Below are 115,343 nucleotides of genomic sequence, written 5' to 3' on the forward strand. Positions count from 1 at the left end.
GCGAGTTCCGGCATCGTCATGCCCGCGGGCACGATCTGCGCCAGCCGTTGCGCGCGTTCCACACTCGGGATGAGGTTTTCCGGAACAAAATAGGTATTGCGCCAGTCGCCTTCGGCCCAGCGGCTGTCGCGCGTCAAGGTGCCGGTGAGCGTTCCTTCATCGAACGGCACCCGCGCGATCACCGCGATGTCCAACTCACGGCACGCCGGGAACAGTTCGTCCTCAGGGGACTGATCAAAGATGTTGTAGATCACCTGCACCGAGTCGATCAGGCCGGTCTGCAGGGTCTGCAACACATTCCATGGTTCCCAACGGTTGACGCTGATCCCGACGCCCTTGATCAACCCGCGTTCCTTCATCTCCACGATGGCGTCTTGCCATGTCGCGTCATGTGCCCACGCGTCCTCCCAGACATGGAACTGGAACAGATCCACGCTCGGCACGTCCAGCCCTTTCAGGCTGTGGTGCAGGTATTCCCAGAGATGGTCCGGCGGGTACACATCGGACAGTTTTGAGTCCCGAGTGGATGGGAAAGCGCGGTCCTTCGGTGGCGGCTTGGTTGCGATGTTCAGGCCGCGATCCGGGTGCCGTTTCACCAACTGCCCCAACAACTCTTCGCTGTGACCGCGGCCGTAGATCCACGCGGTGTCGAAGAACGTGCAGCCGAGACGCACTGCCTCGTCGAGGGCCGTGTTGCCGTGCGAGTCGTCGGCGCCGGTCCAGCCGCCCTCGCCGCCTGCGATACCCCACATACCGTAGCCGACATCGCTGACTTTCCAGCCCAGTCGGCCGAATCGGCGTTCACGCATCCCTTCCTCCTAAACTGTGGTCACCTTGCTCCACCGGTTGCCGCCCGAGCCGAACCGGGTCTGTTGCGGTACCACGTTTCCCGCAACCTCCATACCTTCGACCTGAGCGAGTCCACGGTGGACGGACAGGGTCACGGTTCCGCTGATGTCACCGACGAGCCGGTCGACCGCGTCGCGCGCCGCGCATGCGGCCGGTTCGAGCCAGCGGCCTTCGTACATCGCGGCGCCAAGCACGACGGACAGGCGGTCGTAGAGATCGCGGCTTGCCACGTCAAGGCTGGCCTGCAGAAGGCGGGTCCACGCGCGGTCGAGCAATTCAAGGCCGGGCGCTTCGTAGATACCACGGCAGACCGTGCCGATGATGCGGCGTTCGACCACATCGCACAGCCAGATCCCATGCCGCGCACCGATTTCGTTGGCCTCCGTCATCCACTCCAGGGGCTCGGACCCGCTTCCGTTGACGTCGGCGACAAGGCCATCGCGGAAGGTGACCGTGACAGTCTCCGGGTCGGCCGCGGTTTGCCCAGGCCATCTGCTCCATCGTGGATCGAGCTTGGTTACCGGCGTTTCCAGGTCTTCAAGCTCGGCCGACTCGTGTGAGATACCAGCGAGATTGGCGTCGGTTGACCGCACATCACTGCTGCCGGGATCGAGCGACAACTTGTGCTCGATGACGGCCTTGAGCATTGCCTCCCGATGGGGGAACCGCTCCAAGGCCTGTGGGTCTGTCCACGGCTCGACGATCGACAGTTCCGGCGCGACTTCGGTGCCGTAGCGCGCGAAGCGGCGCTGATCGTTGCCTCCGCCGACGCACCCGTGCGCGAACATCGTGCACCCGTCCGCACGCATCAACGGCGCCAGTTCGCTGACGAGGACGAAACGCGCGGCGCCGGTCGTATTCCAGTAGCCGCCGTCGTGGCTGGCGCGGCATCGGAGCAGATCCGAGGCCACCGCGGCCATCGTCGATCGCAAATCCACCAGTACGACTTCGGCGCCGAAGGCTCGTAAGGAAGAAATCAGTTCGTCTATTGTGGAGCGGTCCGCTTGGCCGATGTCGGCGACATAATGTGTCGTCGGGGCCGGCAGTTCGGTCAGCCAGACGCCGACGGCCAGCGAGGACAGTCCACCCGCCTGGAACAATCCAATTCGTTCATTGTCATTCGCGTGCACCACAAGCTCCCCGTGAACGCTGGTTGACGTGTGTGATCCGGCGCCGAATACGCCGAACCTGCAGCCGACTGTAACGGCACGACGACGACCCGGCACGACGAACGCACGCCGGAGATCGCGTGCCCACGTCTTTTTTGGCCGGTGTCCGGCAGGAGATCCTTATGTTCTGTATCAATGTTATCCGTTGTTCTCTTATGCGTGTTGAGCTGGGCTAAGTGGTCGGTGAACGCGCTGTCCGGAATTGAAGATCGTCCTCCATTGTGGACGCTAAATGAGTTTGCTCTGTTCGGGTGACGGTTGCGTGATGACCGGATGTTCGGGTAACCGTTAAACATGGGGTTACGGGTTCAGGTGTCTCGGGCTGAGCCAGTCATGGGCACCTGCCGAACTGGGGTCGCCGGCCGGTCGCATGACGACCCGGCCCGATTCGTCATGCTCGTTCTTCCCTTGTATGTCAGGCTGTTCATGTCGAAGTGGCGTACCGCGCTCGCCCGGACCGCGATCTGGGGTCGCGTCTTGCCGGTGTTGGCCGGTCGGGTCTTCGGTACGACGCAGCCGCGGGCGGCTGGGCGGTCTCGTTGGGTGCGTTGTGGACGCACCAGCGCTCGGCATGCGCATGATCGACTCGAACCGAATAGTGCCCGGCGGCTGAAAAGTGCGCCATTTCAGTCGCCATTGGAACACGACAGACACCGTTTCGGACCTTTCATCATGCGCGCCTAGTGGTGCCACGGTTCACTGAAACGCATCGAGAAGACCGCTCACCGATCTGGTGACCGAGAATCTTTTGCCAGTCGAGACAACGGGGGTGTGATGCAACGCCATCAGCAGATGCACCGAGGCGAACACGCCTTGACCGACATTCGCCCGTCACTGAGTACATCACTGGGTACATCACTGGGGCCGCGGCACGAGTTTCCCCGGCACAGTACGGTCCTTGATCTGTTCAGCGAGAAAAGGAACAACGCGCCGGACCGTCCCGCGATCCGTTATCGGGACACTGTGCTGAGCTACGCCGACCTCGATGCCGCTGCCAATACGACTGCCAATCGGCTGATCGGCAACGGCGTGTCGAAACGACAGCTGATACCGGTACTCGTCGCGGACGGCCCCGAATTCCCGACGGCGCTCTTCGGCGTGATGAAGACCGGCTCGGCCTTCGTGCCGCTCGATCCGGCATGGCCGACCGAGCGGCTCAATTCGATCATGGCCGAGCTTGCGCCACCCGCGATCGTGGTGTCACCCGCGACTGTGGACACCGTCGCCGAGCTGGAGCCCACATTCCCGGCAGTGATCGTGGACTGCGCCGAGCAGCGCGATGTGGCAGAGCCCCCACCGGGAGACCGTGCACCCGGGCCGGAGGACTTGATCTACGGGTTCTACACCTCAGGGTCGACGGGTACGCCCAAGTGCTCGCTCAACTATCACCGAGGCCTGGTCAACAGGCTGACCACGATGTCGCGCCGGTTCGGCGACGGCGCCGATCACGTGACGCTGCAGAACAGCCGGTCCACGTTCGATTCCTCGATGTGGCAGGTGTTGTGGCCGCTGGTGTCCGGCGGGCAAGTTGTCCTGCCGCACCGCGACGGCATCCTCGATCTTGAGCAGACTGCGATGACGATCGGCCGATACGGCGTCACGGTCACCGATTTCGTGCCATCCGTGCTGGCGGTGTTCGTTGCCCTGCTGGAACTACGCGAGGATCTGCGCGACGCGACGTCGAGTCTGCGGCGGATGCTGATCGGTGGCGAAGCGGCCAGCCCCGGTGCGGTGCAACGGCTGAGGGCGCTGCTGCCCGGGTTGGAGGTCACCAACACCTTCGGGCCGACCGAATGCTCGATCGGGTCGGTCTTCCACGAGATCACCGACGCCGACGCGGACCGGATTCCGATCGGGCGCCCGATCGACAACACCGCCGCGATCGTGCTCGACGACGACCTCAACCCAGTCCCAGTGGACACCCCTGGCGAGATATACCTGGGTGGCGAGTGCGTCGGCGCGGGCTACCTCAACGATCCCGAGCGCACCGCGCAGGTACTTGTAGACAATCCGTTCGACGAAATCCCTGGCGAGAAGCTGTACCGCACGGGCGATCTGGCGCGGCTGGGTGAAGACGGGCTGCTGTACTTCGCAGGCAGGCTCGACGAGCAAGTCAAGGTCGGCGGGGTACGAGTGGAGCTCGGCGACGTCGCATCGGCACTGACCGAGCACCCGCTGGTGGGCAGCGCGATGGCGGTCGTCCTCGGCGAATCCACGGAGTCCACTTTGGTCGGTTGCGTCACGCCACGAGCAGTGGACAACCCGCCATCCTTGGACGAGCTCCGCGAGTACGCGGCCGAGAAACTGCCCGCCGAGCAAGTGCCGCAACAGATCGTGGTGCTCGACGCGTTCCCGCTCAACCAGAACGGCAAAGCGGACCGCAAGGCATTGACGGCACTCGTGGCGGGAGAGACGACACGGCAGGCGCTCCCTGTCGACCACATCGAGCCGCCAGCCGACCCGATGGAAGAGTTGATCTGTTCAGCCTGGTGCGAAGTGCTCGGTGTGGAAAAGGTTTGCGTGATCACGCCGTTCGCCCAGTACGGCGGCGACTCGCTGATCGCCAACCGGCTCACCGTCGCAGTCAGCGCGAGGCTGGAGAAGCCGGTGCGGCCAAGGGATCTACTCGTCGCGTCGACCGTGCGCGCCCAGGCCGAGCGGCTGACCAAGGGGATCGACGACGACACCGCCGAGCTGGCCTTTGTCAAGCACGACCTTGAATGGCGCCCGCCGCAGACACTGCTGCTCACCGGCGCGACCGGATTCGTCGGCGCGCACATCCTGGCCGAGTTGCTCGAGAATCCCAACGTAGCCGTGATCTGCCTGGTGCGATGCGCTGACGAGACCGAGGGAACCCGGCGGCTGACCGAGGTTCTCGAACAATATCAGCTGACGTCCGCTTGCCGGCTGTTACCAATGGCACTCAAGACTGGCCGGGTCGAGGTACTTCCCGGCGACCTGAGCAGCGACCTGCTTGGCCTGTCGCAAAAACAGTTCGACAAGGTCGCCTCGAACGTGTCCGGTATCGTCAACGCCGCGGGCGCGGTGAACTTCCTGTCCGGCTACGTGGACCACCGCCCGACCAACGTGGTTGGCGTGCAAGAGCTCATCAAGCTGGCCGCAGGCGGCGCGCGCGTGCACACACTGTCCACATTGAGCATCTTCCCGGCCGACGATCCGACCGGACGCATCACCGAGGACCTCATTCCGGCGCCGGACCAAGTCACCACGGACGGCTACAACAGGTCGAAATACGTCGCCGAATGCCTGCTCGCCGACGCACGAAAGCGAGGAATCGCCTCGGTGGCGTACCGGCTCGGCGAAGTCTGGCCACACCAATCGATCGGCCTGGCCAACCCAGGCTCACTGGCACACAACATCCTGTACGCGTGTGCGCGCGTCGGCTGCGTGTTCCAGACCGAAGCGAAGACCGACGTGACCCCAGTGGACGTGGTCAGCCAATTCGTGGCACATGTCGCGACAGGCGACATCGATGTGCCGGACGGCACGCTGCACGTGCTGTGGCCAGGAACGCTCCATTTCGCCGAGGCATTCGAGGTCTTGGCCGACCGATGTGGACTCGAACGGGTCACCTATGCACAGTTCCGCGACCGCGTCCAAGCCGTCGCCCAGCACGACGACAGGCTCGCCGGGCTGAGCCTGCTCTTGCCCGAACCCAGCGATGGCCGCGACGCGGCGCCAGCCGAGTTCGACGAGATGTTCACCGACAGTTCCCAACAGTTCGACACCGAGCGGTTCAGCCATCACGCGGTTTCGTTGGCGCAACCGGCGGCGGACGGGCTCACCACGCTCGATCGCTACCTCACCGGCCTTGCCGGCATTCCCACTTTGGTACCGCAGGAAAGGTAAGCGTGTCATGGAAAAGCAGTTCATCGTGGTGATCAACCACGAGGAGCAGTACTCGATCTGGCCGACCGGCCGGGACGTTCCCAACGGCTGGCGCGAGGACGGCGTTTCGGGCAGCAAAACCGAATGCCTCGAGCACATCGCGCGGGAGTGGACCGATCTGCGCCCGCTGAGCGTCCGCAAGTGAAGGGAGGAGACCTAGATCATGACCACCACACCCAATGAGGGCAACGTTGCCGAGATCAGGCGGGCGCTGCTGGAGAAGAAGGTCCGCCAGCGGGTGGCGGAACGGGCCGAGCGCGAGCGGATCGTCTCCGTCCCGCGGACCGGCAGGATGGCGATCGCCGACCAGCAGCGTTTCCTGTGGTTCCTGCATCAGATGGTTGGCGGCGCCCCGGTCTACAATGTCCCGTTCGCGATGCGGTTGCGTGGCAAGCTCGACGTGAATGCCCTTTCCGAGGCGCTGCGCGGGATTGTCGGGCGGCACGAGAGCCTGCGCACCAGGTTTGGCGACGAGCACGGCGTGCCGTTCCAGGCCGTCGATCCGCCGCCCGAGACGTGGGAACTTCCGGTGATCGACGGCACCGAGGAGTCCGTTCAGGACTGGATCGACCAGCACGTCCGCGAAGAGTTCGACCTGCGCAACGGCCCACCCTACCGATTCGGCCTGATGCGTCTTGGACCCGAAGACCACGTGCTTTCCATTGTATGGCAACACATCGTGATCGACGGATGGTCGTCACGCCAGTTCGCCGATGAGCTCACGGCACGCTACAGCGATCCGAGTGGCGCGCAGTTCGAACCGATCACCCTTCAGCCCGCTGACTACGCGGCCTGGCAACGACTGTGGCTGCTCAGCGACGAGCCGGAGAAGCAGGTCGACTACTGGCGGTCCTCATTGGACGGGATGGAGCCGTTGGAGATCCGCGGCGACCGGGCGCGTCCGTCCGCACCCACAGGCGAGGGAAGCATCCACGCCGACCGCCTGCCCGACGATCTCGCCAAGGACATCAGGGACATGGCCAAGGCCGAAGGAGTTTCCCTGCTCGCCTTGACGATGGCCGGCTACCAGGTCGTGATGAACCGCTACACCGGCCAGACCGACATCGCGCTCGGGTCCGTCCTTTCCGGACGAACGCGCTCCGAGACCGAGCCGATGATGGGGTTTTTCGCCAACGCGGTCGTGGTGCGTGGCAACGTTGACGGCAATCCGGTGTTCCGTGACCTCGTGCAGTCCACCAACAACAACATCATCGACGCGATGGCGCACCAGGACGTGCCGTTCGGCCGCTTGGTCGAGGCGCTGAGCCCGGAGCGGTTGCCAGGGCGCAACCCGGTGGTCGCGCACCTGTTCACGCTGCTGCCTGAGCCGATGATCGCGCGCTGGCAGCTGCCCGGCGTGGACGTCGAAATGCTGACACCGCAGCCGAAAACGACCCGGTTCGACATCACCTTCCAGATCAACGACCTGCCGGACGGCGGCCTCGGCATCTGGATCGAGTACTCAGCCGAGCTGTTCGACCAGCGCACGATCGAGCAACTGGTCGAACACTTCAAGACGGTCATGGCCGACGCACTGTCCAGGCCGGACGCCCGGATCGACGCGCTGGACATCATGCCGGACGGCGAACACGTGCGCGTGCTCTCCGAATGGAACCCCGAGCCCGGTCAGACGGACGACCGGCTGCTGCACGAGCTGTTCGCGGCACGCGTGGCCGAAAAACCGGACGCGGTCGCGATGCGGTTCGCGGGGGAGGACCTCACCTACAGGCAACTGGACGAGCGGTCGAGCGCCCTGGCACATGCCCTTGTGGACGATTTCAAGGTCGTGCCAGGGCGTGTGGTCGGAGTGTTGCTGGAACGCGGATTCGACCTCCCGGCCGCCGAGCTCGGCGTGCTCAAGGCAGGCGGCGCTTGGCTGCCGCTCGACCCGCAGTACCCGGCAGATCGCCTGTCCTATCAGCTCGGCGACGCCGATGTGGCGGCTGTGGTGACCACTTCGGATCTGGCCGACCGGTTGCCCGAAGGGGTCGAGCGGATCCTGATGGATACCTTCGAAAGTCAGGACACTTCGACGCCTTCGGTGTCCGTGAAGCAGGAAGACGCGGCATACGTCATCTACACCTCGGGCTCGACCGGAACTCCCAAGGGAGTCATCGTCCCGCATCGTGCAGTCGTGAACTTCTGCACGACCTTCCAGCAGATGTTCGACGTGACACCGGACGATCGGATCCTGCAGTTCTCCAACCCTGCCTTCGACGTGAGCGTGTCGGACGTGTTCTCGACCTTGACCGCTGGCGGGACCATTGTGGGCGCACCACGCGAGGAGCTGCTCGATCCCGACAAGCTGCAGGACCTGCTGGCGCGCGAACGAGTGACCATGGTGGACATCCCGCCTGCCGTGCTCGGTCTGCTTGATCCGTCCAAGTTGGACGATCTGCGGGTGTGTTTCATCGGTATGGAGCCATTCGGCCCCGAGTTGGTCAACAAGTGGTCCAAGCCAGGGCGTGAGTTCCACAATGGATACGGGCCCACCGAGGTCACCGTGACCTGTGTGGACTACCTGTGCCCGCCGGAGCCCTTGGACGGCTCGCCGCCGATTGGCCGCGCGATGGCCAACCAGCGCGCCTACGTGCTGGACAGCGAATTGCGGCCGGTCCCGGTCGGCGTGCCCGGCGAGCTGTTCATGGCAGGAGCGGGCCTTGCCATCGGCTATCTCGGCAGGCCCGACCAGACCGCCGAGAAGTTCATGCCCGACCCGTTCGCCACCAACCCCGGCGAGCGCATGTACGCCACCGGCGACCTCGTACGGTGGAACGCCGACGGGCAACTTGAGTTCCTCGGCCGCGTCGACCGCCAGGTCAAGCTGCGTGGTCTGCGGGTGGAGCTCGGCGAGATCGAGCACGCCATCGAGAGCTACACCAGCGTGCAGCAGTGTGTCGTGACCGTGCAGGACCAGGGGACGACCTCGGCATGGCTGGCCGCTTATGTGGTCGGCGAGTTCCAGACGGATTCGCTGCGTGAACACCTCACGGATCGGCTGCCGCTGCACATGGTGCCGACCGACTACGTGCAGCTTGACCAGCTCCCGCTGACCTCGACCGGCAAGATCGACCACGCGAAGCTGCCCAACCCGCGCCCGGACGGCGGCGTCGAGCAGGTCGAGCTGACCACCGAGACGCAGCGCCGCGTGGCCGAGATCTGGCAGGGCCTGCTGAGCCTCGACCCGGGTAGCATCGGCGCGCAGGACAACTTCTTCCTCCTGGGCGGCAACTCGCTGCAGGTCACTCAGCTGGTTTCACGGGTGCGTGACGCTTTCCAGGTCACGCTCGACCCTCGGCGACTGTTCAGCTACCCGACGCTGAGCCAGTACGCGGGCCAAATCGACGAGGCACAGCACGCGCTGCTGGGCGATGACGAGGTCTCGCAGCTTGAGGCCGAGATCGCCGGACTGTCCGAAGAGGAAATCGATCGGATGTTGAACGAGTCCCGCTGATGTCCACCCTGGCTGAGAAACGGCGTGCGCTGCTGCTCCTGCGGTTACAGCAGAAGCAGGCGGTGGAGCAGGACGTTTCACCAGTCGTCCCGCTCAAGCCCACAGGAACACGTCCGGCGCTGTTGCTCGTACACGCGGCAGGCGGATCGGTCGCACCCTACGCGGCCTTGGCAGGCCTGCTGGGTGACGACCAACCTGTTTTCGGGCTCGAAGATCCGGGCCTGAACGGCGGCGCGGCCGAGCGGAAACTGCCCGAGATCGCGGCCGAGTATTTGGCCGCGGTCCGGGCGGTCCAGCCAGAGGGGCCGCTGTACCTGGGCGGATGGTCGGTCGGCGGAGCAGTGGCGCTGGAAATGGCAAGGCAGGATCAGGATGTCGCGCTGGTGGTCGCGCTGGACACGGCCTTCGTGGATGCGTCCATCGATTCGGAGGGCGATGGCGAAGTGTGCCCTGGCGGTGCCAGCGGCGTAGGGGCTCGTGGTGCTTGCCTTCATGGCGATGAGGATGGACCCGGCGCGGGCTTCGGTGCCGACGTAGGCGCTCATGGCGATGACGATGAACTCCGTGCGGCGTTCGCTGCCGACATCGCGGGAATGGGCGCCGAGTTGAGCGAGGCCGAACTGGCCGAGCGCTTCCCGGTGTTCGCAGCCAACGTGCGTGCTTTCCTTGCCTACCATCCGTCGCATGTGGACGCCCGAGTCGTGCTGCTGTGCGCGGAGGACTCGGAGCCTGCGTATCTCGACCGTTGGCGTGCCTATTCCGATGAGATCCATGTGGTGCCGGGCAACCACTACACGATTCTGCAACCCCCAAACATCGAGGCGCTGGCGCAAGCGCTTCGCACAAGCCTAAGCGAGGTGAGCAAGCGATGATGCCGGTTCCCAGGCCCGAACAGGAACGCTTTCGGGCTGAAGTGTGCAAGCTGCTCAGGGAAGATCAGGTACGCGAGGAAGTGGCGCAGTCACGCAGGGTGCCGTATGGGCAGGAGGCCGGGCTGCTCGACGTGCACCGGCGGCTGGGCAAGCTCGGTTGGCTCGCGGTCAACTGGCCCGAGCGTTATGGCGGCTCGGGCGGCACGTTCGTGGAGAAGGCCATCCTCACCGAGGAAATGATCCGTCACGGCGTGCCCGAGAACGTGCACTCGTTGGGCATCGACATCGTCGGGTCGGCCATCAACTTCTTCGGTACGGACGAACAGAAAGAGCGTTTCCTCCCAGGCCTCGCGCGCGGTGAGACCACAGCCAACGTGTTGTTCAGCGAGCCGGGTGTCGGATCGGATCTGGCCTCGCTGACCACGCGTGCCGAGCCGGACGGCGAAGGATGGCGGCTGCACGGCAAGAAGATCTACAACATGAAGGCGCAGCACAGTGATTTCGCGCTGTGCGCGGCCCGGACATCGACCGGCCCGGTGAACTACTTCGGAATCACGCTGTTTCTGGTTCCGTTGCAGAGTATGGGTGTGGTCATCGAGCCACTGTGGAACATGTCCGAGGAGCGGTTCGACTGCGTGACACTCGACGGGATCCGGGTCGGTCCTGAGGACGTGCTCGGTGACGTCGACGACGGCTGGCAGGTCCTGAACAAGGTGCTTCCGTTGGAGCGCACTGGATTGGACCACTCCGCCAAGGCAGAGCGAACGCTGGCTGCCTTACAGGAGCATGCGCCCGCGGGGTCTGAAGAACGGCTGGTCGAGCTGGAGACGCGGGTGCGCGCGGCGCGGCTGTTGGCGTGGCGGTGCGTGAACAACCTACAGGAAGGCAATCCGGACGAAGTGGACTCGGCGACAGCCAAGTGGTACACGTCGGAAACGGCCAAGGAAGTGTCCATCGCGGCGGTCGAACTCATTGGCTCGCAGGCACTTTTGGACGCACGTGATCCCGATGCCATCGCTGACGGCATCTTCGATGCGGCGCTCCGGGAGGCTCCGGGCCTCACGCTGGCCCAGGGTTCGTCGGAGATCATGCTTTTCTTTGTCGCCACATCGAAATTGGGGTTGCCGTCATGACTGTCGCCGAGTTCTTTGACGAAGATCTGGCGCCGATGGTCCGGCGGATGGCTGACCGGCCGCGCAACGGCGTCGACACCGATGAGGACAGTCGTGAGATCCGGTCGATGGTTTGGCAGGGATTGGTTGGGCTCGGTGCACTCGATGGTTCCGTGGAGCTGGCCGAACTACTCGGATCCGTGCTGTACCAAGGCCCGATGCTGGACACCTTGACCGCGCGGGAGCTGTTTCCCAAGAGTGAGATCGGTCAAACCGCGGTGGCATTGGCCGTTTCGGACGATCCTTGGTCCGCCAAGGATGGTCTGATCACCGCTCGGCGAACCTTTGTCGGGTTCGCGGCGGAGGTTGACTTCTTTGTCGTGGGCGGCACGGACACGGGCGGAATGCGTCTCGCGCTCGTGCAGGCTGGGGATCCTTCCATCACCATGCGACGGTACGAGGAAACCGGCCGCGGCGAGGAGTACGAAGTGGAATTCACGGGCACGCCCGTGACCGAGACGGTCTATGCCGCCACAGACTGGGAGAAAGCGCTGGCCAACGCCCGCGTTCGGCAAGCCGCGTACTTGGTCGGCCTCGCCCAAGCCGCCCTTGATCACGCCGTCGGCTACGCCAAGAAACGCCGCCAATTCGGCCAGCCCATCGGCAAGTTCCAGGGCCTCGCGTTCAGGCTCAGCGAAATGTCGATGCACATCGACGCGACACGCCTGCTGGTGCACTCCTCCGACGCGGCCGCGCACGCGGCGGCCAACCTTGCGGCGGCCGCTGATCTGGCCCGTACCGTGACGACAAAGACCATGCAGATCAACGGCGCTGTCGGTATGCAGTCCGACAACGACGCCCAGCTGTACTACCGGCGGGCGGCGGTCGAATCGGTACGGCTCGGGACACCTGCCGAATTGCGGCGCGAAAGTCGCTCCACGGGGGAGTGACCGATGAATCTGGTGATACAGAAGTACGGCGGAACCTCGTTGGGCGACGCGAGCAAGATCAGGCGCGCGGCCCGGCGAATAGCCACCGAGGACAGACCAGTGGTCGTGGTGGTCTCCGCGATGGGCGGAACCACCGACACGATGGTGAATCTGGCAAGTGACCTCACCGACGCACCACCCGCCCGTGAACTGGATCTCTTGCTCAGCACCGGTGAACAGGCTTCGGCAGCCGCGCTTGCCATGGCATTGCACGAAATTGGCGTGTCTGCTCGCTCGTTCAGTGGCCGCGACGCGGGCATCACCACCGATGGAGTGCACGGTGACGCGCGTATCATCAACGTCGACGCCAGCCGGGTCCGGGAATGCGTCCAGGACGGCTGTGTTCCTGTGGTTACTGGGTTTCAGGGCATCGCAGCCCAGAGCGGCGAGCTCACTACCTTGAGCCGGGGCGGCTCCGATACCACCGCGGTCGCGCTGGCCGCGGCGCTGCATGCCGACGAATGCGAAATCCTGACCGATGTCGAGGGCGTGTTCACCGCGGATCCACGGCATGTGGCCGAAGCTCGCAAGATGGACTATCTGTCCTATGGGGACATGGCCGAACTGGCGTCAAGCGGCGCTTCGGTTCTCGCCCATCCGAGCGTGGAGTACGCCAGCAACCATCGCGTTCCGGTGCACGTGCGATCCAGCGCGACTGGGACGTGCGGCACCTGGGTGACCAGCGCCCACTCAGCCGCGCCCTTCGAGAGCGAACGGCTGACCGCGGTCGGAGTCGCGCATCAGACGGGCCAATTACGTTGCCAGCTCGACGGAATCACCCCTGCCGAACTGAGCACGGTCACGGCCGCGTTGGCTGATCCGACGCTGTCGGTGGACGTGCTCGAATATCCGCCAAGCGACAAGGTCGGCTCCCTGCGGTTCACGGTGAAAGCCGCGCACCGGCAGCAGGTCGACTGGATGCTCGCGGAGCTGCGGGCGGCCGATGCCTTCACGGAATGTCACTGGTCCGGGCCGGTGGGGAAGGTATCTTTGGTGGGACGCGGGTTTCGCGCGCATCATCCCCGGGTACGGCCCCTGGTCTTGGACACGCTCAAGTCCCACCACATCGGCGTCAGGGATCTGGCCGTCAGTGCCAGGCGAATCTCCATTACCTGCGCTGAGCATGACGTCCTCACCGCGGTGACCTACCTGCACCGCACGTTCTTGGCCGCCCAGCGGTGGCCGTCCCTTCCGCGTGAACGTGCGGTCGGCTAAGACGAGGCCCGGAATCCAGCCGGATTCCGGGCCTCGGCCGGTCAGTACTTGTATTCCTCAGTGCCGAAGCGGACGGTCTTGCGTTTCTTCTTGGGCGGATCAGTTGGTGCCATCTGCCGCCAGGCGTACCACACCATTCCCATCCCGATCAGCAGCAAGAGTCCCAACGTGCTTGGTGCTCTGCTCCCTCACTTGCACGACGGCGGTGTAGCCATCAGCCGTCTCGAAGCTGACGGACAGTCACACTTTGCGTAACAGCACTTCACGTACCGTGACGGTCCCTTCACCCTCAGGCCTGTTACCGGTGTAACGCCACACCGACCCGGGTAACCCTGTTTTGTGCTTTTAACGGTTACTAGTTGTCGCGGAAGCGAGGGGAGTGGGGCATGACGCGAACATCGGCTCGCACGACGGAACGGGCTGCCAACAGACTGGAGTCACGGCAGGTCTGGCAGCTCGCCGTCATCTGCGGCACGCAGTTCCTGATCGCGCTCGACTACTCGATCATCAACGTCGCCGCGCCGAGCATCCGGGACGGCTTGAGCCTCACCTCGGGCGCGGGCCTCGCGTGGGTCCTGTCCGCCTACCCGCTCGCGTTCTGCGGTTTCCTGCTGCTTGGTGGCCGGATCGCCGATCTGTACGGGCGAAAGCGTGTGTTCATCTGGAGCCTGATGGGCTTCATGCTTGCCTCGCTCGTCGCCGGGCTTGCCTGGTCGCCGGAAGTGCTCATCGCGGGCCGTGCACTGCAGGGTGTTGCCGCCGCGTTCATCGCTCCGGCGGGACTTGGGCTTCTCCAAGCCACCATCCCGGAAGGCGCCCAGCGTGACCGCGCCCTCGGCATTTACGGTGCCGCGCTGTCGGCGGGATTCGTCTCGGGCATGGTTCTCGGTGGTGTGCTGACCGAGTTCGCCGGTTGGCGGTCTGTCTTCCTCATCAACGTTCCGATTGTGCTGTTCGCCTGTGTCGTCGCCAGGAAGTTCCTTGAGGAGAGCCGGGATACCAAAGCATCCCGCTATCTCGACATCCCCGGCACGGCCTTGGTGACCATCGGGCTCGTCGCGCTCGTGTTCGCCGTCACCGAGGGTGGCGAGTATGGGTGGACGTCGTTGCCGATCGTGCTGTCCGCGGCGATCGCGATACCGGCCGTCGCCCTGTTCATCTGGGTGGAATCACGCAAAGACAGCGCACTCCTGCCGATCTCCATCTTCCGTCGTGCCGCTATTGGGCCCGCGAACCTGATCAACCTCCTGTTGACCTGCTCGTACGGTGGAATGCTCTTCATTCTCACGCTTTACGTGCAGACACATCTGAAGTTGAGCGTCCTGCTGACCGGTCTGGTGTTCGCGGTCTCGGGCGCGGTCGCCATCGTCACGGGCATCTACGGGGACCGGCTCACCGAACGGTTCGGGCTTTACCGTGTTCTCGTCGCCGCGATCGCCATTGAAACCGTCGGCATCCTGATCATGGTCGGCCTGCCCGAGAGCTACGGACTCGTGCTGATCCTGGTCGGTACGTCGATCAACGCCTTCGGGCACATCATCGCGCTGATCGGGACGAGCATCGCCGGAACCAACCGGGTCGAGGAGGGCAGGCGGGCCACCGCCGGTGCATTGATCAACGTATCCCAGCAGTTGGGGTTGGCCATCGGAATCGGTGTGGTGACGTCGGTGGCTGCCAGCTTTGGCGGTGCGAGTCTTGAGGGCTGGCGCTGGGCTCTGTGGTGCACGGCCGGGGTCGCGGCCGTGGCGGTGCTGATGGTTGTCCTGTACCGGAAGCGGTTCAAGGGCGAGGTTACATAGCACTGTCATGGCTATTGGCGGCTAAACCGTATATCATTGTTTCAATGGTTACTCTCGCCGCTGTTCAAGCCCGGCTGCCCTGGCAGGAAGCACATTTCGTCGGCGGCCATCCGGTGCTGGACCTGACGAACACCGTCTTCAACCGGAAACATCCGGCTGAAGACGGTGAACTGCTGAAAACTCCGGCGGACGTCCTGACGTGGTGCGCATCCGTCGGCCTGTTCGAGGACATTCCGTCGCGGGCGGACGCGGATCTCCCTGCTCAGGTTCAGGTTGTCCGTGAAGAGGTGTGGGCCGTGTTCGACGCGCTCGGACGCGGTGAAGCGTTGCCCCACAAGGCTTTCGGTGCCCTTCTCGAACGCGCCGGGGTGGGCGTACGGACCGAGCGGGTGCAGCAAACCGGCGCCGCCCTTGATCGCGTCAACTGGGCGGCGCCGGGAGCGATTCCCGCGGCCTTGTCATTGCTGGCGGTCCAAGCGTTGTTCACGTTGCCTGCCGAGCGGGTCAGGGCATGCGGGCGATGTGGCTGGATGTTCCTGGATTCCTCGCGCGGCGGCCGTCGCCGCTGGTGCAGCATGAGCACCTGCGGCAACCGCGAAAAGGCGAGCCGCCACCGGCATTCGGCCAGTGTCGTGTGATCCTGTTCCCTTTCGCCTTGCTGGGAGATCACATTGTTCCTGGTGGTGACGCCGGGACGTCGGAATACTGGTTGTCTTTCGGCGTTCCGGCCGGTGCCGCCAGGGACGATTCGAGCCCCAGCAAGGCCAAGGGAACAGGGTTACGCGGCACTAGGGTCTGTTTCGAAAGTCATGGGAGCCACTCGTTGATCGCTGCGATGGTGACCGTGGTTTCGTAGCGAACGGCGAGCTTGTCGTATCTGGTGGCGACGGCTCGGTTTCGTTTGAGACGGTTGATCCCGCACTCGACAGCGTGCCGTTGCTTGTAGATCTCCTTGTCGAATGCGGGTGGTCGTCCTCCGTGTGAGCCCTTGTTCTTGCGGTTGCGGACCTGGTCGGCCTTGTCCGGGATGGTGCAGCGGATACCGCGCCTGCGCAGGTAGGCGCGGTTGGCGCGGGACCCGTAGGCTTTGTCGCCGAGCACCCGATTCGGGCGGCAGCGCGGCCGACCGCGATCCCGCCGGGGTACCCGGATACGGTCGAGCACCACCTGAAACTGGGGCGAGTCACCTCGCTGGCCAGCGGTGATCACGATTGATAAGGGCTTTTGTCCCTGCTCGACCGCCAGGTGAGTCTTGGTCGTCAACCCGCCTCGGGAGCGCCCCAGCCCGTGATCGGCCGGTTCGACCTCGACCCCGCCCGGAGACTCCTTCTGGAGATCCCCTTTTGACGCGCACCAGCCGCGTGCTGGTGCGCACGAGCCACCGTGGAGTCCACGCTGACATCCCAGGTGATCAGGCCCGCAGCGTCCGCGTCCGCCTGCAACGCGACCAGAATCCTCTTCCACGTGCCATCCCGTTGCCACCGCCGGAACAAGCCATACACCGTCTCCCACGGGCCGTAACGCTCCGGCAGATCCCGCCACGGCACACCGGTTCGAACCCGAAACCGGATCCCGTCAATAAGCTTCCGCTTCGCATGCTTCGGCGGCCTGCCAGGCTTCTTGCCCCTGGGCAGCAAGGGTTCCAGCTTCGCCCACTGCTCGTTGGTCAGATCACCACGCCCCACGAATCAAGATCATCTCAAACCTTGATCAACTTGTGAAACAGGCCCTAGGGCGTGTTTCAAATGCCCGATCGCGATAGCCAGGCCGGATGCGGCCCCTGACGCCACCGCGGCAACGCCCAAAGACAACCAGTATTCGCGGCGTCACCGCGGCGTCGCCAGGAACCACCCCGATCCTGCCTCTCATCGACCGGGACATTCGAAACACGCCCTAGCTGACGGTCCTTCGCATGATCGGCCGGTCCTTGCGTGGGCGGCTCACCTCGTCGAACCCGGCCTTGACGAAAGCACTGGCGACTCCGGTCATCACGCTGTCCGGACCGGCCTTCTTCCCCTTGGCAGGCTCAATCGGATAACCCTCGACGGTCGTGTAGCCATGTGCCGCGGCGTAGTCGCAGACGGCGTCGAGAATGGCGGGCATCAGGCCGGACTTGCGGTGCTTTTTCTCCACGTAGATGCACGCGATCGAGCAGACCGGGGTGTCGTCGACTTCCTTGAGCAGTGGCGAGCGCTCGAGCCTGGAAAAGTCGCCGCGCGGTCCCAGTGAGCACCACGCCACGGGATCGTCGTCTTCGTAGATGACGACACCCGGCGGCTGTTTGCGTTGGCTGAGCCGCTTCATCGACTTCTTGTTCCCGTCGCCCTTCTGCTCCATGAACTCCGCAATGGACAGTCGCCAGTGCATGCACCAACAGCCGCTGGCGCCGCCGTTGCTGCCCATCACCGATTCGAAGTCGTTCCAGGTCGCCTTGGTCAGATCTTTGACCTTCAGTGCACCGGATTTCGTCTTGGTCATGACGAGGGGATACCCACAGGCTAGTAACCGTAAACACGCACTTTATGGGTTACTCTGGGGCCATGGGGTTATCTGTGCCAGCGACAGCAGAGGGGCGAGAGGTGGCCGAAGAAGGCGTACTCGACGTGCTCGAAGCGGAAGCGATCCACGTGATGCGGGAAGTCGCCGGATCGTTCCGCAAACCGGTGTTGCTGTACTCGATCGGCAAGGACTCCTCGGTGCTGCTTCACTTGGCCACCAAGGCTTTCGCGCCGGGCCGGATGCCGTTCCCGGTCGTGCACGTCGACACCGGCTGGAAGTTCCGCGAAATGATCGCGTTCCGCGATGACACGGCCCAACAGCAAGGGCTGGACCTACGCGTGCACACCAATCCGGACGAGGCGACGCCGTTCAGCCACGGCACGCACGAATACACGCGGATCAAGAAGACTGTGACACTGCGAAAGGCGCTCGACGACAGCGGATTCGACGCGGCGATCGGCGGTGCGCGGCGCGACGAGGAACGCTCGCGCGCCAAGGAAAGGGTCTTCTCCCTGCGCGAGCCTGGGCATCGCTGGGAACCACGCTCCCAGCGCCCGGAATTCTGGTGGTCGGCGAACACCGAACTGGCTGAGGGGCAGACAATGCGGGTGTTCCCACTGTCCAATTGGACCGAGCTGGATATCTGGCGCTACATCCGGCGGGAACGAATCCCGGTGGTGCCACTGTACTTCGCCGCGCAGCGCCCGGTCGTCAAACGGAAGGGTGCCTTGATCATGGTGGATGACGACCGTTATCCGCTTGAACCCGGCGAACGGCCGGAAATGCGCCAAGTCCGGTTCCGCACCCTCGGGTGCTACCCGCTGACCGCCGCCGTGGAGTCCAAGGCTTCGAACGTCGACGAGATCATCGACGAGATGCGGGTCGACAACAGGTCCGAGCGCGCGGGCAGGCTCATCGACGGCGATGGCGGCGGTACGTCCATGGAGAGCAAGAAGTCGGAGGGGTACTTCTGATGGTCTCGGTACTTCGGGTGATCGCGTGCGGCTCGGTCGACGACGGAAAGTCCACTTTGATCGGTCGCTTACTCGCCACAACCGGTGGCGCGACAAAGGACGAGCTCGACTACGCGACGCAGACGAGGCGCGGCGGTTCCACGATTCCCGTTGGCGAAGTGGACTACTCGTTGCTGACGGACGGATTGGAGGCAGAGCACGAGCAAGGCATCACCATTGACGTCGCCTACCGTTTTCTCGACCTGCCGTCCGGGCGGCGGGTGATCATCGCCGACGCGCCAGGACACGAGCAATACACGCGGAACATGGCGGTCGCAGCGTCCACAGCGGACGTCGCGATCCTACTTGTCGATGCCACGAAAGGAGTCCGTGAACAGACCTATAGGCACTTGGCGATCTGTGCGCTGATGGGTGTGCGGACTGTCATCGCGGCGGTCAACAAACTTGACGCGGTCTCCTACGATCGCGCGTTGTTCACGAACCTGTCAAATGAAGTCCTTGCGGCAGCGAACGATCTGGGTGTTACGGCCAGCGTGCTGCCGGCAAGCGCGCTCGGCGGGGACAATGTGGTCGAGCCGTCGCCGAATCTGCCTTGGTACAAGGGGCCGACGCTGCTCGAAGCGCTGTCCACTTGGGAGCCTGTCGAATCTCGGGCGGATGGTGACTACCGGTTGCCAGTTCAGTACGTGATCCGGGCGGACGACTTCCGCGGCTTCGCGGGCATGGTGGTCGGCAGCACGCTCCAACCGGGCGACCCTGTGGCGGTGGCGGGCAGCGGCGTGGAATCGAAGATCGACAGGGTGCTCGGCCCAGGCGGCAACGAACTCGATATGGCCCGGCCTGGCACTCCGGTGACAGTGACGTTGACCGACGACGTCGACATCCGCCGTGGCGACCTGCTGACCACACCCGACACCCGCCACAACGGACTTGCCCCGGCAACGGCATGCTCAGCCACGCTGGTCTGGACCGCCGAGGAACCACTGCGCCACGGCCGCTCCTACTTGCTGTCGGCGGGATCGCGGACCGTGCCTGCTGTGGTCACGAACGTGCGTGACAGGCTTGAGGTCGTATCCGGCACCAAACTCGCCGCGCGCACACTGGGCCTCAACGACATCGGCACGGTCGAACTGACCACCGACACCCCGATCTGCCTGGACAGCTACAAGACCTGCCGTGAAACAGGCAGTTTCCTGCTCGTGGACCGAGTCAGCAAGGAAACCGTCGCGGCAGGCATGGTCCGGTACGCGTTGCGGCGCGGTCGTAACGTCGTTCCCCATGCATACACTGTGGACCGTGATGCGCGCCAACAGCAAAAAGGTCAGCGGTCCACAGTGCTCTGGCTGACCGGCCTGCCCGGGTCAGGCAAGTCGACGCTCGCCGATGCCCTGGAACGACGGCTGCATGCCTTGGGGCTGCACACCTATGTGCTTGACGGTGACAATGTCCGGAGTGGACTGAACAAGGACCTCGGATTCACGCCCGAGGCCCGCGCGGAGAACGTCCGCCGCGTCGCCGAGGTGAGCCGGATCCTGCTGGACTCCGGGCTGATCGTGATCGTCGCGCTGGTCTCGCCGTTCCGGACCGACCGCGCAGTGGCCAAGAGCCTGTTCCAACCCGGCGACTTCGCCGAGGTCTGGGTCAACACCCCGGCAGATGTGTGCGCCAGCCGTGACCCGAAAGGACTTTATGCCAAGGCAAAGGCCGGAACCCTGCCGAACATGACCGGCGTCGGCCAGGCCTACGAACCACCGGAGCACCCCGACCTGGTGGTCGACGGCTCAGGCTCGCTCGATGACGCGGCGGACGAGCTGTGCGCGTTCCTGCGAAGTTAGTTGGAACCTACGCCGGTTGTTTGGCGGACACGTCGTATACCCAGCTGGCAACGCTCCCAGGCCATTCCAGCAGTTCAAGGAGCAGCCCTTCTTGCGTCGACCACGGGCAGATCCGGACGGATTCGTGGCCAGTCGCGGCCAGCAGGGCCTCGACCACCACAGCACCGGCAAGTGACTGCCGGGCACGATGGCGGGAGATCCCTGGCAGTTCGGCTCGCTGCGCCGCGGTGAGACCGGCCAGCCGGGGAATCCAGCGGCGCAGGTCGTGCAGGCGCAGATTCCGCTCCACGAACGGTCCTTCCCGCTGCGGACGGGCCCCGGTCAACCGCGCCAACTGCTGCATCACCTTCGAACAACCCACAGCGAGCCCAGCAAGATCTGTGTCTTGCAAAGCTTTTTCCACATCCGCTGAGACGTTGTCGCGCAGCTTTCGTAGTGACAAGCCGTTGTCGACGCCCCACTGCGTGAGTGTCCTGGCGCCAAAGGGAAGCGAGATCGTGGTGTGTGGCCGAGTGCCGGTGCCCGCGGCTACTTCCGCTGTGCCGCCGCCGACGTCCAGGACGGTGAGTGGGCCTGAGGAGTGGCCGAACCAGTGGCGGGCCGCGATGTAGGACAGGTGCGCTTCTTGTTCGCCGGTGAATGTCAGCAGTTCGACGCCGGTTCGGCGGGCTACTTGCCTGATCACGCGTTCCGCGTTCACCGCGTCCCTGATTGACGAGGTCGCGAACGCCAACAGGTCGACGTCGTGCCGGACCCGTCGCACAATCTCGGTGACGGCCCGGCTGACCTGCTCGACACCGTCGCTGCTGAGCCTGCCGTTCTTGTCCAGCGCGTGGTCAAGGCGGAGTCGCACCTTGTGGTTGTAGGTCGGCCGCAGCGGCGATCCGTCGGTCCGGTCGATGACCATGACGTGCGCACTGAAACAGCCGATGTCCAGCACACCCACCCGTCTCGCAGGTCCGCGCATCGGTCACCTCGTTCCCTTTGGGGCAGAAATACTACTTACCCCACTGTGGCAGCCGAAAACCCGGTGTTTGTTCGTGCCACGTCCGGGTACCCCTCTACCCCTGTCGGTCGTACCGCACGCAGCGTTACGCGCATTAGGCTTGGTCAGAGCGGACGTACCGGTTGGAACACCGTCAACGAGAAATCACGGGCGCAGAAGTACTTTGACCATGCCGTTCTGCTTCTTCTGGAACGTCTCGTAGGCACGCGGGGCGTCGGTGAGCGGCAAATGATGTGTCGCGAAGCTGTCCACACCAAGCGGGTCGTCATCAGTGAGCAACGGCATGATGTCGTCCACCCATCGCCGGACGTTTGCCTGGCCCATCCGAAGCTGGATCTGCTTGTCGAAAAGGGTCAGCACAGGCATCGGATCGGCCATTCCACCGTACACACCGGACAGTGACACGGTACCGCCCCGTCGCACGATGTCGAATGCCAACATCAGCGCGTTCAGCCGATCAACGCCTGCTTTCCGCATGAACTTGGCCGCGACGGCATCCGGCAGCAAACCGGTGATTTGATGGGCAACCTTGGCCACGGGAGAGCCGTGCGCTTCCATTCCGACCGCGTCGATAACCGAATCGGGGCCACGGCCGTTCGTGATACCGCGAATCACATCGGTCAACTCGCCCCTGTGCTCCAACCAATCCAGCGTTTCGACGCCATTGTCCTTGGCGCGCTGCAGTCGTTCTGGCACGAGGTCGACGCCGATCACTTGGCGTATCCCGAGATGGCGGGCCACACGCGTGGCCATGTCACCGATCGGCCCGAGGCCAAGCACGACCAGACTACCGTCCGCGGGGACGTCGGCGTATTTGACGCCCTGCCAAGCCGTTGGCAGAACGTCGGAAAGGTAGACGAACCGGTCATCCGATGGTCCGTCCGGGACTTTCACCGGCAGGGTATTGCCAAACGGCACACGCAGATACTCCGCCTGGCCACCAGGAACTTGCCCATAAAGCTTGGTGTAACCGAACAGGGCGGCGCCCATTCCCTGTTCACGAACCTGCGTGGTCTCGCACTGGGACTGCAAGCCCTGATCACACATGAAGCACTTGCCACAGGAGATATTGAACGGCACGACCACGCGGTCGCCTGTCTTGAGCGCGGTGACCTCCGCGCCGACTTCTTCCACGACGCCCATGGGTTCGTGGCCGAGGATGTCGCCCTCGCCCATGAACGGGCCCATGACTTCGTACAGATGCAGGTCCGACCCACAGATTCCGCTCGATGTGATCCGGACGATCACGTCGGTCGGTTTCTTGATCACGGGATCCGGCACCGTGTCCACCCGGACATCACGCCGCCCATGCCACGTCACTGCTTTCATTTCACACCCCTTTCGGCCATCTTCAGTGTTGCCAGCCAGCGCCAGGCGAAACGCCGGTTCGACAGCCGTCGAGGTATTCCGGGCACATCTTCGAATCCGGTTCGAATCCGGGACGAAGCCGAAGACGCCCGCGCTGTCCTACCGTGCGCTCAAGGGGCATGCGAGGAGGAACGATGCGCAGCGACGTGCTTGTCATCGGAGCCGGGGCAATCGGCGCGAGTGCGGCCTTTCATCTCGCCCGAGCAGGACTTGACGTCACTGTGCTCGAGGCGTTTTCCGGGCCCGCGCAAGGCAGTACAGGCCGGTCGTTCGCCTGCGTGCGCGTGCGGTGGGCTGACCCGGTTAACATCCTGATGACCTGGCGAAGCATTCGCGATTGCTTCCAGCGGTACGAGGCCGGCTACTTCCCGCACGGCTATGTGCTTCTGGTGCCTGAGCATGCGTGGGGCGATCATCTCGCGAGCGTCGACTTGCAACATCAGCTTGGCGTGCCAGTGGAAATACTGGATGTGCCGTCCGCGCAGCGACTTACGCCGTTCAGCCCGGAAGGTGTAGGTGGTGGGACGCTCGGACCTGCCGATGGCGTGGTCGACCCACACCTCCTGACGACGTTGTTTCCCGGCCGTGCCAAGGATTTGGGTGCACGAGTGTTGTTCAGCCATCGGGTGACGAGTATTGAGTCCGATGATGGTTGGGCTGTCACAGCGGGGGAGCGGACGTTCCACGCGCAGCATGTGGTGAACGCGGCCGGTGGCTGGAGTGGTGAGGTCGCAGTCCTTGCGGGACTTGAAGTTCCGGTCTGTCACTTACGCCGCAACATCTATGCGACGGCACCCGGCGCGTCGACCCGGAAGCTGCCGATGACCGTCGACGTCGCAACCGGCGCTTTCCTTCGTAGCGAAGGGGATCGCGTGCTGTTCGGACTCAGCAGGCCGGACGAGACACCCGGTTATCAGACCATTGTGGACTGGTCGTGGATGGAGCAGACCCTGATCGAGGCGACCGGCCGGTTTCCATGGCTGGCCGACCATCCGCTTGACCAGGCGGCCTGTTGGGCAGGCACGTACGAAGCTGCGCGAGGCCGCGGGAGAATCCGCTGACGCCAAGCTGCGAGCAGCAATAGTGGCAGCAGTGACAAAACTGACCTCGTGAGTGGTTAGCCGTGTTCTAACACGGCTAACCACTCACGACAGACCTATTGATAATCCTGAGCGACTCTTAGCAGCTCCATCAGGCCGTCGGCGTACTCCTGGGACTCCGCGTGTGCCTCGTCGTACGGCGGCTGGAAGCCGACGCCTTCCCACTGGTTCGTCTGCGGGTTCCAGCGGTCATTGCCGACCTCGAAGTCCCACGCGAAGACCCCGAGCTCGTAATACAGCTGGTCAGCCGAGTTGCCAGCCGCCGAGTACAGCACATCCGCGACGGGCCCGGTCTGCGAAGGCCACGTCACCGTGCCCCGGGATGCCGCGATCGCGCCAACGATCCGTTTGGCCGAAGCCTGGAACATCGCCCCTTCCTCAGCCGACGGCCGGGGCAACGTGATCCGGCCAGGCATGGCGTACGCACCCGGCGGCCACATGAAATACCCGCCGTAGCTGTGCACGTTCATCGCGAACTTGATGTTCTCGTGTGCCTTGGCCAGTGCGATGACGTTGCTCGACTCCGCTTCCGTCAGCTCGGCCGGGCCCGAGTAGTTGCCGGACAGGCAGTTCGTGCTCGTCGCACCGACAAAACCGTCGAACACCGAGCCGACCGTGTAGTTGCGGTTGATGTCCACACCCCACGAATCAGCGAAACGCGGATCGCGCTGCGCGCCCGTGCAGTGGTTCACCAGGCTCTTGCGCTGGAAATTGGCGTCGTAGAACGAATAGTTCGCGCCATCCGGGTTGACCGTCGGCAGCACGAACACGTCCACGTTCTCCAGCAGCTGCCGGGTCGCGGCATCCGTGGCGTAGTTGGCAAGTAACCGCTCGGCGAACTCCATCGTGACAAGCGGAGTCGCCCACTCCCGCGCATGCTCCTGCGAGTACGCGAGCACGCCGATGCGAGAACCGTCGCGATGCACGCCGATCCGCAGCGCCTGCACGGTCCACGGCTTACGTGACACCGAACCGTCGAGCCCGTCGCTCATCATCGTCGGTCCGGCGACGGGCATGACCTTGCCCGCCGAGCCGTCCTCGACGAACGCGTTGAACCGCTGCGGGAAGCGTGCCGAGATCAGCGCCGCGACCTGATCGGTCGTACTGATCACCGCACCGGCCGCGTCGGTCGCGAGCGTGACGGTCAGGACGCGGTCACGCCAAGTGGCCTGCGCGGACTGGTTAGGTTTGCCCGGGTTGACCGTCTTGACCTGCCAGCCATTCGCGCCCTGGTCGCCGAATTGCTTGGACTCCACGACAACCGCCGCGGTCGCCGGGTTGCCGAGGTAGGCCGTGGCCGTGCGGCGATACCCCTGGGTCTTGTGCGGCAGGTCAAGGACATCGACCAGCTGCGGATACTGACGCCCGAGGCGCGCGATCCGCGCCTTGATGTCCGTCGGCGTCATGTACGCGTCGATGAAGTCCTTCTGGTACCCGGCAGGCGGTGGCGGTGGGGTAGACCCTGGCCACGCCGTGGGCGTGATCGCGCGGGTGACCCCGCCAAGGCTGGACGAGGCCGTCACCTTCGTCGGCTGAGCGGGCAGGAGTTGCGGTACGGCGACGTGGTACTGGTACTCGCCCGCGTCGCTGAAGCGCTGCAAGGGGAATGAACCGGTTGTGCCGTTCGCGGTCGTCCAGTTGACCGTGATCTCGACATCCGGGTTGGCGATTGCGGTTGTCGTCACCTGCGTCTGCAGATATGTACGGCCTTCAGACGTCCACCAGTTGGCGGACAGGAAGTGCAAGGTGTCCGCGGCGGCACGCTGCGCTTCGGCGCGCTTGGACTCGGCGAATCGAGCCTGCGCGTCGCCAGGACGCTGGATCACCTGAATGGTCTTCGCGCCGCGCGTGGTCAACGCGTCGAGCTGGCTACCGGCCACGACGAGATCGACCAGGATGGTCCCGTCGTCTCTGCGCGGCTTCGCGGCGATGTCCGCGCCACTGGCGAGCAGGTCGTCGAACATGGCCTCGTTCGGCAGTTGTACCCGGACAAGAGCGAGCTCATCCGACGGGACCGCGGGTTCGGCGGCTGCGGAGAAGCTGTAGGTGACGGTGGACAGCAGGAGCAGGGTGGTGGTCGCAAGACCCCATCCGCGTTTCGTCATGACGCCTCCCAGACGAATGGAGTAACTCTGAATCACTACCACTGTCTGGGAGGCGCAGCTACCGTCGGATGGCGGGTTAGCGCGCAACCGCTTCCGTTGCCTGAAGTTGGTCGCGTTCGACGAAGTGCCGTGGGTAGAACAAACTCAACAACGGTCCGGCCATCGCCGTAGTCACGACCGCCATCACGACCATGATCGAGTACAGGTTCTGGTCGAGCACGCCCAGTTGCAGGCCGACGCTCAGGATGATCAGCTCGGTCAGTCCACGGGTGTTCATCAGCGTTGCCAGTGTCGCGGACTCTCTGACCGGCAGGCGATGCATCCTGGCACCAGCGAACGCGCCGCCGAACTTGCCGGTGATCGCGACGAGCAGGACAAGGATGAGTTCGACGACTCCGGCCGAGCCGATCGCGGACAGGTCCACCTTCAGCCCGGCGACGATGAAGAAGATGGGCAGCAGCAGCGTGGTGTTGAAGTCGCTGACGCGACCGATGATCTCCTCGCGCAGCCGCTCAGTTCCCTCCCGGGGCAGCAGCGCGCCGAAGAGGAACGTACCGAACAGGAAGTGCAGGCCGATCCACTCGGTCATCGCGCCGGACAGCAGTACTCCGGCGAGCACGACACTCAGCAGTGCCGTTCCTTTCGCGGCAGGTGATGCGAAGAACCGGCTCAGCATCGGCCGGACGAACCAGAACATCAGCGCCACGTAGACCGGAAGCAGCGCGATCAGCCACTGTTCGGTTCCGGCGTTGCCGGAAAGCACGACCACAACGGCAAGCAACGACCACGCCAGCACGTCGTCGATCGCCGCGCAGGTCAGTGCGAGCCCGCCGAGCGAGGTCCTGAGCATTCCCCGGTCAGCGAGAATCCTTGCCAGCACAGGGAAAGCCGTGACCGACATGGCCGCGCCGATGAAGAGGATGAAGCCGAGCCTGCTGGTGCTTGGCGGGTGGTGGTGCGTCAGGGTGAGCGCGAGGGTGGCGCCGAGCGCGAACGGGAGAATGATCGAACTCACCGACACCGTCGAGGCGATCCCGCTGCGCCCGCGCAGAAGTTTCCGCTCGAGTTCAAGGCCGACAACGAACATGAACATGGCAACGCCGATACTGCCGAGCGCGGAGAGCATCGGCCGGACGTCGGTCGGGAAAAGGGCTGTGGAGAAGCTGTTCCCGAACAAGGACGGCCCGGCGAGGATGCCAGCCAGAACCTCGCCGATCACAGGTGGCTGCCCGACCCGTCGCGCCAGTGCGCCGAGAACCCGGGCTGCGATGATGATCACGGCGATGTCGAGCATCAGGAACACCACTTGGTGCGTCGTCACCGATGCAGATTATTGGCCGTGATCACGTCCAAGCAAGGCTACAGTGGACACTTCGCTCACCAGTCAAACACCCCGGTGAGCGTGGGTGAAAGTGGCAATTGAAAAGGATGGCGCAAACCGCCGTTCTCGTGCTTGGACGGGCTTCACTCCGCCACACTGCGCGCCCGCAGCGGGGCGCCGACCTCGTGCAGGTGCCGCAACACCCACGCGTACGAGGCCGCCATGGAACATTGGGTGTAGGAAACCCCGCGTTCACCGCAGAAAGCGCGCACGAGTGGCTGAGCGCGCCGCAGGTTGGGGCGCGGCATGCTCGGGAACAAGTGGTGCTCGATCTGGTAGTTCAGCCCACCCAGCAGGAAATCGACCAAGGGGCCGCCGGAGATGTTGCGTGAAGTCAGGACCTGCCTGCGTAGAAAGTCCACTTTCCGCCCGGCCGGGAGGATTGGCATTCCCTTGTGGTTAGGGGCGAATGAACAGCCAAGGTACACGCCCATAACCGCGTGATGCACCACAACGAACAGCACCGCCTGAGGCGGGGAGAGCACAAGGAACACCGCGGTCAGGTAAACCGCCAGATGGCCGACGAGCAAGGCCGCTTCAAGCCTGATGGCTTTGATGTCCCGTCGCACCATCGACTCGATTCCGCCCACCTTCAACATGATCGCCTGCGTCATCAGCAACGGCAGGAACAGGTAGGCCTGGTATTTGGCTGTCCAGCGCAGAAATCCCCGTTTTTCCAGCGCTTGGTCCTCGCTGAAGGCAAGGGCCGGGATGTCGATGTCCGGATCGGCGTCCTCGGTGTTGGGATTGGTGTGGTGGCGCGTGTGTTTGCCGACCCACCAGCCGTAGCTGATGCCGGTCAGCGCGCCGTGCACGTAGCCGATGATGTCGTTGCCACGCTTGGTTTTCAGGATCTGGCGGTGCCCGGCGTCATGGCCGATGAACGCGAACTGCGTCAGCACGATCGCGACGTACGCGGCCGTGAACAACTGCCACCACGTCTCGCCGAGCATCACGAACATCACCGCGCCAGCTGCCAGCATCACGACATTGGCGGCGATTCTCGCCGCGTAGTAACCGACCCGGCGTTGCATCAGCCCGGCCTGTTTCATAATTCTCGCCAGGTCAGCGAAGTCGCTGCCGCGTGCGACTACAGCCGGTAAGCCAGTCATGGGTGACCACCGATTTGTGTTAGGGGAAAGGGGTATCCGCTTGTGGTGGAGTTCGGGAAGTTCAGTCGTAGCCGGTTATCGCTCGCCGCGCGCCAGCCTGGCCAGCCGCTGCGGGGTCGGCCACCGCACGCTGCGAGCCCAGCCGAACTTCTCGAAGAACCAGATCAGCCGGGCCGAGATGTCGATCTGTCCACGTAGGACGCCGTGCCGTGCGGACGTCGGGTCGGCGTGATGGGTGTTGTGCCACGACTCACCCATGGACAGGATCGCAAGCGGCCAGAAGTTGGCCGACCTGTCGCGACTGGTGAAGGGACGCTCGCCGATCATGTGGCAGACCGAGTTCACCGACCAGGTGACGTGATGCAGGAACGCGACCCTGGCAAGTCCGGCCCAGAGGAACCCGGTCAGCGCGCCCCACCAGGACAGCGTGATCACGCCGCCGAGCACGGCGGGAAGCAGTACGCTCAACGTGACCCATAATGGGAAAAGCCGGTCAACGAACCGGATCCCGGGATCTGCGGCCAGGTCCGGCGCGAACCGGTCGATGTTGGTGCGGTCACGGCCGAACAGCCAGCCCATGTGCGCGTGCCAGAAGCCTTTCGCCAGCGCGGCAGGCGACGTGCCGAACAGCCATGGCGAGTGCGGGTCGCCTTCACGGTCGGAGAAGGCGTGGTGGCGGCGGTGATCGGCGACCCAGGTGATCACCGGGCCCTGCGCGGCGAAACTGCCCGCGATCGCCAGCGCGATCCTCAGTGGACGGTTTGCCTTGAACGAGCCGTGCGTGAAATAGCGGTGGTAGCCGACCGTGATACCGAGCGCGGACACCACATAGAACACCGCGGCGACGGTGAGATCGACCCACGTGATCCCCCACCCCCAGACCAGTGGAACCGCGGTGAGCAGTGCGACGAACGGGATGATCAGGAATGCCCGGATGGTGATCAGTTCCGTACGGGAGGCACGGTCGGACAGCAAAGGCTTGGGCACGTTGCGGGCAGGGGTGGCTGTGGTCACTCAGTAAACTCGTCTCGGCGCGCGATCGCTGCGGGGAGAACGCCCTGGCCTAACCTCCGCCAGGTCGGCGCGTGCTACGCCGTCGAAGAATAAGGCTGTGCCGACAGCGTTTCGGCAAGCCCTCGTGGGCTCGACCATACGGCATCAGCGGGAGTGCCCGCTCCAGGCGAATCGAAGAATTCGCCCAGCGGTCACCGTCGAGACGGGTGGATGTGTCCGGTGACCAGCGGTCAGTTAACCATGATCATCCAATCATTCGATGAATCAAGGCGTGCTGAGGGCGAGCACGCGAGAGGGTGCGCTGGCGGGGTGGCCAGGAAGGTGTGGTCGCGGTGTTGATGGTCGGCTCGCTGTCCACGGTGGCCTTCGCTTGGGTTCATGACGGTTCGTGAGGGCCGAGTTGGGCGCGTTGAATACCGTCAAGGTAAGAAGACCTTCGCGGCATCAACCTGGGTAACAGGTGTTAAGTCAGTGGCATCGGCCCTGGGCTAACGTGTCACAGGATGGCGCTCGATCCGGTCGTTCTTTGCAGGACGGGTCGGTCATGACGTCGAGGAGTTCCATGAAACGCCGGGAGCAACGCGCGCTGCGTGCCATCGAGAAGAGTCTGAATGCCGATGACCCAGGGCTGACGAGGCTGTTCCGGTCGTTCGGAGGCGGCGGCAGGGGCCGGATGCACTGGTATGCCTTGCCGCTCGCGCTGCTCCTGATTTTCCTCGGTGTCAGTGTGGGGATCGGGATACTCATCCTGACAGGCGTGGTGCTCCTGTTGGTGGTCATCCTGAAATGGACTGCTCGGGAATCGCGCTGACGCCTACAGAATTAGTGACTGTGCTGTTGCCAGGTCCGTACGCAACCGGTCTTCAACGCTGACCGAAGGATCCGAGTACTGCCCGGTCAGGCAAATCGGGCCGTCGAAGGCCAGCTTGTCCAGCTCGCCGAACACCGCCGACCAGTCCGAAAGCCCTTCGCCTGCCTGCACGAACCACGTCCGCCAGCCGTGATCGGCAGGGACATACATGGCGTTCTTCAGGTTCACAATGGACAAGCGGTGAGCCACCAGCGGCACCGTGACATGCGGGTCGTCACCAGCGAGGGCATCGTGGGCAGCGTCCCAGACCACGGTGAACGCATCAGGAAGCCCTTCGACGAGGTTCAACACGCCAAGAGCCGACGTGACGAACCGGCCGTGGTGCGGCTGAATGCCGACGCCAACGCCATACCGCTCCGCGAACGGCACCGCGGCCTCCAGCGAGCGTCGGATCCGGGAAACCGCGGTGCGATAGTCATCGGAGCCGAGTGGCGCCATGATCCGGATGATCGGGACGCCTGCTGCCCCAGCCGCGGCGAACGTCGACTCGCTGAGATCCGCGGCGATGCTGATGATCTCGACGCCGTGCTCCCGCATGATCTTCGCGAAGCCAGGAAGCCGTTCTTCCGCGGTACCAGGCGTCACGAACGCGTTGTCCCGCACCGGAATCTCGGCGCCATTGAAGCCGAGCCCGGCCACCAGCTTGCCGAGTGCTTCAGGGTCGAGCTCGGCCCATGGCTTGGTGAAAACCGACCACAAAGGTGTCATGTTCAGCGGCCTCCGAGTCCGCTCATGGTAATTCCCCGCACGAACCAGCGTTGGGTCAGGAAGAAGATGATGATCAGCGGCACTGTGGTGACCGTTGCCGCCATCAGCAGCAGGTTCCACTGGGTGCCGTTGGTGTCCTGGAACGTCCGCAGGCCGACCGCGACGGTACGGGTGGCGTCGCTGTTGGAGATCACCAGTGGCCACAACAGATTGTTCCACTGGCCGATGAACTTGAACACCGCGAACGTCGCGATCGCGGGCACGGCCAGCGGCAGGATGATCCGGCTGAACACCTGCCAGCGGCTGGCGCCGTCGAGCCGGGCGGCTTCCTCGTAGTCACGCGGGATGCCCATGAAGAACTGTCGCAACAGGAATACGCCAAGTGCGGTGAACGCGTGCGGGAGGATCATGCCCGCCCACGTGTCGACCCATTGCAAGCGTGCCACCAGGATGAACTGGGGGATCAGGGTTACCTGGTGCGGGATCATCAGCGTGCCGAGGTAGATCGCGAACAGCGCGTTGCGGCCACGGAATCGCAGTCGCGCGAACGCATACGCTGCCAGCGCGGCCGTGATGGTTTCCAGGATCGTTGTGCCGCCTGCGAAAATCACGGTGTTGAGCAGATAATGGCCAAGTGGCACGAGATCGAAGGCGCGCTCGAGGTTTTCCCAGTGCCAGCTTGACGGCCAGAACGTCGGGCTGGCGGCCATCGACTCGGCGTCGGACTGCAGGCCGACCAGCACCATCATGATCACCGGGATCAGGCTCACCGCCGTGACAAGGAAACAGGCGAACACCACCAGTTTTCGGACGACCACGGGCCTGCCGAAAGTCTCAGTTGTCATAGTGGACAAGCCTCCGCTGCAGGACGAACTGGACACCGGTGATCACAGCGATGAACGCGAACAGCACGAGCGATTGCGCGGAGGCGTATCCCTCGTCGTAGTTCTCGAAGCCGGTCCGGTAGATGTTCATGACGAGCGTCGTCGTTGTCGTGCCCGGGCCGCCGTTGGTCATGATGTACGCCTGGTCGAAGACCTGGAACGAGCTGATGATCGACGTGACGATCACGAAGAAGAACGACGGCGACAGCATCGGAATCGTGATGTGCCAGAAGCTCTGCCTCGGGCTGCTGCCGTCGATCTTCGCGGCTTCGTAGAGGTGCTGCGGGATGGCCTGCAGCCCGGCGAGGAACACCACCATGCCGAACCCGAAACCCTTCCACACACTCATCAGGATCAGTGCGGGCATCGCCCAGGCATCGGAGATCAGCCACGCGGGACCTTCTGTTCCGAACAGTCCGAGGAACGCGTTGACCAGACCATCCGTGGGGATGTAGAGCCACATCCAGACGAACGCCACCGCGACCGTGATGGTCGCGTACGGCAACAAAAGCAGCGACCGGAACACGGCGATCCGGCGTACGCCTTGGTTGAGCAGGAGCGCCAGCGCGAGGCTGACCACGATCGTCAACGGCACACTGGCGAACGTGAAGTAGGCCGTGTTGCCCAGTGAGGTCCAGAATGTCGGGTCCGAGCCGAGCCTGCTGAAGTTGTCCAGTCCGACGAACGAAGGCGGGCTGAACAAGTTCCAGTCCAAAAGGGAGATCACGGCGGCCGCGACGACCGGTGCCGCCGTGAAGACGACGAAACCGATCAGGCTCGGTGACAGGAAAAGCCACGCGGTCAACGATTCCCGGTCGCGTTTGAGCTTGACCGGTGGTGCGGACACCGTTATGGGTGCCTGCATGGTCTGGACGGCCACACTGCCCTCCTAAGTGGTGTCAGCGCTTGCGTTTCTGGGCGTTGCGCATGTTTTCCCGGTGCTGGGTCAGGAAGACCTCTAGGCGCGGGGTGATCGCGGCGATGGTCTCGTCGACCGAGCGCTGACCGAGGAACGCGCGAGGCAGTTCTTGTTGCATCAGCAGGCGAATCTCGTTCCAGTTCGACGTGACCTCGTACGGATGCCCGCCCGCGCCAGGCAGCTTGCCCGCCAGAATCTGCTGGACGATGCCAAGATTGGCGGGCGGCGGTTGGAACGCGCTGCCTGCGGAGAACCGGGATGGGTTGTTACGCCCGGCTTTCGCGTAGATCGTCAGGGCGTCGGTACTGGTCAGGGTCTTCAGCAAGGTCCAGGCGAGCTCGCGGTCGCGGCCTTGGACGCTGCTCGGGATCGCGAAGCCCGACCCGGAGACGCGCGGTTTGCTGCCCGCCGCGCCCGCCGGGAACGGGATGATGTCCCAGTCGAACTTGGCTTTGCGGGCGTTGATCGCCTGCCACGGCCCGTTGTGCATGAACGCGACGTTGCCGTCAAGGAAGTTGGCCAGCGCGTTCTCCGTGACCAGGTTCTTGATCGGCGGGGTCGCCTTGTCGCGCACGAACAAGCCGACGACGAAGTCGATCACTTCCTTGGTTTCCGGCGAGTCGAGCAGGCTGGCCGACCCGTCTGAGGTCATGACATTCCCGCCCGCGCAGTAGATCCACGAGATCAGGTCGTCGATCATCGGAGCGCAGGTGAACCCGTACTGGCCGGGCTTGCTGCTGAACTCCAGCGCCAGTTCACGGAACTGGGCCCACGTCATCGGCACGGTCGGCGACGGCAGGGGAATGCCGCGTTGGGCGAACATCGTCTTGTTTACAAAAAGGACAGTGGGCGCGACATCGAAGCCGATCGCGTACGTCCGGCCGTCGAACGAGGAGATCGCGCGGATATCGGGGTAGAAGTCGTCGAGGTGGAAGCTGGAGTCGTTCGCGATGAGCTCGTCGAGGGGTTGGTGCGCGCCGCGTGCCGCATAGGTCGGAATCAGCCAGCCGTTGAGGGCGGTGACGATGCTCGCTGTTTGGCTGACGAGCTGGAGGTCGAGTTTCGTTGGGTATGCGCTCGCCGGCGTCAGGGTCGGGATCGACTCGACGCCCATCGTTTTCTCGACGTAGGCGCTGAAGTCCTCCCACACTTTGGCCTCGGTCGCGCTGTTTGACCACATGGACCAGGTGGCGGCGTTGTCCGGCGCGGCGGAGCACGCGCTGAGCAGTGCCGTCCCGAGGGCTATTTTCAGCACGTCCCGGCGGGCGAGATGGTGAGGCATCGTCGACTCCCCAAGGGTTCATAGGTCCTTTGTGCCAGCGCGGATCCGGTCTTCGTCGACCTCGACACCGAGCCCCGGCGCGGTGGGCACGGTCGCGACGGCCTTGGTGATCCGCAGGCCGTCCACGTAGAGGTCGGCGAGCAGTTCAGGCCCGTTGAGTTCGGCCGGAAGGGCCAGGTCGAGCTGGCTGAACAGGTGCAAGGCGGCTGCGAACCCGACTCCGCAGTCGGTGAGGCCGCTGGCCAGCAGCTCCAGCCCGTTCGCGAGGCCGACGTTGGCCGTTTTGAGGGCGTTGCGCAGGCCGCCGGACTTGCAGATCTTGATCACGACGAGGTCGGCGGCATCCAGCCGGACGGCACGGGCCAGATCGGCCGCGGTGAAGCTGCCCTCGTCAATCGCGATCGGGAGGTTGATCATCGAGCGGAGGCGCTGCATGGCCAGCGTGTCCGTGCTGGGCACGGGCTGCTCGACACAATGAACTTTCGGCACGTCCGCGATCGCATTGAGCAGTTCACGCAGCGCACTTGGCCGGTAGGACTGGTTGGCATCGAGCCAGATCGGCTTGCCGCCCGCGACCTCGGCGACCGTTTTGACCGCCGCGATGTCGGAGTCCGGGTTGCCGCCGATTTTCACTTTGTACGCCGCGTAATCCGACGATTGGCGCACTCGCTCGCGGACCGCCTCGGGACTGTCGACCCCGATGGCTGAGCAAAGCGGGATTTCGTCGTGCACCTTGCCGCCGAGCAGGGCGTGCACGGGCAGACCGACCGCTCGTCCGGCCGCGTCGTGCATGGCCAGGTCGACGGCGGCTCGGGCGAACGGGAAACCGTTGGAGACACTGGGGCTGAGCAGGCGGTTGGCGGCCGCGTGGAATGCTTCGACGTCGAACACGCTGAGCCCCAACAGGATTGGCTCGAAATACCGCTTGATCACGACCGTGATCGTTTCCGCGGTCTCGTAGCTCCAGCTTGGTAGGGCTCGCTGCTCGCCCCAGCCGACCACACCGTCCTCAGTGGTCAGTTTGACGAAGACGACTGTGCCAGCTTGGTTTGGCGAGCCAACCGGGCCGCTGCCGAGGACGAAGTTCTTGGCAAAGGGGACGTCGACCGGGAAGACTTCGACTGATCGGATGCGCGACATGTCAGGCCGCGATCGCCCAGGCCGCTGGGTCGACGAAACTCGGGCCGCGCTGGCCATTGTCGAGCCAGGCGAGGACGTCTCGCATGACGTAACCGGCCAGGGCGAGATGCCCTTCTGCGGTGTCGCCCGCGATGTGCGGGGTGAGCAGCAGGGACGGGATTGCCAGCTGCTCGGCGGTGAGGTTTGGCGGCTCTGGGTCGTAGACGTCCATCGCTGCGAGCAGGCGCCCGGCGGCTGCGTGCTCCAGCAGAGCCTTTTGGTCGACGGCAGGACCGCGCGCGGAGTTGATGATGATCGTGCCGTCGGGCATCTGCTCGATGAGCTCGCGGCTGACCATTCCCTCGGTCTCGGGCAGGTTCGGCACGTGGATCGAGATGATCGGGCACGCCAGTGCTTCTGGGAGCGTCGCGGTCCGGACACCGAGCTCGCTGGCGCGCTCCGGGGCGAGGTAGGGGTCGTAGACGACGATGTCGCAGCCGAATGGCTTGAGCAGGGTGATCAGTGCTCGTGCCGTTGAGCTGGCGCCGAGGAGGCCGACGCGGCTTGCGCGCAGCTCGTGTCCGCGCAGGTAGCTGGGCTTCCATTCGCCGTCGCGGACGCTGTGGTCGTATTGCGGGAGTCTCCTGGCCAGCGTGAGGATGGCGCCGAGGCAGTACTCGCCGACTGACCAGGCGATCCTGCCTGCCGCGGAGAACACTGCGACACCTTGGCCGAAGATGACCGGGTCGATCAGCTTTTTCACCGTGCCTGCCGCGTGCGCGACAACCTTCGGTCCGCCTTCGGCCCAGAGGCTGGCGGGCAGGTGCGGGGTGCCCCAGCTGGTCAGCAGCACGTCGCTGCCCTTGACCAGCGAGGTCAGGTCGTCCTTCTCGGTTGCCCATACGACGTCGAAGCGGTCTTCGAGCAGGCGGCGAGTCTCTGGCGAGCAGACGTCATCTGCGCGTTGCGGGGTCATCGCGACGGCGAGTCTTGGCAACTTTGCTCCCTTGCTAGCGGATCTCCGCTGACCGTATTGGCCTGCGGTGATGCATGTCCAAGCCCGATTTCGTATCAACCGATACTGTCTAAGGCATGGATTTCTCGATCCACCAGCTCCGCGGGTTTGTCACGGTCGCGGAGGAACAGCATTTCGGGCGCGCGGCCAAGCGGCTCAACCTCACGCAGCCGCCGCTGACCCGGCAAGTTCAGGGGCTGGAACGGGCGCTTGGCGTGAGCCTGTTCGACCGAGTTGGTCGTGGAGTGCGGCTCACCGCGGCGGGGGAGGTGTTTCTGGCGCACTGCCGTCGCGTACTTGCTTTGGTCGATGTGGCGCCTTCGGCTGCTCGGCAGGCCGCGGCCGGCCAGTCTGGGGCTTTGCGGCTGGGTTTCACCGCAATTGGGGCTTACGCGGTGCTTGCCGATGCCTTTGCTTTGGTCAACGAGCGTGTTCCCGGGGTTAGCGTGGCGTTGAGTGAGATGGTCAGCATCGACCAGTTCGCCGCGCTGGTTGAGCTTCGGATCGACTTGGGGTTGGTTCGGCCGCCGATTCCTGAGCAGCTCGAGTCGGTGCTCGTGCACTCCGAGGATCTCGTTATCGCCGTGCCTGCTCAACATCCGCTGGCTGGGCAGGAGGCTCCCGTCACGCTGGCTGATGTCACCGATGAGTACATCGGGTACACGCCTGAAGGATCGCGGTACCTGCACGACATTTGCGCCGCCATGGTCGGGCTGAATCGGTATGCCGTGAGCCAGTTGGCTTCTCAGGTGCCGACCATGCTGGCGCTTGTTCGGGCTGGTTTGGGGTGTGCGCTCGTTCCCCGGTCGATCATGAGTATGGGTGTCGAGGGCGTGCGGTACCGGGAACTCGCCGCCGACGATGGGCACTCGGTTACTTTGCACGCTTGCTGGAGTCCCGACAACCCGAACCCCGCCTTGCGACGGCTTGCTTCGTCGCTTCGGCAGGATCCTCGGTTGCCAGTCAGCCGACCGTCGCTGCCACCCTCCTGACGAGAACCGGCAGACATGCGCCATCGCAACAGGAATTCGCCGGGGGACCCCCTGATTTCACGTTACCGCAGGGGTCTGACAGTTCGGTCCACGCGCGCGAATGCCCCTGGGACGTGCGGCCTTGATCGCAACGGTAAGTCCGCTGGGGACGTGCGGCCTCGATCCCAACGGCAATTCCCTTGGCGACGGGCAGCGTCAATCGCAACAGTAATCCCCCTGGGGAACCCCCAAAATCAACGTTACCGCGGGGGTCCGACAATTCCGGCTTTGTCCTTGTCAGGCGGTCGGACCGGCGAGCCTCCATGCGCTCTGCCATGACCACTCGTTGCGCGCGTTCAGGGTGATGTTCAGAAACGCCAGCTCTTCCAGTGCGCGTGCCATGCGCAGGCTGCCTGCGTCGATCGGTCGGAAGCCCAGTGACTGCAGCAGTTCCGCGGTTTTCGCCTTGGCTGCTTCGTCGTCGCCCGCGTAGTAGCCGTCAAGTGGCTGACCGTCCTCATTGGAGTTGTTCAGCCGGGAGGCGAAGACCGTGTTGAACGCCTTGACCAACTTCACGTTGGGGGCCGCGGCGGCCAGTGCTTCGGCGTGGCTGGTGCCGGTGGTGGTCAGGTCGCTGTAGGTCTCGTTCAGCGGGTTCGTGGCGTCGATGACGATCGCGTCCTCGCCCAGTTGGCTGAGGACCTCGGCGGCCGCGCTTGCTGGCACGGCCAGGACAACGGCTTCCGCGCCGACGGCGGCTTCCGCTGTGGTGGCCGCGGCTTTGGCCCCGGTGTGTTCGGCGAGTTTGACGGCGTGTTCGTGGTGGGCGGCCACGACCGTGACTTCGTGGCCGTTCTTGGTGGCTGCTGCTGCGAGGCCGCCGCCGACGTTGCCTGTTCCGATGATCGCGATACGCATTGAGGGCTCCTTGGGTAGTTACTTCAATCTTGAAGTTAGTGCGTTTTAGTTCAAGCGTCAAGTAAAGTGTGGGTGTGACTCGCGACTCAGAGGTGCGGTGGCTGACTGCTGACCAGCGCCTGGCCTGGCTGGACATGGTCCGTGTGCTGACCAGGCTGCCCGCTGCCCTTGACTCCCAACTGGAGCGCGACAGCGGGCTGACGTTCTTCGAGTACCACGTGCTGTCGCTGTTGGGGGAGCTGCCGGATCGCAGGCTGCGGATGAGCCGGATCGCTCAGATCACGAGCTCTTCGCTGTCACGTCTGTCCAATGTGGTGAAACGGCTCGAGGCGCGCGGGCTGCTACGCCGCCAGCCTGACCCCGACGACGGCCGGGCCACCTGTGCCGCGCTCACGGACGCAGGCATGGCCCTTGTCGAACAGGCGGCCCCTGGTCACGTCAACCATGTCCGTGAACTGGTCATCGACGCGCTGGACACCGGTGAGTTGCAGCAGTTGCGTAACGCCTATCAGCACATCCTCGAACGCCTGGACCCGGTTGCCGTCACCAGGCCGGAATGGTTCGACTGAATCAGCACAGGCCTTTGCTGACCAGAACGTGACGCAGGGCGTCGTGCAGCCGTTGCGCGGGTAGTTCGCCGGAACGGGCGGCTTGTTCGAGCCGGTTAAGGACCTCAGCGACGCGGCCGCCGGAGGACCAGAGGGCCATGTCGGCTCCGGCCGTGATCGCGCGCAGAACGGCCTCCGGCAGGTCGTAGCGGTCCGAGATGGCGCGCATGGCGCCGAGGTCGTCGGTCATCGCCAACCCGTCGAAGCCGAACTGTTCGCGCAGGAGTTTGTAGGCGGCAGGGGAGACGGTCGCGGGCTCGTTGCCGGTCAAATCGGGCACGACGAGGTGACCGAGCATCACGCCCGCTTTGCCGTAATCCGTCAAACGTTGGTACGGCACGAGATCCAACGTGGTGAGCTGGGCGAGCGGGGCGGTCACCACGGTTGTCTTGTGCGAATCGCCTGTGGTGTTGCCGTGCCCAGGGAAGTGTTTGATCACCGGATATACGCCGGTTTCGGACAATCCGGCGGCGAACGCGGCGGCGTACCGCTTGACGGTCGCCGGGTCGCTGCTGAATGAACGGTCGCCGATGACCGTGTTGTCCGGCTGGCTGGACACATCGGTGATGGGCGCCAGGTTCATGTTGACGCCCATCCGGCTGAGGAATTTGCCGCGGTCGACGGCCTTGGCTTTCACTTTCTCCGGCGACATTGTCGCGGCCATCTCGCGGGCGCTGGGGATGCTGCCTGCGAGCGGGTCGACGGTCTGTACCCGCCCGCCTTCCTCGTCGATCGAGACTGTCAGCGGGAGCTGCGCGGCCGCTTTCACCTTCGCGAGCCGGTCCTCGACGAGTAGCTGGATCGGATTCGAGTGCACAAAGATGCCGCCGACCTGGTTGTCCGTGACGAGTTTTGTGGCCGCTTCGACATCTCCCGGCACGCCGACCATCACCAGCTGTGCGACGCGCTGCCGTTCGGACATCGGTTCGATGAGCGTGTCGCAGGAGGCGGCTTGCGGCGGGGGAGCCTCTACAGTGGACGGTTCGGGCAGCGGGATGCCCGGTACTTCGTAGTCCATCAGGATGGCCGCCAGTACGGCCCCGGCCGCCGCGGCGACCAGGAACCGCCGTTTGGTGGTCCGGATGATCGGTGCAGTCAACGTCCTGCCGTCCTGGTCTACGTCTGCCTGCACACGGTAATGGGCGGCGCCGTCAGCTCCAACCGCGGTGTGGCGATGCTCTGGATGGCCGAACTTGTCTGCGTATAGCCGCGTTTCTATAGGTGTGTCTCGGAACGTTGCCGCGTTTCCGGTCTCCGCTAGCCAGGGTCAATCTGCGGTGGTTGGAGTGACCTCGAATGCAGCGTTTCCTCGGCGGGAGGGCCGTCTCTGCGTCGCCCGGTGCTGGTCACGCCCGCGACTGTTCGCGACGGCCGAGTGAGGGTCGTTGAACGCCAATGCCGGCAGTTTCAGGCTTGCTGATTGGGCGTTGCTGGACGGTGTTCAGGTCGGTGACCTGTAGGTTTCCTGGGTGGCACAGTGCGGAAGCTGTCATGGTCGCGGTCACGCCGACGTGCCACAGCTCCGGGCGGGCGGCAGGCCGTTGCGAGGGGAAGATTCGTGGCGTTGAACGCCGTCAAGGTGACCTTCACGGCATCACCTTGGGCAACAGGTGTGACAGGTGTGACTCAGGTGGCGATTGGTCGTCCATTGTGGACAGGCCGGAATCGGCGCGAGTACGCGCGTTTGTCGCCCCTGCGAGTTTGACGACGTCAAGCAAGCATGGGGTGGGCTGTGCGGAGCTGGCAATCGTTACCTTGAACGGTGGCCGGAGTGGTTCCGGCCACCGTTGGCTGCTACCAGCGTTCTATTTGGACTGTGCGCCCGTTCAAGGGTTGCGTCTCGCGCGCGTTGCCGTGCGGGAACAGCTTCTGGAACCGGCGGATTGTGTTGATGGTGACGGTCTTTTCCTTGGTGATGAACCATTGCACGCCTTCGGCGAAGGGTGCGGTGGTCAGCGAACCGTCATATCGCGCGGTTGTTCGATCTTCCGGCAGCAGCGTGTTCAGGTCGAATGCCGGGACGTGGACGGATTTGCCGCATTCGGGGGCGAACTTGGCGAGCACTTTGTCCACTGCCGATGCTGGGCCCGGCACCAGGGGCACGCCGATGACCAGCAGCTTCCCGGCCGCACTGCTGTGCACGAGGTGCATCTCGAGTGGCGCGTGCCTGCCCTCGAACTTGTGCTCCGACGGGGTGTGGAAGTGGAACTGCACAAGGTCGTAGCGGGTTCCGGCGAGCGTCACGTGTCCGCTGCCCCGTGCGACCGTGCCTTCTTCGGTTTCTTCGTGGTGCCGGGTCGTGCAGCCGGTTGGGCTGTCGGCGTCCTTGCGGATGTACTCGATCTCGACCTCGGAGCGGCCATAGGAGATCCGGAGCCGGGGGAGGCTCGGGTCGACTCGGATGGACCTGCGCGTGATGTCGATCGGGCTCTGCCGCGGTAACTGAGATTGTGCGACGGGGGCACTCAACATGGCCGTGGCCACGGACAACGGTCCGAGGGCGATGACAGCGCGTCTGCTCACCATGCCGCTAGATCATTCAGAAGACACCATACTGTATACAACCTACGAAAGTTGGTATTCGGACATATGTGGACCGATGGGTAGCGGGACTAGGGGAGCGTGGCGCGGACGAAAGAACGGTGGGTGGTGGCTAAGGTGCGGGCAGGGGTCGTGAGTGTTTTCGCCGGTTCTAACCGGCCTGGTGTTTTAACGTTCCGGGTGGTTGATCTTTGACATGGAGGCGGCCACCGCTCGATGATCTTGGTTCCTTCCACAGAACTTTGATCACGAAAGCGGTGGCCGTGTCTGGCAGTGTGCCTGATGGATCCCTTGTAGGCCAACTCCGGCGGCTGCGGCGGTTCCGCCGGGCGGTGTATGAGTCGTTCACGAGGTGGCCGGATGTGTTGTTCGAGATGGTGGACGCGTTGTTGTGTCATCCGGGCCGGTTGGAGTCGTTGCCGTATCTAAGCTTGGAGCCGGTGTTGCGGCGTGGGCATGGCAGTGTGTATGCCGCGTTGGATCGGGGCCGGATCGACGCCGCGGTGTTGGCGGGTGTGTTGGCGGGTGTGGTGGATCGGTCCTCGGGGCTGGTGTTCGCGTTGGATTGTTCGCAGTGGCCGCGTCCGGATGCGCCGACCAGCCCGGACCGGACGTTGAACTACGACGCGGGCAAGGATGTTGGCGGTGGCAGCGGGGTGGTGACTCCGGGCTGGTGGTTTCAGTGGCTGGCCGCGACCGGGACGAGCGGTTCGTCGTGGGCGTCGCCGGTGGCGGTGGCGCGTATCGCGGTGGGTGAGAACCACAATGTGGTTGCTGTCGGGCAGATCGAGGCGTTGCTGAAGCAGGTGGCTGCCGACCGGGACCCGGACGGTGGTGATGATGGTGGTGGTCTGGTTCCGATTGTGTGTGCTGACGGGGACTACAGCCCGGTGTATCTGGGTGGCCGGTTGACCGGCGAGCGGGTGCAGATCGTGGTCCGGTTGCGTAAGGACGCGGTGGTGATGGCCGATCCGCCGCCGCGGGAACCAGGCACGATCGGGCGGCCGCGAGTGCACGGGCCAAAGATGAAACTGTCCGATCGCCGTAGCTGGCGTGACCCGGACGAATACCTCGCGGTGCCCGCCGAGCCTGGGCGGGCCGCGGTGAGTGTGTCGGTGTGGCATGGGATGCACCCGCGTGCCTCGGAATCGGCGGCACTGCGGGAACCTGGCTACCGGCCCGGGTACTCCCGCCCGGTGACCCGGGGCAGTGTGGTCTGGGTGTGTTCGGCCGACCCGGCGTACCCGCCGATGTGGTTGTTCTGGACCGGGCCTGAGGGCTCGTTCGATCTTGACCGGGTGTGGCGGGCGTATCTGCGCCGTTACGGCATCGAGCACCTCTTCCGGTTCCTCAAGCAATACCTGGCTTGGACCCGCCCTCGAGTGCGTGGCCCCGAGCAAGCCGAGCGGTGGAGTTGGCTGGTGGCTGTGGCTTATGTTCACCTGGTCCTGGCGCGTGGGCTCATCGCCGATCAGCGACTGTCCTGGGAACGACGCCGGGGACCGCTCAGCCCGCTACGGGTCAAACGCGGGTTTCGTGGGCTTCACCCGCGCCTGGGATCTCCGGCGAAACCGCGAAAACCTTCACGGCCCGGTCCGGGCCGCCCGACAGGGCGTACATCCATCCCCGCGACGCGGCATCGCATCGTCCGTCCAGTGACAAAAACCTAAACCCAGCAACGAAAGCAGGGCCGCCGCTCCGCGACGGCCCTGCCCACCATGCCCTCACAACGTTAAAACACCAGACCGGCCAAAACACTCACGATGGCTTGACCTCGCCTGCGCGGTGCGGGCGGCCGAAACCGCCCGCACCGCCCGGGGTCACTCCCGCACCCAGGAATGTTCGAACCCGGTGGTCAGCGACCAGCCGATCTTCTTGCCCTTCCAGTCCATCTCCAACTGGTGCGCACCCTTGCGGTTCCACTCGGCGATGGCCGTGCCACCGCCCCATGTCGTGTTGTCCGTGATGAACAGCCACGGCATCGTCTTGGCGGGTTTGAGCATCTCCTTCTTCCCGTCGACCTCCATCTCGGCGGGTTCGTCGCAGTCCTCCCAGTCGAAGCAGATCCAGTGTCTGCGGTCGGGGCTCAGCCCGATGATGCTGCGCGACATGGATCCGTCGAGGCCGAAGAAACTGCCCTCGGCGAACAGCGCAGGTCCGGACGCGCCGTCCATGTCCGTCTCGCCCTCGGCGTACTTGACCGAGCTCGACCAGGAGACGCCTGTGGTGAAGCCGAACCCGATCTTCCAGCCGTCCGAAATCGCCCCGGACGAGTCGACGCAGGTCTCGACACCGATCACGACGCCTTCACCGCCAGCGAGTGAGTTGCAGGCGAACAGCAGCCCGCCACCCGGTGCGAACGGCGGCGGCGTGATGCCGGTCTTCTCGGCCGCCTCCTTGAGCTTCTGCTGCTGGAGGTCCTTGATCACGATGGCTTTCCGCTGGCCGTTCTCCAGTTCGTTCACCGCGACCATGCACTCGATGTTGTTGTCCTCCATGGTCGCCTGACGGACAGGAACGCCGCCGCACACTGTGTCGCGCACGTACGACTCGATTTCGACCTGCCAGAACGTGATGTCCTCCTGATCCTTGCGGGACACCAGCGACGGCTTGTACGGCGCCGTGTTTCGCCCGCCCTTTGTCGTGGACGGGGTCACGGTCGGCGCAGGCGAGTTCGACGGTGGCGGTGTCGAGGACTGCGGCCCGCCGGAGGTGGCGAAGGAACACGGACCGTCGTCCATACACCGCATCGGCAGCAGCCCGGATGGGTCGCTCATCGTGACCGGGCTGTTGTTGCTGTACGTGTACCCGTTGAGCTGCTGTGGATCCCCGATCGCCAGCACGGGGTCCACCGAGATGAACCGGCCGGTGTCCGGGTCGTACTCCCGTGCGCCCAGATGAGTCAGCCCGGTACCCGTGTCCTGTGAACCGCCGAGGAACCCGCGGTTGCCCGGGAACGTCGTCGCCGCACCACGTGGACCACCGAACGGCAGCTGACGCCGCTTGGTGACCGCCATGGTCCCAGAATCCACCGCTGTCTGAGCCGTGCTCTGGTGGTCGTAGGCCAGCCAGGTCAGCGATCCCCGTCCCTGGCGCATCGCAACCATGTTGCCACCGTGGGTGTAGTAGCGCGTGACCGTTGGGTTGCCACCGGCCGCTGGCAGGTGCAGCTCCTGTGCGCCCAGGTACAGCGTGGTGCCGGTTGCGTCACGCCGGATCAGCCTGCTGCCGCTCGGGTCGTACACGAACGAGGTTTCCTTGTTTCCCTTCTTGACCGACGCAAGCTTGCCCTCCTCGTCCCAGGTGAACGTCTCCGCGACGCCAGTCGTGGTCCGTGTGGCGAGCTGCCCAGCGGCCGTGTAGGTGTACGCGGTGCTACCGGACGGCCCGCTCACGGAACCGATGGCGTGGGCGTGCCCTGGCACCTGACCTGTGTAGGTACGGACGACGTCACCCGAGGCAGCGTGCTGCGTGTCGGTCACCCGGTTGCCGGACTTGTCATAGGTGAAGGACTGCCAGTACGGCGCCGGTCCGGACAGACCCTCGACCGACGGGTTGGCGTCACACGCCGAGGCAGGCGTCCACGCTTCGGTGACCCGCTGCAGGCCGTCGGTACGGAAGCACTGCACGTCACCGCTGAACTTGTCCGCGATGGACGTGATGGTTCCGGCCGGGGTGTATACGTAGTGCACGTCGGACTGCATTGGCGACGGCGCTTCGGCATCCACAATGGACCGTTTGAGGCCACGGTCGTGCTCGTCGTAGTACTGCGTCAGCCAGACGCGTTTCGTACCGGAGCCAAGCGTCAGCCTGCTCGTCTCGCCATAGCGGGTGAAGTCGGTCGCCGACACCAGCGGCACGTCCGGGCCGTCGAAACCACCCTGGCTGGCGACCAGCGGCCCGAGCTCGTGATACGTGAAGTCGACCGTCTCCGCGGGCAGCTCACCGGCCGCCGGGTAGGACTGGTTGGAGATGCTCCCGTTGGGGTTGTAGCCGGTGTAGCTGTTGTACGTGCCGGCAAGCAGGCCTTCCTGTGCCGGGATGACCATCGAGGTGCCGGTCGGCTGGTAAGCCGCGTTGTAGCTGAGCACCTTGCCGATGTACGCCTTCCCGTCGATGAACGAGGTCGACGAAGCAGGCTTCCCGAGGCCCTTCTTCACCGTGTCGTACGTCCACTCAGCCAGCTTCGTGCCGGTGGTCGAGCCCGCGAACTTGGCCGTCTGACGGCCAAGGTTGTCGTAGGTGTACGCGATCACCTCGCCCCGCGCGTCCTGTGCGGTGAGCAGCTGCCCTGCCGGGTCGTACGTCTTGGTGGTCCGCCCGCTGTCCGGGTCGTCGCCGCTGATCTGACGGCCAAGGAAGTCGTACTCGAACCGCCACACCGCCCCAGCGGGATCCGTGATCGTCTCGGTCTTTCCTGCCTTTGTGTACGTGTACTTCGTGGCGTCGAAGCCACCTTCCGGCTTCGGGCCGTGGTACTGCCTCAGCTCGATCGTCTGCCCGCGGGCGTCGGCGATCGTCGACGTCGGCGTGCCACCGAGCGGCGGAGTGACGTCCACCCGGTCGCCGAAGTACGCCGTCGTGGTCCGGTGCTTCTCGAACGCGCCGCCGAAGTAGATCGACGCGTCAGCGCGGCCCGCTCCGTCGAAATGCGCCCGAGTGTGCCCCGGAATGTCCACATCGGACGCGAGCTGTAGCTCGTTGTCGACGGGCTTGTCGTTGTAATACGGCTGGGTGTTCTTCCACGCACGGCCCTGCGAGTCGTAGCGCGTGTCGGTCAGCAGTCGCCCGCCGCCGAAGGCAGGCGCCTGCACCTGCCGCCCGCGCAGCAGCCCGTCGTAAAGCGTGGTCGTGCTGATCTCGGCACCTGTCGGGCCGATTCCGGTCGAGGTGACCACAGTCGGCTTGTCGTTGCGTACCAGGTAGGCCGTGCGGATGAACGGCACGTTCGGATGGGCTGCCTTGGTCCAGGTCGGCGTCCATGCCGCGACCGCTCGACCGAGCGCGTCGTAGGCCGTCTCGGCCACACGCGAGTTCGGATCGCTGTTGTGTATCGCCACGCCCCATGCCGGTTCGAACGTCGTTGTCGTGACCAAGCCTCCGGGCGCGGCATCGATGGGCGGAGTAGTGACCACGGTTTTGGTAACTGGGCCGCCGAGCTCGGGCGTGTACGCGGTCTTCGTCGTACGCCCAAGCGTGTCGGTGCTGGATGTGGTCCGCCCGTGCTTGTCGTAGACCGTGGTCCCGGTCGTGAAGTAGACCGGACCAGCCGCTGGTCGCTCCTTGGCGGTCTCCGTCTTGACCACGTTGCCGTGCTCGTCGTATGTCATCTTGCCGTCCGACAACGCATCCCGCGGATACTCCGCGTCAGCTCCACAGTGGACAAGATCTATCCATACGCGACCGACCAGGTTCATCAGCCAGGCGGCATCGTTGCGCGCGTACTCCATGTGACTGCAGCGATCGTCGGCCGCGGTGTCGATGTCACCGAGGTCGTTCACCTTGGTCACCAGGCCGAGATCGTCGTACGTGGTCTCGGTACGCGTCTGCCGCCAGCCAGTGCCCAGCGGGGTGTACCTGCGCTCGACACCGGTTTGCACCCGGTAGGCCTTGAACGGGCCGCGCGTCGCGAGCGGACCCTGCACCGCGGGCTCGGTGATCGTCTTGCTCACGCGCGGCGGATCCGGCTGGTCCGACGGCCCTTCTCGCTCGAACGCCGAGCTCTCGAAACCGAAACCGGACAGCCAGTCGGAGTCGGTACGTACGCCGCCCTCGGAGTCGGTCACCGACGCCTGCCGTGTGCCCGAGGGCATGCGGTCACCGTCCATGCCGCGGTAGAACCGTTGCTCGGTCATGGTCGTCGGGCCTGCTGGGTCGTCCGCGGCGCCCTTGCGGACCCGGACGCGGCCGAAGCCGCGGAACTCGTTGTACGTCCGTTTGTCGTCCTTGGTGAACTCCGAGGTGTCCCAGTGCCAGGCCGCTCCATCGAGGTACTCGTACTGGGTGATTTCCTCAGGGAACGTCGATATCGGCTGGCCGTCCAGGTGCAGGCGATCCGTTCGGATCACCGACGTGACCACGTACTTGTGGAAATAGTCGAGGCGCTCGGCGTGGTTGCGTTTCGCCCACCGCACCGGGAAACACCGCTTGGTGTTGGTCTCCGGGTTCGCGGGCATGTTCCCCGGCGCGCACTCCGAGGCGTACGAAATCGCCGTGACCCCACCGGTTTCGGACACGATACCCGTGATGCGGTAACGCATCAGCGGCGACGCGCCGTCCTCCGGCGTGATCACCCGGTTGTACATCGGCGTGCCCTTGAACGTCACCGCGGGCATCTCGATCGAGCCACCGACCAGGCCGGTGTGCTTGATTCCCTTGAGCCACAACGCGGCTTTCTCGCCGTCACCGGGATCGGGGTACTGCTGGTCGAGGTCCCAGCGGTCGACATCGGTGAAACCGTTGCCGCGCCACACCTTCGTGGTCACCGACGCCAGCCGCTGGGTGGTCCAGAACGACGGCGAGGGCTTGTCCGTGCAGGTCGTCTGGTCGCACTTGGCATCCCATGGCACGTCCGGCCAGTTGCCAGGTGCCTCGGGACGGCAGTCACTGCCAGGCACACACCGGTCGGCGGTCGTGAACACCACTTGACCCGACGGTTGCGGGGCATCCGGGCGCACGCCGTAGTCGATGCGGGCCAGGCGCCCGTCGCGCACGTACGACACGGCGTTGTCCTTGCCGTTGAAGCCATAGGAGTTCGTGTCGGTGTTGTAGTAGTACCGCATCTCGTTGCCATTGCGGTCCACCACTTTGGTCAGATTCCATCGCCATGCCTGCGTGCACGACGACGCGTCGAACGAAGCGCCGTGGCACGGCTCGCCGGAGTCGTCGCCGAACACTGGCACTGTCCACGTCGAGTTCGTATCTGACCCGAAGAAGTACTGGGTCCCGTCGACGGTCGTGATTTTCCAGTGCTCGCCGTTGTTGTCGCCGTTTTGCGCATTGGGCAGCTGCTCGATCCGTGACCCGTCGTCGTTACGCGGGCGCCACTTCCCGGTCGCGTCGTCGCGGATCAGCATCCCGCCCGCGCCGCCGTAGGACGCCGTGGCGTTGTCGCTACGCCAGCACAGGTCGGCCACGGTCGGTTTCGCGTCGCCCTCGGTGTCCGCCGAGCACGGCCCGTAGGACCGCTCGACGAACCCCGCGGACAACGACCAACCCTCGCCGATCCAGCCTGGCTGGTTGTTGGTCACCGTCGTCCGGCCGTCCACAGTGGACGACCGGTACGACAGTGCCAGGTTCGGCACGAGCCCACCCGGTGCGGGCGGCACCCGCAACGGGTAGGACCAGGTGAAGTCGCCGGTGTGCGGCGACACCGCCCAGCTCGCCGACGGCGAAAGCGGTGTTGCGGTTGCCAAACCCGACCCCTCAGTCGCGGGTTTGACGGCCTGGTTGCCGGACAGCGCTTGCGTTGAGGCCTGGTCCGCTCCGATGGCCCGCAACGACGGGCTCGTCACCGGCACGGACGGGACGTTGACCAGTTGGGTCGACGGTTCGCCGGCCCATGCCTCTGGCGCGACCACGCCCATGATCAGTCCCGCGATCAGCTGCACGGTGATGACGAGGCTGAACCCACGCCGAGATCTCGATCTGTTTCTCACGGTTTCCCCTTGGTTCAGCCGACTGGCAGGACGCGGACGACGTGGCCGAGCGGCCCGCGGACGGTCTGGCCCTCACAGGCAGCCTCGAAGGACACGAACAGCTCACCCTTCGCCGGCGAGTCGAGGTTCAGCGCGCACTGGTAGATCGGCATGCTCACCCGTCCTTCTGGCGCTGCTGTCCAGAGGTAGCCGAGCTGGACTTCCACGGTCTTGCCGTCACAGGACGTATTCGTGGACACGAACCGGTCCGTACCGTCCACACAGGACATGAGCGGCACTGTGCCTGGCTCGTTCGTCAACGCGAGCACACCGAACGTGCCCTCATACCGATAGTTGTTGGGCACCATGGACGTCGACACCGCGTGCTCTTCGATCTTCGGGTGGTAGTACCGCGTCAGCGGTGCGTACCCGAGGACGTACCCGAGCAGCACGTCGACAGTCTTTCCTTCGCAGGACGCCTGATTCGAGTCGAACAACTCCTGTCCAGCAACACATCGGTACAGCGGGACAGTGGCCACACCGGTCGGCTGCTCGGGATAGACCCAGCCCAGATCCGCCAGCTTGCTCTTGCCTTCACACGCCGGGTCGGTCGAGGTGAACGCGTCGGTGCTGTTGCTCAAGCAGCTGTACAGCCGCCGCGTCCCGGGAGCCTGGGCTGTGAGCATCGCGCCGAGCGAGGTCTCGAAACGATAGCCCGCGGGAACCGCCGGGAACTGGTCGTAGATCGAGTTGCTCGCGTACGCGCTGCGGTGATCGCCGTTCGTGATGAACCGGCCGAGTTGCCCGCCTGCCGGTGCGGGCCAGCCCGCGCGCTTACGGATCTCGTCAGCGGACACGACGCCGAGGTCGGTGGTGACTTCGTCGAGCGCGCCGGAGAACAGGCCCGTCGGGGCGCCGTTCGCCATGGCCCGGCCGAGACTGAACGGACCCCACGCGGCCCACATCAGCACGTTGTTCTTGGTGCCGACAAGTTCGCCGTCCACGTAAAGCCGCAGCTGCCTGCCCGGATAGTCGTAGACGCCGGTCAGATGCGTCCACGTGTTCAGCGTCGGCGGCTGCAACGAGTTGGCGTAGATCATCGGCGTTGACGCGGCCTGGTCGGCGTCCTCGCTGGCCGCGCCGAAGATCCAGCGCCCGACTTCCGGCCGGTACTGCAGGACGAACCCGCTGTTGCGGGTGCCGTCCTGGCTGAGCACGGTGGCCACCCGGTCGGTCCGGCTGAGCTTGGCCCACGCGGCGACCGTGAAGCTGTCCCGCATTGTCACGCCAGGGCGGCTGCCCGTGGCCGACGAGGCCCCGTCGAACTGGACGGCCTTGCCGATGACACCGGCGGGGAACGTGGCCGTACCGGTCATGGTCATCTGGCTCTGCGCCCACGACCAGTCCTTCACGGTACCGTCATCGAACCGCCAGTAGCCGTGCAACGCGGGCGGCGCGTCATCGTGTATCCGGCGCACTTCCCCGTCGGACAACGCCTTGCCGAAGGCACGCACGTCATCGATGCCGCCAGGGAAGTAGCACTGGTTGCCGGTGCCCCACCTGCAGCGGCCAACGGAGAACTTGCCTGGGGCCGCCAGCACCGAGACACCGGTCTGCACGCCGGACAGCCCACCGTTGACGTACAAGCGAAGCTGACCAAGCTGCGCGTCGTAGACCAGAGTCAGATGGCTCCAGCCGCCGATGACAGCCGTTTCGGACGACAGCACGTAGTGGGGCTGGAAATCAGTCCGGTCGACGTTCGGCACGACAGCTCCCCACTTCTTCACCGTGGGGTCGTACTGCACGTAGAACGGGCTGATCTGGCTGGCGTCCTGGCCGAACACGGTCACGTACTTCGTGGTGTCCTTCAAGTACGCCCATGCCGAGACGGAGAAGCTCGCGCCGGTGTTGATTACCGGACCAGCTGTCTCGGCGTACCCCGAGACACCGTCGAGCCAGCTGGTCATGCCGATGCGGCCGTTGTGCCAGGTCGCGCCCGTGGACAGGGTGGCATTGCGGCCGCGGCCCGAGGAATCCACTGCCGTGGTCCCGGTGTTGTCGTCGAACTTCCAGTGGCCCAGGTCGGCGACCGGCATGGCTGTCGAGCCCTCCGGCGCCGGATAGCTGTGGTACAGCGCGTAAACCCGGTCAGAGGTCAGTGCGCCGCCGTACATCCGGACGTCGTCGACCTCGCCGCGCCAATACCCGGTGTACGAGCCTTCCTCCAGCGCCCGGCCGATCTGCAGCCCGCCCGTGGCCTGCCACGGGTTGAGCAGTGTGCCGTCGTCCTTCCGGTTTCCGTTGACGTACAAGTAGATCGCCTTGGCTGAGGCGTTGTAGACGCCGACAAGGTGCACCCAGCTGTCGTGATCACCGGGGATCACCTCGACCGCGGCCTTGGTGATCGTGCCGTCCTGCTCGGGCATCTCGAACACCCAGTTGCCGTCAAGGCCGTTGTCGTCGGTGACCAGGCCGAGCCGGAACTTGCTGAAGGCCCGGTTGTTCCCGCCGTCCAGCGAGACCGCGCTCAGCACGCACCTTGGCGTGCGGTCGGTGTCGCAGTCGTTGCCCGACAGCTTCACCCAGGACGAGACGGTGAAGCTCGCGTCGGTGCGGACGTCGACTCCGGCCGTGGTCACCACGTCGTCGGTGCCGTCGAGGCGGACCGCGTTGCCGACCCGGCCACGGGTGAATCCGGCGCCGTTGGCCAGATTCGCCTGCCGGGCGCCTGCGGAGTCACCGCCGCTGGTGCCGCTGCCCTCGTCGAGAGTCCAGTTGTGGCCGAGGCTGACGTCGCGCCCGGCCATCGTCTGGATCTCACCGGCGAACAACGTGCGGGTGTACACCGACACGTCGTCGATGGCGCCGTTGAAGTGGTCGACGTTGCGGCCGTCCCACTTGCCACGGCCGATCTGGAACCCGCCGGTCGCCGCGAATCCGGCGTCGTGCAGCGCCGTCGCGGTCAGCACACCGTTGACGTACAGCTCGATCTGCTTGCGTTCCTTGCTGTACACGCCAGCCAGGTGGGTCCAGATGCCTCGCTGCACAGGCGGACCGGTCGCCTGGTCGCCCGCGATGTTGGCGTCGGACTTCATCGCGACGAACGTCCACCGGTCATTGATGGCCCGCAGCATGAACCCGCTGACGGTGGTGCCGTCCTGAGAGAGCACAGTGGACTGTTCGCCTGTCTTGTCCAGCCGTGCCCACGCGGTCACCGCGAAGCTCTTGTCCGTGTCCACCGCCTTCGGCGTGCTGATGTGCCCGCCGACTCCGTTCAGCCGGGCCGCGAGGTCGGTGGGGTCGGGGATGGTCACCTGGCCGGCGCCCCAGTCCGCACCAGCGGCCAGCGTGCCGTTGAGCTTCTTGTTGACGTCGTCGGGGTTTCCGTCGAGTTTCCAGGTTCCGGCCGTGACTCCGTCCACACTGAGCAGACCGCGCACCTCGTCCTGTGAGATGGCCCGGTTGTACACGCGGACCTCATCCACCGAGCCAGGTAGCCACTGGTGCGCCTCACCACGCACACGGGCCTGGCCGATGCGGAACGCACGTTTGGCTTGCCACGGCGTGATTCGCGTGGTTTCACCGATCAGCTCGCCGTCGACGTAGAGCCGGATCTTGCCGGTCGTGGCGTCGTAGGTACCGGCGAGATGCGTCCAGACACCGGCTTGCGGCTGTGGTTCGGTCCCGACCCAGTCGTAGCCCGTCGGTGTCTGCGCGTCGTCCCTCGGGAACACGAACACCCAGCGATTGCTCTGGTACTGCAGGCAGAACGAGCAGATCGACTCGCCGTCCTGGCTCAGCACGGTGTACGTGCCGTTGTCCGCGCGGTCGAGTTTCACTTGCGCCGCAACGGAGAAGCTCTGGTCGGTACGCAGCAGCGGGGTCGTGGTCGACACCGAGTCGTCGACGCCGTCGAGCTTCACACCGCGCCCGACCGCGCCGTCAGCCGTGAACGCGGCACCGTTTTCCAACACGCCGTCCGCACCGGTCACCACAGAGTTACGTGCGGTGGTGCCGGAGGTCTCCTCGAACTTGTAGTGCGCCACCTGGACGTTGCTCGAACTGACCGCTGCCGCGATCTCGGCCGGGCTGAGCACCCGGTCGTAGAGCTGCACCTCGTCGATCGCGCCCGGCCAGTGGTCGACCCCGGCGTTGCCTCCCCACTTCGTGCGGCCGATGCGGACCGGGCCCTCGGCCAACTCCGGCGTGGCGGTGTGGGCCACGCTGCCGGCCAGGCTTCCGTTGACGTACAACCGGACTTGCTTCGCTCCAGGGTCGTACACCCCGGCCAGATGGGTCCAGGTGTTCAGCTCTGGCATGCCGATCGGCGAGCTCGCGATCTGGACGCCCTTGTCCGACGTCGTCGAGTTCGGCACGCCGAAAGCCCAGCGTGGGTTGGTGCCGTCGGCTTCGGCTCGATACCAGAGCGCGAAACCTGGGAACAGGGTGCCGTCCTGGCTGACCGCTGCCCTCGCGTAGTTGTTCTTGGCGAGGTTCACCCAGGCGGAGACGGTGAATCCGCTGGTGTTGCGGATCGTGTTCGGTGCGCTGACGTGGTCGTCGATGCCGTCGAACTGGGCGGCTGAGCCGATCGCGCCCGTCGCGCTGTAGCCCGTACCGCCTTCGAGCGTGCCGTGGCGGTCGCCGAGGAACGCGGTGTCCTGCGCGTTGCCTTCGAATGACCACTGTGCCAGCGGGCCGTTGCCCGCGCGGACGTAGAACCGGTAGTCGCGTCGCGGGCTCTTGTGCCCGGCACGGTCCACGCTCTGCACGTAGAGGGTGCGTGGGCCGTCACCCTCCAGGGGCAAGGTCACCGACACCGATCCGCTGAGGGTTTGTGGCTCGATCTTGGTCGCTGGTTGTTCCTGCCAGCCGTAGAGGTAGTGGTCGATGTCCGGGACTCCGGCAGCCCCGAAGGTGAAGGTGCCGGGGACGTCGGCACTGCCGTGCCATCTGTTGTCCTCTGGGTACTGCTCGCTGGTCACGGTTGGCGCCACGTCGACGCCGACGCGGTCGACCACGAAATGCGGCCCCCATGCCCACGGGCTGGAATCGGCCCGGTCGCCGCCCGCCACGGCCCAGCTCAGGGCCTTGCCGTCCATCCCGGTCAGGTCGAGGGTACGGCTGTGCACCGATCCCGACGGCAGGCCGCTGCGCCACCAGTCGGTGTCCGTGACCGTGCCGCTGCTGTCCAGGCGCCAGTTGACATCCAGCGCGTCACCGTCCGGATCGGACAGTGTGGCCATCAGGCGGATGTCCGGGTTACCGATGAACGGCCAGTCCGCGCAGAACTTGCACGGCGCGGGCAGCGGCGGGTCGGTGCTCAGGCCGGTCGGCAGGCTGGGGTCGCGGTTGTAGGTGATCCACAGGTACATCTGGGCGGGGTCGTACTTGCGCCACGCGTACTGGTCGTCCCAGTTGCGTGCCTTGAGGAAGTACACCGTCGGCTCGGTCTTCTCCACGTGGTCGAGCGGGATGTCGATTCCCGCTTCCTTCCAGCCGGTGTTGCAGGGCGCGGCCCCGTGCACCGACGGCATTCAGCGTTCCCTGATGTGTGCGCCGTTGAGCTTGGTGTTCCACGTCATGCCGTTCCAGATCTGGCCATCGGTGTGGTACAGGTCGTGAATCCGGTCGGCGCAGCCCGAGCTGGAGGTCACCGTGGTCGACAGGGTCGCCCCCTTGAGCTTCTTGTCCCACAGCCAGCCGGTGTCGTACTGGAAGTACGCCCATCCCTCGCCGATCCCGTTGCACCAGCTGCCACTCGGTGGCAGGTCGCGCGGGCACTGGCCGACCTGGGCCTTGGAGCCGTCGCCACTGGTGTTCCAGTAGGAGGTGCCCGCGTAGCCGGACAGGACGTTGGCCCACGCCTGCTTGTAGGCCGTGGTCAGCACCGGGTCGATGGTCACAGGGAACTTCAGCGCCGGGTCGGCGAGGAACTTCTCGTCTGGTTCCATTACCAGGGCTCTGTCCACAACGGACACTTTGAAGACGGTGCTCTTGCCCGCGGAGTCCCACATGGACGATGGCGGCGCGGAGAACAGCTCCTTGCCGTTCGCGTCGGTCACGCTCAGCGCGCCGCTGTCATCGGCCTTGACCGTCAGCCCGTCGGACTCGATCTTCATCCGGATCTGGTGGAGGGCCTGGTTTTTCGCCGCGTCGGCGTTCTTGACGATCAAGTGCTGCCGGAAACCGTTGCGCTCAGCGAAGATCACCAGATCGGCGCCGGGAAGGACATCTGGGTAGGTCACCTCGTTGGTGGCCACAACGGGCGCGGGAAGCTCGCCCGGCCAGCTCAACGCGAGGGTCTTGCCGTCGCGGTTCATGGTCACCAAGGGCGCAGTCTTCCCGCCAGGGGACAACGTCAGGTCGCCGTCGGAGGCCTTTGGCGCGATCCGCCCGTCGGCCCGGCGCTCAAGGGTGGTGTCGATCTTCGCCCAGCTCGCTCCTTTTCGGACCCGGACGGGCACCGGCGTGAGCTGGGCGGTCATGGTGCCGCCCGGGTTGGCGAACACCGCGCGTGACTGCGTGCGCTTGGCGAGTACTTCCACCGGCGTTCCCTGGCGGTTGGCCGCTGCTACCGCCGCGGCGGCATCTGGCGCCTCGGCAACCGGAGCGATCTGCTCTGTGGAAAACGGCGTGCTGCCCGGCATCAGCGTCACCATCGAAGCCGCCATTACGGCGACCATCCCGGCGACGAACCGTCTCCGCCAAGGCCTATTCATCCTCAGGTCCATGCCCTTGCCCCTCCGCACGCGTCACGGGCCGGACACCCGATATCGAGGAACGCGTGAAACGTCGGAGATGAGATACCAAGGGCGAACTTCAGCCCGGTTTCACGCTGGCTTCAGCACTTCGATGCGGCTGTGAAAGTGAACGGGCCACACGAAGGATATCGGGATCGCGAATCCCTGTCATGTCGATCCGTTATCCGGAAGTCCGCATGTCACAGTCCTTTGTGGATTACCGAGCGTGTGAAGTCCAGGGCTCCGTGTTCGCGACGAGCACTCGCAGGCACTGGTCGCGCACCCAACGTCGCATTGCCCCGGCGGGTTGAGGACCGCACTGTCATCGCCCGACCAGCCCCAGAGGCGAGGTGTCGGCCTGCGCCCCGGCCGCCGCCCGGCGTCGAGGGCACGCGCTGCTATCACTGCCTGATGTGCAGGCCCCGGTGCGGGCGCCCGATCGGAACGTCTCCTTGTTCCTGCCTGGTCAGAGACCGTGAGTGATCAATCGGGTCAGAATTCGGCTAGCCACCTGAAATCACGCCGTCTCGCAAGGCCACAGGGACGAGCGTGGCCTTGCTGGCCGAGCACCCAGCGACCTGTGGCGCGTTGGCAAGCCTGCTGGGGTGCACCGATCCGTGGCAGGTAGGACCGACTGGAGTGGTGCTGCTGGACCGCTACCCGGACACCGCGATAGCGCTGGAGGAATTGATGACCACCTAGATTCCCAGGGAGGCCGTAACACGCCGAGCCTGGGAGACCACATCTGAGATGTGGCGGAACACCCTGGAATGCTGGCGGACCTGACCTACAGCGAGAAAGAGCTGATCAGGTCCGCCCGCCTCGGCCTGTGGTACACCGCGAGTGCGCTCGCGCCTGAGGACCTGGTGACCTGCGACGAGCCGGATCACCAGGTCCGTGGCGAAGTCATTCGCGAACTGCTCCTTGGCTGGCATGGCGAGGTCGACCCGCGCGGAGTACGCGTCGCCAACGCGCGCATCACCGGCGAGCTGGACGTTCGCTATGTCACGGCATCGGTCGGCCTCTACTTGCGTGAGTGCGTTGTTGATCAACCGGCGTTGTTCAACAACGCGCGCTTCCCTCGACTCGACATGTCCGGAACTCACGTGCCAGGGCTGGCAGCGACCGGACTGCGTGTCGACGGCGCATTGCACTTGCGCCAGGGATTCACTGCCACAGGCGTCGGCCAGCGTGGCGCGGTCAATCTCGTGGGTGCGAGCGTTGGCGGCTCCTTGTCGTTGAGCGGCGCCAGGTTGACCAACGACTCGGGCCCGGCGCTGCATGCGGAGCGAATCACCGTGGACGGAACCATGCGCCTGCGCAAGGGGTTCACGGCCATCGGAAGCGGCATCGAAGGCGCGGTGAACCTGTCGATCGCGCACATCGGTGGCGTCCTGATGATGCGGGAAGCTCAAATCACCAACACCTCCGGCCCAGGCCTCCAGGCAGGACAGGTCCGCGTGGACGGTTCGGTGAAGGTACGTGGCGGCGTGGTCATGACCGGGCACGGACACCGAGGCGCGTTGCATCTAGTGGGTGCTCGCATCGGCGGCTCGCTGTCGATGGAAGGAACCCACCTGGTCAACCCCGATGGCCCCGCCCTGCACGCCGAGCGGCTCAGGGTGGACGACCGTGTCATCCTGCGCGCAGGATTCACCGCCACCAGCGGCGGGACCGAGTCCTCCCTGATTTTCAAGGGAGCGCACGTCGCCGGTGCCTTGGAGTTCGCCGATGCCCACCTGGACGGCGCGGGTGAGTTCCTGCTCAATCTGGACAGTGCACAGTGCGCCTACGTTGTCCTGCCTGCGGACTTGATCTGCCCGGACAGCCGGGACGGCTGCCCCGGCAAGGCACGGCGGATCTTCGTAGACGGCTTCACGTACACGGACGTGGCCGGTGTCGGCTGGCAGGACTGGTTGCATCTGCTGCGCTTCCACACCCACACGTATCTGCCTCAGCCGTACCGGCAGCTCGCGGCAACCAGGTCGGCCGCTGGCCACGACGGTGACGCCCGGCGAATCCTGATCACCCAACAGCGTGACCACCGTGCTCGCGGCGATGTGGGCGGGCCGATGAGCCGGTTCGCGCATTTCGTGTGGGGTGCGCTCGCCGGATACGGCTATCGGACCAGCCGGACAGCCGTGGCGCTGGTGCTTGTACTGCTGCTGGCCGCTGGTTTGGGCTGGTGGGCGGGCAATACGCCGACCGGGCCGGCCAGTTTCGCCGCTCAGCGACCGACTGGCGGCAGTTGCTCCACTGTGGAGCTTTTCGGCCTTGGCATTGACCGAGGGCTTCCGCTGGCCAGCACCGGCATCCGGGCGAAGTGCGACCTGGACACCGCGAGCCAGGCCGGACAGTGGTTCACCATCGGCATCTGGCTGCTCCAGGCGGCTTTGTGGGCGTTGGCGACGTTGGCGCTCGCGGGATATACGGGCCTGGTTCGCAAGGTCCGGTAACACAGTCCTCCCCATTGGCTGCACTTGTGGGCGATTCACGTGGATGTCGATCAGTGAGAAGGTGGTCAACGTGAGGTCTGACGGCTTGATCGGAGCGCGGGTCAGCAGGATCGAGGATGTTCGGCTGCTGACCGGGCGAGCGCAGTTCATCGACGACGTGCGGTTGCCGGGGATGCTGGAGGCGGCGATCCTGCGAAGTCCGCTCCCGCACGCCCGGATCGCCTCGATCGACGTCAGTAGAGCAGCGGCACTACCCGGCGTCTACGCGGTCGTGACCGGCGTCGACGTCAAGGCGCTCTGCGGCCCTCAGCCGGTGATCTGGCGAACCATCCCCGACATGTTCTTTCCGGAGACGTACGCCCTGGCCGTAGACAAGGTGACGTACCCGGGTCAGGGCATCGCGGCGGTCGCAGCGAAGGACCGTGCGACAGCGGAAGACGCGCTCGAGCTGATCGACGTCCAGTACGAAGAGTTGCCCGCGGTGAGCACACTGGAACAGGCGCTCGCGCAGGACGCGCCGCGCCTGTTCGACGAGTGGCCAAGCAACGTACTTGGTCGCATGGCAGTCCAGAAGGGTGACGCCGACACCGCGTTCGCCGAAGCGGACGTGGTACTCAGCGCGGACTTCCGATTCGCCCGCCAGATGGGCATGCCGCTGGAAACACGCGGCGTCGTCGCGACGTGGGACCCGTTCATCGACCGGCTCGACGTGTGGCTGACCACCCAGGCACCCAACATCGCGCAGGCCTCACTCGGCGAGGTACTCGGCCTGCCGGTAGCCAAGATCCGCGTCCGGACACCCGACCTTGGCGGCGGATTCGGCAACAAGTTCGACTTCTACGGCGACGAGGTCGTCGCCTGCGTGCTGTCCCGCCAATCGGGCAAGCCGGTCAAGCTGATCGAAGACCGCGCCGAGAGCTTCGTGGCGACGGTGCATTCCCGTGAGCAGAAGGTCGAGGTTGAAATCGCGGCCCGCGACGACGGCACGATCACAGGCATGCGTGGCACGGTGTACGGCGTTCTCGGCGGCGCGCTCGGCACCGCCGGTCTGAGCCCGTGCTGGGTGACCGCCGCGTCGGTCACCGGTCCGTACGACATCGCGACGTTGGACATGAACCTGGTCGGCGTGGCCACAAACCGAACCCCGTACGGCTCGTTCCGCGGATATGGACTGCCCAAAGCGAACTTCATCTACGAGCACATGGTCGAAAAGCTCGCCAAACACCTCGGCATGCCCGCACACGACGTCCGCCGCAAGAACTTCATCAAGGAATTCCCTTACCAGAGCCCAGTTTTCGTCTTCGACAGCGGCAGATACGAAGAATGCCTTGACCTGTGCCTTGAGGCCGTGCACAACTCGGGCTGGCAGCAGATCCGCGAGGACGCCAGGTCACGAGGTGTGGCGGTCGGCATCGGCTACTCGTTCCAGAACGAAGTGACCGGCCTTGGCCCAAGCCGGATCCAAACCCTGGCAGGCTCGGCACATTCCGGCTTCGACGAAGAAGTCGTCCGAATCGACTCGTCCGGACACGTAACTGTCTACACGGGACTGTCCGCGATGGGTCAAGGAATCCACACAACTCTCGCCCAGGTGGCGGCCCACACCCTAGGCGTCCCACTGGCGCATGTAACGGTCCTGTCGGGCGACACAGACTCCAGTCCGTACAGCGGATACGGCACAGGCGCAAGCCGCGGCGCCCCACTAGGCGGCGCGGCAGTGCGCACAGCGGCAACCCGCCTCAAAGCCAAAGTCCTGCGAATCGCCGGGTACATCCTGGAAGCCTCCCCGGACGACCTGGACATCACCGACGGGATCATCGCGGTGAAAGGCGTCCCCGACAGAACAGTCACGATGGCCGAGATAGGAGACGCGGCCTACCGGCGCCTCAACGGAAAACTGCCAGAGGACGAAACACCGACCCTGGAGGAACGTGAGGTCTTCGACCCGGTCAACGTGGCCACTGCCTTCGGTTGTACGGCTGTGCTTGCCGAGGTCGACCGGGAGACCGGTGTCGTCACCCTGCTCGGCTACCTGATCGCGCATGACTGCGGAACCGTGATCAACCCGTTGATCGTGGACGGCCAGTTGCATGGTGGTGCGGCCCAGGCGATCGGCGGCGCCTTGTACGAGGAACTTGTCTACGACGGTGATGGGCGGATGCTGACTCGGACGTTCGCGGACTATTTGCTGCCGTCGGCGACCGAGGTGCCCCCGATGACGGTCAACCACATGGCCACGCCCGCGGACCACATTCCCGGCGGCTTCAAGGGAATGGGCGAGTCTGGCGTGATTGGTGGGGGAGCGGCGATCGTGAATGCGATCGTGGACGCGCTACCGGAGTACGACCTGGAGATCACGTCGCTGCCGATCACACCGCCCCGGCTGCTCGCAGCCATGCGCAAGGCCACGGGCTGATGAGGACGGCCGTCGGCTCCTCGATGCGGATGGAGGCGTGCTGATGACCTCTGCCTTCGGTTACCCGATACTTGCCCCCATTCTGAAGGGAACCAGCCGATGAAGGCCGCTGCCTTCGAATACCTGCGGGCATCCTCGACTTCCGAGGCCATCGAGGCACTGGCCGATCCCAACGCCAAAGTCCTCGCTGGTGGGCAGAGCCTCGTCCCACTGCTGAACATGCGCTTGGCCAGGCCGAGTCTTCTTGTGGACATCGGCGGGCTGAACGACCTCGCCTACCTGCGCCGGGACAATGGGAATCTCGTGATCGGGGCGATGACGCGGCATCGGGCTGCCGAGACCTCCCCGGTCGTCAGGCAGGACCTGCCGTTGCTGGCCGAGGCGCTCGGCCACGTCGGCCACGTATCCATCCGCAACCGTGGCACGATCGGAGGCAGTCTCGCGCACGCCGACCCAGCCGCTGAGCTGCCCACGGTTGCCGTGGCCCTCGACGCTTCCGTTCAAGCACAAGGCATTCACGGTACCCGGGACATCGCGGCTGGTGATTTCTTCCTTGGCCCGCATCAGACTGCCCTGGAACCCGGCGAACTGCTTGTTTCCGTGAGTTTCCCGGTCTCGGCTGCTGGAATCTCTGTGCAGGAGCTGTCGTTTCGTGGCCGGGACCTCGCGCTTGTCGTGGCCGTCGCCGCAATCACCGTCGAGGACAGGGTTTGCTCGCAGGCTCGGATCGCGGTCGGCGGGGTTGGGCCCACACCGATTCGGGCAACTGCTGTTGAGCAAGCGCTTGTTGGGCAAACGCTGTCGGATTCCGTGATCGCCGAGGCCACCGCCGAGTTGCGCTGCGATCCACCTGACTCCATCCATGCTCCTGCGTCCTACCGGCGTGAAATGGCGTCGGTGCTGACGCGCAGGGCGATTCGAACGGCGGTGCACGCGTGAAGGTCTCATTGACGGTCAACGGTCAGCCGGTCAGCGCCGAATGCGAACCACGCCGTACGCTCGCCGACTTCCTGCGTCAGGACCTTGGTTATACCGGCGTGCATGTCGGTTGTGAGCACGGCGTGTGCGGGTCGTGCACTGTCACCGTTGACGGCGCCACCGCCCGGTCATGCTGTTTGCTTGCGGTTCAGGCCGAAGGCTCGGATGTCACCACCATCGAGGGTCTGGCTTCGGGTGGTGAACTTGATCCGCTGCAGCAGTCTTTCCGCGAGCATCATGGCCTGCAGTGCGGGTTCTGCACTCCCGGCATGCTCGCCACCGCGAGGGAACTGCTCAAGGACAACCCTGATCCGACCGATGCCGAGATCCGGGCCGCGATCTCCGGCAATCTTTGCCGGTGCACGGGATACCAGTTCATTGTCGACGCCATCAAGAACGTGAAGTCACGCGAGGCTCTGTGACCGAAGGCCGGGTCGCCATGACGAACATCCCCGCGGAAAGGACGAACACGCTGTAAGCGAATTGGTCCTGCAAAGGCAGCGTCAGGGTCATCGAACCCGCGAACGACAACAACACAAGCGCCGCGCCCAATTCGGCCCAGCGGGTTTTCCACTTCAGCAGGAGTGCGATACCGACCACGAGTTCCGCTGCTGTTGCCGCGTGCGCGAGTATCGGCGCAAGCCACCGGGCAGGAATGTGGCAACTTGCCTCGTGTAGTCGATGTAGGCACCATAGTCACCCCATGAAACACCGTCTTGGCCACGTGGGCCTCGAAGGCTGAACCTGTCAGCCAAGCCCCACGGGAATTGCCACGAGGTCAGCACGCGAACCAGGATCGATATCCATTTGGTCAGCGATGGGTGCCGGGTCGCGCCGGTCTGGCTGACGGCGTACGCGGTGAACAGGGTCAGCACGACAACGCCAAGCCAGTTCAGGCCTGGTTCCCGATGCAGAGAGAACTCGTTCAACACAATCCAGACGGCCTGGACCGCCAACGCGAGCCAGAGGAGTGGAAGTGCATATCGTCGTGCCGTGGATATGGTTCGCTGCTTCAAAATCGACACAAGACTCCCCTTGATTGCCTGCCGTGATTCGGCCCGGTATCGCCGACGCTCGCACAGGTACGACCGGCGACCCACGAAATTTGTGACCACGTGTGTTCCATCGTATGAATGCGGGTATCCGGACCCGAGAAGAATGCCGAGGGTAGGGGGGAACCGTTATGGCGAGCGCGCTGTCCACCGGACCAGGGCTCGCCCGGACGGTGTTGCCAGGCGCCGCGATGATCGCGGTGACGTTCGGCCTCGCCCGCTACGGCTACGGGTTGCTGCTGCCTGAGATGCAGTCGGACCTGCGAATCACCGCCAACATGGCCGGGCTGATCTCCTCGGGCGCCTACTTTTCCTATCTGGCCGCGAACTTCTTGGTGGTGTGGCTGACAGTCCGCCGCAGTCCACAATGGGCGGTGGGGGCTGCTGCTGGGCTGGCTATCGTAGGTATGGCTGTGGTCGGTACCGCCGAGAGCGCGCCGATGCTGGCGATCGGTGTCCTGATCGCGGGTGCGGCGGCGGGTTTGGCGTTTCCGCCGTACGCCGACATCGTCGAGCATCAGGTTCCTCGTGCGCGGCGGGCCTTCGCGTGGTCGACGATCAGCTCTGGCACCGGGTGGGGAGTTGCCATCGCGGGGCCGATCGCCATCGTCGCGGGGGACCGCTGGCGTTTCGCGTGGCTGGTGTTCGTCGCGCTGGCCGTTGGTGTGGGAGTTTTGGCGGTGCTGCGTGCTCCGGCGCGTGGCGTGATCAGGCACCGCCCGGTCCAGTTGAACTGGTCATGGTTTGTCTGCCCAAGGTCGGGACCGTTGCTGGGTTCCGCGGTACTGATCGGCTTGGGCAGTTCGGTGTGGTGGGCGTTCAGCGTTGACGCCTTACGCGAGGCTGGCGTCGCGGGGACTCCGGCTCGGATTGTGTACACAGTGGCCGGTGCGGCGAGCATCCTGGCGTCCTTGAGCGGCACGGTCTTTGACCGGCTTGGGTTACGTGCGGGCTATCTGGGTTGCGTAGTGCTGCTGACAGCCGCGCTCGTGCTGCTTGGTACTGCGACCACGAACCTGCCGCTGGTTCTGATCGCTGCGGTGTTGTTCGGTACCAGTTACAACGCGGTTGTGGCCGCTCACGGGATATGGAGTGCGCGGGTTTTCGCTGAGCGCCCGTCGGCCGGTTTGGCTGCGATCAACACGGCATTGACCATTGGCACGATCATCGGGCCGACGGCTGCGGGTGCGTTGATCGACTTGGCCGGTTACCACACTGCGCTCATTGCTGCGGCCGTGTGCGCTGTTCTCGCATTGGCCTGCAGTCCACCGGCACGTCGAAGCCGAAATTCGGTGCCGCGATGAGAGGAGGCGCGACTGGTCAAGCTTACCGAGGCTGCTTTCAACACCGGACATCCGAGGGCGCAACGTTACTTGCGTGAGCTTGAGGGTTTGACAGACGCGGTCGCCGACCTTGATGCGCTCTACCGCATCGGGCAGGCGGCCTTGGTCTGATCCGGTCTGCACGATCGATGCCTGTAGCAGCGGGTCGAGCTCAGCTGTGGTGGTCAGCCGGTAGTTCGTGCCGTGCCGAGTCCACACGAGACGTTCTCTTCGCGCCGGGTTTTGCTACGAGTTCGGCGTGGCCATTGGTGCAAAACGGTTGCCGGCCATCAGGCAGGCATGGGCCAGCCCAGCAACACCGTTGTTCCACTCGTCGTGTGCGACAGCCGGAACACCGCCGCCAGCTTTTCCATCATGGCCAGCCCGCGGCCTCTGAACCCTGGGTCGGCCGTCGGCGGCTGCCACACCCCGCGATCGCCCACGACAATCCTGGCCTGGTCACCGACGGCCGAGCACGCCGCGAACAGCGTGATCGTCCCCGAAACCGCCGCATAAGCATGCTCGATCGCATTGCTCATGGCCTCGTCGCTTGCCAGCACCATGTCCTGGACCAACACCCCGGACAGGCCGATTTTCGCGGCCCATTCAGTGATCCGGGTTCGGGCGACTCCGGCCTGGTCAGGTGTGGCGGGCAGGTCCGCATAGATGTACGGCTGGGTCAGATCCGCGTCGGTGACTGTCTCCGCGGCGAACGTGGGCAGGGTGTCCGCCCACTTGGTCAACCGGACTGACGCTGGCAGCGAGCTATGGTCGTCGAGCATCAGCGCGTCGTCACCCGCTTTCCGCGGTCGTCGTCGAAATCCCACAGGGAAGATACCCGCTGATGTCCCATTTGAACGGCCGTTGCGTGGTTATGCGGATCGGGCTTCCTCCACGGTCGGGTACAGCGCGAGGATCTGGGCCAGTCCAGTGATCGCCATCACCCGCTTGACAGCCTCCGATCCTTCGACGATCCGCAGTTGACGGGCCGCGCTCTCGGCTTCGTTGTGCGCGAGGATCAGGATCCGCAGGCCGATCGAACCGAGAAAGGTGACTTCGGCCAGGTCCAGGATCACCAGCGGTGACGGGCCGTCCAATCCGGCATGGACCGCCTCGTCGAACAGCTCCTGGGTACTGATGTCGATCTCGCCTGCGATGTGCACGACCGTCGTCTGTTCGTCGCTGTTGACGTCGCACGTCAGCTCTGGTCTCGCATCCGTCACAACCTGTCCGCCTCCGTTAGACCCTGCGCGTCCTACCCCCACCCTATGCGGGACGGCCGTCATACCGCTCGGAACACCAGCAGTGCGATGTCGTCTTCTTTACTCTGACCATAGGTGCGCAGCAACCCGTCGGTCATCAGCACGATCAGCATCGGCGGGATGACGCACTGCGTTGTGTACCCATGTGGGTGAAAGCAGCGCAGCATGGCGTCGAGCCGTTCGATGATCACGGCCGCGTCGATGGATCTCCGATGGGTTAGGCGGCTTCACTGTGGCTCGTGTCCGTCACCCGTACCTCCTTGCATAGCGGGCACGTCCCACCCGAGCAGCACAGTTGTGCCGTTCTCGTTGTGGTGCAACGTGAAATGATCGGTCAACGCCTTCATCATCGACACCCCACGACCCCGTACGCCGGTATCCGCCAATGGCGGCCGCCAGCGACCAGAGTCGGAAACCACAACGCAAACCCGCGATCCAGGCTTCACGTAGCCAGCGAAAACAGTGACAGCGCCCGGGTTCTCATCCGCGTACGCGTGCTCGACCGCGTTCGCCACGGCTTCGTCGACAGCCAGCACGACGTCCTCGGTCTGCTGTACATAGAGCTGGATCGCCTGTGACCAGCGGCGCAGCGAGGCACGGGCAGCCGGCAGTTCGGTGGCAACCGCAGAAAGGCTGATGAAGATGTAGGGCGCGGTGAGATCGGCCTCAGAGACCGCGGCACGTGCGGTGTCCGGGAGCATGCGCACCCAGGCAGCCCACGGTAACCGAGCAGTGTCGGCATCCTCGGTCTCGTCGCGCATCAAGTCGTCCGCCCTCTCTGCGCACTGGCACTTTCTTTGCGCGCCCGCTCCCGTGTACCCAGAAATTCGACGGTTTACGCAACGTCAGTAGACATAGCTCGCAGGTGCTCCGCTGCGATCGCGAGGCGGATCGGGTCGCCAGGCCTGGCGGCGATGATGGCGGTGGTGACAGCGGAGACGGTGCCTGTGGTGGTGTCGACGTCAAGCCGGGTCGCGCCGCCAAGGGGAACGGCCCGGCGGACGGTGCCTTCGAAGACCACAGCGTCGGGCGGTGGCGGTGCGCCGTTGGTCAGCGGGCGGCAGCGTTCGGGTCGGGCGACGACCAAGGTGTCGAGGCCGGTTAGTGCGGGTGGCAGGTGTGCGGTGAAGCCCAGCAGGGTGGCGCAGTCGGGATCGGCGGGGGCGTCGAAGACCTCGGCGGTACTGCCTGTCTGCCGGATTTCGCCGTTTACGAGCAGTGCAGTTCGTTGGGCGAGTGAGCGGGCTTCGTCGCGGTCGTGGGTCACGAGCAGCACCGACGCGCTTAGGTGGGTGAGTGCGGCGTGCAGGTCGGCGAGCAGGTCTGTACGCGTGGTTGCGTCGAGACCGGTGAACGGTTCGTCGAGTAGCAGCACGCGCGGCCCGACCGCGAGCGCGCGAGCGATGGCGACGCGTTGTGCCTCGCCGCCTGAAAGCGTGCGCGCGTTGCGTTGGGCGAGGTGCGCGACGCCCAGCGCGTCGAGCCAGGGTTCTGTGCGTTGACGGGCTTCGGCGCGTCCTACGCCACGCAGTCTGAGTCCGGCAGCGGCGTTGTCGAGCACGCTCGCGCGCTGCAGCACAGGCCGTTGCAGTACGGCGGCGACCGCACGTCGTAGGTCAGGGGTTGTGGCGAGCTGGCCGTCAAGGAGCACGGTTCCGGACCGTGATGCGTTGTCGAGGTGTGCGAGGGCACGCAGCAGTGTGGACTTTCCAGAACCGTTAGGGCCGAGGATCGCTAGGGTTTCGCCGTCGGCGATGTCCAGTGCGGGCACGGCGACGAGTTGTCGTCCGCCAGCGGTGACGCGCAGATCACGGCAACCGATGCTCACTTGGCCGCCGTTTGACGGTGTTGGGCGAGCGTGACCGTGAGGTTGACGGCGAACGCGATGATCAGCAGCACGATGCCGAACGCGATGGCCAGCGCGAACTGTCCACGGCTTGTGGCGAGCACGGCCGCTGTTGTGAGCACGCGTGTCTCGCCTGCCAGGTTGCCGCCGACCATCTGCGCTGCTCCGACTTCGCTTACTACCGCGCCGAATCCGGCCATGCCTGCCGCGAGCAAGGGCAGTTTGGCTTCGAGGAGCAGCGCGCCGAGTGCCCTGAGCTTGGTCGCGCCCAGTCCGCGCATCTGCAGGAGGAAGTCGGGGTCGACTTGTTGCAGTGCGGCGGCGGTCAGCGCGATCACGATCGGTGTGGCGATCCCGGCTTGCGCGATGACCATCGCCGTCGGGGTGTAGAGCAGACCGAAGGTGCCGAGGGGACCGTTGCGCCATAACAGCACTGTGATGAACAACCCGACCACGACCGGTGGAAGGCCCATACCTGTGTTCGCGATGGCGAGCAGGACTCGGCGTCCACGGAAGCGCCCGAGCGCGAGGACCGTCCCGAGTGGGACGCCTATGAGCGCAGCCAGGACTGTGGCGGTGAGGGAGACCCGGAGGGTGAGTCCGGTGATCGCCCACGTGTCCTCGTCGCCGGTGACTAGCAGCCGTAGGGCTTCGAGCAAGCCGTCGCCGAGTACGTCCACGTCAGCTCCCCAGGCTCGCTTCGTCCTTGCCCGCGTCAGCCGCGAACAACGGCTGTCCACTTTGGGCGACGCCGAAGCGGCCGATCATCTCCTGGGCTCGTGGGGCGACCATCCAGTCAGCGAAAGCCTTGGCGCCGTCGGGTTGTACGCGCTCGCCCGCCCGCTTCGTCATCTCGATCACGTGGTAGATGTTCAGCAGGGCTTTGCCGCCCTCGTTCAAGATTTCAAGAGCCAGACTCGATTTCTGGGCGAGGTAGGTCGCTCGGTCGGTCAATGTGTAGGCGGACGTCTCGCTCGCGACGCGCAGTGTTGCGCCCATGCCTTGGCCGGTGGAGCGGTACCAGCTACCGCTCGGCTGTTGCTGCCACAGCTGCTTTTCCCGGGCGTGCGTACCGGATTCGTCGCCACGGGAGACGAAACCCGCCTGCGCCGCGGCGATCTTCTGCATCGCCTGTGCCGCGGGCACGCCACGAATTCCCGCTGGGTCAGCCGATGGGCCGACGAGCACGAAGTCGTTGTGCATCACCAGCCGTCGTTGCCCGGCAGTGCCTTCCGCGACGAACTTCTCCTCGGCCGCGGGTGAATGGACGAGTAGGACGTCGGCCTCGCCGCGCCTGCCGAGTTCGATCGCTTGGCCGCTGCCGACCGCCAGTGGTTTGACCTGCCAGCCGGTTTCGGCGGTGAACGCGGGCAGCAGTTCGTCGAGCAGCCCCGAATCCTGGGTACTCGTGGTGGTCGCCAGGATCAACGACTTCTCGGCGGACGGACCAGCTGCTTGATCCGTGCCGCACGCGGTCAGCATCACCAAGGCTGCCAAGGGCGCGAGTAAACGTCGTCCGAGCACGGGCGGATCCTTTCAGCGGATACGACGACCAGTCTCCGCACAAGAGTAACCGCCGAGCGCTTCCACGCTCGCCCGGAAGTCCGTGCGGTCAAGCAAAGTCCACAGTGGTGCGAGCAGAGGGTTGGACAGATCGTTCGCGCGCAGGACGAGGTCGTACGGTTCTTGGGCGACCGGCACGAAGTCCAAGTCGAACGCGCGCGCCGCGGCAAGGATGCCCAAGCCCGCGTCGGCACGACCGGCCGCGACAGCGGCGGCGACGGCGAGATGGGTGTGCTCTTCGCGGGAGTACCCGGGGATGGTGGACGGGTCGATGCCTCGTTGGTTGAGCTCGTAGTCCAGCAGTGCCCGGGTCCCGGCGCCGCGCTGACGGTTGACGTAGCGAACCTGGGCTAGATCGTCAATTCCCTTGATCCCCAACGGGTTTCCTGGTGCCACGATGAGACCTTGATCGCGGTGTACGAGCCGGATGACCGCGATGTCGTCGCCGAGCAGTTTGTCCACATAGGGCAGTGTGTATTCGCCGGTTGCCGGGTCGAGTAGGTGAGAACCGGCGATGTGGCACAGGCCGTCGCGCAACGCGACGAGCCCGCCGAGTGAGCCGACGTTCGAGGACGCCAGCGTGATCAGCGGGTCGGCGGCGCGCAACGTTGACGCGGCGAGGTCCAGCACGAGGTCGTGGGAGCCGATCGCCACGATGGTCCGGTTGATCTCGTTGAGGCCGCGCAGGAGTTCCACGCGCACTTCGGTTCCGGCGTGATGGCCTTCGACTCCGGCGGGCACGACAAGCAGCCCGTCGGCTCGAACCAGTGAGGTGAGTACGCCAGCGCCGCGTGGCAAAGGGGTGGCGACGATCTGATCTTGGACACGACCGAGGCGGACGCGGACCCAGTCGTCCATGCCGATGGCGGACGGGAGCTTGCGGGCGAGCCGGGCCGTCGTGGAGGGCCGTTCGCGTGGGGCGGCGCCTTCGAGTTCGGCCAGGAGTGGTGCGGCGAAGATGTCGAACGTCAACGCCGCCGATACGGGATATCCCGGGACACCGAGCACCGGCGTGGCCGGATCTCCTTTGGCGGTGCCGAGCACGACAGGATGTCCTGGCCGGACAGCGACTCCGTGTACCGCGACGGCTCCGGCACTGGAGACCACGCGTGCCGTGTAGTCGTCGCGGCCAGCGCTGGAGCCTGCGATCAGCAATACGAGGTCGGCTTCCTCGGCGGCGGCACGTAGCGCTGCGGTGATGGTTTCGGGGTCGTCCATGACGATGTCGGTCACGCGGGCGTCGCATCCGGCCTCGCGGGCCTGCGCGGCGAGCATGAGTGAGTTGGTGTCGAGGATTTCCCCAGGCTTCAGGTCGGATCCGATCGGGCGGATCTCGTCGCCGGTCGGGATGATCACCACGGTCGGTGCACGCCGGACGGTGAGTTCGACTACTCCGGCAGCGGCACAGGCGGCGACATCGACCGGACGCAGCCGATGGCCTTCCGGCAGCAGCAGTTCGGCGGCGCTGATGTCCTCGCCGATGGACCGAACATGCTGGTACGGCGGCACAGCGGCCCGTAGCTCGGCGCCTTCAGGCGTACGATGTACGTGTTCGCGCATCACGACCGCGTCATAGCCCGGCGGAAGCGGGTCGCCGGTGTCGACGACCTCGAAGTCCGTCACGACCACCGGCGTTGTCTCCGACGCGCCTACCGTGTCCGACGCCCGGACGGCGATGCCGTCCATACCGGACGAGTCGAACGCGGGGGAGGAGCGTTGCGCCCACACCGGCGCTGCCGTGACGCGGCCGACGGCCTCGCCGACAGGCACCCGGATCGTCTCCACCCGTGCCGGGCAGCCCGCGGCGGCACGTGCCTCGCGCCAGGCGGCGTGGGCCTCGGCGGCGGGGACGTCGGAGACGAACGGGCTGTTCATGGGTACAGCGTGACATCCACGTCGATACCGGCGTCCAGCCCGGTCGCCGGTTCGGGAATGATCACGTACCCGTCGGCGCTGGTGAGCACGGACAGCAGCGCGGACGGCCCGAACAGCGGTTCGGCCACGCCATCGGTGACCTTGACCTGGATCACGTCGAGCCGCCCGGCCACAGACGCCAGATCGCGCGACAACCGGGCACGCACGTTCGGCCGCACGGGAGGCGTCGGGCAACCGCCGATCCGCCACAGCAGAGGGAGTCCGATCTGCCCGAACACGACCAGCGCGGACAAGGGATTGCCGGGCAGGCCGATCATCGGCACCCCGTTGGATTCCGCCAGTAGCGTCGGTTTGCCAGGTTTGATCGCCAGCCCATGGCACCAGACCTCACCCACGGCAGCCACCGCGCCAGCGGTCTCGTCCCGTGCGCCGACCGACGAGCCCGCCGACACCACGACCAGGTCGGACGAGGGCAGGACCTCGGTCAGTTTCTCTTTCAACGCCCCAGGCTCGTCGGACACAATGCCCGCGATCACCGGTTCGCCACCCGCCTCGATCGCCAGCCCGGCCAATGCCGACGCTGTGGCGTCACGGACCTGTCCCGCCGTCAGTTCAGCGGTTTCCGGCGGTACGACCTCGTCCCCGGTCGAGATGATCGCGACCCGCGGCCGTGCGTGCACAGGGACCGAAGTGACGCCAGCTGCGGCGAGAAGCCCCAGGTCAGGGGCCCTTAGCGGGCGTCCGCCAGCGACGAGCACGGTACCAGCGGCGACGTCGTCATCGGCCCGGACCATGCCGCCACCCGGTGCTACCGGACGCGTGACCTCGATGGTTCCTGGCATGGTCTCAGCGGTGTACTCGACCATCACGACCGCGTCGGCGCCATCGGGAATCACGCCACCGGTCGGCATCGCGACACAGCCACCAGGCCGGACCGAAACCGTTGGTGCCGCGCCCATCCGGACCGCGCCGAGCAGGTCCAGATAGGACGGCAAGCCATCGGAGGCGCCATACGTATCGGCCGCCCGAACCGCAAACCCGTCCACAGTGGACTTAGCGAAGCCCGGCAACGCGTGCGGTGACGGGATGTCGGCGGCTGGCACGCGGTGCAACGCCGCCGACAACGGAACCTCTTCGACAGCAGTGCGATGGGCTGGACGGAATCCCGCGAGTGCCTCGGCGACCGTGCGGGTGGTGAAGAATTCTCGTCCGCTCAACGGTTCGGCTGTTCCTTCGATCCTTCCGGCTTCGGCTGCGGGCGTGCCGCGGCCCCACCCTTGTCCAAGCCGAGCACGGACACCACCGGGCCGAGCGCCACCTGTCCGAGGCCGCAGATGGAAGTCTTCCGCATGGCCTCTTCCAGCTGCAGGATCTTTCCGCGCTGTGCTTCGTCCAGTGTGGACCCTGAGTCGATCACGCCGCTCAACAACGAATGTGCCTTCGTCGAACCGACCCGGCACGGCACGCACTTGCCACACGACTCGTTACGGAAGAACCGCAACACGTTCGTCGACGCGGCCAGCAAATCCGTACCCTCAGCGAGGACCACCAAAGCGCCGGAGCCCAGCATGGTGCCCGCCTTGGCCAGCGTGCCGAAGTCCAACCGCAGATCGAGCTGGTCCGGTCCGATGAAGTTGGACGACGCGCCACCCGGCTGCACCGCACCCACTTCGGCGCCGTCCAGCACGCCACCAGCGGTGTCGATCAGCTCGCGAACGGTCGTGCCCATTGGAACGCAGTACACGCCGGGATTCCGCACATGCCCGGACACCGCGAAGAACTTCCAGCCGACGGACTCGCCGATGCCCTGCTCGCCCCACCAACCGGCGCCGCGCTGCAGGATCACCGGCACGTCGGCGAACGTCTCCACCGAGTTGATCAACGTCGGCCTGCCGTGCAGACCGTAGTTGCCGGGAAACGGCGGCTTGTTGCGCGGCTCGCCGCGGTGGCCTTCCATGCACTCCAGCAGGGCGGTTTCCTCGCCGAGGATGTAGCCGCCGGGGGAGACGAAGATGTCCAGTTGCAGCCGTCGCCCGCTGCCGCACGCGTCCGGCCCGATGACGCCAGCCTCGCGCAACGCGGCGATCTCCGCACGCAACACGTGCTCTTCCGGCCCGTACTCGTGCCGGATGAACACCCAGCCTTCCTCGGCGCCGACCACGGCCATGCCCAGCAGCAGGCCTTCGATCACCAAGTGTGGCTGATCAGCCAGGATCTGACGGTCCTTGAACGTGCCTGGCTCGGACTCGTCGGCATTGCAGATCGCGTACTTCACCGTGCCCGGCTGGGCCGCCGCGACCAGGCTCCACTTCTGCCCGGTCGGGAAGCCCGCGCCGCCCATCCCACGAAGTCCGGAGTCCTTCAGCGTGGCCACAATGGACTCTGCGCTGATCTCGCCTGCCAGGAAAGCCCGCAGCGACTGATATCGCTCAGCGACACCGGATCCCGCGGGATACGGGTCGTTCGGCCACGGCTCGTCACGCCGGGAAGCCGAGGCATGCCCGACACCCTCACCGCGGGCGGAGACCACCAAGTTGTCCACTTCGGACACTGGCGCCGGGTACTCGTTCACCGCGGCGGCAGGAGCGACATCGCAGCGACCGAGGCACGAGACCTCGACCAGCTCGACATCCGTGTCCGCGCCGTACTTCGCCTTCACCTCGGCGATCCGGTCGTCGCCCTGACGCAGCCAGCACGACAGGTCGTGGCAGACGCTCAGCTGGACCTTTTTCGGCGGCGTGGTGCGGAAATGCGGGTAGAACGAGATCAGGCCCTCGATCTCGTAGCGCGGCCTGCGCACCTCGCGGGCCAGCTCCTCCAGCTCTTCCCTCGGCAGCCAGCCCAGCCGGGCCTGGATCGCGTTGAGGGCCGGGATCAGCGACGGCCCAGGGAACTTGCCCGCCCGTGCCTCGACGCCGGGAACCCGCTCAGGACTGATCGTCATTCCCCGACCCCCGCTGTTTCGATGTCGTGCGCGTGCGCGTGCGCCGCGCCCAAGGCCTCGACCTGGATGGCACAGAACTTGAACTCGGGGATCTTGCCGTACGGGTCGATCTCGTCGATCGTCAGCAGGTTCGCCGCGGCTTCCCGGAAATGGAACGGGATGAAGCAGTTGCCGAGCTGTTCCCGGTGCGAGATCCGGACCTGCAGCTCGATCTCACCGCGCCGCGAACGCACCCGGACACGTTCGCCGTGCGCGAGACCGCGATCGGCCGCGTCCTTCGGATGCATGTACACCTCGGGGATCGGCGAGATCGTGTCCAGCGCGAACGACCTTCGAGTCATCGACCCGGTATGCCAGTGCTCGAGCAATCGCCCGGTGTTCAACACAAGTGGGTACTCCGCGTCCGGAAGCTCCTTGGCCGGCAACCATTGCGCGGGCACGAGATGCGCGAGGCCGTCGTCGGTGTTGAACCGTTCGTCGAACAGCACCACAGTTCCGTCGGAGTGCTCTGGATCCTCGTTCGGATAGAGCTTCCCGGACAGGCCGAGGTTGTCGTGCCGCAGGTTCGCGTACGACGGCATCAGCGCGACCATCTCGTCGAAGATCTCGCTGGGGGAGCCGTAGTTCCAATCCAGCCCGATGCGCTGGGCGATGTCCTGCACGATCTCCCAGTCAACGCGCGCCTGGCCGGGCGGGGCCATCACCTTGCGGCCGAGCTGCACCCGCCGGTCGGTGTTGGTGTAGCTGCCCTCCTTCTCCAGGTACGAGGAAGCAGGCAGGATCACGTCGGCGAACTCGGCCGTCTCGGTAAGGAAGATGTCCTGCACGACCAGGAAGTCCAGCGCTGCCAAGGCTTTGCGAACCTTGTTGATGTTCGGGTCGGACAGGAACGGGTTCTCGCCGAGCATGTACATCCCGCGCACGCCACCCGGCTTGAGCACGGAACCGATGATCTCGGTGACCGTCAGGCCGCGGTTGGGGTCGAGCTGCGTGCCCCACGCCTGTTCGAACCGCTGACGGGTCGCGTCCCGGTCCACGCCCTGGTAGTCCGGGTAGAACATCGGGATCAGGCCAGCGTCCGACGCTCCCTGCACGTTGTTCTGGCCGCGCAGCGGGTGCAGGCCGGTGCCGGGACGGCCGACGTTGCCGGTGATCGAGCAGAGCGCGATCAGGCAGCGCGCGTTATCGGTTCCCGTGGTGTGCTGGGAAATTCCCATGCCCCAGTAGATGACGCCCGCACCGGCCTCACCCCACTCCCTGGCGACGGTGCGGATCAGGTCGGCGTCCACGCCGGTGATCTGCGCGGCCCGCTCCGGCGGGTAGTCCGCGACCGTGCGCGCGAGCTCGTCGTAGTTGGAGACGCGCTCGCGGATGAAGTCGCGGTCGATCAGGCCGAGCCGGATCACCTCGTGCATGATCGCGTTGTAGAACGCCACGTCCGTGCCGGGTTTGACCTGGCAGTGGTAGTCGGCGTGCTCGGCGACCGTGCTGGCGCGCGGGTCGACGTAGACGATCTTGGTGCCGCGCCTGCGGGCCTGCTTGAAGAACGAGCTGGCGACCGGGTGGTTCGCGGTCGGGTTGGACCCGGTGATGATCACGATGTCCGCGTTGGCCACGTCGCCATAGGTCGTCGACACCGCACCGGAGCCGACGCCTTCGAACAGGGCGGCGACCGAGGACGCGTGGCACAACCTGGTGCAGTGGTCGACGTTGTTGGTGCCGAACCCGGCCCTGATCAGCTTCTGGAAGAGGTACGCCTCTTCGTTCGAGCACTTCGCCGAGCCGAACCCGGCGATCGCGCCGGGACCTTGGGTCGCGTGGATCTCCTTGAGCTTGCTGGCGACCAGATCAAGGGCTTCTTCCCACGTGGCCTCACGGAAGTGCGGCATGACCTCGTTGTAGTCGACCAGGCCGCCGGGCTTGCGCTTGCCGTCGCGGCCTTTCTTGCCGCCGCTTCGGTTTCCGCCCTCGGTCCGGCCGCGGTCGTTGTACTCACCGCGCACGTCGGCCGACAAGGCGCCCTTGGGGTACGACTCCTCGCGGCGGATCAACGGAACCGTGAGCCGCTGCGGCGAGGCCGCGTAGTCCCAGCCGTACCGGCCCTTGACGCACAACCGGCTCTTCGAACCCGGCTGGTCACGACCCTCGGCGAACGAGATCGCGCCGCGCTCGCGGTCCACGTAGTAGGTCAGCGCGCAGCCGACACCGCAGTACGGGCAGACGCTGTCGACAGCTTCGAGCTGCTCGCGCGGCTGGATCGGGATGAGGTTGATCGACTTGTTGGTCAGCGCGCCGGTCGGGCAGGCCTGGACGCACTCGCCGCACGTCACGCAGGAGCTCTGGCCCATCGGGTCGTTGAAGTCGAACGCGATCGTGGTCGAGTAGCCCTTGCCGGACCGGCCGATCACGTCGTTGCCCTGGATGTCGTCGCAGGCACGGACGCAGCGGTCGCAGAGGATGCAGGCGTCGTGGTTGACGCTGATGACCGGGTTGGACGTGTCGATGCCACGGCCAGAGCCGCACGGCAGATCGGTGGTCTCCTTGGCCACGTCGAACTGGTCGGCCAGCTCCAGCAGGAGGTTGTCGCCGGTCGTGGTCTGCTTCGGGTCCTCGGCACGGTCAGGCTGGTCGGACAGCAGCAGCTCGGTGAGCGTGGCGCGGTTGCGCTCCAGCTCAGGCGTGTTGGTCTTGACCTCCATGCCGTCTTCGCAAGGCCGCACACACGCGGCTGCGAAGACCCGGCCACCTGTGTCCACGACGCACATGCGGCAGACGCCGACGGGGTCGTAGCGCTCGTTGTGGCAGAGCACCGGGATATCCACGCCGACCTGCTTGGCGGCATCGTAAATGGTCGTGCCCTCGGGCACAGTTACGTTCTGGCCGTCGATGATCGCCGAGACTGTGCGCACGGCGGTGGTGGGCTCTTCGACTGCCGTCATAGCGGACCTCCGTCACTGGAGCGTATGCCGCATACAACATACGTCATACAATCAGGCTTCGAGGAGTAAGTCGGGTAGATCGGTCGTGCTGACGCGGCCTGCCTCATCGAACCCACGCGCAACGTAATAACCGTTGATCATCGTTTGCAAGCGGCTGGCCGTGAGTGTCGCGGTCCGCCCTGACGCGAGCTCCAACGGCGTCTCGAGCATCCGGGCGGGCAGCGTGTCATCCGCCGCCGTCGCGCCTTCTCGCTGGTTGAAGGCTCGCTTGGCGCGCACGATGCGTTTCGCGGCCGTACGCAGCTCGTCGGCGTCCAGGTCCCAGCCGGTGACCAACGAGAGCAGCGTGGCCCACTCGGTGAACGGGTCGTCGAACACGCCACGGAGGAACTTGCACAGGATCATCGAATCCATCACCGCGGCGCGGTCCTCGGTGCCGATCGCGGCGGCCACATGGGCAGAACCGCCGTCGAATCGGTTGAGCTCACCGGACAGGTCGGCCTCGTAGGCGCCCGAGCGGTTGTGGTCGGCGCCTCGGGCGTTCACGGCCAGGCCGAGGGCCATCGATTGGAGGCTGCGTGGCTCGTAACCCGGCAGTTCCAGGCCCTTGACCTGGGGCGCGAAGTCGATCGAGCCGTGGCCTACCTGCTCGGCGGCTTTCCTGGAACCCTGGGCAAGGAGTTCGCCGAGACCTGGTTTCCGTTCGCCGATGGCGTCCAGGGCACGCAGCAGGGCCGCGCCGTCGCCGAACTTCAGCCAGGGCTCGTCGATCAGGCCGCGTTCGACGCACTCCATCGCCCAGGCGATCGTGCCGCCCGCGGAGATCGTGTCCAGCCCGAGCTCGTCACAGCGGGCGCTCGCGGCGAAGACGTCGTCCGGGTCTGAGACCCCGCACAACGGGCCCAGTGCGAAGACGTTTTCATACTCCATCCGCTGGCTGCCGCCGCCTTTGCGGGAGTAGATGTGCTCGCAGCCGATCGAGCACGAGGCGCAGCTGTTGCGCGCGACCCCGCGCATCTCGTGCAGCTCCTCAGCGGCCAGTTTCGGCGCGCCATCGAAGGTCGCGGCCGTGAAGTTACGAGTCGGCAGCGTGCTGACCGCGTTGAACGCCAGTAGGTTCGCCAACGTGCCCAGCTCGCGGTACTTGGCCGTGGCCGGGCCGAAACTGCGCTTACGTAGGTCCTTGGCGGCGTTCAGGACACCGGCCTGGTCGGCCACGGCCACCTTGGTCGCCGATCGGACCAGGACCGCCTTGATGTTCTTGGCCCCCAGCACGGCTCCGAGGCCGCCACGTCCGGCGTGCCTGCCGTCGTGGCTGATCGTGGCGTAGCGGACCTGACGTTCCCCTGCCGGACCGATCGCGGCCGTTCGCCAGCCTCGCCCGAACCGTTCCCTCGCTTGGGTTTCGGCTGCCGAGGCGGGTAGTCCCGCCAGCTCAGGCGCTGGCTCAAGACGCACCCCGTCGCCGTCGATCAGCAGCACTGAGAGTTGCGCGGCCTTGCCCCGGATCACGAGCGCGTCGTGACCGGTCAGCTTGCCCGCGATGGCGAACTGGCTGGATGCGAGCGCGTCAGTGAGCAGCCCGGTCAACGGCGATTTCGCCACCACCGCGAACTTGGCGCTTGTGGTCAGCGGGGTGCCGACCAAGGACGAGAACACGAAGGCCAACGGCGCTTCGGGCGCCAGCGGGTCGACCTTCGGCGGCGCCAGCCGGTGCATCAGCCACGTACCAAGACCCACGCCGCCGAGGTATGCGCGCAGGACCTTCTCGTCGAGCTCGAACGGCGTGCCAGTCGCCGCCGCGCCGTCGACATCGACGATCAGTGCACGTCCGAAAAAACCACCCGGCGCCATACTTGAACTCTATGCCCGCATACCGTCAGCCACCTGCGTCTGCGGACAGGAACGCCACCGAATCGCCGGTCACGAGAGGCAATTTCGCATCGCGAGAGACCTGGTCGCCATTCACCGCGGCGACAACATGCCGATCCAGCGCCAGGCCGACGTGCTCCGCGGCCTCGCCGAGCGTTGCCGCCTGAATCTCCGTCGGCCGATGCCCGCCTTTACCCGCCAACGCGCCGAATCGCTCGACGGTGACGGTGGGCGAGGGCCGGTTGCGTGCGGCCTCGTAGTCCTCGGGGGTGTTGATGTTGAGGACCGATTCCAGGTCCGGGTCAAGGCGCTTGAGTGCGCTGTCGTCGAGCAGTCGCGGGTCGTCAAGCTGCTGGACATCGCAGTGTTTGAAGAGCTGGCCTGGCCGCAGATCCCCTTCGCCGATCAGCTTGGTGATCAGCTCCGCGAGGGATGTCCGGTATCCGGCGGCCAGCGGCTGGCGGAAGCCGCGAGCGAACGGCAGAAGCATGTCGGCTTTGCTGTCGGTCAAGCCCTTGAGTACCCGTCGCACGAACGCGGGGTGCAGGAACGGCATGTCCGTCGAGCAGACGAACGCGACCTCTGCGCGGTCCGCCACTGCGGCGAGCCCGGCTGCCACGCCTTGCATTGGCCCGAGGCCTTCCACCGGGTCTTCGACGACTGCGACCCCGTGAGGCAACTCGGGCAGCGTCTGGCCAGGGGCGGCGACCACGACAACCGGCCCGTCGACCGTGCGCCCCAGCAATGCCGCCGTGCGATACAGGAACGTCGAACCGTGCCATTCCAACCCGGCTTTCGGCCGTCCCATCCGCGTGGATCGGCCACCAGCCAGTACGACACCCGCTGCAGTCTGCACTCGCGGATGATAAGTCAGCTCAGACGATCTTGATGCGCCGTTTCGGCGTGACGAACCACCACGAGGTCAACTGGTGGTTGGCGAACTCGACCGCACCTTGGCACAAGCCGGCGGGTGCGCCGTCATTGCCGCTGTAGTAGAGCGCGAACTTCCCAGGGGTGCGTGTGAATTGGGCGATGACGAAGTACCCGGGTGAGAGATGGCAGCTTTGGAGCGATTCCTGGGGCAGTTCGCGGCCCATCGTCTTCGCGGTGCCGTCGAACTCGCGCTGCTTGCGTTCAGCGCAGGTCATCAGCACGGCGATGTGCCTGGACACGATCTGCCTGAGTTCTTCGTTGTCGGGTGGAACGTCGTCGCTCAGCGCGTGGCCGAGACTTCGGACGAGAGGAACCTCGCCAATAGCCGCCAACGCCTCGCCCGCCGTGAAACCGAAGAACCTTTTCGACCTCCGGAAGGGAATCCGTGGCGTGGCTGTCTGCGGGGAACTGAGTATGGCGACCATGTCTCGCGGCTCCATCGGGGAGACCCGGAAATGGCCAGATCGGTGCAGCAGCCACCATTCCGTCAACTCGCCGCTGTGGATCACCGCGTGCCCAAAGCCGAAGGAGATCTTCAGCGGTGGGCCGATCCTGTCGACCGGCCCGATCGTCGCCAGCACACCGGCTTCGGCGGTGTAGTACACGTCGATCCGGTCCGGCGTTCCAGCGTGCCCGAATTCGACGAACGCGCTGTAGCGCCCGAAACCAGACTTCAGCACGCGCGCGGCCCGCTGCTGGCAATCCTGTGCCATCCGCATGAGTGCGTCGCGGTGCGGCACGATGAAGGTCCGCTCAAGGCGGTGAACAAGCGCATGGTCAACCGCCGTGGGAGATGCGGCTCGTCCATCCATGATCGACAGTCCATGCGCTGCTCGTGCGGGTACCTCAGCACACTAACGCCGTCGTGCCACGCCGAGCCAGCAGGGCTCGTGGATATGGCTATTGCGGAGGTCGCATACCTGAGCGTATGTCCGCCACCGACAGTGCGGGTCACAGGGGCATTCGGGCATCGCAGCGATGTCAAGGAGCCCGAAGTGGACCTACAGATCCCAGATCCGCAGAAACAAGTCGGCCACCCGGCGCAGCTGTTCCTTGGTGGCGCCGTTCACGGCTTCCACGCTGATCCCTTGGACGGCGACCACTACCGCGCGTGCCAGATCGTCAGGGGTGATGCCTGCCGGTAGATCCTTGGCTTGCTTGAAGCGACGCCGGAGCGCGCTTTCCGCCGCGAGGCGCCGGGCGGTCAGCTCGGACCGGACCGAAGCGGCACCATCCCCGGATGCCAGCGCGCCGTGGACGATGAGACAGCCTCGTGGGGCCGATGGTGTTGTGGTTGCCTCGATCACGCCGCGCAGCATTCGCTCGACCACCTTGCCGACCGTTGGCTCCTTGATCGCTTCGTGCAGGTAGGCGGCGGGGCCTTCGGCGTAGCGGTCGAGTGCCTGGCGGAACAGGGTCTCCTTGTTGCCGAAGGCGGAGTACATGCTTGGCCGGTTGATGCCCATGGCCTCGGTCAGGTCGGACAGTGCCGCGCCCTCGTAGCCTTTCGCCCAGAACACGTGCAGCGCCTTCTCCAGCGCCTCGTCGATGTCGAACTCACGTGGCCGGGCCATCGGCGCACCTCCTGCCGTTGTGTACCGATCGATTCTAGAACATGGGAGGTGCGCCAGGCTTTCAGCGCAGCAGCCCGGCAAAGGCACGGACTTCGTCAGTGAAGAGCGCGGGTTGTTCGAACGCGGCGAAGTGGCCGCCCTTGTTCGGCTTGTTGAAGTAGATCAGGTTGTCGCCGTAGGTGCGTTCGGCCCATGCCTGCGGCAGTTGCATGAGCTCGCCGGGGAACGCGCTGTATCCGACCGGGACGGCGGGCACGGTGCTGTCCATCGCGGAGTGGTAGTACTCCCAATAGATGCGCCCCGATGATGCCCCGGTTCCCGGCAGCCAGTAGAGCATGATGGCGTCCAGTATCTTGTCAAGCCCGAGGATGTCGTGCGCGTCGCCGTCGCACCACGCGGCCAGCTTCTCGTAGATCCACGCGGCTTGCCCGACCGGAGAGTCGGCAAGACCGTAGCCGACGGTCTGTGGCCGTGTCGACTGGAGCAACGCGTAGCCGAATTCGTCGGAGAAGTAGTGCTTGATGCTTGCCTGCGCGACGTCTTCATCCACAGTGGACACATCGGTCACCGGCATGTCGCCGGCCAGGTCGAAGAAATTGAGGTGGATGCCCTTGAGCGCGGGAGCGGCCTGTGCGCCGAGTGCGAGCGTGACCGCCGAACCCCAATCGCCACCTTGCGCGATGTACTGCCGATAACCGAGCCGGGACATCAACTGTGTCCACGCCCGCGCGATCCGGTCGAATGTCCACCCCGTCTCAACTGGACGGCCGGAGAACCCGAAACCCGGCAACGATGGGATGACTACGTGGAAGGCGTCCTCGGCACGCCCGCCGAACGCGGTCGGATCGGTCAATGGGCCGATAGCGTCAACGAATTCGACCACTGATCCTGGCCAGCCATGCGTCAACAGCAGCGGCATGGCGTCTTGGTGCCGGGACCGGACGTGCAGCAGGTGGATGTCCAGTCCGTCGATCCGGGTGCGGTACTGCCCGAACGTGTTCAGCTTGTTTTCCAAGCGCCGCCAGTCATAGCTGTGCAGCCAATAGTCCACAAGGGCCTGCATCTGGTCCAACTGCGCGCCCTGCGTTGAGTCCGTGACGGTCTCACGCTCCGGCCAGCGCGTCGTGGCGAGTCTGCGCGACAGATCGTCAAGGACCTCGTCGGGAACATGGAGATCGAACCGGGTCACCTCGTCGGTGCCAGCGGGGACACCCAACTCTTCGATACGCACGATCCACTCCTTCTCAGTGCCTGTACGCGAGGGTACGACAGTTATGTACTGAGCGATATATAACTGGCGAGGACTGGCCTGCCAGGCATGGTCGCCGCTGGCGTGGGTACTCCGGCGCCGGAGGCGGCGATGGTGAAGCATGTGAAGGGCCCGACGGACCTGCCGAAGCGCTCGTGGTGGCAGGTGCTGAAACGGGCGGTCAGGGGATTCCAGCGCGACAGACTGGACGACTGGGCGGCGGCGCTGACGTACTACAGCGTGTTGTCGCTGTTTCCCGGCATCATCGTGCTGACGGCGTTGTTGGGCTTGCTCGGGCCGGAGTCGACGAAGGCGCTCACCGACAACATCGAGCAGATGGCGCCGGGGCCCGCCCGTGAGCTCGTGCTCAACGCGGTCGGCGAGCTGAAGGACGCGAACTACCTTGCTGGACCGTTCGCGATCATCAGTGTGGTTGTCGCGTTGTGGACGGCTTCGAGGTACATCGGCGCCTTCATTCGTTCGGCCAACGCGATCTACGGCGTTGAGGAAGGGCGGTCGCTGTTCAAGACCATCCCGCTGCGGGTGGGCATCACCCTGGCCATCGTCGTTCTGCTTGTGGTTTGCGCGATGGGCGTCGTGCTCACCGGCGGGGTTGCCGACCGGGCCGGGCAGCTGCTCGGCATCGGCTCGACCTTCGTGCTGATCTGGGACATCGCCAAATGGCCGGTGATCGCGATCCTGATCAGCCTGGCGTTCGCACTGCTGTACTGGGCGGCTCCGAATGTCCGGCATCCAGGTTTCCGCTGGCTCACGCCAGGCAGCGCGGTCGCGGTGCTGTTATGGGTGCTTGCCTCGGTCGGGTTCAGCGTGTACGTGGCGAACTTCGGCTCGTACAACAAGACATACGGTTCCCTCGCCGGGATCGTGGTTTTCCTGATCTGGCTGTGGCTGTCCAACCTGGCGGTGCTGTTCGGTGCCGAACTCGACGCGGAACTGGCCCGAGGCAAACAGATCGAACAGGGGCAGCCGGAGGACAAGGAGCCGGTCCTGCCTCCCCGTGATCCCGAAGGTTAGCGTGCGGGTTCGTCAGGGGTTGATTCGTGTCCGGGCAATCCTGGTGAGCGAACGCGTACAGACGGATGATGCTAAGCTTTTCTGAGTTACTCAGAAATCCTTAGGAGGATTCGTGGCGAAGCTGCAGATCATCATCGCGAGCGTGCGGCCAGGCCGGATCGGCTGGCCGGTCGGGCAGTGGGTGAACGGCGCGGCGAGCGAGCACGGTGGATTCGACGAGGTGGAACTGGTCGACCTGGCCGAGTTGAACCTGCCGATGATGAACGAGCCGCACCACCCCCGGCTGCGCAACTACGTGCACCAGCACACCAAGGACTGGAGCGCCACAGTGGACTCGGCGGACGCGTTCGTGTTCGTCATGCCGGAGTACAACTACGGCTTCTCCGCTCCACTGAAGAACGCGATCGACTACCTCCACCAGGAGTGGGCGTACAAGCCGGTCGGTCTGGTCAGCTACGGCGGCGTGTCCGGCGGAACGCGCGCCGCGCAAATGATCAAGCAGGTCGTCACGACGTTGAAGATGGTGCCGTTGACCGAAGCGGTGTCCATCCCGTTCGTGCACTCGTTGCTCGACGAGGACGAGCAAATCCAGGCCAACGACGTCATGGTGACCTCGGCGAAGGCGATGTTCGACGAGCTGCGCAGGATCACCGACGCCTTCCGGCCACTGCGCAGGGCAAATTAGATACGGGCCATCTAAAATAGTGGTCTGATGAATGACATCCACCGGGTGTGCGTCCGGTTCCACAGCGCCATCGAGATGATCGGCACTCGGTGGACCGGCGCGATCCTGCGCGCGATCTTCACCGGCCACCACCGGTACGCCGAGATCAAAGCAGCCATCCCCGGACTGAGCGACACGATGCTCGCCGCGCGGTTACGCAGCCTGGAATCCGATGGTCTCGTCGTGCGTGAGGTGTCCGAAGGGCCGCCCGTTCAGGTTCAGTACAAGCTGAGCGAGAAGGCGCTGGACCTCGCGCCCGTGCTCGATTCCGTTGTCGAGTGGGCGCACAAATGGATTCCATTGCCGGACGACGCCAAGCGGTCGTAGCGCTTATCTTGTGCTTAGCCCGGTTCGCGGACACTGTCCAGTATGGGCACCATAGCCGTCACACCGGACAACTACGACCAGATCATCGCCGAGTCTTGCACGCGGCTGGTGGTACTGGGTTTCGTTAATGACGAACGGCTCTTGTCGACGCTTGCCGAAGAAGACGAGGGCGCTTGGTTGTTCGGTCATGTCGCTGATACTGAAGCGAACCGCATCGTGGCAGAGCGGCAGGAAGTGAGCGTCCGACCCACTCTTGTCGCCTTGCTCGAGGGCAGGATGACAGCGCACACCAGGGCCGACAATGTCACGGAAACCAGGCTCAGGGAGTGGATGGACGTCATGCTGCGAGTGTCCATATCGGACATCAAGGTCAGTGCGAGGGGAGAAGTGGCGATGCCAAGGGTCCCGGAGAGCTAGCGGCTCGCCTCAACTCGTTGGCCATGTAACTGCGCTTCGGGTCTATCCATAATGGTCGATCTGTTGCCCGGGTTGAACGCACGGAACTCAGGGGCCCGTGCTCTTGAGGGCCAGAACCTTGGCCATCTCGGTACGGACGACGCTGAGCCCGGCGTCCGCGCCCATCCCGGGCTTGACCAGCACCTGATCAGCGCCACAAGCCATCGCCACATGCACGCTCAACTGGGCACTTCGCGCGGTCTCACTGCAACTCCCGCCGCAGTAACCCCGCACGCCCTGCGCGGCGCAATAGCGCAAAGCAACCACGGTCTGGTCCAGGCCACCGAGGTCCGGCACTTTGACGTGGATCATGTCCGCGGCCCCGGCAGCGACGAAATCCTTGATGTCCTGCACGGTGTTGCACCATTCGTCCGCGACGATCTGCACGTCAGCGCCGATCCGGCTGAGCTCGGCACGCAAAGCCGCCAGTTGCTCGACCTGCTTCTCCCGGTTGCCCGCGTCAAGCGGCTGCTCCACACGCAGCCGGAACGGCGACGCCGCCTCAGCGAGCCGTGCCAGATACCAGCCCAGACTTTCGGTCGTGTCGAACACGAAACCTGGTGTGCCGTACGTGTCGAAGTGCAGCACCGGCTGGTAGTCGGAGTTCGCGCGCTTCACCTTGACCCGGTTGCTGACCCAGCGAACGTAATCCACAAGCAGTTGCCCGTCGACGCCGACAAGCTGTGTGGCGTTGTTGATCAGCCCGTGCGGCAACGCGTCGACCTCTTTGATGATCATGCTGTCCACGGCGTGGTGTCTGTCCTCACCGGACTGTGCCATGAGCGGGATCGGCCGGAGATCGACGCCGGTGTCGTACTCGTCGACGATCACCTCGGCGGCGGTTCGCTTGGTCGCCAACGCGGCAGCGTCCAACAGCGCCTGACTGACCCCGTAAGCCACGGCGGCCGGAGAGCTCGTCAAAACCTCGGCGCCCGCTCGGAACGACGTGACATCCCGGCCAATGATGGCTGGCGCCACGACATCCTCGATGAACGTTCGGGCTTTGTCGGCGTTGAACGGAGTCTCCCGCCCGGCGACCCCGGCGTACTGCACGCCGACGCAGTCGCCATGCGCCACCTGACCGTCGTTCAACACCAACATGACCGACAAGGCGTCGGCTGGTTGCCGGACCGCGCGAAAGCCGGGTGTCACGGGCTGGCCGAGGTAGGTCTTCCCGTCACGGCGGGCACCTGCCCGGATCGCGGCCTGGTCGTCGGCATAGAAAGCAGCTTGCCCCTTGGCAGTCACCACCTTCACGATCTGCGTTGTCACGGACGCGACGCTAACCCCGCCGGAATGAGCACGGCGGCAACGCGAACGAACCGTCAGCACGCAGGCAGACAACGTCTCGCAGCACCCGCGTGGCATTGACGATTGGTTCGGCGACTCGGCGAGACCCGGGCGGTACGCGTAACTTCGGCCATGTGGATCAGCGACTCATCACGGCGGCCGACAGCGAAAAGACGCAGCGACGTGCGGCGGGCGGCCTCAAACGTGCAGGTCTGGACGTTGGCGAGCGGGTAGTGCTGTCCCTGCCGACGTCCGGTGACCTGCTCGCGGTCGCTCTCGGTGCGCTGCGTAGTGGCGTCGTGCCGGTCATGCTCGATCCCGCACTCACCGCCGCCGAGCATGCCGAACTGGTTACCGACGCCGATGCGGCATTGGTCGTGGACAACCAGGAGACTCTGCAGAAGCTCGTGGACGGTCCGGCTGTTGATCTCGCTGACGTTCCGTTGGCGCGTCCGATGCACTACACCTCAGGCACATCCGGTCGACGCAAAGGCGTGTGGACTGGCGTACTGGCGGAGACCGTGGCGCAGGCACTGTTCGATGAGGAAGTCGAGCTGTGGGAATTCGAGGCAGCCGACAGGCATCTGGTGGTTGGGCCGCTGTATCACTCGGCGCCGCTGCGGTTCGCCATGCACACCCTGCTTGTCGGCGGAACTGTGCTGCTTCCGGGCCGTTTCGACCCTGCCGTCGCACTGTCCGCGATGACCGATTTCCGGCCTACCACGGCATTCTGCGCGCCGACCCACCTGAAGCGGATCTTCGCGGCCGGAAGCCCATTGGTCGACTCGTTCCGGTTGCTCGCGCACGCCGGTGAATCCTGCCCGGACGCGTTGAAACGACGTGTTATCGACACGTTTCCGGCCGACGCAGTGGTCGAGTTCTACGGTTCGACCGAGGGCCAGTTCACGGTGTGCCGTACCAGCGAATGGCTTTCTCGTCAGGGCACTGTCGGACGCGCCCGGCCGGGGCGTCGGTTGAGTGTGGACGGTGGCGGCGTGATCTGGTGCGAAATGCCCAGCCACGCCCGATTCAGCTACTGGCGCGCACCGGAGAAGACGGCTGCCGCGTGGCGCGGTTCTGAGCTCACGGTGATGGACACCGGACGGCTGGACGACGCCGGTTACCTGTACCTGGACGGCCGTCGCGACGACTTGATCATCACCGGTGGCGTCAATGTCTATCCACTGGAGATCGAACGTGTGCTCAACGCTTGCCCAGGCGTGCGGGAGAGCGCGGTGTTCGGAATGGACGATGAGCACTGGGGCCAGCGGGTGTGTGCCGCTGTGGTCGGCACCGCGACCGCCGCCGAACTCACCGAGTACGCCAAGGCCCACTTGGCCCCGGCGAAGCGGCCGAAGGATTATCACCTGGTGTCCGAACTGCCGACGTCCGCCAACGGCAAGATTTCCCGACGGGCGATCCCGGATCTGCTCTGAACCATAACCGTGTTTACTAACGGTCATGGACGATGTGGACAAGCAGCTACTGCGGCTGCTGGCCATCGACGGGCGACTGTCGCACGCTGAGCTCGCCCGGCAGGTCAGCCTGTCGAGGCCCGCCGTGCACCACCGGTTGCGGCGGCTTGAGGCGGAGGGCGTGATCCGGGGCTACCGGGTCGAGCTCGACTGGTCGGCGATGGGGTATCCGTTCACCGTGTTCGTCCTGGTTCGCGTGATTGGGCCGACCGCGCAGGCCACGTCCGAGGCGATCCTCGGGTTCCACGACGATGAGGCGTTCGTTGACGAGTGCTACCGGGTGGCTGGTGACTGGTCGCTGCTGGTCCGGGCGCGCGCGTCGAGCACCCAGAACATGGAAAAGCTGCTCGACCGGGTTCGCGCGCTGCCGAACGTGAACTGGTCACAGACCGCGGTCACGCTGTCGGCGCTGCACGAGTCCGCCTCGCGCGCCTGATGTCCGGTTTCCGGCCGGGTTGAGCGCCTCGGCGGGGATTGTGCACTGGTTGACCAATCGGACGCTGACGTCCGCTTGCGCGCCGATGCTGAACTTCCACCCCAGCGTGGACTGCGACCAGGCCGACTCCATCTGCGGCGGTGACGCGGGGGAAGCGAAGAAGACCTTCGCCGACTGGGACGACGACAACAACTGGCATATCTGGAAGATCCATTCCTCGGCGGGAGGGCCGTCTCCTGCGTTGTCCGGTGCGGTCACGCCCGCGACTGTTCGCGAGGGCTGAGTGAGGGGCGTTGAACGCCAATGTCAGGAGTTTCAGGCTTGTTGATCGGCGTTGGTGGACCGGTGTTCGGGGTCGGTGAGCTGCGGGTTTTCTGGGTGGCGCAGCGTGGAGGCTGCCGTGGCAGCGGTCATGCTTGGGGGCCGTGGTGCCGTGCGGGTGGTAGGCCGTTGCGAGGGGAAAATTCGTGGCGTTCAACGCCGTCAAGGTGACCTTCACGGCATCAACATGGGGAACCGGTGTGGTATGTGTGACAGGTGTGACTCGGGTGATGATTTATCGTCCATTGTGGACAGACCGGAAGGCCGGTCACATAGTCAACGACTTGAGACGAGCACTCGCCATCGGCCCCGGCCAGTCTGCTGCTCAAGCAAGCGGTCTGGACGCCTCGCGCACGCTTCGAGTGCCCTCGGTGACATCATCACGCAGCGCCGCCGCCACTGGGCTTTGTCCGCCTTGCCGCCGTCGCCGCTGAATCCCCAGTTTCCGTTTACGGCCACGGTTGTGATGATTCCGGCGGTGTCGACTTTCCGGACCCGGCTGTCGTAAATGTCGGAGATGTAGACGTTTCCGGCGTCATCAGACGCGACGCCAACTGGCAGCGGAAGGCTTGCTTCGGTCGCTGGACCGCCATCGCCGAGCGGCCCAGGCTCGCCTGTTCCCGCGAACGTCGTGATCTCACCGTTGGTGTCGACCTTGCGGACGCGCAGGCGACAGGCATCCGTGATGTAGATGTTCCCGGCGCGATCCGTTGCTACGCCACGCAAGCCGGACAATGAGGCCCTGACCGCGGGGATGTTGTCGCCGTTGTAGTCGTAACCGCCGTCACCGGCGAACGCGGAGATCGTTCCGTTCGCGTCGGCCTTGCGGATCCTGCGATTGTAAATGTCGGCGATGTACAGGTTGCCGCTGTTGTCGGTCGCAAGCCCTTCTGGGCAATGGAGTTTCGCGTTGTTCGCCGGACCGTCGTCACCGGCGAATCCGGCTTCACCCGTACCGGCGATCGTTGAGATTATGCCGCGCCGGTCGACCTTTCTGACCCGGTTGCCTGAGCAGTCCGCGATGTTGTAATCGCCTGCCTGTCGTGGGCAATTCCGCGTGGGTCGCCAATGGCCGCATGCCGGGCAGGCCCGCCATCGCCGCTGAAATCCGGTGATCCGGTTCCCGCGACTGTGGTGATGATCCTCCTCGGTGCCGCCGTGGCCGTCGTAGTGGATAGAACCGTTGTCGCGGCGAGTATCGCCGCCATCAAAACGGATAACCGCATGCCCGCGAGCTTGTCGGGCCTGGTTCCCGATTTGATGAGAGTGAACCCCTGGCAATACCAGGAAAAAGGCCCCAGTAACACCGGGTGGCGACATGTGGGGGATCCGCGAGACCACACGAATACCCGATTGCCCGTCACACCCTGTAGGCGTCCAGCGGTACGTGGTGCTGGCCTGCGTGCAGGGGTTCGGCCGGTGCTAAGCAACTCGTGATCGACGATGTGACCTTTCCCGCTCACTTGTCTTTACGATGAACGACAGGTGAACAAACGGGAGGTGGTCTGCCGGTGAACGGCGAGGGCGTTGCGGGACTTACGGCCGATCCGGCATGGCGGCTGACGGTCCTGACCGGCGGGCGATGGAGCGTGGCAGAGCGCTCCTTCGAGCACGATGGCCACTGCTGGATAGTCGGTTTGACGCCCGTGCAGTCCGCCGTCGCGTTGATCGTGTGGCGCGATGACGAGGTCCTAGCCCACGCCCGCGGTCCGGAGGCTGCGATGTGCGAGGCCGCGCGTTCCTGGGTGACCAGAATCCTGGCCGGTACCGCCAAGATCACTGGGGAATGAGCGCGCTTCACAGCTCCGCTAAGGCCGTGTCCACCGTTCCAGCACACCGTGTCCACCGTTCCGGCACACCGTGTCCACCGTTCCGGCACACCGTGTCCACCGTTGCTGAAGAGTGTGTTGGCCGTTGCTTGCGGAATGGCATCCTGCTCCACGGCGTCAATCCGGGGGCTGATCCCGTCAAGAAGGCGTATGGCTTCGGCCGATGAACAGCGGCGTGGTGTTCACTCGGATTATGCGGACAAGGGTGGCGCGCTGGCCTAGGATGCCCGCACTTTATGGTGCGGGAACGGGTTTCTGGTGCGGAATCGTCGCGACGATCGCGTCGGCGACGGCGGATGGTACGAATGCGTTGGTGCCATCGGTCTTGACGGTCGCCGCACTGTCCAGTTTGACCACTGTCCTGGGTGCATTCGCCACCGCGCTGCAGACTTGGTTGCTGTACGCCAGTTTCGTGATCGGCCACACCGGACAAGTCGCGCTCACCGATGCCAGCGTCAATGCCGCGCTTGTGCTCGGTGGGACCGCCGTCGGGGCAACCGTTGTCGGTGCTGGGATTCGGTGGATTCAGATGCCGGTTGTTGTGGCTCGCACCACAGTCGTCAGGGTTCGGCTTGGATAGCGTCTTTACGAAATCCTGACGCCCGCGTCCGTCAAAACAACGGGGATCCGTCGGTAACCTGCGGCCGAGCGACGGTTGCTGGGGGCGTCGCGTTTCGACGACGTTTCCGGAGCCGACAACAGATGACGAACGCGCCTGAGCTGGCCATCCCAGCGAGCGTTGACAATCCCGTCGCAGCCAAACCGCCAGCAAGGGGCGTCGCCCGCTGGCTGCTGCAGCACCGGGTGCAGCCGGTCGGGCCGGAGGCTGGTGAGGGGCACGGCAAGCCGCAGGCATGGTGGAAGGTCATGTGCCTGACCGGCGTCGACTACTTCTCTACGCTATCCTACCTGCCTGCGATCGCGGCACTGGCCGCGGGGGCGCTGTCTCCGTTGGCGACCTTGTTGATCGTCGCGCTGACGCTGCTGGGCATGCTGCCGATGTACCGGCGAGTGGCACGGGAGAGTCCGCATGGCCAGGGTTCGGTCGCGATGCTGGAGCATCTGCTGCCATTCTGGCGGGGCAAGATCTTCGTGCTGGTGCTGCTTGGTTTCGTGGCGACCTCGTGGATCGTCACGATCACACTCTCATCCGCCGACGCGACCGTGCATCTGCTGGAGAACCCGATCACGCCAGGCTTTCTGCACGGGCAGGAAGTGCTCATCACGGTGATCCTGCTGCTCGTTCTCGGCGGGGTGTTCCTGCTTGGCTTCAGCGAGGCTGTCGGGGTCGCGATCCCGCTGGTGGCGATCTTCCTGCTGCTCAACGCGGTGATCGTGGGCGCGGGAGTGGTCGAACTCGCCGCGAACCCTGAGCTGATCGCTGGCTGGACCGACCGGCTGACCGCGACTGGCGACATCGTCACCCCAGCGATCCTTGCCTTCCCGCTGCTGGTGCTCGGGCTGTCCGGGTTCGAGACCGGGGTCAGCATGATGCCGCTGATCGCCGCGGACGGAAAGACCTCCGAAGAGCGGCTGCAGTCGCGGATCCGCAATACCCGCAAGCTGCTCACGGCCGCTGCGTTGATCATGTCGGTGTACCTGATCGCGACGAGCTTCGTCACGACTGTCTTGATCCCGGCCGAGAAGTTTCAGCCTGGGGGAGAGGCCAACGGGCGGGCGTTGGCGTATTTGGCGCATGAACACCTCGGCGAGGTTTTCGGCACGGTTTACGACCTCAGCAGCGTACTGATCCTGTGGTTCGCCGGTGCGTCAGCGATGGCCGGGTTGATCAACATCGTGCCGCGTTACCTGCCGTCTTACGGTATGGCCCCGGAATGGGGTCGCGCGGTGCGGCCGGTCGTGCTGGTCTACACCGCGATCAGCATCCTGATCACGATCATGTTCGGTGCCGACGTCAACTCGCAGGCAGGCGCCTACGCCACCGGGATCCTCGCGATGATGGTCTCCGGCTCGTTCGCGGTGACGATTTCCGCGATCCGCCACCGCCAGAAGCCCGCGTCGATCGGTTTCACGGTGTTGACGTCGGTGCTGTTGTACGCACTGGTCGAGAACATCATCGAGAAGCCGGACGGTATCGCCATTTCCATGGCGTTCATAGCCGGGGTTGTGGTGATCTCGTTGATATCGCGGGTAAGCCGCACCACCGAGCTGCGGGCCGATCGCATCGAATTCGATGACGCGGCCCGGCGATTCGTGACCGACACCATCGCCCGCGACGGCAGGATCACCATCCTGACAAACAAGCGGCAGACCGGTGACGCGGCCGAGTACCTGGTCAAGGAACTGGAACAGCGTGGCATGAACCCGGTTCCCGGGGACGCGGACGTGTTGTTCCTCGAGATCGACGTCACTGACCCGTCGCAGTTCAGCGGTGTTCTGAAAGTTCGAGGTTGCGAGGTCGACGGACACCGGATCCTGCGCGCCCAGAGTCCGGCCGTGCCCAACGCCATCGCCGCGATCCTGCTGGCCCTTCAGGACACCACGGGCGTGCGGCCGCACTGCCATTTCGAATGGTCTGAAGGCAGTCCGCTTGGCCACTTGTTCCGCTACCTGATCCTCGGCCGTGGTGACACGCCGCCGGTCGTCCGTGAAATCCTGCGGACGTGCGAGTCGGATCCCGCGCGCAGGCCAGGAATTCACGTCGGCGGCTAGGTGAGCGCCTGCTGATTTCTCAGCGCGGCCGTGACCGTGGCGACGGCTGCGAGGATCGCGGCGAATCCGATCATGGTTGAGTAGCAGCGGTCTGGAGCGGACACTTCATTCTGTGGGTAGAGTGGTGAACGTGACACAGACGGATCGGAGCCGGCTGACCCGCAAAGGCCAGGAGACCCGCGGCCGGATCGTGCGCGCGGCCGCCGAGATGATGTACGAGCGCGGGGTGGCTGGCACCAGCACCGAAGACGTGCAGGTAGCGGCCGGTGTCAGCGCGTCGCAGATCTACCACTACTTCGCCGACAAGAAGTCGCTCGTCCGTGCCGTCGTCGCCCAGCAGGTTGAGAATGTCGTCGACCCGCAGGTCGCGCTGCTGAACAGCCTCGACAGCGTCGAGGCACTGCGGGAGTGGCGGGATTACGTCATCAAGGCCCATCGAAAACATCAGGCCATGCGGGGATGCCCGATCGGCAGCCTCTCCAGCGAGCTCGCTGGCCGGGATCCAGCTGCCCAAAGCGACCTGGCCTCCGGTTTCGGCAGGTGGGAAGGCGCCATTCGAGACGGCATCGCGGCGATGCGGGACCGGGGTGAACTGCGCTCGGACGCTGATCCGGAGCGGTTGGCCATCGCCGCGCTTGCCGCCGTGCAGGGTGGCCTGCTGCTCGCGCAGGCCAGGACGGACAGTGCACCACTCGAAATCGCTCTGGATGAGGTCATTGACCGCGTTCGCGGCTTTCGTGCCGACGGTGAGCCTGCGGCGAAACCATCGCGTACACCTGAGTCGGTACCGAGCGGTTTCGCGGACCGTGAGGAAGCGATCCGGCTGGCCACGGAAACCCTGCTGGCCGAGGTCGGCTACGACCAGCTGACCATGAGTGATGTCGCGAAACGCGCGAACGCCAGCAAAGCGACGATCTACCGGCACTGGGATGGCAAGGCGGACCTGGTCGAATCGGTCATTCGTGCTCACTCACAGACACCGATCGACATGCCGCCTGACCCACGCGCGCTATTGCGGGCCGTACGCGACGCACTTACCGGCCAGGATGGAGAGTTGGTGCTAGGCCTGGTCGGCGCACTAAACCGTGAGCCGGACCTGGCATCGGCCGTTCGGCGACACTTGATCGACGACAAACGGAACGCCGTCGCCTCGGCCCTCGCGGCCGCAGGGGAATCGGCCGAATTGTTGGCCGAGGTTTTCGTGGCCGCGCTGCTGTCTCGCCTGGTGGTCACCAAGGAACCGGTGGACGACGAGTTCCTTGACCAGCTGATGGACTCCGTTCTGAGCCCGGCGGCCGGTGATTATGGTGGCTGAATGGACTCGATCGACGCCACGGTTGCCGAGCTGTCTGCCGAACCCCATGAGCTACTGGCCCGACTGCGGGAGCACGCACCGGTTTCCTGGCTGCCCTCGCTGAACGGCTGGCTGGTCACCCGGCACGCGGAAGCCGTTCGTGTCATGCGGAATCCCGCGGTGTTCACAGTGGACGATCCGCGATTCTCGACGGCACAAGTCGTCGGCCCGAGCATGTTGTCATTGGACGGTGCCGATCACGCGCGGCACCGGGCACCGTTCGCGAGCGCGTTTCGTCCAGCCGCGGTTCGAACGCGGTTTGCTGACTTCGTCACCGCGGAGGCCGAACGTCTAGTCACCTCGATCAAACCGGCCGGTACGGCCGAGTTGCGACGCGGAATCGCTGGCCCGCTGGCGGTTTCGGTGGTCGCGAAGGTGCTTGGTCTTGGCGACGTGGAGATTTCCAAAGTGCTCGCGTGGTACGACGCGATTGTCGGTGCCGTGTCCGGAGTTTCCGAGGGTAACGGCGTGAACCCGGCGGGCATCGCCGCGTTTGGGCAATTGTCGGCGCGTGTCCGGGAAACGATCGCTCTCCGCAACGACTCGGTGCTCGCCGATGCCGCCGGGTTGACCGCCGACGAGATCGTGTCCAACGCCGCCGTGATGATGTTCGGCGGCATCGAGACCACCGAGGGGATGATCACGAACGCGGTGTGGCATCTGCTCGAGTGTTCGGACGGGCTCGGCCAAGTGGCCAGTGACTCGGCGCTGCTGGAGAACGCGGTCGAGGAGTCGTTGCGGTTCGAGCCTGCGGCTGCCGTGGTCGACCGGTACGCGACGCAGGACGTCGATCTCGGCGGCGCGTCCATCCGGCGTGGTGATCTGGTCGTCGTCTCGATCACTGGGGCCAACCGTGACCCGTTGGTTTTTCCGGACCCCGACGTGTTCGACGTCCGGCGGCCCAATGCCCGCCAGCACTTGGCTTTCGCCCATGGTCCGCACGTGTGCGTCGCCGCCGACCTCGCCCGGTTGGAAACCCGTACCGCGATCAAGACTCTCGCCGCGAACCTGCCGGACTTTCGGCTGACTCACGCGGAACGCCCAACCGGCCTGGTTTTCCGCAAGCCGCAGGCACTGCACGTCGAATGGTCCATTGTGGATTGACTATGACGGTTCCGTTGTGTCGGAACGAAAACGTCGTTCGAATTGGACTAGACCAAGCGGCGGTGTAGTAACAGGAGATCGGCGGGCACGATGTCTTCGAATCTGACCGAGGAGGAGACATGCGCGTCATCACCGCTGGCCTCGCCGCCGCGGCCGTGATCGCCATCGCCCCTGGCGTGGCACAGGCGACAAACTGGATCACCGTCGGCCCGTACCCGAGCAGGGAAACGTGCCAGCCCGACAAGGAACGTGCCAACCAGGCTTTCCCGGCTTGGGGCTGCTATCAGTCCGGAGAGAGCTGGTACTACCAGTACAACAAAATCTGACCGATGCTTGCCCTTGTGAGGCTTGAACCTCACAAGGGCAGGAAGATGAAGCCCTACTCCAGGCTGGCCATCCACTCCTTGATCTTGTCTACTGACACGGATTTCGGCCAGCCGCCTGTGGGTACGCGGTCGGGCGTCATCAGGTTCAGTGCTTCCTGCAGATTGGCGCGGGCACGATCGGGCTGTCCAAGGTCCTTGTACGCCTCGGCGATACCGATGAGGCACACGACCTGACCGACCTGGTGGTGCATGCGGCGGTGCAGCGCCAACGCGATCGTCGCGTGCGAGACGGCCGTGGCGTAGTCGCCGACCTTGTGGTGATAGACGCTGGAATCCGACCAGATGACGGCCTCGCCGTTGATATCCCCTGTGCCGGAGTACGTCTCGATGGCCTCTTGGTGTAGGGCGAATCCCTGTTCGGGTTGTCCCATCTCGACAAGGCAATTGCCCATACCGCCGAGCACGGCCGCCAACCCGCGCGGTTCGTCCAATGAGCGGTAGAGCTGTGCGGCTTGTTCGTAGTACTGGTATGCCTTCGGGTAGTCGCCGGAGTCGAGGTGTCCCTGCGCCGACACGACCGAACCCATGTGCCGCAAGATGTTCGCTTTCTCAGCGAGCCAGCCTAGTTCGTCTGCGAGTTCTTCGGCTGTCGTCAGGTGGCGCAACGAGCGCTCGGAGTCACCCGCTTGGTATTCCGCCCCGGCGAGACTGTGCATCGTCAGAACCTGCCCTGCCTTGTCGCCTGTGGCTTCCGCGGCCTGGTAGCCTGCCTGCGCGGTGGATACCCGTGCTATATAAAGCCCTTCACGCTGGTAGTACGGCTGCAGAGCCAGTGCCAGTTGCCATCCGTGCTCGGCGAACCCTGCGTCAGCCGCTCGCCTGACGGCGTTCTCCAATACCTGTTGTTCCGAGGCGAACCACGCAAGCTTTGTGTCCACGCTGTCTGGCTGTGGCTCTGGGGTCACGCCTGGGGCGGGCGGTTCCGACAGCTGCACATCGATGCCGACTGCTTGGATAAGCGCCATGTTTCGCGCGCTGAGCAGATAGTGGTCCAGCATGCGGCGGATCGCTGCGTTCCGGTCGGCGGGGCTCTCGAGTTCGAAACAGAGTTCCACAGCGTAAACCCGAACCAGGTCGTGGAATTCGAAGCGGTCTGGCGCGTGTTCGATCAGCAATCGGGTCCGGCTCAGTTCGCCCAGTGCGGCGCGGGCCGCTCGCGCGGGCATTCCGGCCATGCTCGGACAGACCGCCTTGGATATGTCTGGTCCCCAATGCAGTGCGAGCAATCGGAACATCCGTGCGGCGTCCGGACTCAGCCTTCGATAGGAGCCGTTGAACACCGCTCGGATGTCGACGGCCTCGTCCCGGCTGAACGCTTCCAGACTGTCCCCGGCACTGGCGAGGTCGCGCACGATCGCGTGCAGTGGCACGTCAGGGAACATCGCCGCACGGCCTGCGGCGACGGCCAGCGCCAGTGGCAATCGGCCGCACATAGCCACGATCTGGCCGACAGCTTCCGGTTCTTGCTCGCCGCGTTGGTCGCCTAGCCGTCCGAGTACCATCGCACGGGCGTCCTCGACCGGCATCGGATCCAGCGTGAACGGATACGCCCCAGCAGTCGCGATCAGGCTGGTCAACCGGCTGCGACTGGTCACAATGGTCAGACAACTCGATGAGCCGGGGATCAACGGCGAGACCTGTTCCGCGTCGCGCGCGTTGTCCAGTACGACGAGGACTCGCTTGCCTGCCAACAGACTTCGGTACAATCCGGCTAGACTGTCCACACTGGCCGGAAGCTGGCTGTCCGTCACGCCCAACGCGCGCAGGAAATACCGCAACGCGTCCGCTGGATCGGTCGCGACCATGGCTGGATCGAACCCGCGAAGGTTGACGAACAGCTGCCCATCCGGATAGTGATCGGCTAGCTCGTGTGCCAAATGGACAGCTGTGGTCGTCTTGCCCACGCCGGGCATGCCGTCGATCAGCGCAACCGACGTCGTTCGATCTGCCGACCGGACGGCGTGCATTATCCGGCTGAGGTCGGCGGTCCGACCGGAAAACGCCTGCAGGTCACGGGGCAGATGGGCGGGTGGGACCGTTGCCGATGGGCTCACCGCGGGCCCGTTTTCCCGCTGGTGCAGAACCTGCTGGTACGCGGCAGTAGCGCCCTGACCTGGGTCGACGCCCAACTCCTCGGCCAACTGTTCGGCGAGCCTCTTGTACACGGCCACTGCCCCGTCGTACTCGCCCGCAGCAGCCAGCAACAACATCAGCCGTGTGTGCAGCGGCTCGTTCAACGGGTCGGAAGGTGCGATCCTGCGCACGGCCTTCAGAATGTCTTGTACTTCGCCGCAGGCCAGTGCGGTGTCGGCAGCCTCGACCACAATGGCCAGAATCTCTTCGTCCACAGTGGTGTACGCCGTCCCGCAGCATCCTCGCCACAAAGCCAAAGCTTGGGCGTACAGTCCAACCGCCGCGCGGCGCGACTTCTGTTCGCGTGCCTGCCGGGCCAGGTCGCGGAATCGCAGTAGGTCAAGGGAATTGACGTCGACCTGCATCCGATAGGTCGTACCGGCACGCGTCAGCCAGCGGCCTTCGGCGCGATTTGGCAACCCTGGCTCGATCAGCCTGCGTAGCTGCCCGACGTACCGGTGGATCAGGTTCGCGGCGGTGTTGGGTGCTTCATCCGGCCATACCGCCTGAATCAGATCGCTCATCGCCACTGGCTGGCCTGCGTGCCGCAGCAACACAGCGAGGAGAGTCCGTTGTTGCGGTGACCCGAGGTGCAACTTCGAGTCACCGCGCCACGCTTCGAGCGGTCCGAGCACGCCAAACCGGACGTGCGCGGAGCCATCGTCTGCCACCAGCAAACCTCCCATATGGCGCTCATCGCATAGTACGAGCGTCATTGGCTGGAAAGTGCTGTTATTTCAAGAAATTCTGGTCAACGAACGATGGTCAACCAATGGATGTCATCCGGTGAAACCGATTCTGGCGTAGTCCACACTGGCCGTACCAAACGAACCGAAGTTCGCCACCGTGCCGCGCACTGCCCTGGTACCGGGGATTTGGTAGATCGGCAGGGTGTGTCCCTCCGCCCACAGCAGCTTGTCGATGTCCTGGGCGAGCGCGATCCGCTTGCCCTCGTCGAACTCGGCATTCGCCTGGTTGTACTTGGCGTTGATCTCGTCGCTGCCGACCCTGCCGAAGTTCTGTTTGACCGCCTGCGGATCGAGGTAGTATATACCTTTCGAACCACTGATCGGGAAGATCGGTGTGTTCCAGCTGAAGCTGACCATGTCGAAGTTGCCCGGCGTAACGAAGTCCTCGAAGAACGCCTGCGGCGACTGGTTGTCGATGACGACATTGACCCCGATGGCCGCCAGCTGGGCCTGGATCAGCTTGCCGATCTGCTCGGAGATGGGCACACCCGCGGCGCTGAGCAGCCGGACGTCCAGCTGCCTGCCGTCCTTCTTGCGGAACTGGCCATCCTGGCGCCAGCCCAGTTCGTCGAGCGCGCGTTTCGCGGCTTCGGGATCGAAGTTCGCGGCTGCCGAGTGGTCCTGGTAGTTGGGTGTGCCCCGCATGTAGAAGTGATTGCCCAACCGCTGCGGATCGGCCACGATCGGCCCGAGCACGCCCTTGGTGATCGTGCTGGTGTCGATGCCTTTCATCAGCGCGACCCGCATCCTCGGATCGGCGAGGAGTGACGTCGGCGCTCCGTTGAAGGTGAGGTGGTTGTAGTCAAGGCTCGGCGCCTGCCGGATTGTGACGCCCTGAATCCGGGTGGTTCGCTGGTACAAGTCGACGCTCGAGCCGATCCGGCACCAGTCGATCGCACCGTTGGCCAACGAGTCGGCCCACGAGGTGCGCGCGATCACCCGGAACGTGATCCGGTCCAGTTTGGCGCGCTCACCCCACCAAGCGTCGTCACGGACAATGGTGATCACCTGGGCGGTCCGATTGATCGTGCCGATCTTGAACGGGCCCGCCGTGATCTTGGGCGCCTCCTTCCAGCCGGAGTTGAACTCCGCGCTGGTCGCGTTGAGCTCCTTGGGCAGCAGCCTGCCGAACGGCAACTGCCACTCGGCGAACTTGTTCTTGAAGGTGACAATGACCTCCTGGTCGTTCGCGCCTCGCCGGACCGAACCGATGTCCTCGCTGCCGGTCGTCGCCGCGACCGCGAACTTCGGGTCGGCCCCGCTCGTCGCCTTGACCTGGGCGTCGACGTCCTCCCAGCTGAACTGCCGTCCGTTGCTCCAGCGTGCCCTCGGGTTCAACCGGAGGGTGACCACCTGGGGATCGGTCGACGTCAGCTCGGCTGAATCGAGGTAGTCCTTGTCGAGGCTGACTTTGCCTGACTTGTCCACTCGGAACAGGTTCGGCGTGATCGCGTTGACGATGTCGAAGGTACCCTGCGCGTTGCCATCGACATGGTGCGGATTCCAGTTGTCCACCAACGCGTCCAGCGGCCACTTGAGCTCGCCGCCGTCCTTGACCTTGCTCGGGTCGGTTTCGTTGATATCCCATGTTCCTTGAGTGGCCTCCGCAGCGCCTGTCACTGGGCCACTTGTGGCGCCTCCGCCATTGGTACATGCGGTTGCCACCAACGCAACCGCAGTGAGCACGGCGACTGCCGTTCGGCTCATCGCGATTTTCTCCTTTTCCTGCGATCAAAAGACTTCTCGTGGTGTGGCGTAGTGACACGCCACCTGGTGGTCCTCTTGCCGCACAGTCAGTTCAGGCTCGGAATCGGCACACAGCGCTTGTCGGGCAGGCGCAAGTGCGGCGTACTTGAAGCACCGGGGGAGAAAGCGGCATCCGCTGGCCGGCGCCGGGAGGTCGCCGGTCAAGACGATCCGTTCGCGCTTGCGTTCGGTTGCCGGATCCGGGATCGGGATCGCCGACAGCAAGGCCTGTGTGTACGGATGGCATGGCGCGTCGAACACCGTGGACACGTCGCCGATCTCGACGATCTTGCCGAGGTACATCACCGCGATCCGGTCGGCCAAGTGCCTGACTACCGAAAGGTTGTGCGTCACGAACAGATAGGACAGTCCAAGTCGGGCTTTCAACTTGTCGAGCAGGTTGAGCACGCCTGCCTGGATGGAAACGTCCAAAGAGGACACCGGTTCGTCCAGCACGATGAGCTTCGGGTTGAGGGCGAGTGCTCTGGCGATACCGATGCGCTGGCGTTGCCCGCCGGAGAACTCAGCGGGGTAGCGGTCCGTGTCCTGCGGGTTGAGGCCGACCAGGTCGAGCAGCTCGGTGACGCGATTGTTGATCGCGTCGCGTGGGTAGCCGTGGACCTGTAGTGGTTCGGCCAGGATGTCGCGGGCTGGCATTCGTGGGTCGAGGGACGCCGTTGGATCTTGGAACACCACCTGGACGTCACGCCGGATCGCTTTGCGGTCCGCTGTGGACAGAGTGGCCACTGGCGTGCCGAGTATTTCGACGGCCGGTTCGAGGTTAAGGATTTCCATCAGTGTCGTGGTCTTACCGCACCCGGATTCGCCTACCAGCGCAAGGGTTTCTCCTTCAACGATGTCGAAGGAGATGCCGTCGACCGCGCGAACAGTGCCGATCTTGCGCTTGAACACCGTTCCTTTGGTGAGCGGAAAGTGCTTCACAAGGCCGTCGACCGCGAGGACCACATCACGGTGTGCGCGTGGGGTTTTGAGGGGTTCGGGCTGCTCGGCTGTGTTGATCTGGACAGGGGAGATCTCGCCGATGCGGATGCATGCCGCGCGATGTGCTCCGTCCACTGAGTCCAGTTCCGGTTCTGCTGACCGGCACGCGTCGATCATCATGGGGCAACGCGGCGCGAAGGAACATCCGGGCGGTAGGTCCACAAGAGACGGTGGTTGGCCGGCAATGGGAAGAAGCGGACGCTTGCTCGTGGCGTCGAGGCGCGGGAGTGAGCCGAGCAGGCCGATCGTGTACGGCATCCGGGGTTGGTAGAAGATCTCGTCGGTCAGGCCGGTCTCGACCGCGCGGCCCGCGTACATCACCACCACCCGGTCCGCGAACCCCGCGATCACGCCGAGGTCATGCGTGATGAGCACGACCCCGGCGCCGGTGACCTGTTGCGCGGTCTTCAACACGTCGAGGACCTGCGCCTGCACCGTGACGTCCAGCGCGGTGGTCGGCTCGTCGGCGATGATCAGGTCCGGGTTGTTGGCGATCGCGATGGCGATCACCACCCGCTGACGCATGCCGCCGGAGAACTCGTGCGGAAAGGCGCCAGCACGCCGTGCCGCGTTCGGGATGCCCACCAAGTCCAGCAGTTCCACTGCGCGGTTGGCCGCTTGCTGCCGGGACATGCCGTGGATCAGTAACGCCTCGGCGATCTGATCACCGACGGTGTAGACCGGCGTCAACGCCGACATCGGGTCCTGGAACACCATGGCGATCCGGCGCCCGCGGACCTGTGAGAGTTCGCGGTCCGACAGTCCGATCAGCTCACGATCACGGAACCGGACCGAGCCGGATACACGAGCCTTCGACTGCAGCAACCCCATTACTGCCAACGAGGACGCCGACTTGCCCGACCCGGACTCGCCGACGATGCCGAGCACCTCACCCGCGGACACCTCATAGCTGAGCCCGCGTACCGCCCGGACTGGGCCGTTCTCGCTGGGGAAATCCACCGTCAGATCGCTGACCTCAAGCACCGGCGAATTCCTTGTCTCGCTTGCGGCCACCAGTTGGGTCGAGCGCGTCACGCAGACCGTCGCCGACGAGGTTGACCGACAGCACGAACACCATCAGGAACCCAGCGGGAACCAGAAACAGCCAGGGATAGGTGAGTGTGGACTCCGTGCCGGACGCGATCAGCGTGCCGAGCGACACGTCCGGCGGCTGGACACCGAAACCGAAGTAGCTCAACGCGGTCTCGCCGAGCACGGCGCCGCCGACGGTGATGGTCGCGTCGATGATCAGCAAGGAGGACACGTTCGGCACGATGTGTTTGGTGATGATCCGCCACGGTGACTGGCCCATGAATCTGGCGGCCTTCACGAACTCGCGCTCGCGCAAGGTCAGCGTCATGCCGCGGATGATCCGTGCGGTGATCATCCAACTGAAGGCGGCAAGCAGCACGACGAAAACCAGCCAGGTCCCGCCTTTGAACGCTGGACTGGCGATCGCGACGATCAGGAACGTCGGCAGCACGAGCAGTACGTCGACCGTCCACATCAGAACCCGGTCGACCCAGCCGCCGAAGTACCCGGCCGTCGCGCCGACGATCGCGGCGATGGTGGTGGAGACGACGCCGACGAGCAGGCCGATCGTCAATGATTTCTGCAGCCCGCGGGTGACTTGCGCGAACATGTCCTCGCCGATCCTGCTGGTCCCGAACCAATGCTCGGCGCTGGGTGGTCGCAGGAACGCCGTGTAGTCCAGCTCGGCATAACCCCATGGCGCGAACAAAGGAGCCAGGAAGACCAGTGCGTACAACAGCACGATGACCACCAAACCCGCCACCGCCAACCGGTTTCGCCGGAACCGTCGCAGCACTAACCGCCCACGGGTACTCATGCGCGCACCCGTGGGTCGAGGGCGGCGTAGAGCACATCCGCCAGTACGACAGAGACCAGCACGCACACCGCGATGAACAGGGTGACCGTCGCGACGACGTTGGCGTCCTGTGCGCCGATGCCATCGATCAACCATTCGCCCATTCCGTGCCACGAGAAAACCTTCTCGGTGAACGTGCCACCCGTGACCAGGAGGCCGAAACCGAACGCGAACAACGTGGCCATCGGAATCAATGCGGTCCGCAGGCCGTGTTTGAGCAGCGCTCGGCGCCGGGGCAGCCCCTTTGCCCGCGCGGTGCGGACGTAGTCGCTTTCGAGCACGTCCAGCATGGCGCTGCGCTGGTAGCGGCTGTAGAACGCGATTTGCCCGAGGACGATGGTCACGGTCGGCACGATGAGATACCGCAGCCGGTCACCGAGCCCGGCCAGCCAGCCGCCGGAGAATCCCGGGGTGTACTCGCCGGTTGTCTGCAGCCAATTGTTTCCGATCAGGTCGTTGAACTGTTGCGCCGGCTGTTTGAGCAACGTACCGATGACGAAAACCGGCGTCGACAAGACGACGAAAGCGAAAAGGGTCGCCACATGATCGCTGACCCGATACTGCCGGATCGCGCTGACCGCGCCGAGCGAAACCCCCAACAGCATGCCGACAGCCGTGCCGATCAAGAACAGCCGGAGACTGACTCCGATCCTTCGTGGCAGTTCGTCGGCAACTGGTCTGCTGGTGACCGTGACACCGAAGTCACCGTGGACGACTCCACCGATCCAGGTCAGGAACCGTTGCGGCACCGGCTGATCAAGATGCAGCTCGACCCACTTGGCTTCGATTGTGGCTGCTGGTGGTTGCGGATTGCGCTGTTGCAGTATTCCAACCGGATCGAAGGTTGCCGAGGCCAGTGTGAATGCGAGGAAAACAGCCACAAGGCACAACACGACGTAATTGATCAGACGCCGGGCAAGGAATCGGATCAACGGGTCGGTGCCCTTCACAGGTAGTGGCCATGCGGTAACCGAAACGCATGGACATCATGCAGCCTTGATGTGGGTACGCCGAGCCAATTCCGTGGCAAGAAGTTGTCTATAGCCGCACATCTGTCCGTCATTGTCGTTGGACGTAAGTCAATGAATCTGGACCTGTTAGCGAGGTGCCCAGTCTCGGAAGTACGTCGCCCAGTCGTCCAGGGTGGCGGAGAAGTCGACGTAGACCGCGACCCCGAACGGCTGTGTCGGCGCCTGGTCGTCCAAGGCAAGGCGGATTCCGCGGAGCGACGCGGCAACTGTTTCAGCGTCGGTGTGGCCGGGGCCTTCGGAGTGGTAAGCCGGAATACCCATAAACACAGTCACTGTGTCCGGGACGGCCGCCAAAGCCAGTCTCGTCTGGACCCTGACGTAACCGCTGTACGTGGAGTCGAACGGCATTCCGCTGTCGTACGCCATGATCGCGACCTGGTCGACGCGTTCGGCGATGGCATGGCCAGCGCCTTGTCGTGGCAGAGTTGGTTGTCCGACATTAGCCCTGAGTATTCATGGCGATCTTGATTCGGGCGCCGTGTCGGAACAGGGAAAAGTGCTCCTGAGCTGGGAAGATGAGGTTGCTAATGCCTGTTCTTACCCATGAAGCTCTGGAGCACTTTCGACGTGGATGTTACTGGGTGGTCGCGGGATCTGGCGGTAGAAGTCGGTGGGCGTGGCGTGGTCAGTCATGCCGGGACCGCGGCGGTGCGGTTGCTGGCCGACCGCACCGGGTTGACGGAAGGCTTGTCGCGGGCGATGGCGCGGCGTGGGTTCATGCCGGTGCATGACCGTGGCCGGGTGTTCGCCGACACCGCGGTGTTGATCGCTGACGGCGGGCGGGTCCTGTCGGATCTGGCTGTCCTGCGCGATCAGGCCGAACTGTTCGGGCCGGTCGCCTCAGATCCGACGTTGTGGCGCACGTTGGACGCGGTCGGTCAGGTGCAGCGCAACAAGATCGCCCGTGTGCGTGCCCGGATCCGCGAGCATGTGTGGTCGTTGATCGAGCGACGGCACGGCCGGATTCCGCCGTCGCGGGTGGCCGACCGTGATCTGGGCACGACCGTGGTGGTCCGGTTGGATGGTTCGCTGGTGATCGCGCACTCGGACAAACAACTCGCCGCGGGAACCTACAAGGGCAGCTTCGGTCATCATCCGCTGCTGGCCATGTGTGACAACACCGGCGAATCGCTGGCCCTGTTGCTGCGCACAGGAAGCGCCGGATCCAACACGACAGCTGATCACCTCGAGGTCCTCGACGCCGCGATCGCCCAGATCCCGGCGAAACATCGAAGGAACCTTCTAGTCACCGTGGACGGCGCGGGCGCCTCCCACGGTCTCATCAAGTACATCACCGCGCTGAACGCCAAGCCAGGCAGGCAGGCGCACTACAGCGTCGGCTGGGAACTCGGTGCGCGGGAACGAGCCGCGATCGGCCGTGTCCCCGCGAAGGCATGGCAGGCAGTGCTCGATCACCACGGCGATCCTCGGCCGCTGGACAAAGCCGGCGTGGTGGAACTGACCGCGCTACTACGTCACCACCCCGACGGGGACCAACTGGAGAACTGGCCGGCCGATCTGCGGATCATCTGTCGTCGTGAGAAACCCCACCCCGGCGCACAGTTGTCCCTGTTCGAAGAAGCCGACGGCTGGCGCTACCAACTGGTGGCCACCAACACCCCGGGCAGCGGTTCGGGCGCCACCGTCCAGTTCCTGGAAGCCCGTCACCGCCCGCACGCCCGAGTCGAGGACCACGTCCGCTGCGGCAAGCAAACCGGCCTCGGTCACCTGCCCTCCACCAAGATCGAGATCAACCGGGCCTGGTGTCTGGCCGCCACCATCGCCATCGACCTGCTCGCCTGGCTGCGCCTGCTCTGCCTTGAGGGCACCCTCGCCAAAGCCGAACCCAAAACCCTGCGCTACCGGCTACTGCACACCGCCGCCCGCATCGTCCGCGGCCAACGCAAACGCAAGATCAAAATCCCGGAAACCTGGCCCTGGGCCGACCCTCTCGCCGCCTGCCTCCGGGCAGCGCTGGCCCTGCCACCACCAACTCGATGACCCCTGTCCCTGCCCCTCGACCTGAAAGGCCCGCCCCCCAACCCGGCGCCCAGCCAACACCGGCGGCCGGGCTCGAACCCTGACCATCACCACACAGCAACCAACTCAAGATCAACATCCGAACCGGCACAGGCGGACACGTCACCCACGTGAATGATCAAGGCTACAGATCATGAAAGGCCAGGGTTGATCTTGTCCTTGGGCGGCGTGTCCTCCCGGATCCTGATCGATTCATGATCTACGCAGGGATGGATGAGGTACGCGGATGGAGGTGGCCTTTCCGAGCGGGGCAGGGCCACACGCGAAGCTGTCCGGTTGCAGGCGGCCCAATGGTTCGCCCAGGACGTGCCGGCCGCCGAGATCGCCCGCAGACTGCGGGTATCCACCAACGCGGTCTATACCTGGCGGCGTCGATGGCGTGCCGAGGGTGAGGCAGGGCTGGCGTCGAAGGGACCGGGCGGATCGTCCTGCCGGCTGGACCAGCCACGACTGGACAGGCTGGCCCAGGCTGTGGAACAAGGCCCAGCCGTGCATGGGTTCGGCGAGGATCAGCGCTGGACCCTGGCTCGGGTCGCCGATCTGATCGCCCGGCTGTTTCACACCCGCTACACGCTGCACGGGGTGTCGTATCTGCTGCACCGCATGGGGTTCTCGCCACAAGTACCCGCCCACCGCGCGATCGAGCGCGACGAGCAGGCGATCGCCACCTGGCGGCGGGAGGTATGGCCGGCGGGAAAACGGTAGCGGCGCAGCAAGGTGCTTGGCTGTGTTTCGAGGACGAGGCCGGGCAAACGCTGCGCCCGCCGAAAGCCCGCACCTGGGGCCGCCGGGGCCAGACACCACAGATCCCGGTGTCGGGCAAGGGTTCGGGCCGGGTATCGGTCGCCGGGCTGGTATGCGTCCGGCCCGGACACCGGCCCCGGTTGATCTACCGTGTCCGGACCCACCGCGGCCGCAAGGGGGAACGGCGCAGCTTCGCCGAAACCGACTACGCCGCCCTGCTGGACGCCGCACACCAGCAGCTCGGCGCCCCGATCGTGTTGATCTGGGACAACCTCAACACGCACACCAGTCACGCGATGCGCAAACTGGTCGCGGCCCGCGACTGGCTACACGTGATCCAACTCCCGCCCTACGCCCCGGACCTCAACCCGACCGAGCACGTGTGGTCCCACGTCAAACGCAACCTCGGAAACCTCATCGTGCACGGCATCGACCAGCTCACCGCCATCGTGAAGAACCGACTCAAACGCATCCAGTACCGACCCGGGCTGATCGACGCGTTCTTCGCCCACACCAGACTGAACCTCGAACCACAACCGCCGTAATCCTGGCCTTTCAAGATCTGTAGCGGCAACTCGGTGCTCGTGGGAGTGGTCTCTCGCATCTTTTCGGCGATCGTTCGGAACTGTGACATACGTCTCGCCGTCTATATGGGCAGTTCGAGATGTATTTATGGGCACTGTTGCGGCCGATGCATTGCGTGGCGACTTCACTTGCCGCGATTCTGTGATCGCAATATTTGCCGGATCGCTTCACTTCTACTGAAGAGGAAATCTCAAATTATGTCTTCAGTAACTAAAAGAGTTGCACAGGCGCCGCCGCGGTCGTGTTTAGTGCCCTCGCCCTCGGGGCTTACGGGAACCGCGCAGGCCGCGACGACCAATACGACGTCGTTCAAGCTGTGCAACAATGGCTCTGACTACACCGTTTCGGCCTAGTTTCTTCGACCGTCGCAGATTTACGTCCTACGTACCCTCGCCTGGCCACTGCTGGACGAACGATGCCAACCGCGCTGAGAAGTTCTTGCGGTGATCTGAGTGGCGTCTAACTCGTACAACATAAGCATCCGCTGTAGACACTGCGAGCCGTGGCGTGGATCGTGGTGCGAACTGGAGACTAACGACGACGCTGGCGGCCGTGGTGCGAGTTGGCCAAAAACAAATGATCAGGTGGATGCGAGCGAAACGGCGGAGAAGAATTCATTCCTTAAACCGTGTTGCAGATTCGATTTCTGTGAGCGTTATTCATGAGGGTTACCAGCCGAGTCGATAGAACTCGAGCGATGTGATGATCCGGATGATGTTGGGGAGCTCGGAAAGGCGTCCTCGATAGCCGGTCGCAATCATCTTCCAGTTCTTGATATGCGCGATACATCGCTCGACGGCGGATCGAAGTGAGGAGATGAATTTATTGTTCACCTTGTCGCCAGCCGAGAGCTCGCCGCCCTTTGGCTTTTTGCGAGGCGTAATCGTGTGAGTGCCCTGATAGGCAGGGTCACCGATGACTGAGGTCTCGGCCAGAAGATCTTCCCAGTCACACTCGGCGAACGCTTTCCGGTCATGCATCGAGCCAGGCAGAGGGGCGGATATTCCCAGCAGGCCTCCCTCCGTATCGGCGGCGACCTGGATGTTCAGCCCCGCGCGGCGCCGCTTGCCGGAGAAGTTGTCTTCGTGACCAGCACGGTTGCCGGTCGGGACATCGGTTCCGTCGACCAGGACGAGCCGGCCGCGGATGGCCTCCTTGAGGTTTGGAATGTGCAGGCACAGGGCCTGCCCAATCAATGGGAGAATGCCTCGATAGATCCGCGATACGGTCGACTGACTGACGCCGAACAGATCGCCCACGGCCGCCTGGTTCAGATTCTGTCGGACGTACACCAAAGTGATCACGACAGCGCGATACAGTCCCACGGTCGGAGGCCACGCTTGGTTCTCATGGCATTGGATGATCTGCCAGATGCGCGCGACAAGCTCCTGGATCTGGTCAGCAGCAAGCCCTGTAGTAGACTGATAACGCAACGACCCCGCCTGTAAGTTGTCTTCTGTGAGAGGAAAACGATCTTACTTGCCTGGGGTCGTTGTCCTATTTTGAGGTGATCAAGTCGCCAGAATAACGCTCTGTCGGGGGCACGTGCAGCATCCACGCAAGCGCTGGTCACCTCTTATACCCATTGGCCCGTTCTGGTTGTTTACTGGTGCGTGTAGTCGATTGAGGTGGTTTTATGTCGTCTTCCCTTGAACAGTAGCTTCAGCAGGCCTTGGACGAATTTCGGCGGAGTCGTCGAGAAGCGATCGATGTGCACGCGGGATGGCCGAGATCGAGGTGACCGTCACTGCGCCGCGCAGGGGGTGTCGGTGACTGCTGGTCAACATGGTCTGGTGTGGGATGGGCAGTGCCCGTTGACGGCGTATCGCCGGTTGACGCCGTCGGAACTCGCGGCTGTCGTGCTGGACACGATGACCAAGGAGTTCGTATGAGCCGATTCCGGTCGAGCCTGCGACACACCCGCGTGCTGTTGTCGGATGCGGGCGCCGAGGCGGTTCCGGTGACAAAAGCCTCGGCTATGGAGCCGTTCTTGAGCAATACGGAACTGAAGCGAGCGAGTGCGCAGGTAGAGCCGCTCGACAAGTGATCCCTTGAGCATGACGTGAAGGTGGTGTGCCGTGCGGGTTTCCTGCGTTCCGGCGGCTGGAGGCGCCACCTGCGCGGTGAGTGGGATCAGTTGTTATGTCTGAACCGTCAGGTGACCAGAGCCATTTCGTTCCGGATGGGTGGCAGGGCCTACCGATCCTGATCGCGGGTGGGCCGTTGCCGCCTGGGCAGATCGAGCTGATGCGTGAGCAGGCTGTGGCGTATCGGGCTTACGCGCAGCGGGTTCTGAGCGCGGGCGAGGGTCTGCAGCGTCTGGTGGACGGGGTCGGGGACAGTGTCAGTCCCGAGGTGGCGGAGAAGTTCCGTGTGCATATGGCGGAGCTCAGTGATGGCCGGGGGCAGGCGCTCGCGGAGATCGCGAATTTGCAGGCGTGGAAGCTCGACGAGCAGGCCACCAATATCGACTCTGGCCGGTACGGGATTTATGTCCAGGTGGTCTGGACGGTGTCGGAGCTGGCGTATATCGCGGCGTCCATCTTTCTGTGGGCGACGTGGCCGTTTGTGTTCGCGCTCGGGCAGTTGATGGTGCGGCTGGTGCGGATGGGCATCAGCTACAAGACGGCGGCGATTATTGCGGCGAGGATCGCGTGGGAGGGCGTTAAGAGGGGCGCTGACAACGTCGCGGTTACCGCGATGACTCAGGGTTTCGATGACTTTGTGAAGGTGGCGTCCAAGGGGCTGGGTGATATTCCGACGTCTGGGTTCGCCGTGCCGAAACTGATCAAGCAGATTCCGCCGGACAATTGGTGGTATACCGGTCGCCGGTTCGTCGATGAGGCGGCGGAGGAAGCGGGCGAGGAGTTCGCGCAGGGTGGTATTGCCGACAACTTGGCCGATCCGGGCCGGGTGGATCTCAAGAACTGGGGGACCGGGGCGGGTATCGGCGCTGTCGGTGGTGGGGCTGGTTCTGCGGCGGGTAGTGCTGGCCGTAAAGCGGGTCTGAAAGGGAGTCACAACAAGAACCGGGTCAACGGGATGCAGTCCGGGTGGGCGGGTGAGATCGCGGCCGGTGGTGCGGGGATGGCTGTTGGGGGTTCGCCGTTGGATATTGGTTTTGGTGTTGTGAACAGTACGTTCACTGACCCGGTGATGCATGAGGTGGAGACGAAGGCCCGCGAGGCCATCCACGAGCGGCAGAAGCAGGCGGGTTTGCACGGCGGGGAGGTGGTGCCGCCGCCCACATTGGCCAATCCGGACAGTCTGGTTGGCATGGGCGGCTCGGGCCCTGCGGGGCTGGTGGGTCCGGCTGGTGGTCCGCCGAATACGAGTGGTGGCGGCAACAATCAGCCGCTGGGCGGTGGTGCGTCCGGTAGGGGCGGCAACGGCCCGGTGGGGCCGGATGGCCAACTGGTCACGCCGCCGCCGGCACCGGGCACGGGCACGGTGGCGCCGTCGCCCGGCGCCGTGCCGACGCATCAGCCGCCGCTGTCCGGTGGTGGACATGGCCTGGTGGGGCCGGATGGCAGGCCGATCACGCCCCCACCCTCGCCAGGTTCAGGCCCGCTGGCGCCGCCCGCTCCCGGTGGCGGTCCGGTCGCGCCATCGGTCGGGCCGTCAGGAGGCACGAACGGACCGTCCGGGCCGAGTGCGCCGTCGGGTGGTCCCAGTGGTGTGGTCGGTGGGCCGGTCAGCGGGCCGGCCACCCTGTCGAGTGGTGGACCCGGCGGCCCAGGTGGATCTAGTGGTGGCTCGGGTCCGGTTGGTCCTGCGGTGTCATCGGGTGGCCTGGGTGGGACGGTTGGCGCCGGTGAGCTGAGTGGTTCGTCGAGTGATCCCGGTGGGTCGCTGGGTGGGCCGAGTGTGGTCAACGGTGGTTCAGGTGGTGGGCCGGGTGTGGTCAGTGGTGGATCTGGCCCGGCGGTGAATGGTCCGGCGGTGAACGGCGGCCTGGATGGCGGCCCGGGTGGGCCGAGTGTCGTCAACGGTGGTCCTGGACCCGCGGTCAATGGCGGCCTGGATGGTACGTCGGGCGGGCCTGGTTTGTCGGGCAACGGTCCGGCTGTGAACGGTGGTCCAGGCGGTGCGCCGGGTGGGCCGAGTGCGATCAGTGGTGGGTCTGGCCCGACGGTGAATGGTCCGGCGGTTGGTGGCTCTGGTGGCCTGGCTGGTGTGAACAGCGGGCCAGACACTGGTCCTACGGTGACATCCGGCGGGCCGGGTGTGGTCGATGGCTCAGTCAGCGGTCAAACGGTGAACAATGGCCCTGGCGCCGCCGCAAATGGTGCGCCCAACACGTCATCGAACGGTCCGGCAGTGAGCAGTGGACCGGCGGCTCCTACCGGGGCGTCGGTCAATGCGCCGGCCACGACAGGCGGAACCGGCTCGAACGCCGACGCGGCCAATGGGCCTGCGGGCCTCGACGGACTGGATTCCGGCAACGGTACCGCGGTGTCCTCGGGTCCGCAGGCCGCAGTGAACGGCGGTCCGAACGCGACGATCAGCGGCCCGAGCACCAGCCCTCCGACGACATCGGCCGCGGGGCCGAACGCCGCCAGCGTCGCGCAACCGTCCGGCGGAGCGGCGACGCACGCGGGCAACAACGCTCCGGCGGTCGCGAGTGCTGGCCAGAACACGCCAGCCGATTTTGGTCCCACGGCGTCCCAGAACGGCCTGACGATGGGCCACGGCGGCCTCCCAGGTCTTGAGACGACGTTGGTGGGCGACAAGCTGCCCGCCACCGAAACGGATCTCGGCTGGGACGACGACGCCGCAACCCTTTACAGCGGCGACGAAGCGTCCGATGTGGACATCAAGGTCGGCGTGGACCAGGACGCTACGAATCAGCAGGATGACGACGACGCGGAAACGCGGACGCTGGTCGGGGATCCCGCGCCGAAGGGCCAAGACTCGAAAGCCGGGCTCACGAGCGCGCTCGGTGTGCTGGGGCAGTTGCTCGGCAACCGGCCGGGGAACAAGCTGTCGTCCGAGCAGACCTTCGACATCCCACCGGTTCAGGTGTACGCGGCCAAGGCGGAGTACGGCACAGAATCCGACCCGGATCAGAAAGACCTTACGCCGGCACAGCAGTACGTGCGGCAGATCCGGGAACGGTCCAGCACTGGAACACCCGGGCCCAGCACGGCCGAGTCCGATGTGGTCGAGTCCGATGTGGCCATTGGCGATCCGGTGCGGGAAGAGCTCATCCGCACTGCCGAGCGACTGTTCGGCAAGCGGCGTGAAGAGGATGTCGACGAGCTGTTGCGCCAGGCAGACGAGATCATGCTGCGGGCCGACTTCAAACCACCGCCGCACTTCCAGATCGATCTCGACCCGGAGCAGGCCGAGCAACTCGACGAGCGGAACAAGATCCGCCTGCAGGTGGCCTACCGGCTGTACCAGTTGCAGCAGGACCGGAATTCCATCCTGAGTCCCGCGCAGGAGCTGGCTGTCCGGTTGCGCTTGGAGTCCAGCCTGCCGCGGCCGGTGTTTCCCGCGGGAGCCGGACCACGTCGGCAAAAGCAGGTTGGCCCGGACGGCATGAGTTCGCTTTCCGTGTCCGGCCAGCGCAGCACTCGGTCGTCGCGGAGTGGCGACGACAGCATGAGTCTGCCTGTCGTTGTCGAGCCGAGCAGTGCGGGCGGCACCCCGGGGCCGGAGGGCAGCCACGCGGCTGTGACGCCGCTTTTCGGAACTGAGCCGGGAAGCGGGACTCCCACCTCGGCGCAGCCGAGCAGGGGGAGCACCCGGGAGCCGCGTTACGCGTTGCCTACTGGTCGTGCGGCTAGCACGCAGCCGCAGACGTCCTCTACTTCGGGACCTGTTATCGCCGCGCGGCAGGAACGGAACTGGACTCCCGTTCCCAGGGATCGCACGCCGCGTCAGGCGGACACAACGTGGCTGCATCAGCATTACGCCCTGCCTAGCGGGGCAGCGCCCGTCAACCAGCCGCTGCCGATCGCGCCTGTACCAGTGCAGGCCCCGGCGCCTCCGCCGATCCCGCCGCAGCCGGTTCAGGCTACGGCTCCGCCCCCACCTCTCCGTCCGGATCAGCGGATCACCGGCGAAGCCAGCGGTCAGTCGTATCGAGTCATCTACGGAAGCGATGCCAACAGGAGGTGGAACGCGCGCGGAATCTTTTGGGCAATGCCCCCGGGCACGGACGTCCAACTGCCGGAGGCGGCCCAGCGAGAACTGTTCGACATTCTCGCGTATCCCGACAACCGCGACGCCAAGATCGGCGCGGTCTGGGACTACGTCAACAAAACGTGGAATCGGAAGCTCAGCGGTCGGGCCATCAGGGGTCTCTATCTCCTCTACCATTCGGACCATGAAACTCAGCTGAGGCGACAACGGTGGACCCAGCCGCAGCCGCCGCCGCAGCCGCCGCAGCAGCCGCTGCCGCAGCAGCAGCCGCTGCCGCCGCAGCAGCCGCCGCCGCAGCAGCCGCTGCCGCCGCAGCAGCCGCCGCCGCAGCAGCGCTGCCGCCAGCAGCCGCCGCCGCAGCAGCCGCCGCCGCCGCCGCCGCAGCCGCCGCCGCAGCCGCCGCCGCAGCAGCCGCCGCCGCAGCAGCAGCCGCCGCAGCAGCAGCCGCCGCCGCATGACCCTCGAACGAATCCGCCGGAGCTGTGGGCGGGCCAGAGTTCGTCCGCCGTTTCAGAGGTACCAGCCGCGGCACATGCCGAGACGGAGCGTGCCCCGGTCCTGCTCGTGCTGCGCGACGTGGTGCCCGAGGTGGGCAGGGTCACAGTCGGGCCGATCCAAATCCAGCTTGGCGTGCACTTGGGCGGTACCCCGATCACTCTCCACATCGCAACAGACCACGTGCGTGTCCAGAGCGACGACGGACGGATCGATAAGACCGTGGTGTGGCGACTGAACCGCGAGGACCTCGAAACTTACGCCCGTCGTACCAACCGTGAGATCGTTTCCTCGGACTTTCCCGACAGGCGTGGAGTGATCCGCGTGCGTGGAGTGAACCGCGTGGCGTGGCGACTGAACCGCGAGGACCTCGAAACTTACGCCCGTCGTACCAACCGTGAGATCGTTTCCTCGGACTTTCCCGACAGGCGTGGCGAACCTGCCGCGACCGTGTCGGGCACGGACGCGATGGACGTCGACGTTCCCGAGGTTTCGCCTGCCCCGGGATCAAGCCGGGATCCAAGTGGTACGGGGACTGGACCGCGCCGCCAGGATCGGACCGCGCCGAACACCGCACGGTCCGGTGCTGGCTCGACTGGCAACACGCAGCAGGGCCGTGCCCCTCAGACCTCTGGTTGGACCGGGCCGCGCGCTCCCAGGAGGACTGACGCACTCACCGCGGAGATGCGCAGGACGGTGCCAAGCTCTGGTGCTGTCAACATCCGCGGGCAGCGAATCGTCGTCGGCGAACGTGTGGGTGGCAAGCGTGTCACGATCCGGATGACCACAGATCGCGTGGAGGTTCTGACCAGCGACGGCAACGTCGTCGCGACTGAGCAGTCATCGTTGTCGGCCAACGACCTGAAAGTGCTCGCGCGTAAGGGCAGAGCACGGGTGCTGCTGACGCAGCGCCAGCGTGCGTCCGTTGACCACGCTGGCATCGTTCCCAGCGATGCTCAGGTCAGTGAGGCCGACGACCATGCGCCTCCGGCCAAGCGTGCCGCCACCTCGACGAGCGCAGACCGGAAGCGAAAGTCAACGGGGACGCGGCAACCACGGGTGGAGGAGGACGCCGACAATGGTGACGGGTTCCTGGAGGCGTTCGTGAAAG

At 65.0% G+C, this 115,343-nt stretch carries 90 protein-coding genes (2 of these 90 cut by a window edge); 41 read left to right on the forward strand and 49 right to left on the reverse strand.

Annotated features, from left to right (window positions below):
• Both LWC34_RS09345 and LWC34_RS09350 read right to left on the reverse strand, forming a co-directional pair.
• Nucleotides 1-809: the 5' portion of an aldo/keto reductase gene (locus LWC34_RS09345; RefSeq protein ID WP_233724594.1), read on the reverse strand. Its footprint begins 175 nt before the window's first position; the window shows 809 of its 984 coding nt (coding positions 1-809); the start codon lies at nucleotides 807-809; the stop codon falls past the left edge of the window.
• A gap of 9 nt (nucleotides 810-818) precedes the next feature.
• Nucleotides 819-1,979, reverse strand: a complete 1,161-nt coding sequence (locus LWC34_RS09350) for an argininosuccinate synthase domain-containing protein (protein WP_233724595.1) — start codon at nucleotides 1,977-1,979, stop codon at nucleotides 819-821.
• Between the two features lie 852 nt (nucleotides 1,980-2,831).
• Here LWC34_RS09350 and LWC34_RS09355 point away from each other — a divergent pair.
• The 9 genes from LWC34_RS09355 to LWC34_RS09395 all read left to right on the forward strand — a co-directional run bounded on the left by LWC34_RS09355 (nucleotide 2,832) and on the right by LWC34_RS09395 (nucleotide 16,006).
• Nucleotides 2,832-5,888, forward strand: coding sequence for a non-ribosomal peptide synthetase (locus LWC34_RS09355; protein WP_233724596.1), 3,057 nt, complete (start codon nucleotides 2,832-2,834; stop codon nucleotides 5,886-5,888).
• Nucleotides 5,889-5,895: 7 nt separating this feature from the next.
• Nucleotides 5,896-6,072, forward strand: a complete 177-nt coding sequence (locus LWC34_RS09360; protein ID WP_233724597.1) for an MbtH family protein — start codon at nucleotides 5,896-5,898, stop codon at nucleotides 6,070-6,072.
• Nucleotides 6,073-6,090: 18 nt separating this feature from the next.
• The gene (locus LWC34_RS09365; protein WP_233724598.1) at nucleotides 6,091-9,381 is read left to right on the forward strand and encodes a non-ribosomal peptide synthetase; all 3,291 of its coding nucleotides are present in this window, start codon (nucleotides 6,091-6,093) and stop codon (nucleotides 9,379-9,381) included.
• Nucleotides 9,381-10,253: a thioesterase domain-containing protein gene (locus tag LWC34_RS09370; RefSeq protein WP_233724599.1), complete on the forward strand. Its 873-nt coding sequence runs from the start codon at nucleotides 9,381-9,383 to the stop codon at nucleotides 10,251-10,253. Before LWC34_RS09365 ends, LWC34_RS09370 begins: the two co-directional genes overlap by 1 nt.
• Nucleotides 10,253-11,386 (forward strand): acyl-CoA dehydrogenase family protein, encoded by a 1,134-nt coding sequence (locus LWC34_RS09375; protein WP_233724600.1) that lies wholly within the window; start codon nucleotides 10,253-10,255, stop codon nucleotides 11,384-11,386. The genes LWC34_RS09370 and LWC34_RS09375 overlap by 1 nt, the downstream gene beginning before the upstream one ends.
• Nucleotides 11,383-12,315 (forward strand): acyl-CoA dehydrogenase family protein, encoded by a 933-nt coding sequence (locus tag LWC34_RS09380; protein ID WP_233724601.1) that lies wholly within the window; start codon nucleotides 11,383-11,385, stop codon nucleotides 12,313-12,315. The genes LWC34_RS09375 and LWC34_RS09380 overlap by 4 nt, the downstream gene beginning before the upstream one ends.
• A 3-nt stretch (nucleotides 12,316-12,318) precedes the next feature.
• A complete protein-coding gene (locus LWC34_RS09385) occupies nucleotides 12,319-13,569 on the forward strand; it encodes an aspartate kinase (RefSeq protein ID WP_233724602.1) in 1,251 nt (416 codons plus the stop codon).
• A gap of 386 nt (nucleotides 13,570-13,955) precedes the next feature.
• A complete protein-coding gene (locus LWC34_RS09390) occupies nucleotides 13,956-15,368 on the forward strand; it encodes an MFS transporter (RefSeq protein WP_233724603.1) in 1,413 nt (470 codons plus the stop codon).
• Between the two features lie 44 nt (nucleotides 15,369-15,412).
• Complete coding sequence (locus LWC34_RS09395; RefSeq protein WP_233724604.1) at nucleotides 15,413-16,006, forward strand: CGNR zinc finger domain-containing protein; 594 nt, start codon at nucleotides 15,413-15,415, stop codon at nucleotides 16,004-16,006.
• A 169-nt stretch (nucleotides 16,007-16,175) separates the two neighbouring features.
• On the opposite strand, the gene LWC34_RS09400 is transcribed toward LWC34_RS09395, so the two are convergent.
• Together LWC34_RS09400 and LWC34_RS09405 are read right to left on the reverse strand one after the other, a co-directional pair.
• Nucleotides 16,176-17,053 (reverse strand): IS5 family transposase gene (locus LWC34_RS09400; protein WP_417448663.1). Its coding sequence is split into 2 segments (ribosomal slippage): nucleotides 16,176-16,660 and nucleotides 16,660-17,053, totalling 879 coding nucleotides; the frame shifts between segments, so codons are not numbered across the junction.
• A gap of 208 nt (nucleotides 17,054-17,261) precedes the next feature.
• Nucleotides 17,262-17,846 carry a GNAT family N-acetyltransferase gene (locus LWC34_RS09405; protein ID WP_233724605.1) on the reverse strand — a complete coding sequence of 195 codons (585 nt, stop codon included), beginning with the start codon at nucleotides 17,844-17,846 and terminating at the stop codon, nucleotides 17,262-17,264.
• A gap of 62 nt (nucleotides 17,847-17,908) precedes the next feature.
• Here LWC34_RS09405 and cysD point away from each other — a divergent pair, with 62 nt between their 5' ends.
• Together cysD and cysC are read left to right on the forward strand one after the other, a co-directional pair.
• Nucleotides 17,909-18,841, forward strand: a complete 933-nt coding sequence (cysD, locus tag LWC34_RS09410; protein WP_233724606.1) for a sulfate adenylyltransferase subunit CysD — start codon at nucleotides 17,909-17,911, stop codon at nucleotides 18,839-18,841.
• Nucleotides 18,841-20,676, forward strand: a complete 1,836-nt coding sequence (gene cysC, locus LWC34_RS09415; protein WP_233724607.1) for an adenylyl-sulfate kinase — start codon at nucleotides 18,841-18,843, stop codon at nucleotides 20,674-20,676. The genes cysD and cysC overlap by 1 nt, the downstream gene beginning before the upstream one ends.
• Before the next feature lie 7 nt (nucleotides 20,677-20,683).
• Here the strand turns inward: cysC and LWC34_RS09420 are convergent, their stop codons facing one another.
• Together LWC34_RS09420 and LWC34_RS09425 are read right to left on the reverse strand one after the other, a co-directional pair.
• A complete protein-coding gene (locus LWC34_RS09420; protein ID WP_233724608.1) occupies nucleotides 20,684-21,643 on the reverse strand; it encodes a Ppx/GppA phosphatase family protein in 960 nt (319 codons plus the stop codon).
• A 183-nt stretch (nucleotides 21,644-21,826) separates the two neighbouring features.
• Nucleotides 21,827-23,011, reverse strand: coding sequence for a zinc-dependent alcohol dehydrogenase (locus LWC34_RS09425; protein ID WP_233724609.1), 1,185 nt, complete (start codon nucleotides 23,009-23,011; stop codon nucleotides 21,827-21,829).
• A 173-nt stretch (nucleotides 23,012-23,184) separates the two neighbouring features.
• On the opposite strand from LWC34_RS09425, the gene LWC34_RS09430 reads away from it, so the two are divergent.
• A complete protein-coding gene (locus LWC34_RS09430; RefSeq protein WP_233724610.1) occupies nucleotides 23,185-24,111 on the forward strand; it encodes an NAD(P)/FAD-dependent oxidoreductase in 927 nt (308 codons plus the stop codon).
• 95 nt (nucleotides 24,112-24,206) lie between these two features.
• On the opposite strand, the gene LWC34_RS09435 is transcribed toward LWC34_RS09430, so the two are convergent.
• From LWC34_RS09435 to LWC34_RS09450, 4 genes are all read right to left on the reverse strand, one after another.
• Nucleotides 24,207-26,255: a M14 family zinc carboxypeptidase gene (locus LWC34_RS09435; RefSeq protein ID WP_233724611.1), complete on the reverse strand. Its 2,049-nt coding sequence runs from the start codon at nucleotides 26,253-26,255 to the stop codon at nucleotides 24,207-24,209.
• A gap of 76 nt (nucleotides 26,256-26,331) precedes the next feature.
• Entirely contained in the window at nucleotides 26,332-27,576 is a 1,245-nt protein-coding gene (locus tag LWC34_RS09440) for a cation:proton antiporter domain-containing protein (RefSeq protein ID WP_233724612.1), read from the reverse strand.
• A gap of 143 nt (nucleotides 27,577-27,719) precedes the next feature.
• Nucleotides 27,720-28,748, reverse strand: a complete 1,029-nt coding sequence (locus LWC34_RS09445; protein WP_233724613.1) for a fatty acid desaturase family protein — start codon at nucleotides 28,746-28,748, stop codon at nucleotides 27,720-27,722.
• A gap of 75 nt (nucleotides 28,749-28,823) precedes the next feature.
• Nucleotides 28,824-29,762, reverse strand: coding sequence for an acyl-CoA desaturase (locus LWC34_RS09450; RefSeq protein ID WP_233724614.1), 939 nt, complete (start codon nucleotides 29,760-29,762; stop codon nucleotides 28,824-28,826).
• A 562-nt stretch (nucleotides 29,763-30,324) separates the two neighbouring features.
• Here LWC34_RS09450 and LWC34_RS09455 point away from each other — a divergent pair.
• Nucleotides 30,325-30,573 carry a DUF3040 domain-containing protein gene (locus LWC34_RS09455; protein ID WP_233724615.1) on the forward strand — a complete coding sequence of 83 codons (249 nt, stop codon included), beginning with the start codon at nucleotides 30,325-30,327 and terminating at the stop codon, nucleotides 30,571-30,573.
• Between the two features lie 3 nt (nucleotides 30,574-30,576).
• Here the strand turns inward: LWC34_RS09455 and LWC34_RS09460 are convergent, their stop codons facing one another.
• The 6 genes from LWC34_RS09460 to LWC34_RS09485 are packed head-to-tail and all read right to left on the reverse strand — an operon-like array spanning nucleotide 30,577 to nucleotide 36,542.
• Nucleotides 30,577-31,341, reverse strand: coding sequence for a sugar phosphate isomerase/epimerase family protein (locus LWC34_RS09460; RefSeq protein ID WP_233724616.1), 765 nt, complete (start codon nucleotides 31,339-31,341; stop codon nucleotides 30,577-30,579).
• 2 nt (nucleotides 31,342-31,343) lie between these two features.
• On the reverse strand, nucleotides 31,344-32,186 hold the full coding sequence (locus LWC34_RS09465) for a carbohydrate ABC transporter permease (RefSeq protein WP_233724617.1): 843 nt from the start codon (nucleotides 32,184-32,186) through the stop codon (nucleotides 31,344-31,346).
• Entirely contained in the window at nucleotides 32,176-33,105 is a 930-nt protein-coding gene (locus LWC34_RS09470; protein WP_233724618.1) for a carbohydrate ABC transporter permease, read from the reverse strand. Before LWC34_RS09470 ends, LWC34_RS09465 begins: the two co-directional genes overlap by 11 nt.
• 19 nt (nucleotides 33,106-33,124) lie before the next feature.
• Nucleotides 33,125-34,426 (reverse strand): ABC transporter substrate-binding protein, encoded by a 1,302-nt coding sequence (locus LWC34_RS09475; protein WP_233724619.1) that lies wholly within the window; start codon nucleotides 34,424-34,426, stop codon nucleotides 33,125-33,127.
• Between the two features lie 18 nt (nucleotides 34,427-34,444).
• The gene (locus tag LWC34_RS09480; RefSeq protein ID WP_233724620.1) at nucleotides 34,445-35,566 is read right to left on the reverse strand and encodes a mandelate racemase/muconate lactonizing enzyme family protein; all 1,122 of its coding nucleotides are present in this window, start codon (nucleotides 35,564-35,566) and stop codon (nucleotides 34,445-34,447) included.
• Nucleotide 35,567: 1 nt separating this feature from the next.
• Nucleotides 35,568-36,542 carry a hydroxyacid dehydrogenase gene (locus LWC34_RS09485; protein ID WP_233724621.1) on the reverse strand — a complete coding sequence of 325 codons (975 nt, stop codon included), beginning with the start codon at nucleotides 36,540-36,542 and terminating at the stop codon, nucleotides 35,568-35,570.
• Between the two features lie 95 nt (nucleotides 36,543-36,637).
• Between LWC34_RS09485 and LWC34_RS09490 the strand changes: the two genes are divergently transcribed.
• On the forward strand, nucleotides 36,638-37,552 hold the full coding sequence (locus LWC34_RS09490; protein ID WP_233724622.1) for a LysR family transcriptional regulator: 915 nt from the start codon (nucleotides 36,638-36,640) through the stop codon (nucleotides 37,550-37,552).
• Between the two features lie 276 nt (nucleotides 37,553-37,828).
• Here the strand turns inward: LWC34_RS09490 and LWC34_RS09495 are convergent, their stop codons facing one another.
• On the reverse strand, nucleotides 37,829-38,449 hold the full coding sequence (locus tag LWC34_RS09495) for an NADPH-dependent F420 reductase (protein ID WP_233724623.1): 621 nt from the start codon (nucleotides 38,447-38,449) through the stop codon (nucleotides 37,829-37,831).
• A gap of 74 nt (nucleotides 38,450-38,523) precedes the next feature.
• Here LWC34_RS09495 and LWC34_RS09500 point away from each other — a divergent pair, with 74 nt between their 5' ends.
• Nucleotides 38,524-39,018, forward strand: a complete 495-nt coding sequence (locus LWC34_RS09500) for a MarR family winged helix-turn-helix transcriptional regulator (protein WP_233724624.1) — start codon at nucleotides 38,524-38,526, stop codon at nucleotides 39,016-39,018.
• 1 nt (nucleotide 39,019) lies between these two features.
• On the opposite strand, the gene LWC34_RS09505 is transcribed toward LWC34_RS09500, so the two are convergent.
• Nucleotides 39,020-40,189: a glycoside hydrolase family 3 N-terminal domain-containing protein gene (locus LWC34_RS09505; protein ID WP_233724625.1), complete on the reverse strand. Its 1,170-nt coding sequence runs from the start codon at nucleotides 40,187-40,189 to the stop codon at nucleotides 39,020-39,022.
• Nucleotides 40,190-40,851: 662 nt separating this feature from the next.
• On the reverse strand, nucleotides 40,852-41,583 hold the full coding sequence (locus LWC34_RS09510) for a carbonic anhydrase family protein (protein WP_233724626.1): 732 nt from the start codon (nucleotides 41,581-41,583) through the stop codon (nucleotides 40,852-40,854).
• Nucleotides 41,584-41,930: 347 nt separating this feature from the next.
• Here LWC34_RS09510 and LWC34_RS09515 point away from each other — a divergent pair, with 347 nt between their 5' ends.
• On the forward strand, nucleotides 41,931-43,268 hold the full coding sequence (locus tag LWC34_RS09515) for a transposase (RefSeq protein WP_372496514.1): 1,338 nt from the start codon (nucleotides 41,931-41,933) through the stop codon (nucleotides 43,266-43,268).
• Between the two features lie 150 nt (nucleotides 43,269-43,418).
• Here LWC34_RS09515 and LWC34_RS09520 read toward each other — a convergent pair whose 3' ends face one another.
• The 3 genes from LWC34_RS09520 to LWC34_RS09530 are packed head-to-tail and all read right to left on the reverse strand — an operon-like array spanning nucleotide 43,419 to nucleotide 55,909.
• Nucleotides 43,419-49,256 (reverse strand): RHS repeat-associated core domain-containing protein, encoded by a 5,838-nt coding sequence (locus LWC34_RS09520; RefSeq protein ID WP_233724627.1) that lies wholly within the window; start codon nucleotides 49,254-49,256, stop codon nucleotides 43,419-43,421.
• A 14-nt stretch (nucleotides 49,257-49,270) separates the two neighbouring features.
• Nucleotides 49,271-54,772: a LamG domain-containing protein gene (locus LWC34_RS09525; protein ID WP_233724628.1), complete on the reverse strand. Its 5,502-nt coding sequence runs from the start codon at nucleotides 54,770-54,772 to the stop codon at nucleotides 49,271-49,273.
• The gene (locus LWC34_RS09530) at nucleotides 54,773-55,909 is read right to left on the reverse strand and encodes a hypothetical protein (protein ID WP_233724629.1); all 1,137 of its coding nucleotides are present in this window, start codon (nucleotides 55,907-55,909) and stop codon (nucleotides 54,773-54,775) included.
• A gap of 618 nt (nucleotides 55,910-56,527) precedes the next feature.
• Here LWC34_RS09530 and LWC34_RS09535 point away from each other — a divergent pair.
• The 5 genes from LWC34_RS09535 to LWC34_RS09555 all read left to right on the forward strand — a co-directional run bounded on the left by LWC34_RS09535 (nucleotide 56,528) and on the right by LWC34_RS09555 (nucleotide 62,250).
• Complete coding sequence (locus LWC34_RS09535) at nucleotides 56,528-56,680, forward strand: hypothetical protein (RefSeq protein ID WP_233724630.1); 153 nt, start codon at nucleotides 56,528-56,530, stop codon at nucleotides 56,678-56,680.
• 50 nt (nucleotides 56,681-56,730) lie between these two features.
• Nucleotides 56,731-58,434 (forward strand): hypothetical protein, encoded by a 1,704-nt coding sequence (locus tag LWC34_RS09540; protein WP_233724631.1) that lies wholly within the window; start codon nucleotides 56,731-56,733, stop codon nucleotides 58,432-58,434.
• Between the two features lie 70 nt (nucleotides 58,435-58,504).
• Nucleotides 58,505-60,850: a xanthine dehydrogenase family protein molybdopterin-binding subunit gene (locus LWC34_RS09545; RefSeq protein ID WP_233724632.1), complete on the forward strand. Its 2,346-nt coding sequence runs from the start codon at nucleotides 58,505-58,507 to the stop codon at nucleotides 60,848-60,850.
• Nucleotides 60,851-60,949: 99 nt separating this feature from the next.
• Entirely contained in the window at nucleotides 60,950-61,789 is an 840-nt protein-coding gene (locus LWC34_RS09550) for an FAD binding domain-containing protein (protein ID WP_233724633.1), read from the forward strand.
• Nucleotides 61,786-62,250, forward strand: a complete 465-nt coding sequence (locus LWC34_RS09555; RefSeq protein ID WP_233724634.1) for a (2Fe-2S)-binding protein — start codon at nucleotides 61,786-61,788, stop codon at nucleotides 62,248-62,250. Before LWC34_RS09550 ends, LWC34_RS09555 begins: the two co-directional genes overlap by 4 nt.
• Here the strand turns inward: LWC34_RS09555 and LWC34_RS58745 are convergent.
• Nucleotides 62,219-62,428 (reverse strand): hypothetical protein, encoded by a 210-nt coding sequence (locus LWC34_RS58745; RefSeq protein ID WP_372496452.1) that lies wholly within the window; start codon nucleotides 62,426-62,428, stop codon nucleotides 62,219-62,221. The two genes, LWC34_RS09555 and LWC34_RS58745, sit on opposite strands and share 32 nt — an antisense overlap.
• Nucleotides 62,404-62,757, reverse strand: a complete 354-nt coding sequence (locus LWC34_RS09560; RefSeq protein WP_233724635.1) for a hypothetical protein — start codon at nucleotides 62,755-62,757, stop codon at nucleotides 62,404-62,406. Before LWC34_RS09560 ends, LWC34_RS58745 begins: the two co-directional genes overlap by 25 nt.
• Before the next feature lie 254 nt (nucleotides 62,758-63,011).
• Between LWC34_RS09560 and LWC34_RS09565 the strand changes: the two genes are divergently transcribed.
• Complete coding sequence (locus LWC34_RS09565) at nucleotides 63,012-64,184, forward strand: MFS transporter (protein WP_233724636.1); 1,173 nt, start codon at nucleotides 63,012-63,014, stop codon at nucleotides 64,182-64,184.
• Between the two features lie 308 nt (nucleotides 64,185-64,492).
• Here LWC34_RS09565 and LWC34_RS09570 read toward each other — a convergent pair whose 3' ends face one another.
• The 16 genes from LWC34_RS09570 to LWC34_RS09645 all read right to left on the reverse strand — a co-directional run bounded on the left by LWC34_RS09570 (nucleotide 64,493) and on the right by LWC34_RS09645 (nucleotide 82,241).
• A complete protein-coding gene (locus LWC34_RS09570) occupies nucleotides 64,493-64,984 on the reverse strand; it encodes an ATP-binding protein (protein ID WP_233724637.1) in 492 nt (163 codons plus the stop codon).
• A 90-nt stretch (nucleotides 64,985-65,074) separates the two neighbouring features.
• On the reverse strand, nucleotides 65,075-65,425 hold the full coding sequence (locus tag LWC34_RS09575; RefSeq protein ID WP_233724638.1) for an STAS domain-containing protein: 351 nt from the start codon (nucleotides 65,423-65,425) through the stop codon (nucleotides 65,075-65,077).
• A 59-nt stretch (nucleotides 65,426-65,484) separates the two neighbouring features.
• Nucleotides 65,485-65,655, reverse strand: coding sequence for a hypothetical protein (locus tag LWC34_RS09580; RefSeq protein WP_233724639.1), 171 nt, complete (start codon nucleotides 65,653-65,655; stop codon nucleotides 65,485-65,487).
• A 36-nt stretch (nucleotides 65,656-65,691) separates the two neighbouring features.
• Complete coding sequence (locus LWC34_RS09585) at nucleotides 65,692-66,225, reverse strand: ATP-binding protein (RefSeq protein ID WP_233724640.1); 534 nt, start codon at nucleotides 66,223-66,225, stop codon at nucleotides 65,692-65,694.
• 74 nt (nucleotides 66,226-66,299) lie between these two features.
• Entirely contained in the window at nucleotides 66,300-67,292 is a 993-nt protein-coding gene (locus LWC34_RS09590) for an ABC transporter ATP-binding protein (protein ID WP_233724641.1), read from the reverse strand.
• Nucleotides 67,289-67,990, reverse strand: a complete 702-nt coding sequence (locus LWC34_RS09595; protein WP_233724642.1) for an ABC transporter permease — start codon at nucleotides 67,988-67,990, stop codon at nucleotides 67,289-67,291. Before LWC34_RS09595 ends, LWC34_RS09590 begins: the two co-directional genes overlap by 4 nt.
• Before the next feature lies 1 nt (nucleotide 67,991).
• Nucleotides 67,992-68,834 carry an ABC transporter substrate-binding protein gene (locus tag LWC34_RS09600; protein WP_233724643.1) on the reverse strand — a complete coding sequence of 281 codons (843 nt, stop codon included), beginning with the start codon at nucleotides 68,832-68,834 and terminating at the stop codon, nucleotides 67,992-67,994.
• Between the two features lie 12 nt (nucleotides 68,835-68,846).
• Nucleotides 68,847-70,748 (reverse strand): molybdopterin biosynthesis protein, encoded by a 1,902-nt coding sequence (locus tag LWC34_RS09605; RefSeq protein ID WP_233724644.1) that lies wholly within the window; start codon nucleotides 70,746-70,748, stop codon nucleotides 68,847-68,849.
• Nucleotides 70,745-71,965, reverse strand: a complete 1,221-nt coding sequence (locus LWC34_RS09610; RefSeq protein ID WP_233724645.1) for a molybdopterin molybdotransferase MoeA — start codon at nucleotides 71,963-71,965, stop codon at nucleotides 70,745-70,747. Before LWC34_RS09610 ends, LWC34_RS09605 begins: the two co-directional genes overlap by 4 nt.
• On the reverse strand, nucleotides 71,962-73,692 hold the full coding sequence (locus tag LWC34_RS09615; RefSeq protein WP_233724646.1) for an NAD(P)H-dependent oxidoreductase subunit E: 1,731 nt from the start codon (nucleotides 73,690-73,692) through the stop codon (nucleotides 71,962-71,964). The genes LWC34_RS09610 and LWC34_RS09615 overlap by 4 nt, the downstream gene beginning before the upstream one ends.
• A complete protein-coding gene (fdhF, locus tag LWC34_RS09620) occupies nucleotides 73,689-76,631 on the reverse strand; it encodes a formate dehydrogenase subunit alpha (RefSeq protein WP_233724647.1) in 2,943 nt (980 codons plus the stop codon). The genes LWC34_RS09615 and fdhF overlap by 4 nt, the downstream gene beginning before the upstream one ends.
• A 51-nt stretch (nucleotides 76,632-76,682) precedes the next feature.
• On the reverse strand, nucleotides 76,683-78,485 hold the full coding sequence (locus LWC34_RS09625; RefSeq protein WP_233724648.1) for an aldehyde ferredoxin oxidoreductase family protein: 1,803 nt from the start codon (nucleotides 78,483-78,485) through the stop codon (nucleotides 76,683-76,685).
• 25 nt (nucleotides 78,486-78,510) lie between these two features.
• Nucleotides 78,511-79,359: an NTP transferase domain-containing protein gene (locus LWC34_RS09630; protein ID WP_233724649.1), complete on the reverse strand. Its 849-nt coding sequence runs from the start codon at nucleotides 79,357-79,359 to the stop codon at nucleotides 78,511-78,513.
• A 19-nt stretch (nucleotides 79,360-79,378) separates the two neighbouring features.
• Nucleotides 79,379-80,248 (reverse strand): hypothetical protein, encoded by an 870-nt coding sequence (locus LWC34_RS09635; protein ID WP_233724650.1) that lies wholly within the window; start codon nucleotides 80,246-80,248, stop codon nucleotides 79,379-79,381.
• Nucleotides 80,249-80,437: 189 nt separating this feature from the next.
• Entirely contained in the window at nucleotides 80,438-81,010 is a 573-nt protein-coding gene (locus tag LWC34_RS09640; RefSeq protein ID WP_233724651.1) for a TetR/AcrR family transcriptional regulator, read from the reverse strand.
• 61 nt (nucleotides 81,011-81,071) lie between these two features.
• Nucleotides 81,072-82,241, reverse strand: coding sequence for an epoxide hydrolase family protein (locus tag LWC34_RS09645; protein ID WP_308200000.1), 1,170 nt, complete (start codon nucleotides 82,239-82,241; stop codon nucleotides 81,072-81,074).
• A 141-nt stretch (nucleotides 82,242-82,382) separates the two neighbouring features.
• Here LWC34_RS09645 and LWC34_RS09650 point away from each other — a divergent pair, with 141 nt between their 5' ends.
• The 4 genes from LWC34_RS09650 to LWC34_RS09665 all read left to right on the forward strand — a co-directional run bounded on the left by LWC34_RS09650 (nucleotide 82,383) and on the right by LWC34_RS09665 (nucleotide 84,762).
• Nucleotides 82,383-83,294 (forward strand): YihY/virulence factor BrkB family protein, encoded by a 912-nt coding sequence (locus LWC34_RS09650; protein ID WP_233724652.1) that lies wholly within the window; start codon nucleotides 82,383-82,385, stop codon nucleotides 83,292-83,294.
• Between the two features lie 112 nt (nucleotides 83,295-83,406).
• Complete coding sequence (locus LWC34_RS09655) at nucleotides 83,407-83,979, forward strand: NADPH-dependent FMN reductase (RefSeq protein WP_233724653.1); 573 nt, start codon at nucleotides 83,407-83,409, stop codon at nucleotides 83,977-83,979.
• 27 nt (nucleotides 83,980-84,006) lie between these two features.
• Entirely contained in the window at nucleotides 84,007-84,345 is a 339-nt protein-coding gene (locus LWC34_RS09660; RefSeq protein WP_233724654.1) for a winged helix-turn-helix transcriptional regulator, read from the forward strand.
• Between the two features lie 42 nt (nucleotides 84,346-84,387).
• Entirely contained in the window at nucleotides 84,388-84,762 is a 375-nt protein-coding gene (locus LWC34_RS09665) for a YbbN family protein (RefSeq protein ID WP_233724655.1), read from the forward strand.
• A gap of 87 nt (nucleotides 84,763-84,849) precedes the next feature.
• On the opposite strand, the gene LWC34_RS09670 is transcribed toward LWC34_RS09665, so the two are convergent.
• Nucleotides 84,850-86,073, reverse strand: a complete 1,224-nt coding sequence (locus LWC34_RS09670) for a methylaspartate ammonia-lyase (RefSeq protein ID WP_233724656.1) — start codon at nucleotides 86,071-86,073, stop codon at nucleotides 84,850-84,852.
• A 152-nt stretch (nucleotides 86,074-86,225) separates the two neighbouring features.
• On the opposite strand from LWC34_RS09670, the gene LWC34_RS09675 reads away from it, so the two are divergent.
• Genes LWC34_RS09675 through LWC34_RS09685 form a run of 3 tightly spaced genes read left to right on the forward strand, consistent with a single transcriptional unit; the run spans nucleotide 86,226 to nucleotide 88,285 of the window.
• A complete protein-coding gene (locus tag LWC34_RS09675; RefSeq protein ID WP_233724657.1) occupies nucleotides 86,226-87,527 on the forward strand; it encodes a class I adenylate-forming enzyme family protein in 1,302 nt (433 codons plus the stop codon).
• A 25-nt stretch (nucleotides 87,528-87,552) separates the two neighbouring features.
• Nucleotides 87,553-88,002, forward strand: a complete 450-nt coding sequence (locus LWC34_RS09680) for an Lrp/AsnC family transcriptional regulator (protein WP_233724658.1) — start codon at nucleotides 87,553-87,555, stop codon at nucleotides 88,000-88,002.
• Nucleotides 88,003-88,051: 49 nt separating this feature from the next.
• Nucleotides 88,052-88,285 carry a hypothetical protein gene (locus tag LWC34_RS09685; protein WP_233724659.1) on the forward strand — a complete coding sequence of 78 codons (234 nt, stop codon included), beginning with the start codon at nucleotides 88,052-88,054 and terminating at the stop codon, nucleotides 88,283-88,285.
• A 314-nt stretch (nucleotides 88,286-88,599) separates the two neighbouring features.
• On the opposite strand, the gene LWC34_RS09690 is transcribed toward LWC34_RS09685, so the two are convergent.
• Nucleotides 88,600-89,643 carry an NHL domain-containing protein gene (locus tag LWC34_RS09690; protein WP_233724660.1) on the reverse strand — a complete coding sequence of 348 codons (1,044 nt, stop codon included), beginning with the start codon at nucleotides 89,641-89,643 and terminating at the stop codon, nucleotides 88,600-88,602.
• Between the two features lie 191 nt (nucleotides 89,644-89,834).
• Between LWC34_RS09690 and LWC34_RS09695 the strand changes: the two genes are divergently transcribed.
• The 6 genes from LWC34_RS09695 to LWC34_RS09720 all read left to right on the forward strand — a co-directional run bounded on the left by LWC34_RS09695 (nucleotide 89,835) and on the right by LWC34_RS09720 (nucleotide 95,609).
• Nucleotides 89,835-90,113, forward strand: a complete 279-nt coding sequence (locus LWC34_RS09695) for a hypothetical protein (protein WP_233724661.1) — start codon at nucleotides 89,835-89,837, stop codon at nucleotides 90,111-90,113.
• A 262-nt stretch (nucleotides 90,114-90,375) separates the two neighbouring features.
• Nucleotides 90,376-90,732, forward strand: a complete 357-nt coding sequence (locus tag LWC34_RS09700; RefSeq protein WP_233724662.1) for a hypothetical protein — start codon at nucleotides 90,376-90,378, stop codon at nucleotides 90,730-90,732.
• A 122-nt stretch (nucleotides 90,733-90,854) separates the two neighbouring features.
• Entirely contained in the window at nucleotides 90,855-92,825 is a 1,971-nt protein-coding gene (locus tag LWC34_RS09705; RefSeq protein WP_233724663.1) for an APC family permease, read from the forward strand.
• Nucleotides 92,826-92,955: 130 nt separating this feature from the next.
• Nucleotides 92,956-94,140 (forward strand): TetR/AcrR family transcriptional regulator, encoded by a 1,185-nt coding sequence (locus tag LWC34_RS09710; RefSeq protein ID WP_233724664.1) that lies wholly within the window; start codon nucleotides 92,956-92,958, stop codon nucleotides 94,138-94,140.
• Nucleotides 94,141-95,283: a cytochrome P450 gene (locus LWC34_RS09715; protein ID WP_233724665.1), complete on the forward strand. Its 1,143-nt coding sequence runs from the start codon at nucleotides 94,141-94,143 to the stop codon at nucleotides 95,281-95,283.
• A gap of 119 nt (nucleotides 95,284-95,402) precedes the next feature.
• Nucleotides 95,403-95,609, forward strand: a complete 207-nt coding sequence (locus LWC34_RS09720; RefSeq protein ID WP_233724666.1) for a hypothetical protein — start codon at nucleotides 95,403-95,405, stop codon at nucleotides 95,607-95,609.
• A gap of 53 nt (nucleotides 95,610-95,662) precedes the next feature.
• On the opposite strand, the gene LWC34_RS09725 is transcribed toward LWC34_RS09720, so the two are convergent.
• The 6 genes from LWC34_RS09725 to LWC34_RS09750 all read right to left on the reverse strand — a co-directional run bounded on the left by LWC34_RS09725 (nucleotide 95,663) and on the right by LWC34_RS09750 (nucleotide 104,584).
• On the reverse strand, nucleotides 95,663-98,473 hold the full coding sequence (locus LWC34_RS09725) for an AfsR/SARP family transcriptional regulator (RefSeq protein WP_233724667.1): 2,811 nt from the start codon (nucleotides 98,471-98,473) through the stop codon (nucleotides 95,663-95,665).
• A gap of 108 nt (nucleotides 98,474-98,581) precedes the next feature.
• A complete protein-coding gene (locus LWC34_RS09730; RefSeq protein ID WP_233724668.1) occupies nucleotides 98,582-100,258 on the reverse strand; it encodes an ABC transporter family substrate-binding protein in 1,677 nt (558 codons plus the stop codon).
• A gap of 24 nt (nucleotides 100,259-100,282) precedes the next feature.
• Entirely contained in the window at nucleotides 100,283-102,283 is a 2,001-nt protein-coding gene (locus LWC34_RS09735) for an ABC transporter ATP-binding protein (RefSeq protein WP_233724669.1), read from the reverse strand.
• A complete protein-coding gene (locus LWC34_RS09740; RefSeq protein WP_233724670.1) occupies nucleotides 102,276-103,148 on the reverse strand; it encodes an ABC transporter permease in 873 nt (290 codons plus the stop codon). The genes LWC34_RS09735 and LWC34_RS09740 overlap by 8 nt, the downstream gene beginning before the upstream one ends.
• Nucleotides 103,145-104,137, reverse strand: coding sequence for an ABC transporter permease (locus LWC34_RS09745; RefSeq protein ID WP_233724671.1), 993 nt, complete (start codon nucleotides 104,135-104,137; stop codon nucleotides 103,145-103,147). Before LWC34_RS09745 ends, LWC34_RS09740 begins: the two co-directional genes overlap by 4 nt.
• A gap of 147 nt (nucleotides 104,138-104,284) precedes the next feature.
• Nucleotides 104,285-104,584, reverse strand: a complete 300-nt coding sequence (locus LWC34_RS09750; protein WP_233724672.1) for a hypothetical protein — start codon at nucleotides 104,582-104,584, stop codon at nucleotides 104,285-104,287.
• Between the two features lie 177 nt (nucleotides 104,585-104,761).
• Here LWC34_RS09750 and LWC34_RS09755 point away from each other — a divergent pair, with 177 nt between their 5' ends.
• The 3 genes from LWC34_RS09755 to LWC34_RS09765 all read left to right on the forward strand — a co-directional run bounded on the left by LWC34_RS09755 (nucleotide 104,762) and on the right by LWC34_RS09765 (nucleotide 107,547).
• Nucleotides 104,762-106,219, forward strand: coding sequence for an IS1380 family transposase (locus tag LWC34_RS09755; RefSeq protein ID WP_233722402.1), 1,458 nt, complete (start codon nucleotides 104,762-104,764; stop codon nucleotides 106,217-106,219).
• Nucleotides 106,220-106,471: 252 nt separating this feature from the next.
• Nucleotides 106,472-106,963 carry a winged helix-turn-helix domain-containing protein gene (locus LWC34_RS09760; protein ID WP_233724673.1) on the forward strand — a complete coding sequence of 164 codons (492 nt, stop codon included), beginning with the start codon at nucleotides 106,472-106,474 and terminating at the stop codon, nucleotides 106,961-106,963.
• On the forward strand, nucleotides 106,942-107,547 hold the full coding sequence (locus tag LWC34_RS09765) for an IS630 family transposase (protein WP_233724349.1): 606 nt from the start codon (nucleotides 106,942-106,944) through the stop codon (nucleotides 107,545-107,547). The genes LWC34_RS09760 and LWC34_RS09765 overlap by 22 nt, the downstream gene beginning before the upstream one ends.
• Nucleotides 107,548-108,255: 708 nt before the next feature.
• Here the strand turns inward: LWC34_RS09765 and LWC34_RS09770 are convergent.
• The gene (locus LWC34_RS09770; RefSeq protein WP_233724674.1) at nucleotides 108,256-109,020 is read right to left on the reverse strand and encodes a transposase family protein; all 765 of its coding nucleotides are present in this window, start codon (nucleotides 109,018-109,020) and stop codon (nucleotides 108,256-108,258) included.
• A 336-nt stretch (nucleotides 109,021-109,356) separates the two neighbouring features.
• On the opposite strand from LWC34_RS09770, the gene LWC34_RS56740 reads away from it, so the two are divergent.
• The 3 genes from LWC34_RS56740 to LWC34_RS09780 form a co-directional block, all read left to right on the forward strand.
• Nucleotides 109,357-109,479 carry a hypothetical protein gene (locus LWC34_RS56740; RefSeq protein ID WP_284051426.1) on the forward strand — a complete coding sequence of 41 codons (123 nt, stop codon included), beginning with the start codon at nucleotides 109,357-109,359 and terminating at the stop codon, nucleotides 109,477-109,479.
• Entirely contained in the window at nucleotides 109,476-109,634 is a 159-nt protein-coding gene (locus LWC34_RS09775; RefSeq protein ID WP_233724675.1) for a hypothetical protein, read from the forward strand. Before LWC34_RS56740 ends, LWC34_RS09775 begins: the two co-directional genes overlap by 4 nt.
• Nucleotides 109,635-109,729: 95 nt before the next feature.
• Nucleotides 109,730-115,343 carry the 5' portion of a hypothetical protein gene (locus LWC34_RS09780; RefSeq protein ID WP_233724676.1) on the forward strand. The gene runs 4,214 nt beyond the window's last position, so the window shows 5,614 of its 9,828 coding nt (coding positions 1-5,614); it begins with the start codon at nucleotides 109,730-109,732; the stop codon falls past the right edge of the window.

This window comes from Kibdelosporangium philippinense (genome assembly GCF_021390435.2).
GTDB lineage: Bacteria > Actinomycetota > Actinomycetes > Mycobacteriales > Pseudonocardiaceae > Kibdelosporangium > Kibdelosporangium philippinense.

What these genes read in the sequence shown, in the direction of transcription:
- LWC34_RS09360 (WP_233724597.1), top strand. Translation starts at nt 5,896, where the DNA reads ATGGAAAAGCAGTTCATCGTGGTGATCAACCACGAGGAGCAGTACTCG.
- LWC34_RS09365 (WP_233724598.1), top strand. Translation starts at nt 6,091, where the DNA reads ATGACCACCACACCCAATGAGGGCAACGTTGCCGAGATCAGGCGGGCG.
- LWC34_RS09370 (WP_233724599.1), top strand. Translation starts at nt 9,381, where the DNA reads ATGTCCACCCTGGCTGAGAAACGGCGTGCGCTGCTGCTCCTGCGGTTA.
- LWC34_RS09375 (WP_233724600.1), top strand. Translation starts at nt 10,253, where the DNA reads ATGCCGGTTCCCAGGCCCGAACAGGAACGCTTTCGGGCTGAAGTGTGC.
- LWC34_RS09380 (WP_233724601.1), top strand. Translation starts at nt 11,383, where the DNA reads ATGACTGTCGCCGAGTTCTTTGACGAAGATCTGGCGCCGATGGTCCGG.
- LWC34_RS09385 (WP_233724602.1), top strand. Translation starts at nt 12,319, where the DNA reads ATGAATCTGGTGATACAGAAGTACGGCGGAACCTCGTTGGGCGACGCG.
- LWC34_RS09390 (WP_233724603.1), top strand. Translation starts at nt 13,956, where the DNA reads ATGACGCGAACATCGGCTCGCACGACGGAACGGGCTGCCAACAGACTG.
- LWC34_RS09395 (WP_233724604.1), top strand. Translation starts at nt 15,413, where the DNA reads ATGGTTACTCTCGCCGCTGTTCAAGCCCGGCTGCCCTGGCAGGAAGCA.
- LWC34_RS09405 (WP_233724605.1), bottom strand. Translation starts at nt 17,846, where the DNA reads ATGACCAAGACGAAATCCGGTGCACTGAAGGTCAAAGATCTGACCAAG.
- cysD (WP_233724606.1), top strand. Translation starts at nt 17,909, where the DNA reads ATGGGGTTATCTGTGCCAGCGACAGCAGAGGGGCGAGAGGTGGCCGAA.
- cysC (WP_233724607.1), top strand. Translation starts at nt 18,841, where the DNA reads ATGGTCTCGGTACTTCGGGTGATCGCGTGCGGCTCGGTCGACGACGGA.
- LWC34_RS09420 (WP_233724608.1), bottom strand. Translation starts at nt 21,643, where the DNA reads ATGCGCGGACCTGCGAGACGGGTGGGTGTGCTGGACATCGGCTGTTTC.
- LWC34_RS09425 (WP_233724609.1), bottom strand. Translation starts at nt 23,011, where the DNA reads ATGAAAGCAGTGACGTGGCATGGGCGGCGTGATGTCCGGGTGGACACG.
- LWC34_RS09430 (WP_233724610.1), top strand. Translation starts at nt 23,185, where the DNA reads ATGCGCAGCGACGTGCTTGTCATCGGAGCCGGGGCAATCGGCGCGAGT.
- LWC34_RS09435 (WP_233724611.1), bottom strand. Translation starts at nt 26,255, where the DNA reads ATGACGAAACGCGGATGGGGTCTTGCGACCACCACCCTGCTCCTGCTG.
- LWC34_RS09445 (WP_233724613.1), bottom strand. Translation starts at nt 28,748, where the DNA reads ATGACTGGCTTACCGGCTGTAGTCGCACGCGGCAGCGACTTCGCTGAC.
- LWC34_RS09455 (WP_233724615.1), top strand. Translation starts at nt 30,325, where the DNA reads ATGAAACGCCGGGAGCAACGCGCGCTGCGTGCCATCGAGAAGAGTCTG.
- LWC34_RS09460 (WP_233724616.1), bottom strand. Translation starts at nt 31,341, where the DNA reads ATGACACCTTTGTGGTCGGTTTTCACCAAGCCATGGGCCGAGCTCGAC.
- LWC34_RS09465 (WP_233724617.1), bottom strand. Translation starts at nt 32,186, where the DNA reads ATGACAACTGAGACTTTCGGCAGGCCCGTGGTCGTCCGAAAACTGGTG.
- LWC34_RS09475 (WP_233724619.1), bottom strand. Translation starts at nt 34,426, where the DNA reads ATGCCTCACCATCTCGCCCGCCGGGACGTGCTGAAAATAGCCCTCGGG.
- LWC34_RS09480 (WP_233724620.1), bottom strand. Translation starts at nt 35,566, where the DNA reads ATGTCGCGCATCCGATCAGTCGAAGTCTTCCCGGTCGACGTCCCCTTT.
- LWC34_RS09490 (WP_233724622.1), top strand. Translation starts at nt 36,638, where the DNA reads ATGGATTTCTCGATCCACCAGCTCCGCGGGTTTGTCACGGTCGCGGAG.
- LWC34_RS09495 (WP_233724623.1), bottom strand. Translation starts at nt 38,449, where the DNA reads ATGCGTATCGCGATCATCGGAACAGGCAACGTCGGCGGCGGCCTCGCA.
- LWC34_RS09510 (WP_233724626.1), bottom strand. Translation starts at nt 41,583, where the DNA reads ATGGTGAGCAGACGCGCTGTCATCGCCCTCGGACCGTTGTCCGTGGCC.
- LWC34_RS09525 (WP_233724628.1), bottom strand. Translation starts at nt 54,772, where the DNA reads ATGCCGTCGGTGCACGGGGCCGCGCCCTGCAACACCGGCTGGAAGGAA.
- LWC34_RS09530 (WP_233724629.1), bottom strand. Translation starts at nt 55,909, where the DNA reads ATGGCGGCTTCGATGGTGACGCTGATGCCGGGCAGCACGCCGTTTTCC.
- LWC34_RS09550 (WP_233724633.1), top strand. Translation starts at nt 60,950, where the DNA reads ATGAAGGCCGCTGCCTTCGAATACCTGCGGGCATCCTCGACTTCCGAG.
- LWC34_RS09565 (WP_233724636.1), top strand. Translation starts at nt 63,012, where the DNA reads ATGGCGAGCGCGCTGTCCACCGGACCAGGGCTCGCCCGGACGGTGTTG.
- LWC34_RS09570 (WP_233724637.1), bottom strand. Translation starts at nt 64,984, where the DNA reads ATGCTCGACGACCATAGCTCGCTGCCAGCGTCAGTCCGGTTGACCAAG.
- LWC34_RS09585 (WP_233724640.1), bottom strand. Translation starts at nt 66,225, where the DNA reads ATGCGCGACGAGACCGAGGATGCCGACACTGCTCGGTTACCGTGGGCT.
- LWC34_RS09605 (WP_233724644.1), bottom strand. Translation starts at nt 70,748, where the DNA reads ATGAACAGCCCGTTCGTCTCCGACGTCCCCGCCGCCGAGGCCCACGCC.
- LWC34_RS09615 (WP_233724646.1), bottom strand. Translation starts at nt 73,692, where the DNA reads ATGACGATCAGTCCTGAGCGGGTTCCCGGCGTCGAGGCACGGGCGGGC.
- fdhF (WP_233724647.1), bottom strand. Translation starts at nt 76,631, where the DNA reads ATGACGGCAGTCGAAGAGCCCACCACCGCCGTGCGCACAGTCTCGGCG.
- LWC34_RS09625 (WP_233724648.1), bottom strand. Translation starts at nt 78,485, where the DNA reads ATGGCGCCGGGTGGTTTTTTCGGACGTGCACTGATCGTCGATGTCGAC.
- LWC34_RS09635 (WP_233724650.1), bottom strand. Translation starts at nt 80,248, where the DNA reads ATGGATGGACGAGCCGCATCTCCCACGGCGGTTGACCATGCGCTTGTT.
- LWC34_RS09640 (WP_233724651.1), bottom strand. Translation starts at nt 81,010, where the DNA reads ATGGCCCGGCCACGTGAGTTCGACATCGACGAGGCGCTGGAGAAGGCG.
- LWC34_RS09660 (WP_233724654.1), top strand. Translation starts at nt 84,007, where the DNA reads ATGAATGACATCCACCGGGTGTGCGTCCGGTTCCACAGCGCCATCGAG.
- LWC34_RS09665 (WP_233724655.1), top strand. Translation starts at nt 84,388, where the DNA reads ATGGGCACCATAGCCGTCACACCGGACAACTACGACCAGATCATCGCC.
- LWC34_RS09680 (WP_233724658.1), top strand. Translation starts at nt 87,553, where the DNA reads ATGGACGATGTGGACAAGCAGCTACTGCGGCTGCTGGCCATCGACGGG.
- LWC34_RS09690 (WP_233724660.1), bottom strand. Translation starts at nt 89,643, where the DNA reads ATGTCGCCACCCGGTGTTACTGGGGCCTTTTTCCTGGTATTGCCAGGG.
- LWC34_RS09700 (WP_233724662.1), top strand. Translation starts at nt 90,376, where the DNA reads ATGCCCGCACTTTATGGTGCGGGAACGGGTTTCTGGTGCGGAATCGTC.
- LWC34_RS09705 (WP_233724663.1), top strand. Translation starts at nt 90,855, where the DNA reads ATGACGAACGCGCCTGAGCTGGCCATCCCAGCGAGCGTTGACAATCCC.
- LWC34_RS09715 (WP_233724665.1), top strand. Translation starts at nt 94,141, where the DNA reads ATGGACTCGATCGACGCCACGGTTGCCGAGCTGTCTGCCGAACCCCAT.
- LWC34_RS09720 (WP_233724666.1), top strand. Translation starts at nt 95,403, where the DNA reads ATGCGCGTCATCACCGCTGGCCTCGCCGCCGCGGCCGTGATCGCCATC.
- LWC34_RS09730 (WP_233724668.1), bottom strand. Translation starts at nt 100,258, where the DNA reads ATGAGCCGAACGGCAGTCGCCGTGCTCACTGCGGTTGCGTTGGTGGCA.
- LWC34_RS09740 (WP_233724670.1), bottom strand. Translation starts at nt 103,148, where the DNA reads ATGAGTACCCGTGGGCGGTTAGTGCTGCGACGGTTCCGGCGAAACCGG.
- LWC34_RS09750 (WP_233724672.1), bottom strand. Translation starts at nt 104,584, where the DNA reads ATGGCGTACGACAGCGGAATGCCGTTCGACTCCACGTACAGCGGTTAC.
- LWC34_RS09755 (WP_233722402.1), top strand. Translation starts at nt 104,762, where the DNA reads ATGAAGCTCTGGAGCACTTTCGACGTGGATGTTACTGGGTGGTCGCGG.
- LWC34_RS09760 (WP_233724673.1), top strand. Translation starts at nt 106,472, where the DNA reads ATGAGGTACGCGGATGGAGGTGGCCTTTCCGAGCGGGGCAGGGCCACA.
- LWC34_RS09765 (WP_233724349.1), top strand. Translation starts at nt 106,942, where the DNA reads ATGGCCGGCGGGAAAACGGTAGCGGCGCAGCAAGGTGCTTGGCTGTGT.
- LWC34_RS09775 (WP_233724675.1), top strand. Translation starts at nt 109,476, where the DNA reads ATGAGCCGATTCCGGTCGAGCCTGCGACACACCCGCGTGCTGTTGTCG.